At 72.2% G+C, this 101,721-nt stretch carries 100 protein-coding genes, 3 tRNA genes and 1 pseudogene; 45 read left to right on the top strand and 59 right to left on the bottom strand.

Translation table 11 applies throughout. The annotated features are described in order from the left end of the window. Positions 1-263 precede the first annotated feature (263 nt). Together IEZ06_RS22790 and IEZ06_RS22785 are read left to right on the top strand one after the other, a co-directional pair. A complete protein-coding gene (locus IEZ06_RS22790) occupies positions 264-542 on the top strand; it encodes a hypothetical protein (protein WP_189238726.1) in 279 nt (92 codons plus the stop codon). A 37-nt stretch (positions 543-579) separates the two neighbouring features. Continuing rightward, positions 580-1,134 (top strand): hypothetical protein, encoded by a 555-nt coding sequence (locus IEZ06_RS22785; protein WP_189238725.1) that lies wholly within the window; start codon positions 580-582, stop codon positions 1,132-1,134. Here IEZ06_RS22785 and IEZ06_RS22780 read toward each other — a convergent pair. From IEZ06_RS22780 to IEZ06_RS22770, 3 genes are all read right to left on the bottom strand, one after another. Next, positions 1,070-1,663, bottom strand: coding sequence for a guanylate kinase (locus IEZ06_RS22780; protein WP_189238724.1), 594 nt, complete (start codon positions 1,661-1,663; stop codon positions 1,070-1,072). The two genes, IEZ06_RS22785 and IEZ06_RS22780, sit on opposite strands and share 65 nt — an antisense overlap. Beyond that, entirely contained in the window at positions 1,660-2,400 is a 741-nt protein-coding gene (locus IEZ06_RS22775) for a P-loop nucleotide/nucleoside kinase family protein (RefSeq protein WP_229798567.1), read from the bottom strand. The genes IEZ06_RS22780 and IEZ06_RS22775 overlap by 4 nt, the downstream gene beginning before the upstream one ends. Before the next feature lie 587 nt (positions 2,401-2,987). Beyond that, positions 2,988-3,383, bottom strand: a complete 396-nt coding sequence (locus IEZ06_RS22770; RefSeq protein WP_229798565.1) for a winged helix-turn-helix domain-containing protein — start codon at positions 3,381-3,383, stop codon at positions 2,988-2,990. Between the two features lie 132 nt (positions 3,384-3,515). Here IEZ06_RS22770 and IEZ06_RS22765 point away from each other — a divergent pair, with 132 nt between their 5' ends. The 8 genes from IEZ06_RS22765 (at position 3,516) to IEZ06_RS22730 (ending at position 9,153) form a co-directional block, all read left to right on the top strand. Further along, positions 3,516-3,854, top strand: a complete 339-nt coding sequence (locus IEZ06_RS22765; protein ID WP_189238722.1) for an SCO3933 family regulatory protein — start codon at positions 3,516-3,518, stop codon at positions 3,852-3,854. Then, entirely contained in the window at positions 3,851-5,224 is a 1,374-nt protein-coding gene (locus IEZ06_RS22760; protein WP_189238721.1) for an FtsK/SpoIIIE domain-containing protein, read from the top strand. The genes IEZ06_RS22765 and IEZ06_RS22760 overlap by 4 nt, the downstream gene beginning before the upstream one ends. A 33-nt stretch (positions 5,225-5,257) precedes the next feature. Next, the gene (locus tag IEZ06_RS22755) at positions 5,258-5,959 is read left to right on the top strand and encodes a DUF2637 domain-containing protein (RefSeq protein ID WP_189238720.1); all 702 of its coding nucleotides are present in this window, start codon (positions 5,258-5,260) and stop codon (positions 5,957-5,959) included. A gap of 19 nt (positions 5,960-5,978) precedes the next feature. Continuing rightward, entirely contained in the window at positions 5,979-6,155 is a 177-nt protein-coding gene (locus IEZ06_RS22750) for a hypothetical protein (protein WP_189238719.1), read from the top strand. After that, positions 6,152-6,289 (top strand): hypothetical protein, encoded by a 138-nt coding sequence (locus tag IEZ06_RS22745; protein WP_189238718.1) that lies wholly within the window; start codon positions 6,152-6,154, stop codon positions 6,287-6,289. The genes IEZ06_RS22750 and IEZ06_RS22745 overlap by 4 nt, the downstream gene beginning before the upstream one ends. A gap of 103 nt (positions 6,290-6,392) precedes the next feature. Continuing rightward, the gene (locus IEZ06_RS22740; RefSeq protein WP_189238717.1) at positions 6,393-7,760 is read left to right on the top strand and encodes a replication initiator; all 1,368 of its coding nucleotides are present in this window, start codon (positions 6,393-6,395) and stop codon (positions 7,758-7,760) included. Beyond that, positions 7,757-7,933 (top strand): helix-turn-helix transcriptional regulator, encoded by a 177-nt coding sequence (locus IEZ06_RS22735; protein WP_189238716.1) that lies wholly within the window; start codon positions 7,757-7,759, stop codon positions 7,931-7,933. Before IEZ06_RS22740 ends, IEZ06_RS22735 begins: the two co-directional genes overlap by 4 nt. Next, a complete protein-coding gene (locus tag IEZ06_RS22730) occupies positions 7,930-9,153 on the top strand; it encodes a tyrosine-type recombinase/integrase (RefSeq protein ID WP_189238715.1) in 1,224 nt (407 codons plus the stop codon). Before IEZ06_RS22735 ends, IEZ06_RS22730 begins: the two co-directional genes overlap by 4 nt. Positions 9,154-9,197: 44 nt before the next feature. Here IEZ06_RS22730 and IEZ06_RS22725 read toward each other — a convergent pair whose 3' ends face one another. Next, complete coding sequence (locus IEZ06_RS22725; protein ID WP_189238714.1) at positions 9,198-10,109, bottom strand: coiled-coil domain-containing protein; 912 nt, start codon at positions 10,107-10,109, stop codon at positions 9,198-9,200. A gap of 409 nt (positions 10,110-10,518) precedes the next feature. Here IEZ06_RS22725 and IEZ06_RS22720 point away from each other — a divergent pair, with 409 nt between their 5' ends. Next, positions 10,519-11,952, top strand: a complete 1,434-nt coding sequence (locus tag IEZ06_RS22720; RefSeq protein WP_189238713.1) for an aldehyde dehydrogenase — start codon at positions 10,519-10,521, stop codon at positions 11,950-11,952. A gap of 278 nt (positions 11,953-12,230) precedes the next feature. Here the strand turns inward: IEZ06_RS22720 and IEZ06_RS22715 are convergent, their stop codons facing one another. From IEZ06_RS22715 to IEZ06_RS22705, 3 genes are read right to left on the bottom strand one after another with little or no spacing between them, the layout of a single operon-like run. Next, complete coding sequence (locus tag IEZ06_RS22715; RefSeq protein WP_189238712.1) at positions 12,231-13,406, bottom strand: acetate/propionate family kinase; 1,176 nt, start codon at positions 13,404-13,406, stop codon at positions 12,231-12,233. Continuing rightward, the gene (gene pta, locus IEZ06_RS22710) at positions 13,403-15,442 is read right to left on the bottom strand and encodes a phosphate acetyltransferase (protein WP_189238711.1); all 2,040 of its coding nucleotides are present in this window, start codon (positions 15,440-15,442) and stop codon (positions 13,403-13,405) included. Before pta ends, IEZ06_RS22715 begins: the two co-directional genes overlap by 4 nt. Positions 15,443-15,484: 42 nt before the next feature. After that, positions 15,485-16,237 (bottom strand): alpha/beta hydrolase, encoded by a 753-nt coding sequence (locus IEZ06_RS22705; RefSeq protein WP_189238710.1) that lies wholly within the window; start codon positions 16,235-16,237, stop codon positions 15,485-15,487. 253 nt (positions 16,238-16,490) lie between these two features. Here IEZ06_RS22705 and typA point away from each other — a divergent pair, with 253 nt between their 5' ends. Further along, positions 16,491-18,344: a translational GTPase TypA gene (gene typA / locus IEZ06_RS22700; protein WP_189238709.1), complete on the top strand. Its 1,854-nt coding sequence runs from the start codon at positions 16,491-16,493 to the stop codon at positions 18,342-18,344. A 310-nt stretch (positions 18,345-18,654) separates the two neighbouring features. Beyond that, complete coding sequence (locus IEZ06_RS22695) at positions 18,655-19,422, top strand: superoxide dismutase family protein (protein ID WP_189238708.1); 768 nt, start codon at positions 18,655-18,657, stop codon at positions 19,420-19,422. 48 nt (positions 19,423-19,470) lie between these two features. On the opposite strand, the gene IEZ06_RS22690 is transcribed toward IEZ06_RS22695, so the two are convergent. The 3 genes from IEZ06_RS22690 to IEZ06_RS22680 all read right to left on the bottom strand — a co-directional run bounded on the left by IEZ06_RS22690 (position 19,471) and on the right by IEZ06_RS22680 (position 21,271). Continuing rightward, positions 19,471-20,232, bottom strand: a complete 762-nt coding sequence (locus IEZ06_RS22690) for a polysaccharide deacetylase family protein (protein ID WP_189238707.1) — start codon at positions 20,230-20,232, stop codon at positions 19,471-19,473. A gap of 25 nt (positions 20,233-20,257) precedes the next feature. Beyond that, positions 20,258-20,563, bottom strand: coding sequence for a hypothetical protein (locus IEZ06_RS22685; RefSeq protein WP_189238706.1), 306 nt, complete (start codon positions 20,561-20,563; stop codon positions 20,258-20,260). Positions 20,564-20,695: 132 nt separating this feature from the next. Beyond that, on the bottom strand, positions 20,696-21,271 hold the full coding sequence (locus IEZ06_RS22680) for a helix-turn-helix domain-containing protein (RefSeq protein ID WP_189238705.1): 576 nt from the start codon (positions 21,269-21,271) through the stop codon (positions 20,696-20,698). Positions 21,272-21,353: 82 nt separating this feature from the next. On the opposite strand from IEZ06_RS22680, the gene IEZ06_RS22675 reads away from it, so the two are divergent. Further along, on the top strand, positions 21,354-22,196 hold the full coding sequence (locus IEZ06_RS22675; RefSeq protein ID WP_229798563.1) for an EamA family transporter: 843 nt from the start codon (positions 21,354-21,356) through the stop codon (positions 22,194-22,196). Between the two features lie 91 nt (positions 22,197-22,287). On the opposite strand, the gene IEZ06_RS22670 is transcribed toward IEZ06_RS22675, so the two are convergent. Continuing rightward, entirely contained in the window at positions 22,288-22,884 is a 597-nt protein-coding gene (locus tag IEZ06_RS22670) for a sigma-70 family RNA polymerase sigma factor (protein ID WP_189238704.1), read from the bottom strand. 266 nt (positions 22,885-23,150) lie between these two features. Between IEZ06_RS22670 and IEZ06_RS22665 the strand changes: the two genes are divergently transcribed. Both IEZ06_RS22665 and IEZ06_RS22660 read left to right on the top strand, forming a co-directional pair. Further along, a complete protein-coding gene (locus tag IEZ06_RS22665) occupies positions 23,151-24,227 on the top strand; it encodes a PLP-dependent cysteine synthase family protein (RefSeq protein ID WP_189238703.1) in 1,077 nt (358 codons plus the stop codon). A gap of 194 nt (positions 24,228-24,421) precedes the next feature. Next, complete coding sequence (locus IEZ06_RS22660) at positions 24,422-24,868, top strand: YbaB/EbfC family nucleoid-associated protein (RefSeq protein ID WP_189238702.1); 447 nt, start codon at positions 24,422-24,424, stop codon at positions 24,866-24,868. A gap of 47 nt (positions 24,869-24,915) precedes the next feature. Here IEZ06_RS22660 and IEZ06_RS22655 read toward each other — a convergent pair whose 3' ends face one another. From IEZ06_RS22655 to IEZ06_RS22645, 3 genes are all read right to left on the bottom strand, one after another. Then, positions 24,916-25,746, bottom strand: a complete 831-nt coding sequence (locus IEZ06_RS22655) for a hypothetical protein (protein WP_189238701.1) — start codon at positions 25,744-25,746, stop codon at positions 24,916-24,918. A gap of 46 nt (positions 25,747-25,792) precedes the next feature. Further along, the gene (locus IEZ06_RS22650; protein WP_068897560.1) at positions 25,793-26,191 is read right to left on the bottom strand and encodes a hypothetical protein; all 399 of its coding nucleotides are present in this window, start codon (positions 26,189-26,191) and stop codon (positions 25,793-25,795) included. A 142-nt stretch (positions 26,192-26,333) separates the two neighbouring features. Further along, on the bottom strand, positions 26,334-27,344 hold the full coding sequence (locus tag IEZ06_RS22645; protein ID WP_189238700.1) for an ABC transporter substrate-binding protein: 1,011 nt from the start codon (positions 27,342-27,344) through the stop codon (positions 26,334-26,336). A gap of 109 nt (positions 27,345-27,453) precedes the next feature. Between IEZ06_RS22645 and IEZ06_RS22640 the strand changes: the two genes are divergently transcribed. From IEZ06_RS22640 to IEZ06_RS22630, 3 genes are read left to right on the top strand one after another with little or no spacing between them, the layout of a single operon-like run. Further along, positions 27,454-28,515, top strand: coding sequence for a FecCD family ABC transporter permease (locus IEZ06_RS22640; protein WP_203872130.1), 1,062 nt, complete (start codon positions 27,454-27,456; stop codon positions 28,513-28,515). Continuing rightward, complete coding sequence (locus IEZ06_RS22635; protein ID WP_229798562.1) at positions 28,512-29,684, top strand: FecCD family ABC transporter permease; 1,173 nt, start codon at positions 28,512-28,514, stop codon at positions 29,682-29,684. The genes IEZ06_RS22640 and IEZ06_RS22635 overlap by 4 nt, the downstream gene beginning before the upstream one ends. After that, entirely contained in the window at positions 29,681-30,478 is a 798-nt protein-coding gene (locus tag IEZ06_RS22630; RefSeq protein ID WP_189238699.1) for an ABC transporter ATP-binding protein, read from the top strand. The genes IEZ06_RS22635 and IEZ06_RS22630 overlap by 4 nt, the downstream gene beginning before the upstream one ends. Here the strand turns inward: IEZ06_RS22630 and IEZ06_RS22625 are convergent. Continuing rightward, on the bottom strand, positions 30,438-31,475 hold the full coding sequence (locus IEZ06_RS22625; protein WP_189238698.1) for an AraC family transcriptional regulator: 1,038 nt from the start codon (positions 31,473-31,475) through the stop codon (positions 30,438-30,440). The two genes, IEZ06_RS22630 and IEZ06_RS22625, sit on opposite strands and share 41 nt — an antisense overlap. Positions 31,476-31,705: 230 nt before the next feature. On the opposite strand from IEZ06_RS22625, the gene IEZ06_RS22620 reads away from it, so the two are divergent. Continuing rightward, the gene (locus tag IEZ06_RS22620) at positions 31,706-32,158 is read left to right on the top strand and encodes a DUF4345 domain-containing protein (protein WP_189238697.1); all 453 of its coding nucleotides are present in this window, start codon (positions 31,706-31,708) and stop codon (positions 32,156-32,158) included. 112 nt (positions 32,159-32,270) lie between these two features. On the opposite strand, the gene ftsY is transcribed toward IEZ06_RS22620, so the two are convergent. Together ftsY and smc are read right to left on the bottom strand one after the other, a co-directional pair. Continuing rightward, complete coding sequence (gene ftsY, locus IEZ06_RS22615; RefSeq protein WP_189238696.1) at positions 32,271-33,449, bottom strand: signal recognition particle-docking protein FtsY; 1,179 nt, start codon at positions 33,447-33,449, stop codon at positions 32,271-32,273. Between the two features lie 127 nt (positions 33,450-33,576). Further along, the gene (gene smc, locus IEZ06_RS22610; protein ID WP_189238695.1) at positions 33,577-37,263 is read right to left on the bottom strand and encodes a chromosome segregation protein SMC; all 3,687 of its coding nucleotides are present in this window, start codon (positions 37,261-37,263) and stop codon (positions 33,577-33,579) included. A 290-nt stretch (positions 37,264-37,553) separates the two neighbouring features. Here smc and IEZ06_RS22605 point away from each other — a divergent pair, with 290 nt between their 5' ends. Beyond that, the gene (locus IEZ06_RS22605) at positions 37,554-38,273 is read left to right on the top strand and encodes an alpha/beta hydrolase (protein ID WP_189238694.1); all 720 of its coding nucleotides are present in this window, start codon (positions 37,554-37,556) and stop codon (positions 38,271-38,273) included. Between the two features lie 153 nt (positions 38,274-38,426). On the opposite strand, the gene IEZ06_RS22600 is transcribed toward IEZ06_RS22605, so the two are convergent. The 10 genes from IEZ06_RS22600 to fakA all read right to left on the bottom strand — a co-directional run bounded on the left by IEZ06_RS22600 (position 38,427) and on the right by fakA (position 47,193). Then, positions 38,427-38,621 carry a hypothetical protein gene (locus IEZ06_RS22600; RefSeq protein WP_068897566.1) on the bottom strand — a complete coding sequence of 65 codons (195 nt, stop codon included), beginning with the start codon at positions 38,619-38,621 and terminating at the stop codon, positions 38,427-38,429. Positions 38,622-38,809: 188 nt separating this feature from the next. Next, positions 38,810-39,085: an acylphosphatase gene (locus IEZ06_RS22595; protein ID WP_189238693.1), complete on the bottom strand. Its 276-nt coding sequence runs from the start codon at positions 39,083-39,085 to the stop codon at positions 38,810-38,812. Continuing rightward, positions 39,082-39,957, bottom strand: a complete 876-nt coding sequence (gene mutM / locus IEZ06_RS22590; protein ID WP_189238692.1) for a bifunctional DNA-formamidopyrimidine glycosylase/DNA-(apurinic or apyrimidinic site) lyase — start codon at positions 39,955-39,957, stop codon at positions 39,082-39,084. Before mutM ends, IEZ06_RS22595 begins: the two co-directional genes overlap by 4 nt. Before the next feature lie 25 nt (positions 39,958-39,982). After that, entirely contained in the window at positions 39,983-40,687 is a 705-nt protein-coding gene (gene rnc / locus IEZ06_RS22585) for a ribonuclease III (protein WP_229798570.1), read from the bottom strand. A gap of 255 nt (positions 40,688-40,942) precedes the next feature. Further along, entirely contained in the window at positions 40,943-41,122 is a 180-nt protein-coding gene (gene rpmF, locus IEZ06_RS22580) for a 50S ribosomal protein L32 (RefSeq protein ID WP_084008384.1), read from the bottom strand. Position 41,123: 1 nt separating this feature from the next. Further along, positions 41,124-41,675 (bottom strand): YceD family protein, encoded by a 552-nt coding sequence (locus IEZ06_RS22575; protein ID WP_189238691.1) that lies wholly within the window; start codon positions 41,673-41,675, stop codon positions 41,124-41,126. Between the two features lie 139 nt (positions 41,676-41,814). Then, a complete protein-coding gene (coaD, locus tag IEZ06_RS22570) occupies positions 41,815-42,291 on the bottom strand; it encodes a pantetheine-phosphate adenylyltransferase (protein ID WP_068897571.1) in 477 nt (158 codons plus the stop codon). A gap of 15 nt (positions 42,292-42,306) precedes the next feature. Beyond that, the gene (rsmD, locus tag IEZ06_RS22565) at positions 42,307-42,876 is read right to left on the bottom strand and encodes a 16S rRNA (guanine(966)-N(2))-methyltransferase RsmD (RefSeq protein WP_189238690.1); all 570 of its coding nucleotides are present in this window, start codon (positions 42,874-42,876) and stop codon (positions 42,307-42,309) included. Between the two features lie 490 nt (positions 42,877-43,366). Further along, positions 43,367-45,538, bottom strand: coding sequence for an ATP-dependent DNA helicase RecG (gene recG, locus IEZ06_RS22560; protein WP_189238689.1), 2,172 nt, complete (start codon positions 45,536-45,538; stop codon positions 43,367-43,369). 68 nt (positions 45,539-45,606) lie between these two features. Further along, the gene (gene fakA / locus IEZ06_RS22555; protein ID WP_189238688.1) at positions 45,607-47,193 is read right to left on the bottom strand and encodes a DAK2 domain-containing protein; all 1,587 of its coding nucleotides are present in this window, start codon (positions 47,191-47,193) and stop codon (positions 45,607-45,609) included. 284 nt (positions 47,194-47,477) lie between these two features. Between fakA and rpmB the strand changes: the two genes are divergently transcribed. The 3 genes from rpmB to IEZ06_RS22540 all read left to right on the top strand — a co-directional run bounded on the left by rpmB (position 47,478) and on the right by IEZ06_RS22540 (position 48,700). Beyond that, entirely contained in the window at positions 47,478-47,663 is a 186-nt protein-coding gene (gene rpmB / locus IEZ06_RS22550) for a 50S ribosomal protein L28 (RefSeq protein ID WP_068897575.1), read from the top strand. Positions 47,664-47,957: 294 nt separating this feature from the next. Continuing rightward, the gene (locus IEZ06_RS22545) at positions 47,958-48,269 is read left to right on the top strand and encodes a hypothetical protein (RefSeq protein WP_189238687.1); all 312 of its coding nucleotides are present in this window, start codon (positions 47,958-47,960) and stop codon (positions 48,267-48,269) included. Beyond that, on the top strand, positions 48,266-48,700 hold the full coding sequence (locus tag IEZ06_RS22540; protein ID WP_189238686.1) for a PIN domain-containing protein: 435 nt from the start codon (positions 48,266-48,268) through the stop codon (positions 48,698-48,700). The genes IEZ06_RS22545 and IEZ06_RS22540 overlap by 4 nt, the downstream gene beginning before the upstream one ends. 12 nt (positions 48,701-48,712) lie before the next feature. Here IEZ06_RS22540 and thiD read toward each other — a convergent pair whose 3' ends face one another. The 3 genes from thiD to IEZ06_RS22525 form a co-directional block, all read right to left on the bottom strand. Then, positions 48,713-49,510 carry a bifunctional hydroxymethylpyrimidine kinase/phosphomethylpyrimidine kinase gene (thiD, locus tag IEZ06_RS22535; protein WP_203872131.1) on the bottom strand — a complete coding sequence of 266 codons (798 nt, stop codon included), beginning with the start codon at positions 49,508-49,510 and terminating at the stop codon, positions 48,713-48,715. 108 nt (positions 49,511-49,618) lie between these two features. Continuing rightward, the gene (locus IEZ06_RS22530) at positions 49,619-50,380 is read right to left on the bottom strand and encodes a hypothetical protein (RefSeq protein ID WP_189238684.1); all 762 of its coding nucleotides are present in this window, start codon (positions 50,378-50,380) and stop codon (positions 49,619-49,621) included. Positions 50,381-50,476: 96 nt separating this feature from the next. Next, positions 50,477-51,466: a thiamine-phosphate kinase gene (locus tag IEZ06_RS22525; protein WP_189238683.1), complete on the bottom strand. Its 990-nt coding sequence runs from the start codon at positions 51,464-51,466 to the stop codon at positions 50,477-50,479. Between the two features lie 51 nt (positions 51,467-51,517). Here IEZ06_RS22525 and IEZ06_RS22520 point away from each other — a divergent pair, with 51 nt between their 5' ends. Then, positions 51,518-51,751 carry an Lrp/AsnC family transcriptional regulator gene (locus tag IEZ06_RS22520; RefSeq protein ID WP_068897581.1) on the top strand — a complete coding sequence of 78 codons (234 nt, stop codon included), beginning with the start codon at positions 51,518-51,520 and terminating at the stop codon, positions 51,749-51,751. A 16-nt stretch (positions 51,752-51,767) separates the two neighbouring features. After that, on the top strand, positions 51,768-52,214 hold the full coding sequence (locus tag IEZ06_RS22515) for a DUF3515 family protein (RefSeq protein ID WP_189238682.1): 447 nt from the start codon (positions 51,768-51,770) through the stop codon (positions 52,212-52,214). On the opposite strand, the gene IEZ06_RS22510 is transcribed toward IEZ06_RS22515, so the two are convergent. Genes IEZ06_RS22510 through IEZ06_RS22495 form a run of 4 tightly spaced genes read right to left on the bottom strand, consistent with a single transcriptional unit; the run spans position 52,197 to position 56,321 of the window. Further along, positions 52,197-53,306, bottom strand: a complete 1,110-nt coding sequence (locus IEZ06_RS22510) for a D-alanine--D-alanine ligase family protein (protein WP_189238681.1) — start codon at positions 53,304-53,306, stop codon at positions 52,197-52,199. The genes IEZ06_RS22515 and IEZ06_RS22510 overlap by 18 nt on opposite strands. 50 nt (positions 53,307-53,356) lie before the next feature. Continuing rightward, positions 53,357-54,568, bottom strand: a complete 1,212-nt coding sequence (locus tag IEZ06_RS22505) for a trans-sulfuration enzyme family protein (protein ID WP_189238680.1) — start codon at positions 54,566-54,568, stop codon at positions 53,357-53,359. After that, complete coding sequence (locus IEZ06_RS22500) at positions 54,565-55,575, bottom strand: NAD(P)H-dependent glycerol-3-phosphate dehydrogenase (RefSeq protein ID WP_189238679.1); 1,011 nt, start codon at positions 55,573-55,575, stop codon at positions 54,565-54,567. The genes IEZ06_RS22505 and IEZ06_RS22500 overlap by 4 nt, the downstream gene beginning before the upstream one ends. A 20-nt stretch (positions 55,576-55,595) precedes the next feature. After that, the gene (locus tag IEZ06_RS22495) at positions 55,596-56,321 is read right to left on the bottom strand and encodes a lysophospholipid acyltransferase family protein (RefSeq protein ID WP_189238678.1); all 726 of its coding nucleotides are present in this window, start codon (positions 56,319-56,321) and stop codon (positions 55,596-55,598) included. A gap of 69 nt (positions 56,322-56,390) precedes the next feature. On the opposite strand from IEZ06_RS22495, the gene cofC reads away from it, so the two are divergent. Beyond that, positions 56,391-57,074 carry a 2-phospho-L-lactate guanylyltransferase gene (gene cofC / locus IEZ06_RS22490; RefSeq protein ID WP_189238677.1) on the top strand — a complete coding sequence of 228 codons (684 nt, stop codon included), beginning with the start codon at positions 56,391-56,393 and terminating at the stop codon, positions 57,072-57,074. Here the strand turns inward: cofC and IEZ06_RS22485 are convergent. Further along, positions 57,031-57,705 (bottom strand): annotated as a pseudogene (locus IEZ06_RS22485) (MFS transporter); the annotation flags it as partial. The gene cofC and the pseudogene IEZ06_RS22485 overlap by 44 nt on opposite strands. 336 nt (positions 57,706-58,041) lie before the next feature. Between IEZ06_RS22485 and IEZ06_RS22480 the strand changes: the two are divergent. Continuing rightward, positions 58,042-58,260 carry a hypothetical protein gene (locus tag IEZ06_RS22480; RefSeq protein ID WP_189238676.1) on the top strand — a complete coding sequence of 73 codons (219 nt, stop codon included), beginning with the start codon at positions 58,042-58,044 and terminating at the stop codon, positions 58,258-58,260. Positions 58,261-58,480: 220 nt separating this feature from the next. Here IEZ06_RS22480 and IEZ06_RS22475 read toward each other — a convergent pair whose 3' ends face one another. The 4 genes from IEZ06_RS22475 to leuC all read right to left on the bottom strand — a co-directional run bounded on the left by IEZ06_RS22475 (position 58,481) and on the right by leuC (position 61,129). Beyond that, positions 58,481-58,777 carry an HU family DNA-binding protein gene (locus IEZ06_RS22475; protein WP_068897587.1) on the bottom strand — a complete coding sequence of 99 codons (297 nt, stop codon included), beginning with the start codon at positions 58,775-58,777 and terminating at the stop codon, positions 58,481-58,483. Between the two features lie 140 nt (positions 58,778-58,917). Then, the gene (locus tag IEZ06_RS22470) at positions 58,918-59,172 is read right to left on the bottom strand and encodes an SCO5555 family protein (RefSeq protein WP_068897588.1); all 255 of its coding nucleotides are present in this window, start codon (positions 59,170-59,172) and stop codon (positions 58,918-58,920) included. After that, positions 59,151-59,738, bottom strand: a complete 588-nt coding sequence (gene leuD, locus IEZ06_RS22465; RefSeq protein WP_189238675.1) for a 3-isopropylmalate dehydratase small subunit — start codon at positions 59,736-59,738, stop codon at positions 59,151-59,153. Before leuD ends, IEZ06_RS22470 begins: the two co-directional genes overlap by 22 nt. An 11-nt stretch (positions 59,739-59,749) precedes the next feature. After that, on the bottom strand, positions 59,750-61,129 hold the full coding sequence (gene leuC / locus IEZ06_RS22460) for a 3-isopropylmalate dehydratase large subunit (protein WP_189238674.1): 1,380 nt from the start codon (positions 61,127-61,129) through the stop codon (positions 59,750-59,752). 79 nt (positions 61,130-61,208) lie between these two features. On the opposite strand from leuC, the gene IEZ06_RS22455 reads away from it, so the two are divergent. Beyond that, entirely contained in the window at positions 61,209-61,925 is a 717-nt protein-coding gene (locus tag IEZ06_RS22455; protein ID WP_068897591.1) for an IclR family transcriptional regulator, read from the top strand. A 123-nt stretch (positions 61,926-62,048) separates the two neighbouring features. Then, entirely contained in the window at positions 62,049-63,791 is a 1,743-nt protein-coding gene (locus tag IEZ06_RS22450; protein ID WP_189238673.1) for a hypothetical protein, read from the top strand. A gap of 178 nt (positions 63,792-63,969) precedes the next feature. On the opposite strand, the gene IEZ06_RS22445 is transcribed toward IEZ06_RS22450, so the two are convergent. The 4 genes from IEZ06_RS22445 to IEZ06_RS22430 form a co-directional block, all read right to left on the bottom strand. Beyond that, entirely contained in the window at positions 63,970-64,935 is a 966-nt protein-coding gene (locus tag IEZ06_RS22445) for a TlpA disulfide reductase family protein (RefSeq protein WP_189238672.1), read from the bottom strand. Between the two features lie 122 nt (positions 64,936-65,057). After that, a tRNA-Glu gene (locus IEZ06_RS22440) sits at positions 65,058-65,130 on the bottom strand. Positions 65,131-65,145: 15 nt separating this feature from the next. Then, a tRNA-Glu gene (locus IEZ06_RS22435) sits at positions 65,146-65,221 on the bottom strand. Positions 65,222-65,285: 64 nt separating this feature from the next. Next, positions 65,286-65,357, bottom strand: a tRNA-Gln gene (locus IEZ06_RS22430). 201 nt (positions 65,358-65,558) lie between these two features. On the opposite strand from IEZ06_RS22430, the gene IEZ06_RS22425 reads away from it, so the two are divergent. Next, positions 65,559-67,541, top strand: coding sequence for a M3 family metallopeptidase (locus IEZ06_RS22425; protein WP_229798568.1), 1,983 nt, complete (start codon positions 65,559-65,561; stop codon positions 67,539-67,541). 60 nt (positions 67,542-67,601) lie between these two features. Here IEZ06_RS22425 and IEZ06_RS22420 read toward each other — a convergent pair whose 3' ends face one another. Beyond that, positions 67,602-68,138, bottom strand: a complete 537-nt coding sequence (locus IEZ06_RS22420) for a PadR family transcriptional regulator (protein WP_189238671.1) — start codon at positions 68,136-68,138, stop codon at positions 67,602-67,604. A gap of 55 nt (positions 68,139-68,193) precedes the next feature. Here IEZ06_RS22420 and IEZ06_RS22415 point away from each other — a divergent pair, with 55 nt between their 5' ends. After that, entirely contained in the window at positions 68,194-69,588 is a 1,395-nt protein-coding gene (locus IEZ06_RS22415; protein ID WP_189238670.1) for an MATE family efflux transporter, read from the top strand. Here IEZ06_RS22415 and gltX read toward each other — a convergent pair. Together gltX and IEZ06_RS22405 are read right to left on the bottom strand one after the other, a co-directional pair. Then, complete coding sequence (gene gltX / locus IEZ06_RS22410) at positions 69,482-70,849, bottom strand: glutamate--tRNA ligase (RefSeq protein WP_189238669.1); 1,368 nt, start codon at positions 70,847-70,849, stop codon at positions 69,482-69,484. The two genes, IEZ06_RS22415 and gltX, sit on opposite strands and share 107 nt — an antisense overlap. Further along, the gene (locus tag IEZ06_RS22405) at positions 70,846-71,619 is read right to left on the bottom strand and encodes a fumarylacetoacetate hydrolase family protein (protein WP_189238668.1); all 774 of its coding nucleotides are present in this window, start codon (positions 71,617-71,619) and stop codon (positions 70,846-70,848) included. Before IEZ06_RS22405 ends, gltX begins: the two co-directional genes overlap by 4 nt. A gap of 187 nt (positions 71,620-71,806) precedes the next feature. Between IEZ06_RS22405 and IEZ06_RS22400 the strand changes: the two genes are divergently transcribed. Then, positions 71,807-72,229 carry an antibiotic biosynthesis monooxygenase family protein gene (locus IEZ06_RS22400; protein ID WP_189238667.1) on the top strand — a complete coding sequence of 141 codons (423 nt, stop codon included), beginning with the start codon at positions 71,807-71,809 and terminating at the stop codon, positions 72,227-72,229. Between the two features lie 102 nt (positions 72,230-72,331). On the opposite strand, the gene IEZ06_RS22395 is transcribed toward IEZ06_RS22400, so the two are convergent. Then, entirely contained in the window at positions 72,332-72,928 is a 597-nt protein-coding gene (locus IEZ06_RS22395) for an HD domain-containing protein (RefSeq protein ID WP_189238666.1), read from the bottom strand. 71 nt (positions 72,929-72,999) lie between these two features. Between IEZ06_RS22395 and IEZ06_RS22390 the strand changes: the two genes are divergently transcribed. Together IEZ06_RS22390 and IEZ06_RS22385 are read left to right on the top strand one after the other, a co-directional pair. Continuing rightward, positions 73,000-74,028 (top strand): helix-turn-helix domain-containing protein, encoded by a 1,029-nt coding sequence (locus IEZ06_RS22390; protein WP_189238665.1) that lies wholly within the window; start codon positions 73,000-73,002, stop codon positions 74,026-74,028. A gap of 93 nt (positions 74,029-74,121) precedes the next feature. Then, on the top strand, positions 74,122-75,813 hold the full coding sequence (locus IEZ06_RS22385) for a heparinase II/III domain-containing protein (protein ID WP_189238664.1): 1,692 nt from the start codon (positions 74,122-74,124) through the stop codon (positions 75,811-75,813). A gap of 118 nt (positions 75,814-75,931) precedes the next feature. Here the strand turns inward: IEZ06_RS22385 and cimA are convergent, their stop codons facing one another. Continuing rightward, positions 75,932-77,509 (bottom strand): citramalate synthase, encoded by a 1,578-nt coding sequence (cimA, locus tag IEZ06_RS22380; protein WP_189238663.1) that lies wholly within the window; start codon positions 77,507-77,509, stop codon positions 75,932-75,934. Between the two features lie 277 nt (positions 77,510-77,786). Here cimA and IEZ06_RS22375 point away from each other — a divergent pair, with 277 nt between their 5' ends. Further along, positions 77,787-78,440 carry an O-methyltransferase gene (locus tag IEZ06_RS22375; RefSeq protein WP_189238662.1) on the top strand — a complete coding sequence of 218 codons (654 nt, stop codon included), beginning with the start codon at positions 77,787-77,789 and terminating at the stop codon, positions 78,438-78,440. Between the two features lie 103 nt (positions 78,441-78,543). Further along, positions 78,544-79,158 (top strand): Uma2 family endonuclease, encoded by a 615-nt coding sequence (locus IEZ06_RS22370; RefSeq protein ID WP_189238661.1) that lies wholly within the window; start codon positions 78,544-78,546, stop codon positions 79,156-79,158. Between the two features lie 186 nt (positions 79,159-79,344). Here IEZ06_RS22370 and IEZ06_RS22365 read toward each other — a convergent pair whose 3' ends face one another. The 3 genes from IEZ06_RS22365 to serA all read right to left on the bottom strand — a co-directional run bounded on the left by IEZ06_RS22365 (position 79,345) and on the right by serA (position 83,933). Further along, on the bottom strand, positions 79,345-80,442 hold the full coding sequence (locus IEZ06_RS22365; protein WP_189238660.1) for a branched-chain amino acid aminotransferase: 1,098 nt from the start codon (positions 80,440-80,442) through the stop codon (positions 79,345-79,347). 195 nt (positions 80,443-80,637) lie between these two features. Continuing rightward, entirely contained in the window at positions 80,638-81,684 is a 1,047-nt protein-coding gene (locus tag IEZ06_RS22360) for a 3-isopropylmalate dehydrogenase (RefSeq protein WP_189238659.1), read from the bottom strand. A gap of 659 nt (positions 81,685-82,343) precedes the next feature. After that, entirely contained in the window at positions 82,344-83,933 is a 1,590-nt protein-coding gene (serA, locus tag IEZ06_RS22355) for a phosphoglycerate dehydrogenase (RefSeq protein WP_189238658.1), read from the bottom strand. Between the two features lie 236 nt (positions 83,934-84,169). Between serA and IEZ06_RS22350 the strand changes: the two genes are divergently transcribed. The 3 genes from IEZ06_RS22350 to IEZ06_RS22340 all read left to right on the top strand — a co-directional run bounded on the left by IEZ06_RS22350 (position 84,170) and on the right by IEZ06_RS22340 (position 86,233). Further along, a complete protein-coding gene (locus tag IEZ06_RS22350; protein WP_189238657.1) occupies positions 84,170-85,153 on the top strand; it encodes a hypothetical protein in 984 nt (327 codons plus the stop codon). Between the two features lie 187 nt (positions 85,154-85,340). Further along, positions 85,341-85,484 (top strand): hypothetical protein, encoded by a 144-nt coding sequence (locus tag IEZ06_RS22345; protein ID WP_189238656.1) that lies wholly within the window; start codon positions 85,341-85,343, stop codon positions 85,482-85,484. Further along, positions 85,481-86,233 (top strand): class I SAM-dependent methyltransferase, encoded by a 753-nt coding sequence (locus IEZ06_RS22340; protein ID WP_189238655.1) that lies wholly within the window; start codon positions 85,481-85,483, stop codon positions 86,231-86,233. The genes IEZ06_RS22345 and IEZ06_RS22340 overlap by 4 nt, the downstream gene beginning before the upstream one ends. A gap of 82 nt (positions 86,234-86,315) precedes the next feature. Here the strand turns inward: IEZ06_RS22340 and IEZ06_RS22335 are convergent, their stop codons facing one another. Beyond that, positions 86,316-86,483: a hypothetical protein gene (locus IEZ06_RS22335; RefSeq protein ID WP_189238654.1), complete on the bottom strand. Its 168-nt coding sequence runs from the start codon at positions 86,481-86,483 to the stop codon at positions 86,316-86,318. Between the two features lie 187 nt (positions 86,484-86,670). Between IEZ06_RS22335 and IEZ06_RS22330 the strand changes: the two genes are divergently transcribed. After that, the gene (locus tag IEZ06_RS22330; RefSeq protein WP_229798560.1) at positions 86,671-87,855 is read left to right on the top strand and encodes an RNA-guided endonuclease InsQ/TnpB family protein; all 1,185 of its coding nucleotides are present in this window, start codon (positions 86,671-86,673) and stop codon (positions 87,853-87,855) included. Between the two features lie 158 nt (positions 87,856-88,013). Here the strand turns inward: IEZ06_RS22330 and IEZ06_RS22325 are convergent, their stop codons facing one another. Further along, the gene (locus IEZ06_RS22325; RefSeq protein ID WP_189238652.1) at positions 88,014-88,580 is read right to left on the bottom strand and encodes a PadR family transcriptional regulator; all 567 of its coding nucleotides are present in this window, start codon (positions 88,578-88,580) and stop codon (positions 88,014-88,016) included. Between the two features lie 97 nt (positions 88,581-88,677). On the opposite strand from IEZ06_RS22325, the gene IEZ06_RS22320 reads away from it, so the two are divergent. After that, a complete protein-coding gene (locus tag IEZ06_RS22320; RefSeq protein WP_068897612.1) occupies positions 88,678-89,223 on the top strand; it encodes an FHA domain-containing protein in 546 nt (181 codons plus the stop codon). Here IEZ06_RS22320 and IEZ06_RS22315 read toward each other — a convergent pair. Next, positions 89,204-90,547, bottom strand: coding sequence for an MFS transporter (locus IEZ06_RS22315; RefSeq protein ID WP_189238651.1), 1,344 nt, complete (start codon positions 90,545-90,547; stop codon positions 89,204-89,206). The two genes, IEZ06_RS22320 and IEZ06_RS22315, sit on opposite strands and share 20 nt — an antisense overlap. Before the next feature lie 218 nt (positions 90,548-90,765). Here IEZ06_RS22315 and IEZ06_RS22310 point away from each other — a divergent pair, with 218 nt between their 5' ends. Further along, the gene (locus IEZ06_RS22310) at positions 90,766-91,278 is read left to right on the top strand and encodes a CAP domain-containing protein (RefSeq protein ID WP_203872384.1); all 513 of its coding nucleotides are present in this window, start codon (positions 90,766-90,768) and stop codon (positions 91,276-91,278) included. A 410-nt stretch (positions 91,279-91,688) separates the two neighbouring features. Beyond that, entirely contained in the window at positions 91,689-92,687 is a 999-nt protein-coding gene (locus tag IEZ06_RS22305; RefSeq protein ID WP_229798558.1) for a CAP domain-containing protein, read from the top strand. Between the two features lie 225 nt (positions 92,688-92,912). On the opposite strand, the gene ilvC is transcribed toward IEZ06_RS22305, so the two are convergent. From ilvC to IEZ06_RS22280, 5 genes are all read right to left on the bottom strand, one after another. Then, on the bottom strand, positions 92,913-93,899 hold the full coding sequence (gene ilvC / locus IEZ06_RS22300; RefSeq protein ID WP_068897808.1) for a ketol-acid reductoisomerase: 987 nt from the start codon (positions 93,897-93,899) through the stop codon (positions 92,913-92,915). Between the two features lie 130 nt (positions 93,900-94,029). Then, positions 94,030-94,554: an acetolactate synthase small subunit gene (gene ilvN, locus IEZ06_RS22295; RefSeq protein WP_068897615.1), complete on the bottom strand. Its 525-nt coding sequence runs from the start codon at positions 94,552-94,554 to the stop codon at positions 94,030-94,032. 6 nt (positions 94,555-94,560) lie between these two features. Further along, on the bottom strand, positions 94,561-96,522 hold the full coding sequence (locus IEZ06_RS22290) for an acetolactate synthase large subunit (protein WP_268245621.1): 1,962 nt from the start codon (positions 96,520-96,522) through the stop codon (positions 94,561-94,563). An 11-nt stretch (positions 96,523-96,533) separates the two neighbouring features. Continuing rightward, positions 96,534-99,131, bottom strand: coding sequence for a putative bifunctional diguanylate cyclase/phosphodiesterase (locus tag IEZ06_RS22285; protein ID WP_189238727.1), 2,598 nt, complete (start codon positions 99,129-99,131; stop codon positions 96,534-96,536). 344 nt (positions 99,132-99,475) lie between these two features. Next, positions 99,476-100,384: a 2-hydroxyacid dehydrogenase gene (locus IEZ06_RS22280; protein ID WP_189238648.1), complete on the bottom strand. Its 909-nt coding sequence runs from the start codon at positions 100,382-100,384 to the stop codon at positions 99,476-99,478. 97 nt (positions 100,385-100,481) lie between these two features. On the opposite strand from IEZ06_RS22280, the gene IEZ06_RS22275 reads away from it, so the two are divergent. Next, the gene (locus IEZ06_RS22275; RefSeq protein WP_189238647.1) at positions 100,482-101,615 is read left to right on the top strand and encodes a PQQ-dependent sugar dehydrogenase; all 1,134 of its coding nucleotides are present in this window, start codon (positions 100,482-100,484) and stop codon (positions 101,613-101,615) included. Positions 101,616-101,721 lie beyond the last annotated feature (106 nt).

Genomic DNA, 101,721 nt, shown 5'->3' with positions numbered 1-101,721 from the left:
GACGACCGACGCCTACGCGCCGTCGTCGACAGGGCGAACGTTGCCTGATGCGGCACTAGAAGCCGGTAGTGCAGGGCACTCCATCGGCACATACTGCGGTGTTCTATGGTGTACTACGGTATTGCGAGCTTATGATGCGGGCGTGGTGAAGGGCCGTGCAGTCGGTCGCCGCTATCGGCTCCACGTCGCAGCGAAGAGGCGGCTCTGCTGGGCGGTGATCGCCTGCCGTGTCCGCGACCGGTGAGTCTGGGAGAGGTGGAGTCGTGTCCGATCGATATCACAGTCTGCACGTCGCTCCTCCGCAAGCCGGATACGAGAGCGTGGCCTGGTGGCCGGCGGCTCCTCGCGCCGACCGGATCCGGGTCCGCGAGCACACCTGCGACTGCCGGACGCTCTCCTACGAGTTGTGCCAGGGCGGCGGGTTGATGTTCATCCGCCGGACGTACCGATCCGGCGGCGTGCTCATCGAGGAAAGCGACTGGATGCCGACGGCTCAGGCCGAGCAGCTGTGGAGGCGGCTCCTGCTCGGTGAGGTCCGATGACCGCCTGCCTCCTACAGGCGGAGAACGGAGGAATCCGATGACGCGATGGTTGTCCCAGCTCCTTCCGGCCGAGTGGACGCAGGCCGAGGCGGCCGACATGCCCGTGGTCGACGGGTGGGAGGTCGAGCTGAGCGCGTGGGGCGTCTACTACGCCCGCCGCATCCCAGATCGGGTGCTGACGCTCGATGAAGTCCGGGCGGGGCTCTCGCGTTACCTGGTCGCGCGCACTGAGGGGGAACTCCTGCGACAGGCGGAGGAACAGCGCCGGATCGCCGATGTACTGCGGACGCAGCCTCCGGCCTGCCCCTACTGCGGGCGCGGTCCCGAAGAGGCACCGCTGATCGTGACCGTGGACGAGTCGTCCGTCACGGCGGAGCGCTGCGCCCGCAGCTACCAGCCTGATGCCCCCTGCAGGCATGAGGACGTCGAGTGGACCTATCAGCGGCCCCTGCCGGACGGGGCACGCTGCCGGGCCTGCGGGACCTGGTGGCGGCTGGATCTGATCCCGTACTCGGTGGCGGAGCGGCTTACCGGGGGCATTCCTCCTCGTGAGGACGTTCGGCCGTCCGCAGACGAGCGTAGGCATTCATGATCTCGCCCGCTGCGGCATCCGGGCTCAGGCGATCGGTGTGGATGCGCAGGTGAAAGAACCCCGCGTCGGCGTGCGCCTCCAGGTCGGCGAGCGTCTCGTCCCAGGCGGTCAGGCGCTTTTCGGTGTCGGGGTCGCCGCGTTCGGCCGATCGCTGGGCGGTGACCTCGCGTGGCACCCACAGCAGTACCCGGAGCCAGGAATCCGGCTCCCGGCCCATGAGCTTGCGGAGGTCGGGGATGTTGCCCATGTGCACGACGGAGACGTAGCCGGCGGCTTGGCGGTCTTCGACGGTCTGCCGGTCGACGGCGTAGACGTTGCCGTACCGGTGGGTCTCGACCAGCAACCGCCCCGCCTGCCGGAGCTTGTCCAGGTGCTCGGCCGAGACGAACTCATACCCGTCGGCGCGGCCGGTGCCGACCTTGAGCTTGGGCAGCAGCACGCACCACGGGTCCAGGCGGTGCAAGGCGGCGGTGATGGTGTCCTTGCCGCTGGCCGGCGGGCCGTACAGGACGATGCCGTACGGGCTCACGTCAGGATCCGCTTGAGCGCTTCGCGGGTCTGGTCGGCAAGGCTGATCGCCGCGCCGAGCCGGTTGTCCACGGTGACGTGGGCGGTGGGCGGGCTGGTCTCGACGGCCAGACCTTCGGCGTACTGCTCCCAGTTGTCCAGCTTCCAGGCGTCCCGGGCGGCGCCGCGGAACTCGATGTACTCGCGCATGGACTCGGGATCGCAGCGGACCCAGATCGCCGCCACATCGATGCCCTTGGCGGCGCACCGGTTCTCCAGGCGGGTGAACCACGCCTCGTCCTTCAACTCGGCGATGAACGGCGCCGACAGGATGGTGGAGGTCCCGATGTTGAGATTGTCCCAGGCGGTCTCCATCAGGCACCGGTACTCCAGCGGCCGGACCTCCTTGAGGTACAGGTCGCTGTGGCGGTCGTTGGGGTCGCCGCCGAGGGAGACGAGCAATCGCTCCACGATGCACCGGGTCAGGGAGTCCTTGTCCAGGAACGCCCAGCCGGTGATGTCGGACAGGAAGCGGGAGAACTCGGTCTTGCCCGATCCGGCGTACCCGCCGACGAGCACCAGGATCGGCTTGGGGCTGCCTCCGCCGTGGCGTCGCCTCCAGGCGTCAACCACGCGATTGCGGAGCAGCGCCTCCGGAGAACCGTCGGAGGTGATGCCGCCGATGGAGACCTTAGTGAACGCTTCCTCGATGACCTGGGCGGCGGCGTTGTCGGCTGCGGGATCACTGGGCGCAGGCAAATCGGAAATCACAATTTCCGCTTTCTGTGATTCACCGGGCAAAGCAGGACGAAAGCCGAGTTCGGGCTCGGTGGCCTGGTAAAGCAGGCAGTAAGCACGCCGGTAGTGCGGTCCGGGGAACACGGTTCCCTGTTCATGTCCCCAGAGGGTTTGGAAGTTGGCCGCGGGGACGCTCAGGCCGTGTCGGCTGGCGGCCTGGCGGAGCCGTTCGCCTGCGGCCTCCAGGGTCAGGCCGTGGGCTTCGCGGTGTTCCCGCAGGCGGGAGGGGGTCCAGCCGGGGCGCTGGGTCGTCTTCATTGCATACCTTCGCCTTCACGCTGCGGTGGGTGGTGCGCGGTGTGCGGTCGTGCATGTGAAAACGCTTGTGTAAACGGTCGTTGAGACGCACTGAAACGGACTGAAGAAGCTTAACTAGATCGGCGTGATACCGAAACTTCCCTGCTCACGGTGAACTTGAGTCATTCCGAAAGGCGACAGGAACCGCGCAGCCAGGGAGGGCACGATGAGAGCGGACCCGCAGCGGATCATCTGGGAACTCGACGCGATCCGGGCAGAGCTGGACGAGTTGGCCTGCCGGATCGGTGAGATCACTTCCGCTCTTGGAACACCGCCGACTCCAGAGCGGCGAGCCGATCCCCGAGATCCTTGAGACTCTCGCGCATCGCGGCGAGTTGGCCGAGGATCTCGCCGGTCTCGCCGGCGGGCTGCGGCTCGCGGGCCGCGGCGGGGGCCTGGTGGACGAACACGCCCTTGCCCTGCTGGCCGATCACCAGTCCTTGCGTGCGCAGGACGCTGATGGCGGACTTGACCACGCTGGCGGAGACGTCGAACCGCTCGCACAACTGGGCGATGGACGGCAGGGCGGCACCGGGCGGAAGTGAACCGGTGCGGATCTGCTCGCTCAGTTCGTCGACGATCTGCAGGTAGGCCGGTCGGCCGCTCTTCTCCACCATCGGCGTTCGTCTCGTCTCGTCGGGTCTCATCTGCTGTGTCTCGCCTCCAGTTCAGCACAGCGCCGTAAAGAAACCAACCAGGGAGCCAAAGCACTCATTGACAACTTGGGATTCCAAGTGTTCCATGACTCCTAAGCATCCCATCGAACGAAGGAAACGATCATGCGTACCATCCCCATCCCCGTCGACGTCACCAAGCTCAACATCACCTGCGTCAAGCCGCCCAAGCCGCGCCTGGTCAACAAGGACACCGGCGAGATCAAGCGCGACAAGGACGGCAACGTCATGTACGAACTCACCCTCCTGATCGAGGACGAGTTCAACCGCATGGAGCTGGTCAAGGTCTCCACCTCGCCCGAACCGTCCGTGATCGCGGGCGAGGAGGTCGTCCCGGTCGGCCTGGTCGGCTACGTCTGGGAGCAAAACGGCCGGTGGGGCATCTCCTACCGGGCACAGACCTTCATCCCCGCCGGTGCCGGCAGGACGGGGGCGGAGCGATGATCGACCTCGGCCACCCCCTGTTCAAGGTCCTCGCCGCCCTGCTGGTGCTCATCGCCTGGCGGCGCTGGGCTCCGGTCTCCTACTGGTACCTGATCGTCTTCCCCCGCAAGGCGGTGCGGCTGCGCTGGACCTGGCGGCACGTCGCCTCCGGGTGCGGGCTGACCAAGAAGCGGCTGCGCTGGTGGTTCACCACCGTCCCCGGCCTGATCGCCTCGACCGGCGTCGTGAAGGTCCGGCGGCGCTTCCAGCGGGTGGAGGTCGACACCAAGCCGTGGATGGGCCTGCCCCGGCCCACCCGCAACGGCTTCCGGATCACCTTCCACCTGCTCGACGGCCAGGTGCCCGACGACTACGCCAAGGTCTGCGAGCGGCTCGCGCACGCCTGGCGGATCGAAGCGGTCCGCGTCGTGGGCTCCCGGCCCGGCCGCGTCACCCTCCAGGGGATCACCCACGACCCTTTAACCCTTGTCGCACCCACCGCTCCGCCGGCTGAACCGTCCGGCGGCTGGCGCACCGAGGACCTGCTCCGACCGGTCGTCGGGGTGCTGGAGAACGGCGCGGCCTGGCGAATGGACTTCCGGCTCATCCCGCACTGGATGAACGCGGGCGCCACCCAGTCCGGCAAATCCAACCTGATCAACGCGCTCCTGGTCGGCCTGGCCTCGCAGCCGGTCGCGCTGATCGGCTTCGACCTCAAGGGCGGCATGGAGCTGTCGGCCTATGAGGCGCGGCTGACGGCGCTGGCCACCACCCGCGCCGAGTGCCTCGACCTGCTCAGTGACCTGGTCGCGGTCATGGGGGCGCGCATGCTCGCCTGCCGCCGCTACGGGGTGCGCGACATCTGGCAGCTCCCGGACGCCTTGCGCCCCATCCCCATCGTGGTCCTGGTCGACGAGCTGGCCGAGTTGTTCCTGACCGCCGACAAGGCCGAAAAAGACCAGGTCACCCGGACGGCTACCGCGCTGCTGCGGATCGCCCAGCTCGGCCGTGCCCTCGGCCTGCACCTGGTGCTGTCCGGCCAGCGGATCGGCTCCGACCTCGGCCCCGGCGTGACCGCGCTGCGCGCCCAGATCGGCGGACGCGTCTGCCACCGGGTCAACGATCCCGAAACCGCCGTGATGACGCTCGGGGACCTCGACCCTGACGCGCTGGTGGCCGCCCGCTCCATCGCGCCGGAGCAGCCCGGCGTGGCCGTGGTCACCGGCTCGGACGGGCGCTGGTGCCGGGCGCGCTCCGGCTACGTCTCTACCGATGCCGCCCAGCGGGCCGCCGAAGCCTTCGCCGACGTCACGCCGTCGTGGGCTCAGGTCGCCGCCTCCGGCCTCGGCCACGAACTGCCGTACGAGTCCAGCCCCGAACTCGTCGCCTGACCCCTCACGCCCCTGAAGAAGGGAGGAACAACGATGACCGCGAACGCTCCTCGTCTGGCCGTACGGCTGGCGGACACGGCTCCCGTGCTGATCCTGGCGCTCATCGCCGGGGCCGGCAGCTTCACCCACATCCGCGACACCGCCACCGAGCACGGCCAGTCCGGGCCGATGGCGTGGGCCGTGGCCGTCTGCGTCGACCTGACCTGCGTCATGGCCGCGCGGGAACGGCAGCGCGACAAGAAGACCGGGCGGGAACGGAACGGCTGGATCTCCTGGCCGACCCTCGTCCTGGTCGGCGGGATCACGCTGTCCCTGGCGGCGAACCTGGCCCAGGCCGAACCGTCCGCGTGGGGGTGGATCTGCGCCGCGACCCCCGCCGGGGCGTTCCTCATCGCGGTCTCCATGCTGGAACGCCGCGCCTCCGGCCCCCGCCCCGAACCGTCCCCGGCACCCGCTCCCGTGGCGGACGCCGTACCGGAAACCGTCCCCGAACCCGGCGCGCTCACCCCGCTGCCCGGCCTGGCCGTACCCGCTCAGAACGACGGCCAGAACGACCGGAACGCGGCCGGTCCGGCGGGGGCGCTGCTCGACTACGCCCGCCGCATCGCCGACGAACACCACGCCCGGCACGGAAAACCCATCACCCGCGACGCGCTGCGCGCCCGGCTCGGGGTGTCCAGCCAGCTCGCCTCCGACCTGCTGCGCGCCCTGCACGGCAACCCCGAACCCGCCTGACCCCCGAAGGAGAACCCCCATGAAGATCCGCATCGACGGCACCTACGCCGAACTCGCCTACGCCCTCAACAAGATCCGCACGATCCTGCCGGTCGGCTCCGTCTCGCCGATCTTCCCGCTCCACGAACGGCCCCACACCTGGCGCGTGTTCGTCAACACCGCCCCCAAGCGCGACGGAGGGAGGTGGATCACATGACCGACGACTCAGGCGCCCCCGCTCCGCTCGTCGTCCCCGCCCCGAAGCGCTGGGTCTGCTGCGACTGCGGCGGGACCGGCGTCGACAGCCTCGGCCAGACCTGCGAACTGTGCGAGGGCCTCGGCTTCTGCTGAGCCTCTCAGCGCCCCCGGCGTGACCACACATCCGCCAAGACGTCCGCCACGTCGGGGGCCATCCCGCACCGAACCTCACAGTCCAGAAGGGACGGAACCCATCATGCCAAGCCCGCACGCCGTAGCCGGGATGATCTCCCGGCTCAACGACCCCCACTACGCCCGCTGGGCCTCCCAGGTCCGCCGGACCGGCGGATGCCGACAGCCGATCCACCTACGGGGCCGCGTCGACCACATCGACCAGGCCACCGGGGAACTCATCCACCGCTACAGCACCCGCACCGAGCCCGGCGGCGTCCTGCGGGTGCCGTGCAAGACCCGGCGCGCGTCCCGCTGCCCGGCCTGCGCCGAGACCTACCGGGCCGACACCTACCAGTTGATCCGCGCGGGCCTGATCGGCGGCAAGGGCGTCCCGGAGACGGTGACCGCGCACCCGTGCCTGTTCGTCACCCTGACCGCCCCCTCCTTCGGCTCCGTCCACACCCGGCGGGAGAAGAACGGGAAGGTCCTCCCGTGCCACGCCCGCCGCGACGCTCCGACGTGCCCGCACGGACGGGTCATGTCCTGCACCGCCCGGCACGGCTCCGAAGAGACCTGCCTCGGCGAACCGCTCTGCCCGGACTGCTACGACTACGCCGGAAGCGTGCTGTTCAACGCCCTGTCCCCGGAGCTGTGGCGGCGCTTCACCCTGGCCCTGCGCCGGCGCCTGGCCAGAGCCGCGGGTCTGACACAGCGGGAGCTGCGCGAGCAAGCCGTGGTGTCCTTCGCCAAGGTCGCCGAGTACCAGCGGCGCGGCGTCGTCCACTTCCACGCCGTCATCCGCCTCGACGGCCCGGACGGGCCGACCTCCCCACCTCCGGCCTGGGCGACCGCTGACGCGCTGGCGGACGCCGTACGGCATGCCGCCTCGGCCGTGGCCGTCACCGCCCCGGCCGTCACCGACGAGCCCGCCCGGGTGCTGCGCTGGGGCGCTCAGCTCGACGTCCGCTCCATCACCATGGGCGGGGAGCTGACCGAACAGGCGGTGGCGGCCTACATCGCCAAGTACGCCACCAAGGCCGCCGAGTGCGTCGGCACCCTCGACCGGCGCATCAACCCCCTCGATGACCTGGCGGCCCTGCCGATCCGCGAGCACGCCCGGCGGCTCATCGCCGAGTGCTTCCGCCTTGGGGTGTTCGCAGAGCTGGCCGATCTCCGGCTGCCCCAGTGGGCGCACATGCTCGGCTTCCGGGGCCACTTCTCCACCAAGTCCCGCCGCTACTCCACCACCCTCGGCGACATCCGCGAGGAACGCACCGAACACATGCGGACCGAGGCCGTCAGCACCGGGCGGCTTCCCCTCTTCGAGGAGGACACCGTCCTCGTGATCGCCGAGTGGGAGTACGCCGGACAGGGCTACTCGCTCGGTGACGCCCTCCTCGCCGCCGCATTGATCGGTGTCCCGCTGGCCGATCCCGGAGGACAGCGATGAAGACGATGGATCGTTTATGGACAGTGGATGAGGTCGCCGCCTACCTCGGGGTACCGGTCGCGACCATCTATCAGTGGCGCTGCAAGAGGATCGGTCCGCCCGGCCGCCGGATCGGCAAGCACCTGCGCTACCTCCCCGAGGACGTGTATGCGTGGGTCCGGGAGCAGACATGACCGTCTACGACCGCTGGCACAAGATGGAGAAGCAGCCGGACGGCACCACCAAGAAGGCCCGTAGCGCCGAATACGGTGTCGGTGACCGCTGGCAGGTCCGCTGGCGCGACGAGTCGGGAAAGCAACGCAAGAAGAACTTTCCCAAGAAGACCGGCAACGACCCCAACACCTGCGCGGAGGCGTTCGACGCTCAGGTGACCAGTGATCTGAACCGCGGAACCTACATCGACCCGAACGCCGGAAAGATCACGCTCAAGGAGTACGGAGAGCAGTGGCTCGCCGCCCAGACCTTTGACCGGTCATCGCACGAACAGGTGGAGCTCCGCCTACGGCTCCACGTCTACCCGGTGCTCGGAGACAAGGAACTGAGGTCTCTCCGGCCCAGCACGCTTCAGGCCTGGCTGCGCGGTCTTCAGGTCAAGCTCTCGCCCAACTACGTACGCACCGTCTTCGTCCACCTCTCCGCGCTCCTCAACGCGGCGGTGGACGACGAGCTCATCAGCAGGAATCCCTGCCGAGCCGGATCGGTGAAACCGCCCAAGGCCGAGTCCAAGAAGATCACACCATGGTCGGCTGAACAGGTGAGAGCCGTGGCCGACGCCATCACCCAGCGATACGAAGTCATGGTCCAAACGGCCGCGGCACTGGGGCTCCGGCAGGGAGAGGCGTTTGGCTTGGCCGTCGATGACGTCGACCTGGCGGCCGGTATCGTCCGCGTGCGCAGGCAGATCAAGATGCTGGCCGGCCGTCAGATGCTCTTCGCACCGCCGAAAGGCGGAAGGGTCCGTGACATCCCGCTTCCGGAGAGTCTCGCCCTCCGATTCTCGGAGCATCAGGCGGCTTTCCTGCCGGTGGAGGTCACGTTGCCGTGGCGGACGCCGGACGGGCCACCGCACTCGGCACGTCTGCTCTTCACGACCAGGCTGCACACGCTGATCAATCGGAACGAGTTCAACCAGTTCGTCTGGAAGCCGACGCTCGGCAAGGTGGGCATCCCTGCGACCAGAGAGAACGGCTTCCACATGCTCCGCCATCACTTCGCCTCGGTGCTCCTGGAGCGGGGCGTGTCGATCAAGGCCGTGGCGGAGTTCCTGGGGCACGCCGATCCCGGATTCACCCTGCGGACCTACACGCACCTGATGCCTTCCAGCGAGGACCGCATGAGGCAGGCCGTCGACGACGTCTGGTCGATGAACCGAAGTGCCCTGGATGTGCCCTGAGACGCACTCGTCACGAGGTCGCCGCAGGTCAGGGGCCCGCCCGATCAGAACATCGAGATGTGCACGTGGTCGATGTGGTTGGCGGTGTTGCCGCCGCGGTCGGACATCATCCGCCAGCCCGCGCCGGTCCGCACGTCGTAGTACTTCTGCTGCCAGATGACGTACATCACGCCGAGCCGCCGCCCGTTGGTGATCGCCCACTGGGCCAGGCGGTCGCCGCGGGCCCTGGCGTCGGGGGTCGGGACCCGGCCGCCGGCGCTCAGCATGAAGTCGCAGGCCCGGCCGCTGCCGTGGTCACCTGGGTCGCCGGGGCGCAGGCAGCCGTAGCCGTACGGCATCGGGAAGTTCTGCAGCACCAGGTTGCGCATGGTGACCGTGCGGGCGGTCAGGCCGCCGCTCCCCGACGGCTGCTGGAAGCCGTACTTGGCCAGCAGCGTCTCGATCTTGACGCGGTCCTTCTTGAGCCTGGCGATGTCCCGCTGGAGCCGGGTGATCTCGGCGGCGGCCTTCTTCTCCGCCTTCTTCGCCTCGGCGATCAGCTCCTTGACGCGGAGGAGCTGGGTGGCGCGCTGGCTGGCGAGGTAGGACATGGCCGCGGCCTGGTCGAGGACGGCTCCGGCGTCGCCCTTGAAGCTCAGCAGGCTGCCGCTGTCCAGCGGGCCGCCCATGTAGGTGGTCTGGGCGAAGCGGACCACGTCGGTCTGCGCGGTGGCCAGGGCCCGCTTGAGGCTCTTCGCGGTCTCGGTGGCCTTCTTGGCCTTGACCCGGGCGTCCTCCAGGGTCTGCACCTGGCCGCGGTAGAGCTTGTTGAGCTTGCCCGCCTCGGCCGTCAGCTTCTTCAGCTGGGCCTCCGGGTCGAGCCGGGTGGTGTGTCCGGCGCTCGCGCCTGCCATCGCGGGAGTCAGCAGGAGCGCCGCGAGCAGGACACCCAGCATCGCCGGGCGGCTCGGTCGCACGCTTCGCTCACCTCCAGAGCCCCTTGCGGACCGAGCGAAACTATAGAAGAGGATCTTCAAGCCCGCCACCGGAACCGTGGAACTCGTACACCTTTGATGGACTGTCTACCAGTTTGTGAGATTTGGACAAAATTTCCGGACATGCCCTCAGAGCAGGGAAAGGAGACGGCCTTCCGCCGGGCGAGGACGTGTCACGGCATGACAAGAGGGTACGGCTCCGGCCGCCCTCCCGGCGGCCGAGTGCGGAACACCGCCGAGGCCGCCGACGAGCCCTTGCCATCATCGATAGAACATGATTCGGTCTCATAGACGGTAGGCCTTGTGAAGCGCTTCCTCCCGCATGACACTGTCCGAGCAAGCACTCGCTCGGAAAACCGGCTCCGGTCCGCCCACCAGGAGGCAAGACATCATGCGCCAGCACGACACGCTGTTCATCGGAGGCGGCTGGGTCGCTCCCGCCGGCACCGGGACCATCGACGTCATCTCGCCCCATACCGAGGAGGTCGTCGGCCGCGTCCCCGAAGGCACCCCCGCCGACATGGACCGCGCGGTGGCCGCCGCCCGCCATGCCTTCGACCACGGTCCGTGGCCCCGGATGACGATGGCCGAGCGCGCCGCCGTCGTCGGCCGGCTCGCCGAGATCTACGCGGCCCGGCAGGGCGAGATGGCGGAGATCATCACCGAGGAGATGGGCTCGCCCATCACCTTCTCCCAGATGGCCCAGGCCCCGCAGCCGCTCGGCATGCTGCAGTACTACGCCGGGCTCGGCGCGACCTTCCCGGTGGAGGAGGAGCGGCCCGGCACGTTCGGCCCGGTGACCGTACGGCGCGAGCCCGTCGGCGTGGTCGCCGCGATCGTCCCGTGGAACGTCCCGCAGTTCGTCATCATGATCAAACTGGCCCCCGCCCTAGTCGCGGGCTGCACGATCGTGGTCAAGCCCGCGCCGGAGACCCCGCTCGACGCCTACCTCCTGGCCGAGATGGTCTCCGAGGCCGGGATCCCCGACGGCGTCGTCAACATCGTCGCCGCCGGGCGCGAGGCCGGTGAGCACCTGGTCTCCCACCCCGGCGTGGACAAGGTCGCCTTCACCGGCTCCACCGCCGCCGGCCGCCGCATCGGGAGCATCTGCGGCGAGCAGCTCAAGCGCTGCACCCTGGAGCTCGGCGGCAAGTCCGCCGCGATCATCCTGGACGACTGCGACCTGTCCTCCGCGATGGGCTTCCTGTCGATCGCCTCGCTGATGAACAACGGCCAGGCCTGCGTCGCGCAGACCCGCATCCTCGCCTCCCGCAACCGCTACGACGAGGTCGTGGACGCGGTCGCGGCGATGGTCCGGGGCATGCCGGTCGGCGACCCGGCCGACCCGGCCACCGGCATCGGCCCGCTGGTCGCCCAGCGCCAGCAGGAGCGGGTGGAGGACTACATCAGGATCGGCATCGACGAGGGCGCCAAGCCGGTCGTCGGCGGCCTGGAGCGCCCCCTCGACCGGGGCTGGTACGTCGCCCCCACCGTCTTCGCCGGCGCCACCAACGAGATGCGGATCGCCCGCGAGGAGATCTTCGGCCCGGTCCTGACGGTGATCCCCTACGAGGACGAGGCCGACGCGGTCCGCATCGCCAACGACAGCGACTACGGCCTGGCGGGCACGGTGTGGACCGCCGACACCGAGCGCGGCATGGAGGTGGCCCGCCAGGTGCGCACCGGCACCTACGGCGTCAACCTCTTCATGATCGAGAACAGCTCCCCGTTCGGCGGCTTCAAGAGCAGCGGCCTCGGGCGCGAGCTCGGCCCCGAGGGCCTGGCGGCCTACCTGGAGTACAAGTCCATCGCCCGCCTGGGCTGAGTCCCGGCCGCCCCGCGCCTCGACGCCCCGATGCCCGGCGCCCTGGTGTCCCGGCGTTCGATATCCCGACGGCCAGCGGCCCGATGAGTGTGCCGGTACGGCTCCCGCCGGCCGTACCGGCACACCTGCCCGGCGGATGAACCGCCCAGCGCGCCCCCGCGACGCTGGGCGACCGCCCGACTGCATGAAGTATGCCCCACGACCACCGGTTGGCAGTGGTTCGTGTCCCGCGGGCTTCTCCCGGCGGATTTCATCCATCCACTGTAGGTAGACGCCTTTTATCCCCGATCGGTTCGGGAGATGACGTCGAGAGTCTGGCGGGCGATCTCCAGCTCCTCGTCGGTGGGGACCACCGCCACCGTGACCCGCGAGCCGCCGGCCGAGATCACGCCCTCGCCCGCCGCGTTGAGGTCGGCGCCCAGGACGATCCCGAGCCCCTCCAGACCGCTCAGGGACCGCTCCCTGACCAGGGCGGAGTTCTCCCCGATGCCGCCGGTGAACGCGATCACGTCCACCGTCCCGAGCACCGCGTAGTAGGCGCCGACGTACTTGCGCAGCCGGTGGCAGTAGACCGCGTGGGCCAGCTCCGCCTCCGGGTCCCCGGCGGCCACCCGTTTCTCCACCGCGCGCATGTCGTTGTCGCCGCAGAGGCCGAGCAGACCGCTGCGCCGGTTGAGCAGCTCGTCGATCCGCTCGACCTCCATCCCGGCCTCGCGGCGCAGGTGCATCAGCACCCCGGGATCCACGTCGCCGCTCCGGGTGCCCATGACGAGCCCCTCCAGCGGGGTCAGGCCCATGGAGGTCTCCACGCACCGCCCGCCCGCCACCGCCGAGGCGCTGGCGCCGTTGCCCAGGTGCAGCACGATCACGTTGGGCCCGCCGGGGCCCGGCCGGTCGGCCAGCCCCGCCGCCGCACGCGAGACGTAGGCGTGGGAGGTGCCGTGGAAGCCGTAGCGCCGGATGCCGTACCGCTCGGCGGTCTCGCGGTCGATCGCGTAGGTCGCGGCTGCGGCCGGGACCGTGCAGTGGAAGGCGGTGTCGAAGACCGCGACCTGCGGCAGGTCGGGGCGGATCCGCCGGGCCACCTCGATGCCCGCCAGGTTCGCCGGGTTGTGCAGGGGCGCCAGCGGGATGAGCCGCTCGATCCGCTCCGCCACCTCGTCGGTGATCAGCGTGGGCTCGGTGAAGTCCCGGCCGCCGTGGACGACCCGGTGCCCGATCGCGGTCAGCTCCGGCGAGTCGATCCCGAACCCGGCGGAGGCCAGTTCCGCGGAGACCGCGTCCAGCGCCGCGCCGTGGTCGGCGACCGGGGATCCCGGCTCGCCGATCCGCTCCACCAGGCCCGAGGCCAGCCGCGCGGCCGTCCCCCGCCCGTCCCCGTCGCCGTCGCCGACGGAGAGCAGCCGGTACTTCAGGGACGACGATCCGGAGTTGATCACCAGGATGTGGGTCATCGGGCTTCTCCCTGGGCCTGGATGGCGGTGATGGCCACCGTGCTGACGATGTCGGTGACCAGCGCGCCGCGCGACAGGTCGTTGACCGGCTTGCGCAGGCCCTGCAGGACCGGGCCGACCGCGACCGCCCCGGCCGAGCGCTGCACCGCCTTGTAGGTGTTGTTGCCGGTGTTCAGGTCAGGGAAGATCAGTACGGTCGCCCGCCCGGCCACCTGGGAGCCGGGCAGTTTGGCCGCGGCGACCCGGGGGTCCACCGCCGCGTCGTACTGGACGGGCCCCTCCACCAGCAGGTCCGGCGCCCGCTCGGCGACCATGGCGGTGGCCTCGCGGACCTTGTCGACGTCGGCGCCGCTGCCCGAGCGGCCGGTGGAGTACGACAGCATCGCGATCCGGGGCTCGACGCCGAACCGCTCCGCCGTACGGGCCGAGGAGATCGCGATGTCGGCGAGCTGCCCGGCGTCCGGGTCGGGGTTGATCGCGCAGTCGCCGTAGACGAGCACCCGGTCGGCCAGGCACATGAAGAACACCGAGGAGACGATCGAGGTGCCCGGGACCGTCCTGATGACCTGGAAGGCGGGCAGGATCGTGGCGGCGGTGGTGTGCGCGGCGCCGGAGACCATGCCGTCCACGTCACCCCGGTGCAGCATCATCGTGCCGAAGAAGTTGACGTCGGTGACCACGTCCCTGGCCCGCTCCAGGGTGATGCCCTTGTGCGCCCGGAGCGCGGCGTACTCCTCGGCGAAGGCGTCGCGCAGCGGCGAGCTCAGCGGGTCGGTCACGGTCACCCCGTCCAGGTCGAGGCCGAGGTCGGCGATCCGCCGCCGGACCACGTCCTCGCGGCCCAGCAGGGTGAGGTCCACGATGCCGCGGCGGACGAGGACGTCGGCGGCCCGCAGGATGCGGTCCTCCTCGCCCTCCGGCAGCACGATGTGCCTGCGGTCGGCCCGCGCCCGCTCCAGCAGCGTGTGTTCGAACATCATCGGGGTGACCCGCTCGGAGCGGGCCAGCTCGATGCGGTCGGCCAGACCGGCGGTGTCGACGTGCGCGTCGAAGTGGCCGAGCGCCGTCTCGATCTTGCGGGGGTTGTCCGCGCCGAGCCGCCCCTCCAGCCCGGCCAGGGTGGTGGCCACGGTGAAGCTGTCGTCGGCGGCCGCCAGCACCGGCATGCCGGGGGCCAGCCGCGCGGTGAGCGCCCGCACGTCGGCGGTGGGCTCCTCGCCCAGCGTGAGCACCACGCCGGAGGGGCGGGCCGTGCCGGCCGCCTCGGCGGCCAGCGTGGCCAGCAGCAGGTCGGACCGATCGCCGGGGGTGATCACCAGCGCCCCGTCCACCAGGTGCGAGAGGAACAGCGGGATCGTCGCGCCGCCGAACACGAACCCGGTCACGTCCCGGCGCAGCCCGTCCTCCTCCCCCTGGATCTGCTCGGCCCGCACGGCCTGCGCCACCTGGCCGACGGTCGGCGCCGACAGCGACGGGTGCTCGGGGATGACGTAGAACGGCACCGGCAGGTCGGGGTCGACGGTCATCTCGGGCGGGACCCGGTTGGCGATCACCGCCAGGACGGTGCAGCCCAGGTCGGAGAAGACCTGGTAGCCGGTGCGCATCTCCATCGCGATCTCGTCGGCGGAGTCGGCGTGCGCGCCGACCACCACGATCACCGGGGCGCCGAACTCGGCGGCGAGGCGGGCGTTGAAGGCCAGTTCGCGGGGGAGGTCGTCGGTGGCGAAGGAGCTGCCCAGCACCAGCAGCGCGTCGCACTCGCGCTCCAGCGTGTGGAAGCGGGCGACCAGCCGGCCGATCAGCTCCTCCGCGCCCCGCTGCGCGTAGATCTCGGCCGCGTCCTCGGCGGTCACCCCGATCGCCGAGGCGGCCGGGCGGTATCTGTCGTCGAGGAGCTCGGAGGCGCGCTCGCCCCGGGCGATCGGCCGGAACACGCCGGTGCGGCCGACCCGGCGGGTCAGCAGCTCCATCAGCCCGAGCTCGACGATCTGCCGGCCGTCTCCCGGCCCCAGACCGGCCACGTAGATGCTCCGCATGCGCATTACCCCCGCCTCGACCCGTTGCCGTGCACACCAGGACTAAACCATGGCCGCCCATCGCCCGATCCGGCGGATCAGGGCGGGCGTGGCCGCCGTCTCCGCGTGGCCGTACCCGGGCTCCACCCACAGCTCCTTCGGGTCCCGGGCGGAGTCGTGGATCTGGTGCGCGTGGTCGAGCGGGAAGAACGCGTCGGCGTCGCCGTGCACGACCAGCAGCGGCGCCGGGGCGATGTGCGCGGCCGCCTCGTACGGCGCGGGCGGGACCGGGTGCCAGGGCTTGTGGGAGATCCGCGTGCCCTTGCCCAGCCGCGCCGCCAGCCGCCCGGCCGGCCGCTCGATCGCCCAGTGGACCTGCCGCATCGGCCGGGTCCCCCGGTAGTGCCAGCGGGCGGGGGCGCTGACCGCGACCACGCCGTCCACGCCCTTCAGCAGGCCCGCGTGCCGGAGCGCCACCGCCCCGCCCATCGAGAACCCGACGGTCACGACCCTGGTGTAGCCGACCGCCCGCGCGTGCCGCACCGCCGCGTCCAGGTCGTGGATCTCCAGGTCCCCGACGGTCGACTCCCCGCCGGACCGGCCGTGCCCCCGGAAGTCGAGCGCGACCACCCCGCCGAAGGCGCTGAGCACGTGGGCGATCCGCCGGGTGGTCCGCTCCCTGAGCGATCCGGTGAAGCCGTGCGCCAGCACGATCCCCAGGTCCCCGCCGCCGCCTCCCGGCGGGGTGTGCGCGGCGTCGATCCGTACGCCGTCCCGGGTGATGAGCGTCGCGGGGAAGGAGGGGGCCAGGGGCATGTGCCGAGCTTAGGCAGTGCCGGTGCGGCGTCCGCACGGCGCCCGCCCGGAACCGTACGGCGCCCGCCCCGGGGTCCGCGCGCAGGTGAGCCGGGGGCGCGGCCGGGTATCCGGAAGGTGAGCGCGCGGGTGTCCGGGAGGTGAACGGGAAGCGCTTGACGCCGAGAGCGCGTTAGCGAAGGCGGGAATCAACTAAAATGGTACGGCCGCACGTCCGCGGCCAGCCTCCACGATCACAGAGTGAGACTCCATCATGCCTTTGAACAGCCGCGACGACCTGCGGAACATCGCGATCATCGCGCACGTCGACCACGGCAAGACCACTCTCGTGGATGCCATGCTCTGGCAGTCCGGGGCCTTCCGGGCCAACCAGGACGTGGACGACCGTGTCATGGACTCCAACGACCTCGAGCGCGAGAAGGGCATCACCATTCTCGCGAAGAACACCGCCGTCAAGCACGGCGGCATGACCCTCAACATCATCGACACCCCCGGCCACGCCGACTTCGGCGGCGAGGTCGAGCGCGGCCTGTCGATGGTCGACGGCGTCGTGCTGCTGGTGGACGCCTCCGAGGGCCCGCTGCCGCAGACCCGGTTCGTGCTGCGCAAGGCGTTCGCCGCCAAGATGCCGGTCATCCTCTGCATCAACAAGGTCGACCGCCCCGACGCCCGGATCAAGGAGGTCGTGGACGAGGTCTACGAGCTCTTCATGGACCTGGACGCGACCGAGGAGCAGATCGACTTCCCGATCGTCTACGCCTCGGCCAAGGCCGGCCGGGCCTCGCTGAACCGTCCCGAGGACGGCGGCATGCCCGACTCCGAGAACCTGGAGCCGCTCTTCCAGGTCATCACGGAGACCATCCCGGCGCCGACCTACGACCCCTCGGCCCCGCTGCAGGCGCACGTCACCAACCTGGACGCCTCGTCCTACCTGGGCCGGATCGCGCTGTGCCGCGTCCACCAGGGCACCATCAAGAAGGGCCAGCAGGTCTCCTGGTGCCGCACCGACGGCACCATCCAGAAGGTGAAGATCACCGAGCTGCTGATGACCGACGCGCTGGAGCGCAAGCCCGCCGAGGAGGCGGGCCCCGGCGACATCATCGCGATCGCCGGCATCCCGGAGATCATGATCGGTGAGACGCTCGCCGACCCCGAGGACCCGCGCCCGCTCCCGCTGATCACCGTGGACGAGCCCGCCATCTCGATGGTCATCGGCACCAACACCTCGCCGCTGGTCGGCAAGGTCAAGGGGTCCAAGGTGACCGCCCGCATGGTCAAGGACCGCCTCGACAAGGAGCTCGTCGGCAACGTCTCGCTGCGCGTGCTCCCGACCGAGCGCCCGGACGCCTGGGAGGTCCAGGGCCGGGGCGAGCTGGCGCTGGCCATCCTGGTCGAGCAGATGCGCCGCGAGGGCTACGAGCTGACCGTCGGCAAGCCGCAGGTCGTCACCAAGACGATCGACGGCAAGCTGCACGAGCCGGTCGAGCGCCTGACCGTCGACTGCCCGGAGGAGTACCTCGGCGCCGTCACCCAGCTGCTGGCCGTCCGCAAGGGCCGCATGGAGCACATGACCAACCACGGCACCGGCTGGATCCGGATGGAGTTCGTGGTCCCGGCCCGCGGCCTGATCGGCTTCCGGACCGAGTTCCTCACCGAGACCCGCGGCACCGGCCTGGTCCACCACGTCTTCGAGGCCTACGAGCCGTGGTTCGGCGAGCTGCGCACCCGCAACAACGGCTCCCTGGTCGCCGACCGCTCCGGCCCGGTGACCCCGTTCGCCATGCTCAACCTGCAGGAGCGCGGCGTGCTGTTCGTCCAGCCGACCACCGAGGTCTACGAGGGCATGATCGTCGGCGAGAACTCCCGCTCCGACGACATGGACGTCAACATCACCAAGGAGAAGAAGCTCACCAACATGCGCTCCTCCACCGCGGACGAGACCGAGAAGGTCATCCCGCCGCGCCAGCTCTCCCTGGAGCAGGCGCTGGAGTTCATCCGCGAGGACGAGTGCGTGGAGATCACCCCGGACGCCGTGCGCATCCGCAAGGTCGTCCTCGACGCCTCCGCCCGCGGCCGCAGCGCCGCCCGCGCCAAGCGCGGCGGCTGAGCGTCCCGACCGGCCCCGGCCCCCGGGTGCCGCCGGAACGGCCGCCGGGCGGCGCCGGAACGGCCGCTGGGCGGTGCCGGACCGCCGCTCCGGGGTCCGGACGACCCCGCAGCACGACCTGACCGACCGAAGGGCTGTGGCCCGCCGCACGCGCGGCGGGCCACAGCCCTTTTCTCGATCCCCTTAAACCCGCTTTGTCGCATATAGGGTCATCTCTAGGGTTGCATCCCATTTGCGGCGGTAGGGAGACAGTCGAGATTTCTTCTCCGCACGGAGGCGGAGCACAGCCACGACACATGGGGGATCTTCCATGCATCGCACACCGCATCTGCTCCTGGCCGCGGTCCTGGGCGCGGGGGCGCTCGCCGCCGGAGGCGCCCCGGCGGCGGCCTCGCCGGAACCGCCCGACCTCCCCGACCTGCCCGCTCCGACCGGCCCGACGGGCCGGGGCCCCGCACCGGACGACACCGTCGACGGCCCTCCCGGCCCGACCGGCACCGCCGAGCAGGGGTCTCCCGATCCGACCGGCACGGCCTCCCCCGGAGCGGGCGGCGCCTCGGCCCGGGCCGACGTCAAGGACGCCGACGGCAGGTCCGTCGGCACCTTCAGCGTCGAGGAGGAGGACGGCAGGTCCGTGGTGACGGTCACCGTCAAGGGGCTGCCGGGCGGATTCCACGGCTTCCACCTCCACGGCAAGGGGGTCTGCAGCGCCGAGTCGACCGATCCCGTCACCGGCGGCCCGTTCTCCAGCGCGGGCACGCACCTCAGCCTGGAGGAGGCCTCCCACCCCGACCACACCGGTGACATGCCCGACCTCCTGGTCGGCCGGGACGGCACGGGCGCCGCCTCCTTCGTCACCGACCGCTTCCAGGTGCGGCAGCTCTTCGACGGTGACGGCACCGCCGTCATCGTCCACGCCCAGCCGGACAACCAGGCCAACATCCCCGACCGCTACAGCCACCCGGAGGCCACGGCCAGTCCCGGTGCCGGCGCCATGACGAAAGGCCCCGACGCCGCGACCCTGAGGGGCGGCGACTCCGGCCAGCACATCGCCTGCGGCGTGCTCACCGAACGCTGACCCCGAGCGCCGACCGCTCCCACCGCACCGGGCGCACCGGGCCAGGCGTCACCGCTTCAGGTACGCCCGGCCCGGCGTCAGCGCGCGGCCGTACAGCTCCGAGAGCGTCACGAACGTGTAGCCCCTGGCCGCGAGGTCCTTCAGCAGGGCGGGGACGGTCTCCACCGTCACGCGGTGGATGTCGTGCATCAGCACGATGGAGCCCGGCTCCGCGCCGCCCGCGCGACGCAGCAGGGCCGCGCCGTCGCGCTCCAGCCAGTCGAGGGTGTCGACGTTCCACAGGATCTGGGCCAGCCCCTCACGGCGGCTCGCCGAGGCGACCCCGGGGCCGGTGGCGCCGTACGGCGGGCGCATGAAGGCCATCCGCACCCCGGTGACCCGCCGCACCGCCTCCTGGGTACGGCGCAGCTCCTCCTCGACGCCGTCCTCCGGCAGCCCGGTGAGATCGGCGTGGCTCCAGGAGTGGTTGCCCAGTTCGTGCCCCTCGGTCACCATGCGGCGCAGGTCCGCGCCGTCGCCGTCGGCCACCATCCGCCCGATCACGAAGAAGGTCGCCCTGGCCCGGTGGGCGGCGAGGGTGTCGAGCAGCGGCCCGGTGTACTCGCCCGGCCCGTCGTCGAAGGTGAGCGCCACGCACCTGGTCCTGGCGCAGTCCACCTTCCGGGCGGCGGGCGGGACGGGGAACCGGGCCGCCGGCCACTGCGGCTGGATCTCGGCGAGGTCCCTGGCGAGGGTCTCCGGATCCGGCGGAAGCGGGACCGGCGATCCGATCCCGAGCAGCAGGGCGAGAGGCGCCGTCCACAGTCGCATGAGTCCCCCCGAAGCACCGCGGAGGTCAGCGGCGGTCCTCCACCGCCTCCTCCCGCAAGATCTTGGCCAGGTCCTCCCACCAGAGTGGGACGTCGGTCTGCAGCTCGGCGTATCGGCGTGCTATCCGAATGGCACATCCAGTGGGATCTGTACCCAGATGGCGACGCTTCACCGATCCTTCCTGCCACCGGTAGAAACCATCACGGAAGCGCACCACCAGGCCGACCCAGACGGAGAGGGTGACCCCGTCCCCGAGCTCGCAGGCGCCGGTGATCCCCAGCCCTTCCAGCTCCGCCCGCAGGGCGGCCGTCGCGCCGTCCCGCCCGCTCACGCCGTTCCTCCGGCGGACGCCGGCGGCAGCCGGCGGCGGGCGGGGAGCGAGCCGGGCACACCCATCCGGAACATCCGAAGTCGCATTCTGCAATCATGCGGCTTCACACCGTCGCCGTGAAGCCCTTCGGCGTTATCGGTCGGGCGTCTCGCGCGGTTCCGTCACGACCATCACGAAGCGGAGCGGGCCCTCGCCCTCGTTGGCGTACCTGTGCGGGCGGTCCGCGCTGAACACGACGGCCCCGTCGGCGCCGACGACGTGGCTGCGGCCGTACACGGTGAGGGTCAGCTCGCCCTCGAGCACCGTCAGCATCTCCCGGGTCCCCGGCGGATGGGCGTCGCCGTCGTGGTGGTCGCCGGGGGCCAGCCGCCAGTCCCACAGCTCCAGGATGGCGGGGGCGTCGGTGCCGACCAGCAGCCGGGCCGCGCTCGCCCGGCCGTGCGTGAAGGTGACCACGTCGGCCGCGTGCACGACGCGGACCACGGGCGTGTCGGAGACCTCGACCATCCGCGCGACCGTCACCCCGAGCGCGTCGGCGATCCGGGTCAGCGTGTTGATGCTGGGGTTGGTCCTGCCCTGCTCGACCTGGACCAGCATGCCCCGGCTGACCCCCGACCGCGCGGCGAGCTCGTCGAGCGTCATCTGCCGGTGCGCCCGCTGGGCGCGCACGTTGTTGGCGATGGCGGCGGTGATCGTCTCCGGGTCCATGAGTGCAGTGTAGTGAACTTCACGTACACTCCACTGCTCTCAATGTGCTGTACTAACAGTGCAATCCAATGGACTGAGGTGAATGATGACAGCGGTGGTCCTGGCCACGGCCTGCGCCCTGGTGTACGGCACGGCGGACTTCTTCGGCGGGCTCGCCACCCGGCGCTCCCGGGTGCTCGCGGTGGTCGTGCTCTCCCAGCTGGCGGGCCTGGCCCTGGTCGCGGCGCTGCTGCCGTTCCTGCCGGGCGCGCCCAGCGCCGCGGCCCTCGCCTGGGGCATGGCGGCCGGAGTGGCCGGAGCCGCCGCGCTGGTGCTGTTCTACCGCGCCCTGGCCACCGGCGTGATGTCCGTGGTCGCGCCGGTCACCGCGGCGACCTCGGCGACGCTCCCGGTGCTGTACGGCCTGGCGACCGGCGAGCGCCCGCAGCCGGTCGCGCTGGGCGGCATCGCGCTGGCCCTGGTGGCGGTGGTCCTGGTCAGCCGGGACTCCTCCCCCGCCTCGGCGGGCCGCGCCTACGGCCCGGTCCTGGCCGCGCTGGGTTCCGGCGCGGGCTTCGGCTGCTTCTTCATCCTGCTCGCCCGCAGCCCGGGAGACGGCGGCATGTGGCCGCTGTTCGGCGCGCGGCTGGCCTCGGTGGCGCTCATCGTCCTGCTGGCCGTGGCCACCCGCCGCACCCTGCGCCCCGGGAACGGCGGCGCGCTGCGGATCATCGTGGTGGCCGGGGCGCTGGACATGGCGGCCAACGTCCTGTTCGTGCTGGCCGAGCAGCGCGGCATGATCGCCCTCGTCGGCGTGCTGGCCTCGCTGTACCCGGCGAGCACGCTGGTGCTGGCGCGCTACGTGCTCGGCGAACGGCTCAACGGGGTCCAGCTGACGGGGATCGGAGCCACGCTCGCCGCGGTCGCGCTGATCGCCGCGGGCTGACCCGGCCGTGCCGGATGCCGCGGGACGGCCGCGCCCGCCGATCACCGCGGGACGACCCCCCGTCGCCCCGCCGGCCCCGGAGGACCGCCGGCTAGGCGGCCTGGCGCTGCTCCGGAAGCCGGAGCGCGCCCTCCTCGTGGGCGTAGTCCTGCAGCATGGTGCGGAGCTGGCGGCGGCCGCGGTGCAGCCGGGACATGACCGTGCCGATGGGGGTGCCCATCCGCTCGGCGATCTCCTTGTAGGCGAAGCCCTCGACGTCGGCGAGGTAGACGGCCACCCGGAAGTCCTCCGGCAGGGCGCGCAGGGCGTTCATCACCGCGTTGTCGGGAAGCTGCTCCAGGGCCTCGGTCTCGGCCGACTTGAGGCCGGTGGAGGTGTGGGACTCGGCGGCGGCCAGCTGCCAGTCCTCGATCTCCTCGGTGGCCGAGAGCTTCGGCGAGCGCTGCTTCTTGCGGTAGTCGTTGATGAAGTTGTTGGTGAGGATCCGGTGCAGCCACGCCTTGAGGTTGGTGCCCTCGCGGAACTGGTGGTAGGAGGTGAACGCCTTGGTGACGGTCTCCTGCACCAGGTCCTCGGCATCGGCGGAGTTGCGGGTCAGGCGCATGGCGGATGCGTAGAGCTGCCCGGTCACCGGCACGACGTCGCGTTCGAACCAGTCCTGCCGCTGCTCGTCGGTTATCGAGATCATGTCATCCCCCTTGTGTTCTTCCCCCCATGACCGCCTGCCCCGGATGCGGCACAGTCTTCCCGACGGTCCGGCTCATGGTCCCATCGGCTCCGTAAGAGGGCCGTTAAGGATTCCGCACGGTCGAAAGGTCGATGGGTGCCCGTGCCGTGGGCGGACGCGACACGCCCTACAGTCGGACAGGTATCGTTATCGTAACATCCTTCACTCGACTTGACAGAGAATGTGTCTGGTATCACATAACACCTGGTAGGGCTACCTTTGGGGGCATGCGATACGTGGACCGACACGACCCCGAGACCCGCTCCTGGGTGGCCGAGGCCATCCGCCTCGTCGAGGCCGACGCCAACCGTAGCTGCGACACTCATCTCCACGTCTTTCCGCTTCCCGCGCATTGGGGAGTAAACCTCTACCTGAAAGACGAGTCCGTCCACCCCACCGGTTCACTCAAGCACCGCCTGGCACGCTCGTTGTTCCTGTACGGCCTGGCCGGCGGCTGGATCGGTCCCTCCACCACGGTCGTGGAGGCCTCCAGCGGGTCGACCGCGGTGAGCGAGGCCTACTTCGCCCGCCTGCTCGGCCTGCCGTTCATCGCGGTGATGCCCGCCTCCACCTCGCCCGAGAAGATCGCCCTGATCGAGTTCCACGGCGGCAAGTGCCACCTGGTGGACGATCCCGGGACGATCTACTCCGAGTCCCGGCGGCTGGCCGCCGAGACCGGCGGCCACTTCATGGACCAGTTCACCTACGCCGAGCGGGCCACCGACTGGCGCGGCAACAACAACATCGCCGAGAGCATCTTCCACCAGATGGCGATGGAGCCCCACCCCGAGCCCGCCTGGATCGTGGTCGGCGCCGGGACCGGCGGCACCTCCTCCACGATCGGCCGCTACATCCGCTACCGCCGCCACGCCACCCGGCTGGCCGTGGTGGACCCCGAGGGCTCGGCCTTCTATCCCTCCTGGTGCTCCGGCGACCCCGGGGTCACCGCCCCCGGCTCCATCATCGAGGGCATCGGCCGTCCCCGGGTCGAGCCGTCCTTCATGCCCGCCGTGATCGACCGCATGATCCAGGTCCCCGACGCCCGGTCCGTCGCCGCCATGCGCTGGGTCCGCGAGGTCACCGGCCGGGACGTCGGCGGCTCCACCGGGACCAACGTGGCGGCGGCCGTACAGCTCATCCGGGAGATGCGCGAGGCGGGCGAGCGGGGCAGCGTGGTGACGCTGATCTGCGACGGCGGCGAGCGCTACCGCGGCACCTACGCCGACGACGCCTGGCTGGCCGGCCGCGGCCTGGACATCACCCCGCACCTGGCGGAGTTCCGCGCCTTCCTCTCCGGGTCCTGAAGGTCTCCCGGGGGTCGCCCTCCGGGAAGGCCTCCCGAGGTCATCCCGCCTCCCGGCGGGAGACCCCCAAGAGGCCGCTTCTCCGGTGAGGCCGCCGCTGCAGTCGTCCCGCCCGGAGGCGGGACGGCCTGCCTGCCATAGGGTGAACACCGCGTGGATGGATCTTGGAGTGGCCGAGAGAGAGGGTGCGCGACATGTCACATGATCGTCCCGGACGGACCGGGAACGCCGACGTCGATCGGCTGCTCGACGATTTCGGCGCGGTCTCCCGGCACTACGAGAAGATCTACGAGGAGCTCGCCGACCTGCGGGGACGCGGCGAGGCCGCCGACGGCCTGGTGCGGGTCGAGGTCGCCCCGGGCGGCGCGCTGCTCGGCGTGGACATCGACCCGCGGGCCATGCGCCTGGGCTCCGCGGCGCTGGCCGAGGCCATCATGGAGGCCTCCGCCGCCGCCACCGAGCGGGCCACGAACCGGATGACCGAGGTGCTCGGACCCGTCATCGGCCGGGCGAACGAGTTCAGCGAGTCGCTCCAGGGCAGGCTGCCGCGCATGGACGTCGACTCCTCGATCACGTCCGACCCGCGCGTCTCCGAAGCGCTGCGCAACCTGCAGGATCTACGCGACAGATACGGGAGCTGACCTCCGCGGAGGCCGGGCGGGGCGCGCAGCCTCCGCCCGGCCGCGGATCAGATGCGGCTCCAGCCCTCACTGCCGGACTGCGGCACGCTGCGGCGCCGGATGTCGTCGAAGTCCGTCCGGCCGTCGGTGCCGTCGCTGTCCAGGTTGGCCTGCGGGAGCGGGAACTGGTTGTCCGCGCTCATCAGCGCCGACAGGTTGCCGAGGCTGAAGATGAGCGCCGCCGTCGCGCCGACGACCGCGTTGACCGCCGTGCCCATGAGGATGAGGCCGGAGGAGTCCTTCGTGGCCTCGGCCATGGTCTGGATCGCCCGCCCCTTCGCCACCAGCGCGACGCCGGCGGGGGTGGGGTTGGCCGCCCCCAGGGCCTGCATGCGGCTCCCGATCAGCTGCATGATCTCCGAGGTGATGATGACGCCCAGCAGGGCGTTGATGACCGTCCCGGCGTTGTCGACGATCTTGTGGATCTCCGACTGGGCGTTCTGCACGGAGGTGGCCATCTGCGCGGCGGCGTTCTCCGTCTGGATGACCTCGTGGAAGACCACCGCCATGAAGCGGTCGAACGCCCTGCGGTCGGCCCCCTCGGGCCAGGCGTCCTGGACCGCCTTGAGCTTGGTGTCCCACTCCCGCATCCGCAGGTGCATCAGCTTGAGGTTGACCGTGCGCCAGTCGTTCCACACCTTGGTGATCTGCTCGTCGCCCCACGGCTGGGCGAGCAGCCAGACGGCTCCCGCACCCGCCGCCGGCTTGGCGAGCTTGCCCGCAAGCTGGATCTTGGCCATGGTCGACGCCCAGGCCGGCCCGTAGGTGCCCAGCGCCTTCATCCCGGCGATGACCGCAGTCTGGCCGATCAGGCCGGCGAGCGGCTCTTCTCCCGCCATGGATCCCTCCCCCGTCAGTGTTCTCCGCCTGCCGTCCGCAGCCGCGCTAGTCCGTCAGTCCCTGGTCCTTCTTGCGGGCCTCCGCCAGGTCCGCCTGGTCCTGGCGGAGCTTCGCCTGGAGATCGGCCACCTTCTGGACCTTGTTCTCCACGTCGGCGGCGGCCTGCAGGGCGGCGAGCTCGGCCGCCCGGTAGTGGGCCACCACGCTGAGCAGGCCCGCGTGGACGCCGTTGAGGCACGCGACGAAGTCCTTCAGCTGCCGGGCCTGGTACTCGCGGGCGGGGGTGTAGTTGCCGGCGACCGTGGCCGCGCCGATGGCGCCCCACTGGTAGGCGCTCAGGTGGGTCCCGTCGGCCAGCGTGCTGGCGTCCTCCGCGAGGGGCAGCAGCGTGGCGATCAGCTCGTCCGTCGCGCTCCTCAGCTTCTCCGCGTCGACCTCGACCATCCGCGTCAGCCTCCCGTCCTCGTCACGACGCCCGTGAACGGGAAGTTAATCAAGAGCAGACGGGAGAAGGCCACCCTTTTGCGATCTTTAATACGGAAAAGCCCGGCACCTGAACGGTGCCGGGCCCGCCCGGAGAGCGCGGTCAGCCGGCCTTGGCCGGGTCGACCTCGAAGATCTTCGCCAGGTCGTCGAGGACGACGTGGGCGCCCTGGAGGCCGACGGCCGCCATCCAGGTGGTGTCGTCGACCACGTGCTGCTCGCCCTTGAGCTTGCCCCAGAGCGGGTTGGTCTGGAACTTCTTCTGGATCGCCTGGACCTCCGGGTCCGGGTAGGAGACGACGAAGATGTGGTCGGCGTCGAGCTGCGGGATGTTCTCCTCGCTGATCGGCACCATGATCGTCTCAGTGGTCGTCGGCTGGCCCTCGGGGCGCGGGAAGCCGACGTCCTTCAGCACCAGGCCGGAGTAGGAGTTCTCCACGTACAGGCGGACGGTCGGCTCACCGGCGAAGCGGGCGACGGACACCGTGGGCATCTCCCCCTCCTTGGCCTTGATGGACTCGCCGATCTTGGCCGCGCGGTCCTCGTAGGCCTTGATCCGCTCGTCGGCGAGGGCCTCCTTGCCCAGGGCCCGGCCCATCAGCCGGAGGTTGTCCTTCCAGATGGCGCCGGTGGTCTCGCTGAACACCGTCGGCGCGATCTGGGTGAGCTTGTCGTACAGCGCCTCGTGGCGGATCTTCGCCGAGACGATCAGGTCGGGCTTGAGCGCGATGATCTGCTCCAGGCTCGGCGCCTCCAGGGTGCCGACCGGCTTGATGTTCTGCGCCTGGTCCATGACCGGGGCCAGGTAGTCGGGGAGTTTCTCGTCGATGCCCCGGTAGACGGTGTAGCCGACGACCTCGGTGTCCAGCGTGAGCACCGCGTCGACGAAGCTCTGGTCGAGCGCGACGACGCGCTTGGGCTGCGCCGGGATCTCGGTCTCGCCCATGGCGTGCTTCACCGTCCGCGGATAGGACGCGCCGTCGGCCGCGGGCGCCGAGGGCGCCGCGGTGGCCGTGCCGCCCGCCGTACCGGAGGTGTCCGACCCGCAGGCCGCCAGTCCGAGAGCCAGTACGGCTCCCGCCACACTCACGGTCAGCGTACGTAGCGCTCTCATCCGAAGATCCTCTCAGGCAGGTAAGGCTAACCTCATTTAGCTTAGCCATGCCTAAACTGGCATACTCGGAGCGGTTCCGGCAAACGACCGGCGGACGAGAGGGGTGCGGGTGAGCACAGCGGTAGCCGCGGCGCGGCCGCCGTCGCCCGGTCGCGCACGGATGCTCCAGGCCCGCCGGGGACGCCTCCTGCTCGTCCTGGCCGGGCTGTCCGCCGCGCTCGTCGCGGCGGCCGTGCTGAGCATCGCGATCGGCGCGAAGTCCGTCCCGCTCACCGGCGTCTGGCACGGGCTCACCGGGCCGACCGGCACCGAGAGCGACATCATCGTCCGCTCGCTGCGGGTGCCCAGGACGGCGCTCGGCGTCCTGGCCGGGGTCGCGCTCGGCGTCGCGGGCGCGCTCATGCAGGGCCACACCCGCAACCCCCTGGCCGACCCCGGGCTGCTCGGCGTCACCCAGGGGGCTGCGTTCGCGATGGTGCTGAGCATCATGGTCCTGGGCGTCACCAGCCTCCACTCCTACGTCTGGTTCGGCATGGCGGGCGCCCTGGCCGCCAGCGTGGGCGTCTTCGCGCTCGGCATGGTCGGCGGGCGCGGCGGGCCCACCCCGGTCACCCTCGCCCTGGCCGGCACCGCGGTCAGCGCCTTCCTCTACGGCCTCACCTCGGCCCTCGTGCTCGCCGACGACCAGGCCATGGACGTCTTCCGGTTCTGGCAGACGGGCTCCATCGCCGCGCGCGGCGCCGAGACCGCCTGGCAGGTGCTGCCGTTCATCGCCGCCGGCCTGGTCCTGGCCCTCGTCAACGCCCCCGGTCTCAACGCGCTCTCCCTGGGCGAGGACGTCGCCCGCTCCCTCGGTCAGAACGTCGCGCTGACCCGCACGGTCGGCGTCGCCGCGGTCACCCTGCTCACCGGCGGCGCGGTGGCGGCCTGCGGCTCGCTCGCCTTCGTCGGCCTGATGGTCCCGCACCTGGTCCGTCCCCTGTCCGGCCCGGACCACCGCTGGCTCCTGCCGTACTCCGGGCTGGCCGGCGCGACCGCGCTCCTGCTGGCCGACGTGGTCGGCCGGGTCGTCGCCCGCCCCGGCGAGCTGGAGGTCGGCGTCGTGCTCGCGCTGATCGGCGCGCCGTTCTTCGTCGCCCTCGTCCGCCGCAGGAAGCCGGTGCGCCTGTGACCCTCCTCCCCGGCGGCGCCGGCGCCCGTCCCGAAGACCCTCCCGGCCGCCTCGCCGAAGACCCCGCCGGCGGCCCTCTCCGCGGCGCCGAGGCGTCCCCCGCCCGCCTGCGGCTCCCGCACGAGCGGCCGGTCCGCCTCGGTCCCGCCTCGTGGCTGCTCCGCCTGCGCTCGGCGGCCGTCTGCCTGGTCCTGCTGGCCGCCGCGCTGCTGCTGATGGGGCTCGGCATGCGCATCGGCGACCTGCCGATGACGGTGCCCGAGGTGTTCCAGGCGATCACCGGCGACGGGCCGAACCACTTCGTGGTGATGGAGCTCCGGCTCCCCCGCGCGCTCACCGGCGCGCTGGCCGGCACGGCGTTCGCGCTGTCCGGCGCGATCACCCAGGCCGTCGCCCGCAACCCGCTGGCCAGTCCCGACATCCTCGGCGTCACCACCGGCGCCAGCGTGGCCGTGGTCGCGGCCATCGTGGCCGCGGGCAGCACCGCCGGCGGCCCCAGCGGCGCCCTGGTCACCTTCGGCATCCCGGCCCTGGCCCTGGCGGGCGGGCTGGCCGGCGCGCTGGCCGTCTACCTGCTGGCCTGGCGGGGCGGGCTGGACGGCTACCGCCTGGTCCTGGTCGGCATCGGCGTCACCGCCGTGTTCGGCAACGTCAAGTACTGGCTGCTGACCGTCGGCGACGTCAACGACAGCAGCCGCGCCATGGTCTGGATCAGCGGCTCGCTGCACGGCCGGGGCTGGGAGCACGTCCACCCGGTCGCGCTCGCGCTGGCCGTGCTCGTCCCGCTGACGCTGCTGGGCACCCGCTCGCTCGGCGCGCTGCGCTTCGGCGACGACACGGTGACCGGGCTGGGCGTGCGGATGAACCTCGCGCGCGGCCTGATGATCCTCGCCGCCGTGCTGCTCGCCGCGGTCGCCACGGCCTCCGCCGGGCCCGTCGCCTTCGTCGCGCTGGCCGCCCCGCAGATCGCACTCCGCCTGGCCGGTACGGCCCAGCCCCCGCTGGTGGTCTCCGCGCTGACCGGCGCCGTCCTCACCACCGCCGCCGACCTGGTCGCGCGGACCGCGTTCAGCCCCGTCGAACTGCCGGTGGGCGTGGTCACCGCGGTCCTCGGCGCCCCCTATCTGATCTATCTCCTCGTCCGCGTGCGCAGAGAGGCCCGTTCATGAGACTTCAAGCCGTCGACGTCAGGCTGGGATACGGCGATCGCGTCATCGTCGACGGCCTCGACCTGGGCATCGAGACCGGCACGGTGACCACGATCATCGGCCCCAACGGGTGCGGGAAATCCACGCTGCTCCGTGCGCTGGGGCGGTTGCTCAAGCCCTCTGGCGGCGAGGTGCTGCTGGACGGCAAGCGCATCGACCGCATGCCCACCAAGGAGGTCGCCAAGGTCCTGGGCGTGCTCCCGCAGGCGCCGACGGCCCCCGAGGGGCTGACCGTGGCCGACCTGGTGGCCCGGGGGCGGCACCCGCACCAGACCTGGTACCGGCAGTGGTCGTCCGACGACGAGTCCGCGGTGAGCGAGGCGCTGTCCATGACGGGCCTGCTCGACCTGGGCGAGCGCCCGCTGGACGAGCTCTCCGGCGGCCAGCGCCAGCGCGCCTGGATCTCCATGGCGCTCGCGCAGGGCACCGACCTGCTCCTGCTCGACGAGCCGACGACCTTCCTGGACCTGGCGCACCAGATCGAGGTGCTGGAGCTCGTCCGCAGGCTCCACGGCGAGCTGGGCCGTACCGTCGTGATGGTCCTGCACGACCTCAACCTGGCCGCCCGCTACGCCGACCGGCTGGTCGCCATGCGCGACGGCAGGGTCATCGCCGCGGGCACCCCGGCGGAGGTGCTCACCGAGTCGCTGCTCTCGGAGGTCTTCGACCTCGACGCCAAGGTCATCGAGGACCCGGTCGCGGGCACCCCGCTGGTCATCCCCATCGGGGTGCGCCAGCCGGCGGCCCGGAGCTGACCCCCCGGGCCCCGGTCTCCGCCGGCCCTCTCGGAACGGCGGGTCCGGGCCCGGCCCGGACGCTCCCCGGGGACACGCCGAAGGCCCGTTTGAACGCCCGGCAGAACGCCGCCTCGGACCGGTAGCCGAACCGGCGGGCGACGGCCGAGAGCGGCTCCGTCGTCCGCCGGAGGTGTTCGCGGGCCAGCTGCATGCGCCATCGCGTGAGGTAGTGCACGGCGGACTCGCCGACCAGGCCGGTGAACCTCGCGGAGAAGGCCGAGCGTGACATGCCGGCCTCCCCGGCGAGGGCGGCGAGGTCCCACTCCCGCTCGGGCTCGCGGTGGATCAGCAGGAGCGCCCGGCCCACCTGCTCGTCCCGCAGGGCGGCCAGCCAGCCCCGCTTCGCCTCGGGCGCCGCGTCGAGCCAGGCGCGGATCGCCTGGACGACGAGGACGTCGGCGAGCCGGGTGATGACGGTCTCCCCGCCCGGCCGCAGCGCCAGGGCCTCCCGGGAGATGAGGTGGAGCGTGCCCGCCAGCCAGCCGGCGGCGGCGTCGTCCCAGGCGCCGAGGTGCAGGACGCCGGGGAGCTGCGCGACGAGGCGCCGGGCCACCGCGTGGTCGGGCCGGACCACCGCGCAGGTGACGTGCGTGAACTCCCCGCCTCCGCCGTGACGCATGATCTCGTACCGCTCGCTGACCTGCTCGACCGGAATCTCGAAGAGCGGTTCCGTCCGGGCCTCGGGACCGCTCCGCAACCGGTGCGGGAGGCCGTGCGGGACCAGGGTGAGACTGCCCTGCCGGAGCGGGCGCGGCTCGTCCCCGTCGGTCTCGAGCAGGCATCCGCCCTCGGTCACGACGTACAGCATCATGAGCCCTTCGAGGCGCGGCACGTGGACGCCCCAGGGGGCGGTGAGCTCGGCGCGGCAGTAGAGGGCCCCCGTGAGCCGGAGCAGGTGCAGGGTCTCGCCGAGGGGGTCGGCCGGGGCAGGGAACTCGCGGACGGCGCTCGGCATGGTGCCACGGTGCCATCGATCTGATCGACCGTCCACGAAGCTGGACGAACGGCAAAGAGAACCGGACTTCTCTCCATTGGAAGTCCAGGTGATCCGCTCCAGAGTGGACTCAGCCTCGATCCGGCCCATCGGATCGAATCCCCAATCCGAGGAGCACGCGCCATGCGGCAACGCCCTGCCCCCGTCATCGGCTCGACCGGCGAGACCTGCCACCGGAAGGGATAGGGAAGATGCGGAACACGAGATTCGCGACGTTCACCTTGTTCGCGTCCGGCCTGGTGGTGTTCCTGATCGGCGCGGCGACGCTGCTCGCGCCGGCGGCCCTCCACGGGCTCAACGGCATCGAGCTCGGCGTCGAGCCCGGTCTGCTCAGCGAGGTGCGGGCCGCCGGCGGTGCCCTGCTGGCGAGCGGCGTGCTGATCGGGCTCGGTGCGTTCGTCCCCCGGCTGGCGTTCACCGCCGCGCTCCTCGGCACCGTGACCTATCTCGCCTACGGGCTGTCCCGGGTGCTGAGCATCGCCGTGGACGGGATGCCCGGAAGCGGGCTCGTGCTCGCGGCGGCCGTGGAAACGGCGCTCGGACTGGCCTGCGCCCTCGTCCTCGCGAGGCGTCGCCGCGGCGGCTCGGACCCGCGTCCGGCCCCGGACGCCGCTGCTCCGCCCACCCCGGCGCACCCCGGCTGACCCGGCGCGGCAGGAAGGGAACGGGAGGACGGGCGGAACCGCCGGTCCCCGGGGAAGGGGAAGGGCCGCCTCCCGGGGGTCCCGGGAGGCGGCCCTGTCGTCCGTGCGGAGGTCAGTCGCCCAGCAGCGCGTCCACGAAGACCTCGGGGTCGAACGGGGCCAGGTCGTCGGGGCCCTCGCCGAGGCCGACGAGCTTGACCGGGACGCCCAGCTCGCGCTGGACCGAGATGACGATGCCGCCCTTGGCCGTGCCGTCGAGCTTGGTCAGGGCGATGCCGGTGATGTTGACGACCTCGGCGAACACCTGCGCCTGGCGCATGCCGTTCTGACCGGTGGTGGCGTCGAGGACCAGCAGCACCTCGTCCACCGTGGCCTTCTTCTCGATGACGCGCTTGACCTTGCCGAGCTCGTCCATCAGGCCGGTCTTGGTGTGCAGGCGGCCGGCCGTGTCCACGATCACGACGTCGACCTTCTCCTCCATGCCCCTGGCCACGGCGTCGAACGCGACGGAGGCGGGGTCGCCCCCCTCGGGGCCGCGCACCACCTCGGCCCCGACCCGGTCGCCCCAGGTCTGGAGCTGGTCGGCGGCGGCGGCGCGGAAGGTGTCGGCCGCGCCGAGCACCACCCGGCTGCCGTCGCCGATCAGGGACCGGGCCAGCTTGCCGGTGGTCGTGGTCTTGCCCGTGCCGTTGACGCCCACGACGAGGACGACGGCCGGGCGCTCGCCGTGCTTGGCGACCCGCAGGGTGCGGTCCGTGTCGGCGCCGATCTGGGTGAGCAGCTGCTCCTTCAGCAGGCCGCGGACCTCGGTCGGCGTCCGGCTGCCCAGCACCTTCACCCGGGTGCGCAGCTCCTCGACCATCGCCTGGGTCGGCGCGACGCCCACGTCGGCGGTGATCAGGGTCTCCTCGATCTCGTCCCAGACGTCGTCGTCGAGGCGGTCGCGGGAGAGCAGCTCCAGCAGGCCCTTGCCGAGGGTGCTCTGGGAGCGGGCCAGCCGGGCGCGGAGCCGTACCATCCGGCCCGCGGACGGCGGCGGGACCTCGATCGGCGGGGCGACCGGGACCTCGATCGGCCGGGCCGGGGGCGGGACGGTGGTCGTCGCCTCGTCCTCGATGACGGTGCCCCTGGGCGGCGCCTGCCTCTCCTCCTCGGGGATCGGCGGCGCCTCCGGCGGTCTCACCGGCGGAGGCGCCGCCTTCCGCCCCTGTCGGAACAGCAGGAACATGCCGCCCGCCGTCAGCACGACGACGGCGGCGATGATCAGGATCAGGCCGAGATAGCTCTCCACAACCGCCTAGTTTCCCAGACGCCCGGTGATAGTCCGACCTTTCGAGGTTCGGGACGTTCCGTGTCCTTTCGGCAGCGCGTCCTTTCCGCACCGCCCGCCCCGGCCCGGGTCCCGCCGGGCGCCGGGGTCAGGAGTCGGCCTTCAGCCGCTGGCTGATGACCTGGGTGACGCCGTCGCCCCGCATCGACACGCCGTACAGCGCGTCGGCGATCTCCATGGTCCGCTTCTGGTGGGTGATGACGATGAGCTGGGAGGTCTCCCGCAGTTCCTCGAAGAGGGTCAGCAGCCGCTGGGTGTTGGTGTCGTCCAGGGCCGCCTCGACCTCGTCCATCACGTAGAACGGCGAGGGCCGCGCCTTGAAGATGGCCACCAGGAACGCCACCGCGGTCAGCGAGCGCTCGCCGCCCGACAGCAGCGACAGGCGCTTGACCTTCTTGCCCGGCGGGCGCGCCTCGACCTCGACCCCCGTGGTCAGCATGTCCTCGGGGTCGGTGAGCAGCAGCCTGCCCTCCCCGCCGGGGAAGACCCTGCCGAAGATCGTCTGGAACTCCCTGGCCACGTCGGCGTAGGCGGCCGAGAAGACCTGCTCGACCCGCTCGTCGACCTCCTTGACCACCAGCAGCAGGTCCCGGCGGGTCTTCTTGAGGTCCTCCAGCTGCGAGGTGAGGAACGCGTGCCGCTCCTCCAGCGCCGCGAACTCCTCCAGCGCCAGCGGGTTCACCTTGCCCAGCTGCGCCATCTGCCGCTCGGCCGCCCTGGCCCGCTTCTCCTGCTCCTGCCGGTCGTACGGCACCGGCTCGCCGTCGGCCGACGGGACCGGCTCGCCGGGGCCGTACTCCGCGATGAGGACGTCCGGCTCGACGCCGTACTCCTCCACCGCGCGGGTCTGCAGCTGCTCCAGGCGCAGCCGCTGCTCGGTCCTGGCCATCTCGCTGCCGTGCACCCGGTTGACCAGTTTGTCGAGCTCCGCGGAGAGCTCCCGGACCCGGGCGCGGACGGACCTGAGTGAGGCGTCGATCCGGCCGCGGGCCTGCTCGGCCTCGTCGCGCTGGACGGCGGCCGCGGCGATCGAGGTCTCCAGCGCGCGCAGGGTCAGCTCCGCGCCCCGCACGACCGCCTCGGCCGCCTCCGCCTGCCGGCGCCGGCGCTCCCGGAGCTCGGCCGCCCTGGCGCGCTCCTCGCGCTCCCGCGCCGCCGCCCGCACCAGCCCTTCGGCCCGGCCCGCGATGCCCTTGACCCGCTCCTCGGCCGTCCGTACGGCCAGGCGGGCCTCCATCTCGGCCTGCCGGGCCTCCGCGCAGAGCTCGGCGAGCTCGTCGCGGACCTCCGTGGACGGCTCGTCCTCCGCCTCCGCGGCGTCCGTGGCGGCGGCCAGCCGCTCCTCCAGCTCCGCCAGCTCGGCCATGCCCCGCCCGCGCGCCTCCTCGGCGGCCCGCACGCCCTCGGCCAGCCGCAGGCACTCGTCGCGGGCGGCCTGCGCCGCCGCGCCGAGCTGGGCGAGCCGCCGGGCCGCCGCCGCGGCCCGCTGGTCGGCGTCGCGCTGCCTGCCCCGGACCTGGTCCAGCGCGGCCTGCGCCGCGTTGACCCCGGCCTGGGCGGTCTGCACGCCCGTCTGGGCCTCCGCCGCCCGGGCGCGGGCGGCCTCCACGGCGAGCCGCGCCTCCTCCTCGGTCCGCGCCGCCTCCTCCATGGCCGCCGCGGCCCGCTCGGCCGCCACCCGGGCCTCGGCCAGGTCGGCCGCGGCCTGGTCCAGTGCGGCCCGCACCGCCAGCGCCGACGAGCCCGGCTCGGAGCCGCCCCGGGCCGCGTAGGCGCCCAGCAGGTCGCCGGAGCGGGTGACGGCCCGCAGTCCGGGTCGCTGCTCGACCGCCTTCCTGGCCGTCTGCAGGTCGTCGACGACGAGCACGTCCGCCAGCAGCGCGGCGACGGCCGCCCGCAGTCCGTCCGGTGCGGTCACCAGGTCGGCGGCCCACTCGGCCCCCGCCACCGGCACCGGACCGGTCGGCGCGCAGGGCCCCCCGGCGGCGATGACCAGGGACGCCTGCCCCTGACCGGTGGCCCGCAGGAGCTCCATGGCGTCCACCGCGGACTGGAGCGACCCCACCGCGACGGCCTCGGCCGCGGCGCCGAGCACCGCGGCCACCGCCGCCTCCGCGCCCGGGCGGACGGTCAGCATCGTGGCGACCGGGCCGAGCACCCCGGTGCCGGGCTCACCGGCGGCGGCCAGCAGCGCCGCGCCGCCGTCCGTGCCCTTGGCCAGGCTCAGCTCCAGCGCCTCGAACCGCGCCTCCAGGGCGGCGACCTGGCGCTGCGCCTCCTGGTCGGCGGTGCGCGCGGCCGCCAGGGCGGCTCCGGCCGCGCTCAGCGCCGCGTTCGGCCCTCCGACGGCCGCCCGGGCCTCCTCGGCCGCGGCCTCGGCCGCCTCGACCGCCAGTCCGGCCGATTCCACGGCCTCCAGGGCGATCTCCAGCTCCTCGGCCAGCGCGGGGTCGGACGCCGGATCGGCCTGCTCCTGACCGTCGTGCTCGGCCCGGGCCAGCTCGGCCCGGTGCTCGGCCTCGGTGAGCGAGCGGGTCAGGCGGCCGATCTCCTCGGCGGCCGCCTCGGTCCGGCTGCGCGCCGCGCCGACCTGCCCGCGGAGCCGGGCCAGTCCCTCGCGCCGGTCGGCCGCGGCGCGGGCCGCGGCGGCCAGCCTCCGCTCCTCCGCGGCGAGCGCCCCCTCGGCCCCGGCCCGCCGGGCCACCTCCCGGGCGAGCACCTCCTGCTCCTGCTCCAGCAGCTCGGCCAGGACCCGCTCCTGCTCGCGGACCTCCTCGGCCTCGCGCTCGAGGTCCTCCGGATCACGCCCGCGCCGTTCCACGCCCGTGTCGGCGGCGTGCCGGTGCCGCTCGGCGGCCAGCCCGGCCAGGCCCCGCAGCCGGTCGCGGATCGAGGAGAGCCGGAAGTAGGTCTCCTGGGCGGCGGCCAGGCGCGGCTGGGCCTCGGCCTCGGCGGCCTCCAGCTCGGCCTCGTCGCGCTGGCCCTGCTCCAGCTCCGCCTCCACGGCCCTGCGGCGCGCCAGGACCGCGGCCTCGTCGGCGGCCTCGCGCTCCAGCGCGGTCCGCAGGGTGAGCACGTCGTCGGCGAGCAGCCGCAGCCGCGCGTCCCGGAGGTCGGCCTGGATCACGGCGGCCCGGCGGGCGATCTCCGCCTGGCGGCCCAGCGGCTTGAGCTGGCGGCGCAGCTCGGTGGTGAGATCCTGGACGCGGGTCATGTTGGCCTGCATCGCGTCCAGCTTGCGCAGCGCCTTCTCCTTGCGCTTGCGGTGCTTCAGGACGCCGGCGGCCTCCTCGATGAACGCGCGGCGGTCCTCGGGGCCGGCGTGCAGGACCTGGTCGAGCTGGCCCTGGCCGACGATGACGTGCATCTCGCGGCCGATCCCGGAGTCCGACAGCAGCTCCTGGATGTCGAGGAGACGGCAGGTGTCGCCGTTGATGGCGTACTCGCTCTGGCCGCCCCGGAACATCAGGCGGCTGATGGTGACCTCGGTGTAGTCGATCGGCAGGGCGCCGTCGGTGTTGTCGATGGTGAGCGTGACCTCGGCGCGGCCCAGCGGGGCCCGCGAGGAGGTCCCGGCGAAGATGACGTCCTCCATCTTGCCGCCGCGCAGGGACTTGGCGCTGTGCTCGCCCATGACCCAGGCCAGGGCGTCGACCACGTTGGACTTGCCCGAGCCGTTGGGGCCGACGACGGCGGTGATGCCCGGCTCGAAGCGGAGCGTGGTCGCCGAGGCGAAGGACTTGAAGCCGCGCAGGGTGAGAGTCTTCAGATACATGGAAACCCCCTCGTCCCTGGTCTGCGCGGATCATCGGCCGGAGGTCCCGGTGCGGAGGCCGGGGCGGCGCCCCGGCGTCCCCGGGACCTCACGGGGCCGCGGGACCGGCACCCGATCCGGGCCGGCGGCGGGCCCTTAGCGGGGAAGACTACCGTTCTTCGCCCGCGCCCGCCCATGCACGGCTTATGGTGCCCTGCATGGACGTGGAGCGCGGCGAGCGGGGAGCGCCACTACCCCCCCAGAACAGGGAAAATCCGCTTAAAAGACGAAGTTTTATGATCACCGGGGGCTTGGCACTGCTCGGCCTCGGCGCCACCGCCGTGATGGCCGGACCGGACGGTGTGCGGAAGGCCTACGGGCAGATCAGGTGCGGCAGGATGCCCGACCCCCCCGAGGTGCCGCCGGGCACGCTGCAGCGCAGCACGATGGACGACCGCAGGGTGGTGATCGGCATCCCTCCCGCCACCCGGGGCAGGATCCCGGTGGTGGTCATGCTGCACGGAGCCGCGGGCGACGCGCTGACCCCGTTCGAGCTCTACGCGGTGGACCGCTATCTGGCCGCGGGGGGCGCGCGCTTCGCGGTGGCCTCGATCGACGACTGGCCCTCGGCGGACATCGAGGGGCGGCTCCTGCCCTATCTGCGTGACTGCGGACTGGACACCGACCGGATCGGGCTGATGGGCTGGTCGGCCGGGGGCGCCGGAGCGCTCCGCCTCGCCGCCGAGCTGGGCGAGAAGAAGGTGGCCGTGGTGGTGGCGGTCGCACCGGCCATCACCACGGCGCAGGCACCGCTGCGCGAGCTGGTGGACATCCCCGTCTGGCTGGGCTGCGGCGACCGCGACGGCTGGGCCAGGCAGACCGAGACGATGCTGAAAGGCCTGAAGGCGCTGGGCGCGACGGCCGAAGGCGGGATCTCCGGCGGATGCCACAACGCGGCCTACCGCCGCCGGGTCCTGCCCGAGCAGCTGGCCTTCGTCTCACGCCACATCCACCTTCGAGAAGGCGGATGAGGAAAGGAAATGACAAGGGACGCCCCGTTGAGGCGTCCCTGGACAGGTGTTGCTCCGCGCCGGCCCCGGGAACCCGTCCCTGAACCCCGCACATCCGCGCCGGATCCGACTCGGATCCGCCGCCCCGACGGGCGAAGGTTCAGGAAAAGGGCCCTAGGTGAGAGCCGGCTCGCGATCCTGCAGGCGGGGGAACGCCTCTTCGCGGTTGCCTGCCGCGAGTTCGTCGTTCTGGGCCTGGAGCCGGGTGAGCTCTGCCTCGAGGTCGCGGATGCGCTGCTGAAGGCGACGCATTTCCGAGACCATCCGAGGGTCAGGACCGCCGACGTGGCCGAGTAGAGCCTTCGCCATGGTTAAGGGTCCTCCACGCTGAGTGACCAGACTGGTTCGCGCACTTCTTGCCGCGGGAGGGGTGCGCGTGGTTCCTATCAAGAGTCGCACCGGTGAGGGAGACGGTCAAGTTGAACACTCCGCATGGATGCACCTGTGGACACTCTCGACAGCTAAATATACCCCATTAAGGCGTTTCAAGGGAAGTGTCAGCGCTCCACGAAACCGGATAGATTTCCTCTCGCCTCGCTCCAGCGTTCCACGACCGTGTCCACCCGGCCGGGAGTCCCCCCGCCCCGGAGCAGCTCCAGCAGTTCGCCGGCCGCCTTCTCCGGCCCTTCCGCCACGACCTCCACCCGGCCGTCGTCGGTGTTCCTCGCCCAGCCGGCCAGGCCGAGCTCCAGCGCCCGCGCCCGCGTCCACCAGCGGAAACCCACGCCCTGCACCCTGCCTCTGACCCACGCGGTCAGCCGTACGTCCGTCATGCCCCCATCTTCCGGGACCGCCGCGGGGGAGGCTGGCAGCGGGGGCAGCTGTAGGAGGAGCGGTTCATGAACGACTCCCGGACGACCGGGGCGCCGCACCGCCGGCAGGGCAGGCCGCGCCTGCCGTACACGGCGAGTGACCGCTCGAAGTAGCCGCTCTCGCCATTGACATTCACGTAGAGACTGTCGAAAGATGTGCCGCCCTCCGCCAGGGCCTCGCTCATCACCTCGCGGGCGGCCGCCAGCAGTTCCGCGATCTTCGGCCGGGTCAGCGTGTCCGCAGGCCGCGTGCCGTGCAGCCGGGCCCTCCAGAGCGCCTCGTCCGCGTAGATGTTCCCGACCCCGCTGATCAGCGACTGGTCCAGCAGCGCCCGCTTGACCTCGGTCCGCCTGCGCCGCAGGCCGATGGTGAACAGCTCGTCGTCGAACTCGTCCTCGAAGGGATCCGCCGCGATGTGCGCGATGGGCTCCGGCACCCACCGCGGCAGCCGGAGGGTCATCGGGGCGACCAGAACGTGCCCGAAGGTGCGCTGGTCGACGAAGCGGAGCTCGGGGCCGCCGTCGGCGAACCCCAGCCGGATCCGCAGGTGGCGCTCGGGGGCCGCGTCCGGCTCGACCACCAGCAGCTGGCCGCTCATCCCGAGATGCGCCAGGATCGCGTCGGAGCCGTCCAGCGGGAGCCAGAGGTACTTCCCCCGGCGCTCGGCCGAGCCGATCGTACGGCCCGCCAGCCGGGCGGCGAACTCCTCCGCGCCCGGCACGTGGCGCCGGACCGCCCGCGGGTGCAGCACCTCGGCCCGGGCGACGGTCCGCCCGGCGACCCAGCGCTCCAGGCCCCGCCGGACGACCTCGACCTCGGGCAACTCGGGCATGCGCGTCCCTCCCCGCCGACCGGTCTCAGCTCGCCTCGCGCGCGTCCCGGTCGGTCCTGATGCGGTTCCATGCGGCCTCGGCGGCCTGCTGCTCGGCCTCCTTCTTCGAGCGCCCGGCGCCCGAGCCGTACTCCTCGCCGCCCAGGCGGACGACCGCGCTGAAGGACTTGGCGTGGTCCGGGCCGCTCTCCGCGACGTGGTACTCGGGCACGCCGAGCGACTCCGAGGCCGTCAGCTCCTGCAGGGAGGTCTTCCAGTCGAGCCCCGCGCCCAGCGAGGCCGAGTGGGCGATGAGGGGGTCGAAGAGCAGGTGGACGACCCGGAACGACTCGTCCAGGCCCTTGTCCACGTAGACCGAGCCGATCAGCGCCTCGAGGGTGTCGGCGAGGATCGAGGACTTGTCGCGCCCTCCGGTGCCCTCCTCGCCGCGGCCGAGCCGCAGGAACCGGCCCAGGCCCAGGCCGCGCGCCACGTCGGCGAGGGCGCGCATGTTGACCACGGCGGCCCGCAGCTTGGCCAGCTGGCCCTCGGGCAGGTCGGGGTGGTTGCGGTAGAGGGTGTCGGTGACGACGAGGCCCAGCACCGAGTCGCCGAGGAACTCCAGGCGCTCGTTGGTGGGCAGGCCGCCGTTCTCGTAGGCGTAGGAGCGGTGGGTCAGCGCCCGCTCCAGGATCGCCGCGTCCAGCCGCACGGACAGGATCTCTTCCAGCTCGTCCCGTACGGCCTCCACGGCCACCGGCTTCACACTTGCTGCCACGTCTTCTTCTCCTCGCACGACGGTCGATCGAATGCGCGATGGCGAAGAGGCGAGACGAGAGATCGTCCGGATACTCCGAAGACGTGGTGGGCGCCGGGAGGGTACGCGTGGTCGCGGACCCCGGCGTCCACCACGGCCGCGGGTGGACCGCCATCGCACTGGCGGGCGGACGGTGACGCCGGCCGGGAGCGAAGCGCTCCCGGCCGGCGTCCGTCAGTCAGAATGCGATCAGGCGGAGGGCTCGATCACCTGACGGCGGTTGTAGGTGCCGCAGGTCGGGCACACCATGTGCGGACGCTTCGGCGAGCGGCACTGGGGGCAGCTCACGAGCGAAACCGCGGCGGCCTTCCACTGCGACCGGCGGGAGCGAGTGTTGCTCCGCGACATTTTGCGCTTGGGGACAGCCACGTCAGCTCTCCTGATCGTTGTTATGTTCCGGAACCAGACCTTGCAACTTCGCCCAGCGGGCGTCGATCACCTCGTGCCCGTGGCCAGGCTCGGCATCAGCCAGCCTGACCCCGCACTCCACGCAGAGCCCGGCGCAGTCCTCACTGCACAGCGGGCTCAGCGGCAGTGTGAGCACCACCGCATCGCGGAACACCGGTTCGAGGTCGAGCAGGTCACCGTCGAGGAGAAGGTCGTCCTCGGCTGCATCCTCAGCCGAGTAGAAGTACAGCTCCTGGAACGACACCTCGTTCTCCGAGGTGACCGGCTCCAGGCACCGTGCGCACTCCCCCCGCAGCGGGGACCGCGCCGTGCCCGTGACGAGCACGCCCTCCATGACCGACTCAAGCCGGATGTCCAGCTCGACATCGGCGCCCCTGGGGACGCCGATCATGTCGACGCCGGTCTCCGCCGGTGCCGGAAGAGTCAGGTGCATCTGCTTCATGGCCCCCGGACGCCGCCCCAGTTCGTGGGTGGAGACCACCCAGGGGGCGCGAGGATCAAGGTGCAGAGTCATTCCGCTCTCATCAGGCATGGCGAGTCACCGCCGTCGTGCAAGGCCGAAATAAGAGAATACCAGGGGTCGGGGTCTGCTTCGCGAGCCCTCTCCCCCGCACGCCGCGGCGCGCGGCCGGCACCGGGCCGACCGGTCGGCCTCAGCCCCTGAGCCGCTCGACCAGCAGGTCCTGGACGAGATCGGGGACCAGCCCGGCCACGCTCCCGCCGTACCGGACGATCTCCTTGATCCGGCTGGACGACAGGAACGACACCTCGGGACCGGTCGCCATGAACAGCGTCTCGACCCCGGACATCCGGTAGTTCAGCTGGGCCTGCTGCAGCTCGTAGTCGAAGTCGCTGACCGCGCGCAGGCCCTTGACGATCGCGGGGATCTCCTGCTGCCTGCAGTAGTCCACCAGCAGGCCGTGGAACTTGTCCACGCGCACGTTGCCGTACTCCTTCGTCACGGCCTGCAGCATCTCGATGCGCTCCTCGACCGTGAACAGGCTCTTCTTCTCGATGTTGATCAGGACCGCGACGACGACCTCGTCGTACTGCCGGGAGGCCCGGCCGATGATGTCCAGATGACCGTTGGTAACGGGGTCGAACGACCCCGGACAGACAACGCGACGCAAGGCGAACCCCCAGGTTTACGGATTCCCGGCGGCGCGACCGTACCAAACGGACGCTTCGCCGTAACGACGGACCCTCTCCTCTTCGTATCCGGCCGGCCAGACCAGGTCCTTCCCCCGGCTCTCCCGTTCCACCGCGACCAGCGCGTCCGGAGCGAGCCACCCGCCGTCGCGCAGGCGCTCCAGCACCGCGTCGACCTCCTCGGCCGTCACCGCGTAGGGCGGGTCGGCGAAGACGAGGTCGTACGGCTCGGCGGCGCCCCGGGCGAGCACCCGCTCCACCCGGTCGGCGGCGAGTTCGGCGCCCGGCAGCCCGAGGGAGGCGATGTTCTCCCTGATCGTCCTGACCGCCCTGGCGTCGGACTCCACCAGCAGCGCGTGGGCCGCACCGCGCGACAGCGCCTCCAACCCGATCGCGCCGGACCCGGCGTACAGGTCCAGCACCCGGGTGCCGTCCAGCGGGCCGAGCAGCGAGCCCACCGTGGAGAAGATCCCCTCCCTGGCCCGGTCACTCGTCGGCCGGGTCCGGTTCCCCGGCGGCACGGCCAGCCTTCTTCCCCCTGCGACACCCGCGATGACTCGACTCACCCGTCCATTGTCCCGTGTCGCGGCCGAACACATAACCGCAGGTCAGAGGGTTTTCGCCGGTCAGCCCCGGTCAAGAGTGGGCAAGGGGCGGCGACGAAAGCGCAAGGGTCGTTCCCTCGGGTCCCGCCGCCCTGCATGATGAGTCCTGCGGCCTTCGAGTGACCCAGAGGAAGGCCGGCCGGCGTGATCGTGAGCCCTTCCGCACGCCGGTACTCTCGGCACCTGACCCGAGAGATGGGCCCAGGCGGGGACGGCATTCGGGGGGAGGCCGTCCCCGCAACTGGGCGTTCACCCGGCGATCGGGTTCCGACGTCGGCGATCACCGTACGGGAGCGGGCCTCCAGGTCCAGCGATCATCGCACGGGGCCGGGGCTCCACCTCGCCGACCACCGCACGGGGAGTGCGTCCGCTGGCCACCGCACGGGGAGTGCGTCCACCGACCACCGCACGGGGAGCGTGTCCGCCGGCCGCCGCACCGGGCACCCGCCCGTCACGCCTTCTCGAGATATTCCGCCCGCTCGTCGGCGAGCAGCCGGTCGATCTCCGCCCGCAGGACCGGATGCCCGGCCAGGGCCGGATCGGCCGCCAGCATCGCCTCCGCCTCGTCCCGGGCGGCCTGGATGACGTCCTCGTCCCGGAGCAGCCGGAGCATCTTCAGCGACGACCTGCGGCCCGACTGGGCCACGCCCAGCACGTCGCCCTCCCTGCGCTGCTCCAGGTCCACCCGGGACAGCTCGAAGCCGTCCAGGGTCGAGGCGACCGCGTCGAGCCGCTCGCGCGCGGGGGTGCCCTGCGGCGCCTCGCTCACCAGCAGGCACAGGCCCGGCAGGCCGCCCCGGCCGACGCGCCCGCGGAGCTGGTGGAGCTGGGAGACGCCGAAGCGGTCGGCATCCATGATCACCATGACCGACGAGTTCGGCACGTCCACGCCGACCTCGATGACCGTGGTCGCCACCAGGACGTCGACCTCGCCGCGGGCGAAGGCCCGCATCACGGCGTCCTTCTCCTCCGGCGGCAGCTTGCCGTGGAGCACGGCCGTGCGCAGTCCCTTCAGCGGCCCCTCGGCGAGCGTCGCCGCCACGTCCAGCACCGCCAGCGGCGGCCGGCGCTCGTCGTCCGCCTTGGCCAGGTCGCCCTCGTCGCCCTCCAGGTCGCCGATGCGCGGGCACACGACGTAGGCCTGCCGGCCGAGCTCGATCTCCTCGCGCACCCGGACCCAGGCGCGGTCCAGGAAGTGCGGCTTCTCCGCCACGGGGACCACGTGCGTGGTGATCGGGGCGCGGCCGGAGGGCAGCTGCGAGAGCGTGGAGACGGTCAGGTCGCCGAAGACGGTCATGGCGACCGTGCGCGGGATCGGGGTCGCGGTCATGACCAGGACGTGCGGGCGCCCGCCCCCGGCCTTCTCGCGCAGCGCGTCGCGCTGCTCCACGCCGAAGCGGTGCTGCTCGTCGACCACGACCAGCCCCAGGTCGGCGAACTGGACCCGCTCCTGGAGCACCGCGTGGGTGCCGACCACGATCCCGGCCGTCCCGGAGGCCGCGTCGAGCATCGCCGCCCGGCGGGCCGCGGCCCCGAGCGAGCCGGTCAGCAGGGCGACCGCGGTGCCGCCGAACATGCCTCCGGCGGCCAGGTCGCCGAGCATGGCGGTGATCGACCGGTGGTGCTGCTGGGCGAGCACCTCGGTGGGGGCGAGCAGCACCGCCTGGCCGCCGGCGTCGACCACCTGGAGCATGGCCCGCAGCGCCACCACGGTCTTGCCCGCGCCGACCTCGCCCTGGAGCAGCCGGTGCATCGGGTGGTCGAGGGCCAGGTCGGCGGCGATCTCCTCGCCCACGCTCAGCTGCCCCTCGGTGAGCCGGAACGGCAGCCGCCCGTCGAAGTCGGCCAGCAACCCGTCGCTGCGCCGGGGCCGGGGCGTCGCCGACCAGGCCGCGGCGGCCATCTTCCGCTGCAGCAGCACGGCCTGGAGCAGGAACGCCTCGTCGAACCTGAGCCGCTTGCGCGCCCGGCTCACATCGGCGTGGTCGCGCGGCCGGTGGACCGCCAGCAGCGCCTCGGTCAGGCCGGGCAGCCCGTGCCGGGCGCGCAGGTCCGCCGGGAGGGGGTCATCCAGAGAGCCCATGGTGTCGAGGACCACGCCCAGGGCCCGCCGCAGCGCCCAGGGCGTCACGTCCTTGCCCGCCGGGTAGATCGGCACCAGCGCCGCGGCGAACTCCCCCGCGTCGCGCTCGGCCTCGTCGATCATCTCGAACTCGGGGTGGGAGAGCTGCCACTTGCGCCGCTCGCCCTGGCCGAAAGCGCCCACCTTCCCGGCGAACATGCCCCGGGCGCCCGGGCGCAGCCGCGTCTCCGCGATGTGCGAGGCCTTGCCGAAGAACGACAGGTAGATCTTGCTCCGGCGGCCGTCGACGACCTCGACCTCCAGCCAGGTGCCGCCCTTGTTGCGCATCGGCTTGCGCATGACCCTGGTGACCTCTCCCACCACCGTGACGTGCTCGTCGACCCGCAGGTCGTCGAGGTCGGTCAGCTCGCCCCGCTGGGCGTAGCGCCGCGGGTAGTGCCGGAGCAGGTCGCCGACGGTCCGCAGGTCCAGGACGCTCTCCAGCAGCTTGGCCGTGCGGGGGTCCAGCACCTTGCTCGTCGGCTCGTCGAAGCTCGTCACGCCAGCTTTCTACCGCCTCCGGGCGACAGAATTCACCCGCATCCGCCTTCCGCCTCCCCCGGCCCGGCTCACTCGACCCCGACGAGCAGCGGGTAACCGCCCTGCCCTCCCCCGTAGCGGACGACCTCGATGTCCGGCCGGGTCTCGGCCAGACGATCCTGTACGGCCTGCGCCAGCCCGGCGGGCGCGTCCGCGCCCTCCAGCAGGGTGACCAGCTCGCTGCTGGAGGACACCATCCGGCCGACGACCTCCAGCGCGGTCCCCACCAGGTCCGCGCCGACCAGGGCGGCGTCCCCGTCGATCACGCCGAGCACGGCCCCGGGCCGGATCAGCCCCGCGCTCGTCATGACCTCGCGGTCGGCCACCCACACGTGCCCGTGGCGGGTGTGCGCGGCCGCCTCGGTCATCGCGACCACGTCGTCGTCGAACCGCCGCAGCGGGTCGTGGACGGCCAGCGCCGCCAGGCCCTGCACCGACGCCCGGGTGGGCAGCACGCTCACCGCGAGCCCCTCCTCGCGGGCGATCTCGGCCGCGGCCGCCGCGACCTCGCGCGCCCCGCTGTCGTTGGGCAGGACCACTACCTCCGTGCCCGCCCCCCGGATCGCGGCCAGCACCGCGGCCAGGGACGGGCTGGAGCCCGGCTCGCGCCGGACCACGACGGCTCCCGAACGCTCGAACACCTCGCCCAGGGCGGGCCCCGCCGCCACCGCCACCACGCCCCGCCCGCCCGCGGCCGGGTGCGTCCGGCCGAGCCCGGCCAGATAGGTCACCCTGATCCGGTGCGGCCTGCCGCCGGCCCGCAGGGCGGCCTCGATCGCCGCTCCCGCGTCCTCCACGTGCACGTGCACGTTCCACAGGCCGTCCCCGCCCACGACCACCAGCGAGTCGCCGAGCGCGTCCAGCTCGGCGCGCAGGGCCTCCACGGCCTCGTCGCCGGCGTCCAGGAGGTACATGACCTCGTAGCCCGGGTGCCCCCCGGGCCGGTGGGGCTCCTCCGGCCCGGGCACGACCCTGCGGACCGGCGCGGGGACGTCGGGGCGTTCGGCGTAGGAGCCGGTCACCACCGCGGCGAGGCTCTCCAGGATGAGCGTCAGGCCGGCAGCGCCCGCGTCCACCACCCCGTTGCGGGACAGCACCTCCAGCTGCTCCGGGGTGCGCCGGAGCGCGGCGCGGGCCTCCTGTGCGGCCCTGGCGGCCACCGAGGCGAGGTCGCCGGGCAGGTCGCGCACCGCGGAGGCCGCCGCGCCGAGCACGCTCAGCAGCGTGCCCTCGACCGGCCGCTCCACCGCGCCGCGGGCCAGCTCGGCGGCCCTGGCCAGGCCGCGGCCGAGATCCGCGCCGCCGCCCTCGCCCGTCCTCAGCACCTCGGCGAGGCCGCGGAGCGCCTGGCTGACGATGACCCCCGAGTTGCCCCGCGCGCCGAGCAGGGCGCCCTGGGCGAAGGTCCGCCAGGTGGTGGCCGCGTCAGCATCCCCGGGCAACCCGTCCAGCGCCTCGGCCGCCGAGAGCATGGTCAGGTGGAGGTTGGTGCCGGTGTCGCCGTCGGGCACGGGGAAGACGTTGAGGGCGTCGATCTCCTCCCTGGCCCGGCCCAGCGTCTCCGCGGCCAGCCATGACCACCGCCGGACCGCCGGCGGGTCGAGAACCTGCAGCATGCCTGCCCTCCGTGCCTGCGGGCGCGTCCGCCCCTCGTCCCCGGCGGCCGCGCCTGCCTGCGGACCACATCCGGTGCGTCCGCCCCGGACGCGGTCCGCCGCCGCGGCCGCCCGGATACGCTACGGTTGCCTTTCGGAGATTATCCCCGTTCGGCCAGTCGTGGCAGCTCGCGTTGGCACGCACGGTCAGGCATCGGATATCCTCGTTTGGCCAGCCGGTCGTCCCGGCATGCCCGATGACCGCCCAGCGGATCGGGTCTCTCGACTGATATAAGGAGCGAACCGTGGCTTCCGTCTGCGACGTTTGCGCTAAGAAGCCGATCTTCGGCAACAACGTCTCCCACTCGCACCGCCGCACCCGTCGCAGCTGGAGCCCGAACATCCAGCCCGTGCGCGCGGTCGTGAACGGCACGCCGAAGCGGCTGAACGTGTGCACCTCCTGCATCAAGGCCGGCAAGGTCACCCGCTAGCCCAGGCGCTCCGCACAGCCCGCCGTCCCTCCGCCGAGGGGCGGCGGGCTGTCGGCTTTCCCGGGCTGCCGGCCGCCACGGCCGGCCTTCCCCGAGACGCACCGCCGGCTCCTCCCGGCCGCGGTTCCTCCCCGAGACGGGCGGCCGGCCTTCCCCGGAGGCGGGCCGCCGGATCCCCGGCGGCGGAGGGCCCGGCCCCGGAGGGACGGACCGCCGGTTCAACGGAACCGCTGGCGGTGAACATGTTTTCGCAACCTGTCCACCGCACGGACCGTGACTCTCTATCGTCGCAGCGTGACCATGACCTGCTTCCCTCGCGGCAACGTACGCGACATGACCAAGAAGATCGGCGTCGACCTCCCCGATGACCTGTACCGGTGGATGCAGTCCGAGGTCAGGGCCGGCCGGGCCCCCTCCATCTCCGGGTTGATCGCGGAGGTCGTCGAGCACCAGCGCAGCCGGGCGGAGCTGTCCGCGCTCGTCGCCGACCTCAGGGCGGAGTTCGGCCCGCCGACCGCGGAGAGCGGCAAGCGGATCGACGAGGCCATCGACGCCCTGTGCACGGTCCAGGAGACCGAGCCGGTCAGAAGGGGGCGGACGGCGTGACACGCCCCGCCGGGCTGCGGCGCTTCGTGTTCGACACCGGGGCCCTCGTCGGGCTCGAACGGGGCAACCCCGACGTGATCGAGGCCCTGGAACGGATCCTCGCGGGCGAGCTGGAGGGCGTCGTGCCCCGCACGGTGCTGGCCGAGGCCGGCCGGGACGGGACCCGCCGGGTACGGCTGGCCGCGGCGTTCAACCGCGCCCGGCGGATCCGCCACGGCTCGCTGGTGATCGACGAGCTGACCCCGGAGCGTGCCCTGGAGATCGGCCGGAAGATCGGCGAGTGCGGCCATGACGACGTGGTCGACGTGAACGTCGCCCTGTGCGCCCGCAGTTCCCCTTCGGGGGTCGTCGACGCCATCGTGCTCACCGGTGACCGCGACGGCATCACCCGCGTCGACGGCGCACTGGACCGCGTGATCATCGACGTCTGAGGGCGGGTCCCGTCAGGCGCGCTGCCGCCAGGCGTGGTCCACCGGACCGATGCCCGCGCCCAGCGCGAACCCCCGGGCGATCGCTCCGGTGACGTACTCCTTGGCCTTCCCCACCGCGGACGGGACGTCCTCGCCGAGGGCCAGATGGGAGGCCACCGCCGAGGCCAGGGTGCAGCCCGTGCCGTGGGTGTGCCGGTTGTCGTGGCGTTCCGCGGTGAAGCGGAACTCCCGGTCGCCGTCGGTGAGCAGGTCCACCGGGGCGCCCGGCAGGTGGCCGCCCTTGACCAGCGCCCAGGCGGGGCCGAGCGCCAGGATCGCGTCCGCGGCCCGGCGCAGGTCCCTCTCGTCCTCGACCTTCACCCCGGTGAGCTGGGAGACCTCCCAGAGGTTGGGGGTGACGACCGTGGCCACGGGCAGCAGCCGGGACTTGACGGTCTCCACGGCTTCGGGCGCCAGCAGGGCGTCCCCGTGCTTGGAGACGCCGACCGGATCCACCACGACCGGCGCGTCCACCCCGGACAGCGCCTCGGCGACGGTCTCCACGAGCGCCGCCGAGGCCAGCATCCCCGTCTTGACGGCCTGGGCCCCGATGTCGCCGAGCACCGAGTCGAGCTGGGCCCGTACCGCCTCGGGCGGGAGCTCCCAGTAGCCCTGCACGCCCAGTGAGTTCTGCGCCGTCACCGCGGCGATGACGCTCATGCCGTGCACGCCGAGGGCCAGCATGGTCTTCAGGTCGGCCTGGATGCCCGCGCCGCCGCCGGAGTCGGAACCGGCGACGGTCAGCACACGGGGAGGGGACGAAACGGTCATGGACCTCATCCAACCAGCTTCCACCGGATTCCGTGGCGTCCTGCTCCCGCGCGGCGGCCGCCCGCGCGGGGTCGGCGCCGCTCCGGGACACGGGTCGCCGGGCCGTCCTCAGTCCTTCCCGTCCAGCGGAAGAGGGAGCGGCAGGGGGAGCGGGATCTCAGGTCCGTCCCCCTCCCCCTCCCCGTTCCCGGAGTCGGGGGGCGGGGCGGTCGAGGGCGCCTGCGTGGGCGTGGGGGCGGCGGTCTGGGTGGGGGTCTCCTCGTGGGGCGTGCCCGGCCGCCCCACGGACAGGCCTTGCTTGCGGGCCTCCTCGTCACCGCCGGACGCCGATCCCGTCCCCCGGGGACGCCGGGTGGGCTCCCGCGTGGCGGGACGGGCCTTCGGGGTGCGGCTCGACTCCGGGCGGCCGGTCGTCTCCGCGGGGGACGGGGAAGGGGCCGCGGTCCGGGACCGCTCCGGCCGCGGGGGCTCCTCCCCGGGGACGGGTTCCTCGGGTCCGGTGGCGCCCCCCTCCGGGTCCGCCGTCGGGCACTCCCCGGCCGAGCAGCCGAAGAGCGGCCCGGCCGAGTCCTTCCACGCCTGGACGCCGGCCGCGGTCCCGCCCAGCATCGCGGCCGCGGCGGCGACCGTCAGCGCCGCCAGCTTGACCGGCGCCCCGGGGCGCCACCGCCCGCCGGTCCGGTCCGACTCCGCAGGACCGGGTTCCGCGCGGTCCTCCAGCGCCGGGAGGACGTCACCGGTCGCCGCCGACTGCTCGGGGCGGAGCCGGCGCCCGACCGGCACCTCCGCGGGCGGCTCCGGCACGGCCTCGGGCCCGGGTCGCCCGCCGTGGTGGAGGGCGCCGCCCTCCACCGGCTCGTGACTACCCATGGCACCTCGTTCTCGCAGACGTCGACCGCCAATCTTCCTACCATTTCGGTAAAGATCTGTCACAATTTTCGCCGATGCACCGGTCGGTGACGGATGTCACGCCCGGAAATGGTCCCAGCCGCGGTGCTCGGAGGTCCGGCCCCCGGCTTCGACCCCCTCGCCCTCCGTCACCCGTCCGATCTCCGTCCAGGCGGGCGGGAGCCGTACGCCGCCGGGGAAGGTCGCGGCCAGCGCGTGGTCCTCCCCGCCGGTGAGCACCCACTCCAGCGGGTCGGCGCCGAGCAGGCGGGCCGCGGTCTCCAGTTCCTCGGGGACGGCGAAGGCCGAGAGGTCGAGCGCGATCCCCACGCCGCTGGCGTCGGCGATGTGCCCCAGGTCCTGCAGGAGCCCGTCGCTGACGTCCAGCATCGCGGTCGCGCCCAGTCCTGCGGCCTGAACCCCGCACGGGTAGGGCGGTCGCGGGCGGCGGTGGGCGCCCACCAGGGTCTCCAGCTCCGCCGGGGCCGGACCGCCGGGTTCCGCGCCCCCGGCCCGGCCTGCCTGGAGCAGGGCGAGCCCGGCCGCGGCGCGGCCGAGGCGCCCGGCCACCGCGACCACGTCGCCGGGGCGGGCCCCCGAGCGCGTGACCGGCGCGCGCCCGCCCAGGTCGCCGAGGGCCGTCACGCCGATCACCACCAGGTCGCAGCGGGTGGTGTCGCCGCCCACGACGCTCGCCCCGACCAGGTCGCACTCGTCCCGGAAACCGTCGGCGAGGTCGTCCAGCCAGCCGGCGGCGGTGGTGGCGGGCAGGCCGAGGCCCACCACGACGCCGGTGGGGACCGCACCCATGGCGACGACGTCGGCGAGGTTCTGAGCTGCGGCTTTACGCCCAATATCGTAGGCACTAGACCAATCAAGACGGAAATGTCTATTCTCAAGCAGTAAGTCCGTTGTGACGACGACCCGTCCGTCGGGCGCACCCACCAGCGCGGCGTCGTCCCCCGGGCCGAGCAGGACGGTCCGGCCCTGCGGCAAGCGTCCGGCAATACGTGCAACGATTCCGAATTCGCCGAGATCTCCGACTGTGATGACGCACCTCCCGTTCATCACAGGGTACGGTTGCCCTCCGGTACTGATCCAATCGCCCGGGAGGACGTGATGGTGCAGGCCTACATCCTTATCCAGACCGAAGTCGGCAAGGCCGCGGACGTCGCGCGCCAGATCTCCTCGATCTCCGGCGTCACGCAGGCCGAGGACGTCACCGGCCCCTACGACGTGATCGTGCGCGCGGAGGCCCGGAACGTGGACGAGCTCGGCAAGCTCGTGGTGGCGCAGATCCAGGCGGTGGAGGGGATCACGCGGACCCTCACCTGCCCCATCGTCCACATCTGAGCCGCGGGAAGGGCGCATGTCTCTCCGGTTCGCCCGCCGGGCCGGCTGGGCCTGCGCCCTGCTGGCCCTGGCGGGATGCGGCGGGGCGGTCCGCATGGATCCGCCCTCGCCGGAGCCGCCGGCCGCCGCCGCGTGCCGTGCGCTCGCCGGGCGCCTGCCCCAGGTGCTCGACGGCGCCGAGCGGACCGAGTCGGACCCCCCGTCGCCGTACGTCGCGGTGTGGGGGGCCGGGGAGATCGGACTGCGCTGCGGGGTGCCGCGCCCGGCGAACATGGCCGCCACCGACCAGGTGCCGGTGGTCGACGACGTGGCGTGGTTCGCCGACCCCGCCCGGCCCGCGTTGTTCACCGCGATCGGGCGGGCGGCCTACGTCGAGGTGACGATCTCCCGCGAGCACGCTCCGGAGAGCGTGCTGGTCGAGCTCGCGGTCCCCGTCAAGGCGGCGCTACCGCAGACCGGGTGAGCGCTCCAGGGCGAGCCGGATCAGCCGGTCGACCAGCTCGGCGTACGGCAGGCCGGTGGCCTCCCACAGCTGCGGCGCGGCCGACATCGCGGTGAAGCCCGGCATCGTGTTGATCTCGTTGAGCAGCACTCTGCCGTCATCGGTGCAGAAGAAGTCGACCCGGGCCAGCCCCTCGCAGCCCAGCGCCTCGAACGCCCGCACGGCCATGGCCCGCAGGTCCTCGGTCAGCCCGCCGGGCAGGTCCGCCGGCACGACCAGGGACATGTCGTCCCCGACGTACTTGGCCTCGAAGTCGTAGAACTCGTGGTCGCCGTGGACCAGGATCTCCCCCGGGAGGCTGGCCTGCGGCGGCTCGTCCCCCAGGGACTCCAGCACGGCGCACTCGATCTCCCTGCCGGCGATCGCGGCCTCGACCAGCACCTTGGGGTCGTGCTCCCGGGCCAGCTCGACGGCCCGCTCCAGCTCCTCGAGGTCCGAGGCCTTGGAGATGCCCTGGCTCGACCCCGCCCGGGCCGGCTTGACGAAGACCGGCCAGCCCAGCTCCTGGACCTCCTTGAGGACCCGGTCCCGGTCCACCCGCCAGTCGCGGTCGCGGATCGTGACGTACGGGCCCACGGGCAGGCCGGAGGCCGCCAGCACCATCTTCATGTAGGCCTTGTCCATGCCGACCGCGCTGGCCAGCACGCCGGAGCCGACGTAGCGGACCCCCGCCATCTCCAGCAGGCCCTGGATGGTGCCGTCCTCGGCGAACGGGCCGTGCATGACCGGGAAGACCACGTCCACCCGCCCGAGCTCGACCGGGACGCTGGAGGCGTCGTAGGCCGTCAGCGGGCCGCCGCCGGACGGCAGCACGAGCTCGGCCCCCCGGGCGTCCACGGACGGCAGCTCGCCGCTCTCGATCGCGTAGCGCTGGTCGCCGGAGGCGAGCACCCACCGCCCGTCCCGGGCGATCCCGATGGGGATCACCTCGTATCTGGACCGGTCGATCACCTCCAGCACGCTGCCCGCTCCGAGGATGGAGACGGCGTGCTCGGAGTTGCGGCCGCCGAAGAGGATCGCCACCCGCGGCCGAGGTGTGTGCTGCTCGTTCATGATGACCGAATGTACCCCCTCTGGGGGGTGAATCCGGTTGTCAGACGCGCTTATCTCCCCGAAGCGAGCAGGGAGTCGAGCGCCCTGGTGACGTCCACGATGAGGTCCTCGGCGTCCTCCAGCCCGATCGAGAACCGCACGGCCCCCGCGTCGTCCCCCGCGCCCTCGGCGGATCGGCGGCCGAGGGAGGCGGTGCACACGGCCTTGGTGCGCGTGCCGCCCGCCGAGGAGGCGGCCGAGACCAGCCGGAGCGCGCCGGCCAGCCGCACGCCCGCGTCGTGGCCGCCGTGCGGGGTCACCGTCACGCAGGCGCCGTACCGGGTGCCCTCCGGGCCGGAGTCGAACAGGTGCCTGGCGAGCCGGTGGCCGGGATGCCCGGGGAGGCCGGGGTAGTCGACCCGGCGGACGGCGGGGTGCTTGGCCACGGCCGCGGCGAACACCATCGCGGTGGAGCACATGCGGCGCACCCGCAGCGGGAGCGTCTCCAGGCCCCGGCGGAGCAGGAAGGCGTCGTCCGGGGAGAGTTCGGCCCCCGTGTCGACGCGGACCCGGCGGAGCCGGGCGATCAGGTCGGGGCGGCCCACCACGACGCCGCCGGTGCAGTCGTCGTGCCCCCCGAGGTAGGTGGTCGCGGAGTGGACCACCAGGTCGGCGCCGTGCTCCAGGGGGCGGCACACGACCGGCGTGGCGAAGGTCGAATCGACCACCAGGAGGGCTCCGGCGGAGCGGGCGATCCGGTAGAGGCCGCGGACGTCGGCCACGGCCGCCGACGGGGTGGAGAGCGTCTCCGCGTATATGATCTTCGTGCTCCGCCGGACCGCCGCGCCCACCCGGCCGAGATCGGCGTAGTCGACGAAGTCCGCGCTCACCCCGAACCTGGACAGCACGTTCGTGATCAGCGAGTGGGTCCGGTCGTGGACCTGGGCGGGGGTGACGACGTGCGCCCCCGCGCGCAGGAAGGTCATCAGCACCGCGTTGACCGCGGCCGTCCCCGAGGCGAAGGCCTGGCCCGCGACGTCCTCGGGCGCGGCCGCGCCCTCCAGGGAGGCGACGGCCGCGGCGAAGGCGGCGGTGGTCGGGTTGTCGACGCGGTCGGCGGGGTCCTCCCCCGTCGCCTCCGGGCCGCCGGGCGCGCCGGTGCGGCTCCACGCGGAACTGCGCCACACCGGCAGGCCGAGAGGGCTGCCCGGGGGGCCCGCCGGGGCCGGCAGGTGCGCCGAGCGGGTGTTCTCGCCCCGCTGCCGGCGCGCGGGGCGGTTCACACGCCGTACCGTTCGGGTTTGGGGGTCCGTGACATCAGCAGCATCGCGGCCTCGCGGGGGGGCATGCCGTCATGGACGACGGCCACCACGACCTCGGTGATCGGCATCTCCACGTCGTGCTTTCTGGCCAGTTCGAGGACCGACTCGCAGGACTTGACGCCCTCTGCGGTCTGCTTGGTGGCGGCGACGACCTCGGCCAGGGTCATGCCCCGTCCCAGATTCTCACCGAAGGTGCGGTTCCGGGACAACGGTGAGGTGCAGGTCGCCACCAGATCGCCCATCCCCGCCAGCCCCGCGAACGTGTGCGGGTCGGCGCCGAGCGCCGCGCCGAGCCGGGAGATCTCCGCCAGCCCGCGCGTCATGAGCATCGCGCTGACGTTGTCGCCCATCCCCATGCCCGCCGAGACCCCGACCGCGAGCGCGATGACGTTCTTGACCGCCCCGCCGAGCTCCACGCCGACCACGTCGGGGTTGGTGTAGGGGCGGAACCACGGCGGCAGGTGGCAGGCCGCCTGCAGCCGCTCCATGGCCCCCTCGTCGGGGCAGGCGACCACCGTGGCGGCGGGCTGGCCCCGGACGATCTCGCCGACCAGGTTGGGACCCGACACCACCGCGACCCGCTCCGGCGGGACCTCGGCGACCTCGCAGATCACCTCGCTCATCCGCTTGGTGGTGCCGAGCTCGATGCCCTTCATCAGGCTCACCAGGACCGCGTCGTCCGGCAGGTCCGGCTTCCAGGCGGTCAGGTTGCCGCGCAGGGTCTGCGAGGGCACGGCGAGCACCACGAAGTCGGCGCCGTCGAGCGCCTCGGCCGGCTCGGTGGTGGCGCGCAGCGTCTCGGGCAGCGCCGTACCCGGCAGGTAGTCGGGGTTCTCATGGCGGCGGTCGATCGCCTCGACGATCTCCGGGCGCCTGCCCCACAGGGTCGTCCGGGTGCCCGCCCCGGCGAGGATCATCGCGAAAGTCGTGCCCCATGAACCCGTCCCGAACACGGCAGCCTTGGTCATTTCATCACCGTACGCCGAAGTCAGCCGTGAGAGGGCTTCTTGAACGGGGCGTCAGGCGCCTTCTGCCCGCGCAGCTCGGCCAGCTGGGCCGTGATCGCCGCCATGACGTCGGCGGTCGCCGCGCGCAGCGTCTCGGCCCCGGGCGGCCGCCCGCCGAGCCCTTCGCGGTGTCTCGACAGGTCCACCGGGGGTCCGACCTGCACGCGGAACGTCTTGCGGGGCAGGAGGCGGGGCCGCCTGCTGCCGTAGGGCAGGATCTCCTGCGCGCCCCAGTGCGCCACCGGGATCACCGGCGCCCCGGTCTCCAGGGCCAGCCGCGCCGCACCCGTCTTGCCTTCCATGGGCCAGAAGTCCGGGTCGCGGGTGCAGGTGCCCTCGGGGTAGAACATCACGCACGCCCCCTCGTCGATCCGCTCCCGGGACGCCTCCAGCGAGCGGGCCGCCTCCGCGCTGCCCCGGTAGACGGGGATCGCCCGCATCGCCCGCACCATGCGGCCGATCACCGGCACCGAGAAGAGCCCGGACTTGGCCAGGACCACCGGCCAGCGCCCGTGGTCGTACAGGAAGTGCGCGACCAGGAAGGGGTCCACCCACGACAGGTGGTTGGTCACCATGATGATCGCGCCCTCGCGCGGCAGCCGCTCCGCGTGTCGCCACTCCTTCTTCACCAGGAGCCACGAGATCGGTTTGACGATCACGACGGCCACCGCGACCCAGAACCTGGTCGGCCACCCAGGGCGCCTCATCCGCTCCTCCATACGATAGGGGGGTACATCTCGAGTCTTCCGGTTGGCTCCGGAGGCTGTCGAGACGGGATGCTTAAGGGTATGCCTCCTTCCGAGAGCCCGGACTGGACCCTCGTCGTCCCGGTCAAGACCCTGGTGGCGGCCAAGACCCGGCTGTCCGAGGCCGCGGGTCCGCACCGCGCCGCGCTGGCCGTGGCGATCGCCTGCGACACCGTCGAGGCCGCGCTGAGCTGCGGCCCCGTCGCGCGCGTCGTGGTGGTGACGGGCGACCCGGTGGCGGCCGAGGCGCTGTCCGGAGTGGGCGCCCGCGTGGTCGGCGACCCGGAGGCGGGGCTCAACGCGGCGCTGCGCCACGGCGCGGGCGAGGCCGTACGGCTGGCGCCCGGGGACGCGGTCGGCGCGCTCCAGGCCGACCTGCCGGCCCTGCGCCCCGCGGAGCTGGCGCTCGTGCTGGCCGCCGCGGCCGAGTTCGACCAGGCCTTCCTGCCCGACGCGGCCGAGTTCGGCACGACCTTCTACGGCACGCGGCCCGGCGTCCCGTTCACCCCGGGGTTCGGCGGCGCCTCCCGCGACCGCCACCTGCGGCGCGGCGCGAAGGAGCTCTGCCTGACCGGGGCCGACTCGGTGCGCCGGGACGTGGACACCCCCGACGACCTGCGCGCCGCCCTCGCCCTGGGCACCGGCCCCCGCACCCGGAGGGTCGCCTGGCTCATCGGGGAGGGGTCTCCGCAGGGAGGGGCCGCCGGAGTCTGAGGATCCGCCGGGACGCCAGCACCGGCAGGTGGGCCAGGGCGATGCCGGCCGCGGCGATCCACAGGGCCGTCCGGGCGTCGAACAGCTCCCCCAGCACCCCGCCGAGCAGGCCGCCGACCGGTGCCGCCCCCCACATCAGGAACCGCATGCTGGCGTTCATCCGGCCGAGCAGGCGCTCCGGGGTGATCCGCTGGCGGTAGCTCAGCTGGTTGACGCTGAACACCGCCGCGCCCACCCCGTTGAGCGCGTTGCCGAGGGCGAACGGCGCCAGCGCCCAGCCCCGGCCGGCCAGCGGGGCGAGCAGGACGGCCGCGGCGGCCAGTGCGGCCCCGCCGTACATCGCCGGGCCGACGCCGAAGCGGGCGGCGGCGCGGGGGGCGAGGAGCGCGCCCGCCAGCCAGCCGGCGGGCGCGGCCGCCAGGAGCAGGCCGTACCCCACCGGACCGACGTCGAGGAGCCTGAGCAGGAAGAACGGCTGGGCGACGAACCAGACGCCGTTCGAGAGCATGGCCAGCGCGCCGACCAGGGCGATGCGCCGCAGGACCGGGTGGCCGGCGACGTACCGGACGCCCTCGGCGACCTCCTCCCGGAGCCGCCGCCGCTCCCCGGCCGGCGCCGGATCCGCGCAGCGTCTCCAGGACCCCGTTGCCCCGCAGCACGTCGTCCCGGCCGACCAGGGGCTGGAAAGGACTCGCCTTCAGGGTGAGCAGGGCGACCAGCGGCAGGGCGACGATGGTGACCTGGGTGCCGAACTGGCTGATCGCGTCGGCGCCCAGGAAGAGCCGGAACGACCTGTCCCGCCACATCCCTGCACGCTCGTCCCCGGTCCGCACAGCCGTGAATGATCGCCGCCCGCGATGCGCCGGTCAAACCCTTTTCCCCGTACGGCCCGCGGGCGGAGGGGCTCCGCCGTACGGCCGGCGGGAGTCTCGGGGCGGCCGGACCGGGCCGCGTTAGGGTGGTGGGCGTGCAGGCGACGGTGAGGACCTTCGATTCCGCCACCCGGTCCGGGTCGGTGTTCCTGGACGACGGGACCGAGGTCCCGTTCGGCGCCGGGGCGTTCGACGCCGGGCCGCTCCGGCTGCTGAGGCCGGGCCAGCGGGTGAACATCTCCGTGGACGGCGGCCTGGTCACCTACGTGACGCTCTCGACGTTCCCGCTGCCGGACCGGCCGCTGCCGGATTGACCTGCGCGCCCCGGGCCGCGCGGAGCAGCCGGAGGGCGGCCCGTCCCGGCGCCGCGCCCGGGACCGCGGGCCCGCGCGGAGCAGGGCGGCCTCCGCAGCCGCCCTGCTCCGCCGCCGGGCATCGGGGCCGCCGGACACGCCGAGCGCCCGGTCCCCCACGGGGATCCGGGCGCCCGATGTGCGAGTCCGCCGCCTGGCGGATGCCGCCTGCTCGCGGATGCTACTTCTTGGCGGCCTTCTTGCCGCCCTCGTTGACGAGGTCCTTGAAGTCGGAGCCGGCGCGGAACTTCGGCGCCCAGCTCTCGGCCACCTTGATCTCGGCGCCCGTCGAGGGGTTCCGGGCCGTGCGGGCCGGCTTGTGCGCCATCTCGAAGGCGCCGAAACCCGTGATGGAGACCTTGTCGCCGCTGGCGACGGCCTTCTGGATGGTGTCGAGCACGGCGTTCACGGCCTCGGTGGCCGTCTTCTTGTCGCCCACCCGATCCGCGATGGCGTCGACGAGTTCTTTCTTGTTCATGAAGATTGCCCCTTGTTGCCGATGTCCGGGAGTGGGTCTCAAGACAGGAAGCCCGTCTCACCCGATTTTTCGCCGAGAGGGGTCTCAGGTGGAGCGAGAGACCCTTACCCGCTTGAAATTAGGGGACGGAAGCGTGTGACTCAATCACCTTCCGCAATATTTCCAGCACTCCGCGTGTCTGAAACCAGGTCATCGAGGTCAATCAGGAACGATTCCAGGCGGGTGGCCGCACGGTCCAGGTCGTGCTTGGCCGCTCCGCAGATGGCCAGCAGGTGCTTGGCCAGGCGCTGCCGCGTCTCCGGAGGCACGGGCAGCACGCGGACGCGGCTGTGCGCCTCGCGCAGCAGCCGCGCCAGCTCTCGTTCTGAACGGGTCAGACCGTCGTCGGCAGCCATGGCTGCCGGCCATTCTCGTACGCCGTCACGTCGTCGGCGTTGCGCAGGGTCAGGCCGATGTCGTCGAGGCCCTCCATCAGCCGCCAGCGGGTGTAGTCGTCGATCTCGAAACCGGCGGACTCGGCGCCCCAGCGCACCCGGCGCTCCCCCAGGTCGACGGTGACCTCGAGGGCGGGGTCGGCCTCCACGGCCGACTGCAGCGCCTCGACGGTCTCGGCCGGCAGCACGACCGGGAGCAGCCCCATCTTGGTGGAGTTGTTACGGAAGATGTCGCCGAACCGGGCCGCGATCACGACGCGGAAGCCGTACTGCTGCAGGGCCCAGACGGCGTGCTCGCGCGAGGAGCCGGTGCCGAAGTCCGGTCCGGAGACCAGGATCGAGGCGCCCTGGTAGGCGGGCTGGTTCAGGACGAAGTCCGGGTCCTCGCGCCAGGCGGAGAACAGGCCTTTCTCGAAACCGGTCCGGCTGACCTGCTTGAGCCAGACGGCCGGGATGATCTGGTCGGTGTCGACGTTGCTGCGGCGCAGCGGCACGGCCCGGCCGGTGTGCGCGGTGAAGGCTTCCATGGTCGTGTCTCCTAGGCCAGGTCGGCGGGGGCGGTCAGCTTGCCGGTGACGGCGGTGGCGGCGGCGACGGCGGGCGAGACCAGGTGGGTGCGGCCGCCCTTGCCCTGGCGTCCCTCGAAGTTGCGGTTGGAGGTCGAGGCGCTGCGCTCGCCGGGGGCGAGGGTGTCGGGGTTCATGCCCAGGCACATCGAGCAGCCCGCCTCGCGCCACTCGGCGCCGGCGGCCTTGAACACCTCGTGCAGGCCCTCCTGCTCGGCCTGGAGCTTGACCAGCATCGATCCGGGGACGATCAGCGTCCGGGTCACGACCCGGCGGCCGCGCAGCACCTCGGCCGCGGCCCGCAGGTCCTCCAGCCGGCCGTTGGTGCAGGAGCCCACGAAGACGGTGTCCACCTCGACCTCGCGGAGCGGGGTGCCGGGGGTGAGCCCCATGTACTCCAGCGCGCGGCGGGCGGCCGCCGGGTCGTCGGTCTCCTCGGGCGCCGGCACGGCCGTGCCCAGCGGGGCGCCCTGGCCGGGGTTGGTCCCCCAGGTGACGAAGGGGGTCAGGGTCGAGGCGTCGATCTCCACGACGGCGTCGAAGACGGCGTCGGCGTCGGTGACCAGCGACTTCCAGTATTCGACGGCGGCGTCCCACTGCTCGCCGGCCGGGGCGTGGGGCCGCCCCTTCAGGTAGGCGAACGTGGTCTCGTCGGGGGCGATCATGCCCGCGCGGGCGCCGGCCTCGATGGACATGTTGCAGATGGTCATCCGGCCCTCCATGGAGAGCCTGCGGATGGCCTCGCCGCGGTATTCGACGATGTAGCCCTGGCCGCCGCCGGTGCCGATCTTCGCGATGATCGCCAGGATCAGGTCCTTGGCCGTGACGCCGGGCGGCAGCTCGCCGGAGACCTCGATGGCCATCGTCTTGGGGCGGTAGGCGGGCAGCGTCTGGGTGGCCAGCACGTGCTCGACCTCGGAGGTGCCGATGCCGAAGGCGATGCCGCCGAAGGCGCCGTGCGTCGAGGTGTGAGAATCACCACAGACGATGGTCATGCCGGGCTGGGTCAGGCCGAACTGCGGGCCGATGATGTGCACGACGCCCTGGCCCGCGTCGCCCATCGGGTGCAGCCGGACGCCGAACTCGGCGCAGTTCTTGCGCAGCGTCTCGACCTGGGTCTTGGAGACCGGGTCGGTGATCGGGCCGAGCAGGGTCGGGACGTTGTGGTCCTCGGTGGCGATGGTGAGGTCCGGCCGCCGCACGGTCCGCCCCGCCATGCGCAGGCCGTCGAACGCCTGCGGGCTGGTCACCTCGTGGATGAGGTGCAGGTCGATGTAGAGCAGGTCGGGCTCTCCCTCGGCACGTCGCACGACGTGCTGCTCCCAGACCTTCTCCGCCAGCGTGCGGCCCATTGTCGCCTCCCTTTCGTTGCGACGCTGCGCGTCGTCGCCCGACTTGCCTTCTCATATGTCGAGACTGCAGTATCGGTGTATGGACAACTCTAGCGGAGTCGGCGTACTCGACAAGGCCGTTCTGGTGCTCAACGCCCTCGAGGCCGGCCCGGCATCCCTCGCGCAGCTCGTCCAGGCGACCGGCCTGGCTCGCCCCACCGCCCACCGGCTGGCCGTCGCGCTGGAGCACCACCGCATCGTCTCGCGCGACACGCAGGGCCGCTTCGTGCTGGGATCGCGGCTCTCGGAGCTGTCCACGGCCGCCGGCGAGGACCGGCTGCTGGCCGTCGCCTCGCCCGTGCTCACCCAGTTGCGGGACATGACCGGAGAAAGTGCACAACTTTACCGCCGCCAGGGCGACGAGCGGGTCTGCGTGGCCGCCGCCGAGCGCTCCAGCGGGCTGCGCGACACCGTGCCCGTCGGCTCGGCCCTGCCGATGTTCGCCGGTTCGGCCGCGCAGATCCTGCTGGCCTGGGAGGAGCCCGACCGCCTCCACCGCGGCCTGCGCGGGGCCAAGTTCACCGCGGCCACGCTGTCGAGCGTCCGCCGCCGGGGCTGGGCGCACAGCGTCGGCGAGCGCGAGCAGGGGGTCGCCAGCGTCTCGGCCCCGATACGGGGCGCGGGCGGCAAGGTGATCGCCGCGGTCTCGGTGTCCGGGCCGATCGAGCGCCTCACCCGCACCCCCGGCCGGCTGCACGCCGCCCCCGTGGTCGCCGCCGCCGAGCGCATCACCGAGGCGATGCGCAGGAACGGCTGAGCCGTACGGCGCCACCGCGCGGAACACCGTGGGAGAACGCCGTGCGGGAACACCGTGCACCACGGCCGGCCGCCCACCCGATATGAGGAGGCGAGCACCCCCGCGGGCCCCTAGGCTGGGCGGGTGACAGATCGCATCGAGGCAGCCGCCGCTGAACTGCGTCCCCTGCTCCAAGAATTCATCCTCTGGGCCCGTGAGAACGCGCCCGGCAGCGATTCGAACCTGGTGGGCTCCGTCGCCCTGTGGCACCGGTTGATCGCCTCCGACGACGTCGGCCGCTGGAGGACCTCCGATCTGCGCACGGTGCTCCTGGAGCGGATGCCGAAGGTGGTGGAGGATCCCGAGGCCGCGGCGGAGGGACTGGTGCCCGCCGTCCGCGCCTACCTGGCCTACCTGTCGGACACCGCCCGGCTGTCGGCGGGCTCCTCCCCGCTCAAGGAGATGCTCGCCGAGCTCGACGAGATCGAGGACGACGTCGTCGACGCGATGGAGGACCTGCTCGCCGAGGACGGCGAGGACGCCGAGGAGTACGACGAGGAGGAGTTCGAGGGGCTGGGCGACTTCGAGCCGTTCGCCGACCGGCTCGCCGCGCTGCCGACGATCCGGCTCCGCCCCGACGCCGAGCTGGCCGCGGCCGCGCGCCGGTCCGTCCTGATCGCCAAGGCCCGGGACCTGGCCGTCTGGGTCGGGACCGAGCGCCGGGTGGGCGAGGAGGACCTGCTCACCGACGCCGAGATCGCCGAGGCGCTGGCCGTCCTCGGGTTCCCCGCGCCGGAGGCGGTGGAGGGCCGGCTGGCCGACGCCGTGCCCGCCCTGTGGAACGTCTGGAACCTCGCGATCGACCTCGACTTCCTCCAGCCCGAGGGCGAGGACACCGTCAGCGTCGACCCCGACACCGCCGACTGGCCCTTCGAGGAGGACGACGACGTCCTGGACGCCTGGCTGGCCGGGCTGCACTCGATCGACTACGGCGACCCCGAGCTGGACGACGAGGACGCCACGATCGCCCTGTCCGGGCTGACCCGGGCGCTGCTGGTCCGGGTGCTGCTGGCGACCGGCTCCAAATCCCTCGGCGAGCTCCGCACCGAGCTGGCCGAGGCCGCCGCCGAATACGACGACCTGGGCGCCGAGGCCTGGGACGCCGCCACCGCGCAGTACGGCGACCCGCTCAACCCGGTGCTGGACTGGCTGTCGGGATACGGCATGGTCGAGGTCGAGCACGACCAGGTGCGGCTGACGCCGCTGGGCATGGAGGGCCTCGTCCACCTGGTGGACGAGGCCGACATCGAGCTCGACGCCCGGCCCGCCATCGACGCGATGACGGCCCTGGACCTGCTCGCCTTCAGCGCGGAGCTGCCCGAGGTGGAGGCCGACGCCGAGTTCGCCGCGTGGATGGAGCTCCGCGAGCCCGCCAGGGCCGCCGAGGAGCTGCTGGCCGCCGCGGCGGAGGACGACGCGGACGCGCTGGTCCGCGTCCAGGCGGCCAGCGTGGTCGGCTCGCTGGGCGAGGTGGCCGTGCCGGCCTGGCGCCGGGCCCTGGACGAGCCGTCCCTGCACCCCTACGCCGCCACGCACCTGGCCCAGCTGGGCGTCGAGGACGTCCCCGCGCCGACCCAGGCCGACACGCACTGGCTGATCCTCGACATGCTGACCATCTCCGCCGGGCTCGGCCGCCCCGAGTTCGTCAGCAGCCTGGACGACATCGGCCCGACCTCGATGCTGGTCGGCCTGCTGGACGTCATCTGGAAGGTCCCCCACCCGCACCTGGAGGAGCTGCTGGAGACGATCTCCAAGACCCATCCGGACCGGCAGGTGGGCAAGGCCGCCAAGCGGGCCCTGTTCAAGGCCCGCTCCGGCGACAACTAGCGCGCCGCGCGGAGGGCCGGCGCGGAGGACCCGCCGGCCCTCCGCGCCGCCCCCTTTCCGGACCCTCCCGGACCCTCCCGGACCCTCCCGGACCCTCCGCACCGGCCCTTTCCCGGGTCCTCCCGAGCCCCCGCGCCGGCCTTTCCCGGACCCTACGCCCGGCAGCCTCCCATCCCCCTCACCCGGCGGCCTCCTGCCAGTCGGGAAGCGGCCGGTAGATCGGGATGCCCGCGGCCTCCAGCTCCTCCCGGATCCTGAAGTACTCCTCGCCGAACGGGTCCACCCCGGCCAGCGGCATGAGGCCGCGCCGGACGGCCAGGTCGTGCGGAGCGAGCGCGGCGGCCGCCGCCAGATGCCGCCCGGCCGCGGCGGTACGGCCGGCGCGCAGCAGCCACGCCGCCACCCGGCCGTGCAGCCGGGCCAGGCGCTCGCCGGCGGTGGGAGCGCGCAGCTCGCGCAGCTCCGTCCCCGTGTCGCCCTCGGTCACCCACCGGCGCAGGGCGGCGACGGCCCGCTCGGAGGACAGGCCGTTCATCGACCGGAAGGTGTCGGTGGCCGTCATGGTGTCCTGGGGACGGGCGATGCGGCCGTCGGGGTCGATCCAGACCACGGTCGGCACGTTGACCACGTTGTACAGCTCGGCGATCCGGCCGTCGGCGTCGACCACCGCCGGATGGGTCAGGCCGTCGAGCCACTCCGCCGCGTGGCCGGGGTCGCGGTCGAGGGAGACGCTCACCACGCTGAAGCCGTACCCGCCCAGCTCGCGGTGGAGCTCCTCCCAGGCCGGCAGGTCGTAGCGGCAGCCGCACCAGGAGGCCCAGAAGACCAGGGCGACCTTGGTGCCGCGGAGCCCGGGCAGCGGGCCGAACTCCGGGGCCCGGTCCAGCGCGGACCCGACGGGTTCGCCGATCGCGACCACGCCCTCGTCCGGGTCGGCCACCGCCTGCCGGCCGAGCAGCCCGGCGAAGGCGATCAGGTCCACGCCCCCGGCGGTCTCGGCCGCCGCGGCCCGGAACGACGGGATGCACGCCTCGCCCCGGCACCAGCCGTGCGGCTTGCGCTCCCAGCCGAGCACCGGCGCGCCGTACGGCACGACCAGGCCGTCGATCGTGTCCTCGCGCCCGTCCGCCAGCAGAGTGATCATCGTCGACCTCCATCGGATAGCTTTGATATCCAATTATCAGACAGCAGCGCTACCCAAACAAGGAGTCGGCCCGGAAATGCAGAGGACCCCTGGAAGCGGATGCTTCCAGGGGTCCTGCGATGTAGCCCCGACCGGATTCGAACCGGCGCTACCGCCTTGAGAGGGCGGCGTCCTAGGCCACTAGACGACGGAGCCTTGCAAATGTGACAGTGGTAGTCCCGACCGGATTCGAACCGGCGCTACCGCCTTGAGAGGGCGGCGTCCTGGGCCACTAGACGACGGGACCCTACGCACTGTCATCGGATCCGGAGGGGACCGGATCCATAGCGATCTCCGTGAGGAGATCGCAGCTGGGGTACCAGGACTCGAACCTAGACTAACTGAACCAGAATCAGTCGTGCTGCCAATTACACCATACCCCACCGCTTCGGACTTTCCTTTCGGAGCGCCCTGGCGACTCCGAAAGAATAGCCCACCTTGAGCGCAAGGACCAAAACGATTGTCCCCGGCCCGCCCGGAACCCAACCCCGTGACGCCGGAGTGCCCGGCGGAGCCCGTCTGTGTAACGCTGCTCAGGAGATCCGTCCGCCGTGATCCGTACGCGAGGAGCCCACGCCTTGACCGTGAACCTGTCCAACCCCTTCTTCACCACCAGCCCGCTGCCCTACCGCCTGCCGCCCTTCGCCGAGATCCGCGAGGAGCACTACCTGCCCGCGTTCGAACGCGGCATGGCCGAGCACCTGCAGGAGGTGGCGGCGATCGCGGGCAGCACCGAGCCCGCCACCTTCGCCAACACCGTCGAGGCCCTCGAACGCTCCGGGCAGATCCTGAAGCGGACCGCGACCGTCTTCTTCAGCCTCGCCTCCTCCGACGCGACCGACGGCATCCGGGCGATCGAGAAGGAGATCGCCCCCCGGCTGACCAAGCACTCCGACGCCATCCACCTCGACCGCGCGCTCTACGCCCGGCTCAAGCAGGTCTCCACCGACGACCCCGAGGAGGCGTGGCTGCTGGAGAAGTACCGCGAGGACTTCGTCCGGGCCGGAGCCGAGCTGTCGGAGACCGAGCAGGAGCGGCTGCGGGCCCTCAACGAGGAGCTCTCCACGCTCGCCACGGCCTTCTCCCAGAACCTGCTGACGGCCTCCACCGCCTCGGCCCTGGTCGTCGAGGACGCCAAGGAGCTGGACGGGCTCGCCGAGAGCACGATCAAGGCGATCGAGAAGGACGGCCGGTACGTCCTGCCGCTGCTCAACTTCACCAACCAGCCGGCCCTGGCCGAACTGACCGACCGCGGGACCCGCAGGAGGCTGTACGAGCTCTCGGTGAACCGGGCGCCGGAGAACTTCGGCCTGGCGGCCAGGATGGCGGCGCTCCGCGCCGAGCGGGCGGCCCTGCTCGGCTTCCCCAGCCACGCGGCCTACTCCGTCGCCGACCAGACCGCCAAGACCACCGGCGCCGTCGAGGAGCTGCTCGGCAAACTGGTGGGCCCGGCGGTGGCCAACGCCCGGCGGGAGGCCGAGGCGCTGAGCGAGCAGGCCGGGTTCGCCATCGAGCCGTGGGACTGGTCGTTCTACGCCGAGAAGGTGCGCAAGGCCCGCTACGACTTCGACGGCGCCGAGCTGCGCCCCTACTTCGAGCTGGACCGGGTGCTGCGGGACGGCGTCTTCCGCGCGGCCGGCGAGCTGTACGGCGTCACCTTCACCGACCGGCCCGAGCTGGACGGCTACCACCCCGACGTGCGGGTCTACGAGGTCGCGGACGCCGACGGGTCGCCGCTCGGCCTGTTCGTCTTCGACCCCTACGCCAGGCCCACCAAGCGGGGCGGCGCGTGGATGAACAACCTGGTGGACCAGTCCCGCCTGTTCGGCGAGCTGCCCGTGGTGATGAACAACCTCAACATCACCAAGCCCGCGGAGGGCCCGACGCTGCTGACCTTCGACGAGGTCAACACCGCCTTCCACGAGTTCGGCCACGCCCTGCACGGTCTGTTCTCCGACGTGCGCTTCCCGCGCGTCTCCGGCACCACGGTCCCCCGCGACTTCGTGGAGTACCCCTCGCAGGTCAACGAGATGTGGGCGACCTGGCCGTCCATCCTGGAGGGCTTCGCCCGGCACCACGAGACGGGCGAGCCCGTCCCGGCGGAGCTGCTGGAGAAGATGCGGGCCGCGGAGAGGTTCAACCAGGGCTTCGCGACCGTGGAGTACCTCGCCGCGGCGCTGCTCGACTGGGCCTGGCACCGGCTCGCCCCGGGCGAGACGGTCGAGGACCCCGAGGCGTTCGAGGCCGCGGCCCTGGAGCGCGCCGGGATCGCCTTCGAGCTGGTCCGCCCCCGCTACCGGACGAACTACTTCGCGCACATCTTCTCGTCCGGCGTGGGCGGCTACAGCGCCGGCTACTACTCCTACATCTGGAGCGAGGTCCTCGACGCCGACAGCGTCGAGTGGTTCAAGGAGAACGGCGGCCTGAAGCGGGAGAACGGCGACCACTTCCGTGCCACGCTGCTGTCGGTCGGCGGGTCCAAGGACGTGATGGACGCCTTCCGCGCCTTCCGCGGGCGCGACCCGCGCATCGAGCCCCTGCTGGAGCGCCGGGGCCTGCTGGTCTGATCCCGGGGCGGGGAGCCGCTCCGGCCCGGGGGAGGCGGCTCCCGCCTCCCCCGGCCTCTTTCACGACTCCAGCGCTGCGATCGCCTCCCGCAGCCACTGCTTCTCGGCGGTGCCGGTGGCCCGCGCGATCAGCAGCATGCCGCGGTGGAACGGGTCGGAGACCTCCTCGGCCCGTTGCGGCCGGCCGTCCGCGTAGAAGAAGCTCGCGGGCGTCTGGAGGAAGTCGAGGCGGCGGCGGAGGACCCGGGCCTGGTCCGCGCGGTCGGGAAGCTGCGACAGGAACGTCAGCAGGCCGAAGAACCGGGTCTGGTCGCTGATGTCGAGCCCGTCCGGCTCGCGGAGCCGCCGCAGCAGCTCGGCGCGGCCCGCGTCCGTCAGAGAGAGCACCTGGCGGCGGGCGGCGGCCTCTCCCTCCTCCTCGTGCCGTTCCAGCAGCCCGGCCTTCTCCAGCCGGGCGATCGCGGGGTAGAGCGCGCCGTCGCTGACCGGGCGGAGGTGACCGCTCAGCTGGTGGATGCGGCCCTTGAGCTCGTAGCCGTGCTTGGGCCCCTCGCCGAGCAGGCCCAGGATCGACAGGGTCAGATCGCCGCTTGCCATGGACGCATCGTAACGCTATACCTCTAAACGAGCTATATCGAATCGAGGTATAACCATGGCGCTGATCCGCCTCGCCCTGCCCGTCTACGTGGAACTGCTGACCGCCGTGGTCGCCGTAGGCCTGATCGACCTGCTCTGGGTCTCCGGACTGGGCGACCGGGCGGTGGCCGCCGTCACGATCGCGACCAGCGCGGAGAACCTCGTGCTGGGCGTGGTGCTCGCCGTCACCACGGGAACCACCGTCCTGGTGGGCCGGCGCGACGGCCGGCTGCCCACCGCCCCGGTCGTCCGTACGGCGTGGCTGCTGTGCGCGGCGGCCGGTCTCGCCGTGGCCGCCGCCGGGGTGCTGCTCCGCGTGCCGCTCGCCGGCCTGTTCACCGACGACGCCACCGTGGCCGCCCTGACCGCCGGCTTCCTCCTGGTCTCCATGGCCGGGGTCCCGGTCTTCTACGCCCAGTCCCTCGCCGACGGGATCTTCAAGGGCTTCGGGGACACCAGGACCCCGATGCGCAACGCGCTGCTCTGCAACGCGCTGGTGGTCGCCCTCGACCCGCTGTTCATCTACGGCCTGGCTCTGGGCGTGCCCGGCGCGGCGCTGGCGACCGTGCTGGCCCGGCTGGTCACCCTCGCCGTCTCCCTGACCCTGCTCCTGCGGCGGACGTCCGGCGCCGCCCCCGTGCCCGCGACCGGAGGGGCCGCGGAGCAGACGGGCACGGGCCGGAAAGCCACCGGACCCGCGGAGCGGGCAACCGCGGGCCGGAAAGCCACCGGACCCGCGGAGCCGGAGCCCCCGGCCCGCGCGCACGCCGTGGAGATCCTCCGCACCGGCCTGCCCATGTCCGGCGACTTCCTGGCCAGGGCTCTGGCCGGCCTGCTCATGGTCGACATCGTGGGCGGGCTCGGGGTCGCGGCGCTGGCCGGGTACGGCATCGGCATGAAGATCATGCTGGCGGGGGTGATGGCCTTCTACGCGCTCCGCCAGGCCGCGATGATCCGCACCGCCCGCACCGGCCGGGCCGGACCGGTGCTCCGGTACGGCCTGGCCACCGGGGCGGCGGTCGCCGCCGTGCTCAACGTGGTCGCGGCGCCCGCGGCGGGCCTGTTCACCGGCGACCCCGCCGTGGCCGCCGCGGCCGTGGACTTCCTGCGCTGGATGACGCTCTATCTCGTCCCGTTCGGCGGCCTGATCGCGCTGGGCGGCGTGCTCCAGGCCGAGGGCAGGGGCAACCGGCTGCTCGCCGCCACGCTGGCGGGCTTCGCGGTCCAGCTGCCCCTCGCCGCCCTCCTCGGCTCCGCGCTCGGGGCGACCGGCGTCTGGCTGTCGATGGCGGCCGGGGCCGCGCTCAGCCTCGCAGGCGCGTCAGCGCCGCGCGCAGGCGCTCGATCGAGCGCTCCCGGCCGAGGGCCTCGATCGACTCGAACAGCGGCAGGCCGACCGTCCGCCCGGTGATCGCCACCCGGACCGGGGCCTGGGCCTTGCCGAGCTTGAGCCCGTGCTCGGCGCCGACCTCCTCCAGCGCGGTCTTCAGCGACTCGGGGTCCATGTCCGCCGTCTCCAGCCGGCCGAGGTAGCCGCCGAGGATCTCCTCCGGGGAGTTCTTCATCGCCTTGTCCCACGACGCCTGGTCGAAGACCGGCTCGTCCAGGAAGAGGAAGTCCACGTTGGCGGTGATCTCCGACAGGACCGCGATGCGGGTCTGCGCCAGCGGCGCGACCCTCGCGAACAGCCCCCGGTCCCAGCTCGGGTCGAGCCAGGGCTCGCAGCGCGCGGTGAACTCCTCCGGCGGCAGGGCCCGGATGTACTCGCCGTTGAAGGCGCGCAGCTTCTTCTCGTCGAAGAACGCGTTCGCCGAGTTGACGTCCTCCAGCCGGAACAGCGGCACCATCTCCGACCAGGGCATGATCTCCCGGTCCTCGCCGGGGCCCCAGCCGAGCAGCATCAGGTAGTTGACCATCGCCTCGGCAAGGTAGCCCTCCTCGCGGTAGGACTCCAGTGCCACCTTGTCCCGGCGCTTGGAGAGCTTCTTGCGCTGCTCGTTGACGATCACCGGCAGGTGCGCCCAGACCGGCGGGTTCGCGCCGAGCGCGGGCCAGAGCAGCTGCTGGCGCTGGGCGTTGGCCAGGTGCTCCTCACCGCGGACCACGTGGGTGATGCCCTGGGTGATGTCGTCGACGGCGTTGGCCAGGACGTACAGCGGGGAGCCGTCGCTGCGCGCGACGACGAAGTCCTCCTGCGCGTCGTTCGGGAACTCCACCCGGCCGCGGATCACGTCGTCCACGACCGTGACGCCCTCGTCGGGGGTGCGGAAGCGGACCGCGCCCGCCGGCAGGGCCCGGTCGCGGCAGAAGCCGTCGTAGCCCTTGTGCTCGGAACCGGTGCGCTCCTGGAGCAGCTCGCGGGTGCAGTCGCAGTAGTAGGCCTTGCCGTCGGCGAGCAGCTTGGCGACGGCCTCGCGGTGCTGCGGCTCGTTCTCCGACTGGAAGTGCGGGCCCTCGAAGACCGGGTTGTCGCCGCTGATGCCGATCCAGGCCAGCGCGGACAGGATGCCCTCGGTCCACTCGGGCCGGTTGCGCGCCGCGTCGGTGTCCTCGATGCGCAGGACGAAGCGGCCCCCGGCCTGCTCGGCCAGGGCCCAGTTGAACAGCGCCGAGCGGGCGCCGCCGACGTGGAACATGCCGGTCGGCGAAGGAGCGAAACGAACCCTGATCATCGCGAGACCACCCGGTTGCTGAGAGTGCCGATACCTTCGATGCTGACGCTGACCTCGTCGCCGATCTCGAGCGGCCCGACCCCCTCGGGCGTCCCGGTCAGGATGACGTCGCCGGGGATCAGGGTCATGACCGCGCTCACGTGCGCGATCAGCGCGGGGATGTCGTACATGAGCTTGGAGGTGCGCGAGCTCTGCCGTACCTCGCCGTTCACCTTCGTGGTGATGCCCAGGTCGGCCGGGTCGAGCTCGGTCTGGATCCACGGACCGAGCGGGCAGAAGGTGTCGAAGCCCTTGGCCCGGGTGAACTGCACGTCCTTCTTCTGCAGGTCGCGGGCGGTGACGTCGTTGGCGCAGGTGTAACCGAAGATCACCTCATGGGCCCGCTCGACGGGCACCTCCCGGCAGAGCCTGCCGATGACCACCGCCAGCTCGCCCTCGAAGTCGACCCGCCGGGAGAGCCCGACGGGGTAGGCGACGGCCTCCGACGGGCCGATCACCGAGGTGGACGGCTTCAGGAACACCAGCGGCTCGTCGGGGACCTCCCCGCCCATCTCGCGGGCGTGCTCGGCGTAGTTCTTGCCGATGGCGACGACCTTGCTGGGCAGCATCGGCGCCAGCAGCCTGACCTGCGAGAGCGCGTGCCGCTCGCCGGTGAACTGGATCGGGCCGAACGGGTGGCCGGAGATCCCGGAGACGAACTCCTCGCCGGGGCCGCCCTCGACCACCCCGAATCCGACACCGTCACCTGTGGAGAACCTCGCTATACGCACCCCACAAGGCTAGTCGCGGTCGCGGTCCCGCCGGACCGCCCCCGCCGGGTACGGCGCGGCCCCGGCCCGGAGCCCGCCGTTCCCCGCCACGCCCGCCACGCCCGCCACGCCCGCCGGAGCGGTTCCCCCGCCTGCGGCAGGGAGATCGTATGGTGATCGGAGAAGACGTCCCGGAAGAGGAGCCCACGTGTCTGTTGTGAAGATGAACGTGCTCACGGTGCCCGCGGAGATGCGTGAGGAGTTGGAGCGCCGGTTCTCGAACCGGGCCGGGATCGTGGAGTCGGCCGACGGATTCGAGTGGTTCGAGCTGCTCCGCCCGGTCGACGGCACCGATCGCTACCTGGTCTACACGCGCTGGCGGTCCGAGGAGGACTTCACTCGCTGGACCGAGAGCCAGGCCTTCCAGCGGGGCCACGCCCAGGCCGCGGCCGAGGCGGGCGCGCAGGGCCACGGACACGGACACGGACAGGGCCACGGGCACGGGCACGGCCAGGAGCACGCCCAGGGGAACGGGCGGCAGGCCCAGGGGCACGGGCACGGCGGTCCCGCCGCCTCCGGGGCCGAGGTGTGGTCGTTCGAGGTCGTGCAGAGCACCGGCCCCAAGGCCTGAGCACGGGCCCGCCGCCGGCCGTACCGGTGGAGGAGCCGCGGCGGGGCGGGCGCCGGCGCCCGCCGGGGCCTGCCCGCGGCGGACCGGGAGGCCGCCGGACGGTCAGCGGTCCAGCGGGTTGGCCTGGATGCGGCCGACGACGCCGTTGCGGACGAACTCCCCGGCCAGGCTCTCCGGCTTGCGCTCCCCCTGCGCCTTGATGCAGGCGGCGAACTCCTTGCCGATCTCCAGCCGGGGGTGGCGCTCCAGCACCTCGGCCCGCAGGTCGGCGGGCCAGTCCTCCGGTCGCCGGCCGGAGATGTCCAGGCCGGTGGAGAGCTCCAGCAGGTGCCCCTCGGGGTCGGCGGCGACGTCCACCTCGGCCCACATGTGCCGCACGACCACCTCCGAGGCGCGCCTGCGGCGCTCTACCGGCCAGCCCGCGCCCGCGGCGAAGACCCACGCGACGTGCCCTCCGGCCTCCTCGAACGGGACCGTGTGGCTGTCGAACTCCGGCACCAGCCCGATGTCGTGGAACATCGACGAGACGTACAGCAGCTCGGCGTCGAAGGCGATGTCGCGGGCCTGCGCGTAGGCCGCCGCCCACAGGTAGGCCCGGACCGAGTGGTTCAGCAGGGAGGGCGAGCAGTAGGCCGTGGCCGTCTCCAGGGCGGCGCGGCAGGCGGCGGTGTCGGGGACCGTGATGTCGGCGAGTCTCATGCCGACCAGCATGTCCGGCCGGGCGGAACCGGGCGAGCGGCCGGGAGGCCATCCGCCGATAGGATCCCGCCATGGGTTCTCCGGCAGCGCTCCCCCCGCCGGCGGGCTTCTCGACCGTCGCGGTGCTGCTCTTCGACCAGATCCCCCTCTTCGAGGCGTCGGTGCCGATCGCGGTCTTCGGCGAGCGGCGGGAGGGCGTGCCCGCGTTCGACGTCCGGGCGGTGGCCGCCGAGGGCGGCCCGGTGCGCACGGACGCCGGCATGACCCTCGCCGCGCCGTACGGCCTGGACGCCGTCGACGGCGCCGACCTGGTGGTCGTGCCGACCTGGCGGAACCCGTCCGCGGGCCGGCCGCCGTCGCCGGAGGCGCTGGAGTCGCTGCGCCGGGCCCACGGCCGGGGGGCGACGGTCGTCTCCCTGTGCCTCGGCACGTTCGTGCTGGCGGCCACCGGGCTGCTGGACGGGCGTCCGGCCACCACGCACTGGCGCTACACGGGGCTCCTCGCTTCGGCGTACCCGCGCGTCGAGGTCCGGCCCGACGTGCTCTACGTGGACGACGGGGACATCCTCACCTCGGCGGGCAGCACCGGCGGCATCGACCTCTGCCTGCACCTGGTCCGCCGCGCGTACGGCACGCGGGTGGCCAACACCGTCGCCAGGAGCCTCGTCACGCCGCCGCACCGGGCCGGCGGCCAGGCCCAGTACATCGACCACCCCGTCCCGGCCCCGGCCGCCGGCGACCCGTTCGGCGACGTCCTCGACTGGGCCCTGCGCCACCTGGACCGGGAGCTGAGCGTGGACGCCCTCGCCTCCCGGGCGCTGATGAGCCGCCGCACCTTCGACCGGCGCTTCCGCCGGGCCACCGGGACCACGCCCGCCCAGTGGCTGCTCCACCAGCGCGTCCTGCACGCCCGGCGGTTGCTGGAGACCACCGCCGAGCCGGTCGAGCAGGTGGCCCGCAGGTCGGGCTTCGCCTCCGCGGTGGCGCTGCGGCCCCACTTCCGCCGCCAGGTGGGGGTCTCCCCCACCGCCTACCGGGAGGCCTTCGGCCCGGACCCGGGCTTGGGCCCGGTAAACCGCCCCCGTGCATCTGGTTGCTAACGATGTGCTGGAAGAGGGCGTCCCGGCTTGACCGGTTTGGTGGGATTCGGTCAGCATGATCCACCCTCTTCACTCGGCCTGGAAGGAACTGGCGTGCGCCGCCGCACACGAGCACTCGTACTCCCCACCGCCCTCCTGCTGACCTGCGGCGCGATGGTCGGCACCGCCCAGACCGCCGGCGCCGGCACCACCGCGGTCAAACGCACGGCCGAGTGCCAGGGCGACTGGCTGCCCGCGACCCCCACGTCGGCCGACGTCATGGCCGGGGAGGTGGACTTCCTCGGCCTGCCCCCGGTCAAGGTGGGCAAGGACGTCGACTGGCGGACCGACCCCTACCGCAACCGCTCCTGGAGCATGGTCTTCCACTCCCTGCGCTGGATGGGCCGCCTGGTCGCCGACTACGAGACCAACGGGGACAAGGCCTACCTGACCCGCGCCACCGAGATCGCCAAGGACTGGGTGGCGGACAACCCCCGCCGCGGCGGGGGGAGCCCGTACGCCTGGCAGGAGCATCCGATCGCGCTGCGCGCCCCCGCGCTGGTCTGCCTGAGCAAGCACGTCGGCGAGTCCTGGCTGACCAGGAGCCTGGCCGAGCACGCCTCGATGCTCTCCGACCCCAGGCTGTACGAGAAGGGCCACAACCACGGCATCGACCAGGACATCGCGCTGCTCGGCATCGGCTGCCGCTACAAGCGCGACGAGTGGTCCTCCCTGGCGATCCGCCGCCTGACCGAGACCGTCGACCTCGACGTCGACTCCCAGGGCGCCCTGCGCGAGCAGGCGCCCCGCTACGCGACCTACGTCCACGACCGGCTCAAGGTGGCCATGGACGACATCAAGGAGTGCGGCCGGAAGGTGCCCTCGTCGATCGAGCGCCGCTGGGAGTCGCTCAAGGACTTCGTCGCCCACTCCACCCAGCCCAACGGCTTCATGGTGCCGATCGGGGACGGCGGCGCCGACGTGCGCCCGGTCGGCTACGACAGCCCGAAGAAGACCGTGAAGGTGTACGGCAACGGCTACGTCTACGGCCGGACCGCCTGGGGCAAGCCGGAGTCGGCGTTCTACTCCATCCGGTTCGGACCGGGCACCAGGTACCACGGGCACGAGGACCACCTGGGCGTCACCTACTACGCCCAGGGCCGCGACGTCCTGGTCGACGCGGGCTTCCACTCCTACGAGAACAGCGGCTACCGCCGCTGGACGATGTCCCCCGAGGCGCACAACGTGCCGGTCGTGGCCGGCGCCCACTTCCGCCCCCGGACCGCCACCGCCCTGACCAGGTCGTCGATCGGCGAGAACCGGCAGAGCTTCCGCCTCACCGACAGGGCGTACGGCGTGCCGCGCACCCGCTCGGTCCTGGTCAACCACGGCGAGGACGTGATGGCCGTGCTCGACACGGTGCCCAAGGGCTCGAAGGTGAGCAGCCTGTGGCACTTCGCCCCGGGGCTGTCGGCGGTCTCCGACGGGGGCGGCCGGGTCGTCGTCAAGGACAAGACGGGCTGGAAGGCGACGCTGGTCCAGCTGGCGATGCCGTCCTGCAAGCCGGTCGGCGGCCAGCGGGTCGTCCGCGGCGCGAGCAGCCCCTACCAGGGCTGGGTCTCCACCGCCTACCTGAAGAAGGAGGCCGCCCCCGCCGTCGTCTCCCCCGCCGTCGCGGGCGGGCTGCTGACCGTGGTGGTGCCCGGCACCGACCGGCCCTCGGTCTCCTGCTCCGGCGGCAGGGTCCGGCTGGAGACCGCCGAGGGCTCGGTCTCCTTCAAGGCCGGTCGCGCGGACCTCTCCTGACCGCGGAGGCGGGGACGCGGCGCCGTACCCCGGGGGTGCGGCGCCGTACCGACGGGGGTGCGGCGCCGTACCGACGGGGGTGCGGCGGCGCGCCCCGCCCGCCGGGCCCGGTGCGCCGTCAGCCCGCCTCGTGCCCCGCGCGCAGCAGGCCGTAGGTGACGGCCTGCTCCAGGGCCTGCCAGGAGGCCTCGATGATGTTCTCGTCGACGCCCACGGTCGCCCACTCGGCGGTCGCGTCGCTGGAGGTGATCAGCACGCGCGTGATCGCGTCGGTGCCGTGCGTGCCCTCCAGGATCCGCACCTTGAAGTCGATCAGCTCGACCCCGGCCAGCTCCGGGTAGAGCCGCTCCAGTCCCGCCCGCACCGCCCGGTCCAGCGCGTTGACCGGGCCGTTGCCCTCCCCGGTGGCGACGATCCGCTCGCCCTTGGCGTGCAGCTTGACCGTGGCCTCGCTGACCAGCTCGCCGCCGCGCGTGCGCTCCACGATGACCCGCCAGGACTCGACCGCGAAGTGCCGGCGCCGCTCGCCCGCCACGGTGTCGCGGAGCAGCAGCTCGAAGGAGGCGTCGGCCGCCTCGAACGTGTAGCCCCGCGACTCCAGCTCCTTGACCCGGTCCACCAGGTCGCGCGAGGTCTCGGGCGACAGCTCGTAGCCCAGCTCGCGGCCCTTGAGCTCGACCGAGGCGCGCCCGGCCATGTCGGAGACGAGCATCCGCATGTCGTTGCCGACCTGCGCCGGGTCGATGTGCTGGTAGAGGTTGGGGTCGACCTTGATCGCGCTGGCGTGCAGCCCGGCCTTGTGCGCGAAGGCGGAGACCCCGACGTAGGGCGCGTGGGAGTTCGGGGTGACGTTGGTCACCTCGGTGATCGCGTGCGCGATGCGGGTCATGTCGGCCAGCGCCTCTCTCGGCACGAGGTCGAAGCCCCGCTTGAGCTGGAGGTTGGCCACCACGGTGAACAGGTTGGCGTTGCCGGAGCGCTCGCCGTACCCGTTGGCGCAGCCCTGCACGTGGGTGGCGCCGGCCTTGACCGCGGCCAGCGTGTTGGCCACCGCGCAGCCGGTGTCGTCGTGGCAGTGGATGCCGACGCGGGCGCCGGTGCCGACCGCCTCGTGGACGACCTCGGCGAGCTCGTCGGGGAGCATGCCGCCGTTGGTGTCGCAGAGCGCGATCACCGACGCGCCCGCCTCCGCCGCGGTCCGCAGGACCTCCAGTGCGTAGGCCGGGTTGGACTTGTAGCCGTCGAAGAAGTGCTCGGCGTCGAGGAAGACCCGCTGGCCCTCCGCCCGCAGGTGGGAGACCGTGTCGCGGATCATCGCGAGGTTCTCCTCCAGGGTCGTGCGCAGGGCCAGCTCCACGTGCCGGTCGTGACTCTTGGCGACGAGGGTCACGACCGGCGCGCCGGATTCGCGCAGTGCGGCGACCAGTGGGTCGTCGGCCGCCTTCACCCCGGCCCGGCGGGTCGCGCCGAACGCGGCGAGCTGCGCGTGCTTCAGGTCGAGCTCGGTCCGAGCCCGCCGGAAGAATTCGGTGTCCTTGGGGTTCGCGCCGGGCCAGCCGCCCTCGATGAACCCGACGCCCAGGCCGTCCAGGTGCCGCGCGATGGCCAGCTTGTCGGCCACCGTCAGGTTGAGGCCCTCCTGCTGCGCCCCGTCGCGGAGCGTCGTGTCGTAGACGTGGAAGCGGTCGTCGGTCATTGAGGATCTCCTTCGCGGTGCGGTGGTCGCCGCGCGCCCGTCCGGCCCCGGAAAGCAAAAAGACCCCTCACGGACGTGAGAGGTCTGCGCGCTGGCGGTGTCCCTTTTCAGCCAGCGCGCCTGCCGATAATGAGCAGACCGTAGAACATGATGCTCCGAAGTCTGCCACACGCGGCCACCATCTGACACATTGATCTCGGGATACGAGACGTACGGCCCGGCGCCGCGAGAGGGACCCCGGCCGGGGAGATCGACTCCGACCGGCGAGAATGGCCGGATGAAGGCGACTTATCTCGAACCGGCCGTCGGGCAGTATCTGCTCGCGCACACCGCCCGGCCCGACGAGCTGCTGGACGCCCTGGCCCTGGAGACGCGCGAGCTCATGGGCGAGCGGGCGAACATGCAGATCGCCCCCGACCAGGGCCGCTTCCTCACCATGATCGCCCAGATCTCCGCCGCCCGGAACGCCGTGGAGGTCGGCACCTTCACCGGCTACTCCTCCGTCTGCCTGGCCCGCGGCCTGGCCCCCGGCGGCCGGCTGACCTGCTTCGACGCCAGCGAGGAGTGGACCGCGGTGGCCCGCCGCTACTGGGAGAAGGCCGGGGTCGCCGACCGCGTCGAGCTGCGGCTCGGCCCGGCCGAGGTGCGGCTGCGCGAGCTGACCGGCGGTCCGCCCGTCGACCTGGCCTTCATCGACGCCGACAAGCCCGGCTACCCGGCCTACTACGGGATCCTGATGTCCGTCCTGGCCCCGGGCGGGGTGATCCTCGTCGACAACACCCTGTGGGACGGCCGGGTCGCCCACCCCAAGGAGCGCGACGAGACCACCCAGGTGATGCGCGAGTTCAACGACATGGTCATGGCCGACCCCCGGACCACCTCGATCATGCTCCCCATGGCCGACGGCCTGACCATGATTCGAAAGCACTGACGAGAAGTTTCCCCGGCCTTCGGATGGGCGGCAGACTTTGCCGTTACTTTATGCAGCGTGTCAAACACATTGCGTCCGCCCATCAGGAGGGGATGATGGACCCATGGCCAAAGTCCTGCGCGAACATACCGCCTCACCACGGAGAGAGCACACCGTCACACCGGAGAGATACGCACGCGCCGAACTGGAGCGCCTCTACCGGGAGGACTGCGAACGACACCATGACCGGAAGGTCGAAATCATCAACGGCCGGATCGTGGTGAGGGAGTTGCCCACATCCGGTCACGCAGACATCATTTACCAGCTGACGATTCAGCTCATCCCCCTACTGACCAAGCGAGGGTGGAAGATCTGGCAGGACATCAAGATCTTCCTTCATCCTCAGCTGGATCGCTACCGGCCGGACATCACCGTCGTCCCGCCCGGTCCGAAGATGTGGGACGACGAGAACGTGTGGGGCAACGAGACCCTTCTCGTCGTCGAGGTCGTCTCTCCCAGCAGCGTCGAAGACGACCACGTGACGAAGCCGAGAAACTGCGCGCTTGCGGGCGTTCCCCTCTATCTCGTCATCGATCCCTTCAAGCGCGTTACCCGGCTGCTCAGCCACCCCAGTCAAACGGGGTACCGGCAACGACTCGAAATACCGATCGGCGGACTGCTGGAGTTGCCCGCGCCGTGGAACTTCACGATCGACACGGGCACGCTGATCGAGGAGTAGGACCGCTGCATGGAGAAGCCCGGGTGGGACGGTGGGAACAGGCGCGCTCCTCTGCGAGGTGGGCCGACCCGTCAACGGGCCGGCCCGCGACCGTCCATCGGACGCGGTCCGGAACCCGGGCGGGCCCAGACCATATCCTGATGGGTTCCTGACCCGGCCCCGATGGTTCTGGACCGAGAACGCCGGTCAGCAGATCTTGTGGACCCAGCCGTGCACGTCGGAGCGGGTGCCGTACTGGATGCCGGTGAGCTCCTCGCGGATGCGGCGGGTGACCGGGCCGGGGGTGCCGTCGCCGACCGTCCAGGCGCGGTCGGCGCCCTTGACCGAGCCGACCGGGGTGACGACCGCCGCGGTGCCGCAGGCGAAGACCTCGGTGAGCTCGCCGGACTCGCAGCCCGCCTGCCACTCCTCGATCGAGATGCGGCCCTCCTCGGCGGTGAGGCCGAGGCTGCCGGCCAGGGTGAGGATCGAGTCGCGGGTGATGCCCGGCAGCAGCGTGCCGGTGAGCGCCGGGGTCAGCAGGCGGTCGCCGTAGACGAAGAACAGGTTCATCCCGCCCATCTCCTCGACGTAGCGGTGCTCGTTCGCGTCCAGCCAGACCACCTGGTCGCAGCCCTGCTCGACGGCCTGGCGCTGGGCCACGAAGGCCGCCGCGTAGTTGCCGCCGCACTTGGCGAAGCCGGTGCCGCCCGGGGCCGCGCGGGTGTACTCCGTGGAGAGCCAGACCGAGACCGCCTTGCTGGCGCCGAAGTAGGCCGCGGCCGGGGAGGCGATCACCATGAACTTGTAGTTCCTCGACGGGTAGTTCACGCCGAGTGCGGGCTGCGTGGCGATCATGAAGGGCCGCAGGTAGAGGCTGTGCCCCTCGGTCGTCGGCACCCACTCGCGGTCGGTCTGGACGAGTAGCTCCAGCGACTCGACGAACGTCTCCTCGGGCAGCTCGGGCATGGCCATGCGCAGCGCGGAGGTGTTGAAGCGGGCCGCGTTGGCGTACGGCCGGAAGGAGACGATCGCCCCGCTGCTCGGCTGCCGGTAGGCCTTGAGCCCCTCGAAGAGCTCCTGGGCGTAGTGGAAGACCGAGGTCGCCGGGTCCAGGGTCAGCGGGCCGTACGGCATGAGCCGCGCGTCGTGCCAGCCCTCGCCCTCGGTGTAGTCGATCGAGATCATGTGGTCGGTGAAGACCTGCCCGAACCCGGGACTCTCCATTACCCGCTCCCGCTCTGCCGCGGTGCGCGCGTGGTCGGAGAGCTGCACGTCGAAGCCGAGCTTCTGAGCGGTGGTCATGACGGAGATCCTTCTCTTTGTGGCGGGTCTACCCTTTAGTCCATTCTGCGACGGACCGGGTAACGGGAAACTACTGCATTCCGACCGGTGATCGGCAGGAGGCGGGACCGGCGGAAGGGGCCGCGGACGCGAAGACGCGCCCGGCGGCTCGCTGGGAGCCGCCGGGCGCGTCTGGGGTCGGGGTGGGCGGCTTCCTCAGCCGGCTACTCGGGCGGTGATGTCGTCACCGATCTCCTGGGTGGTCCGGCCGCTCCAGCCGGTCAGCCGCTCGACCAGGTCGTCGGCGACGGCCTGCTCGACCCGGGCGGACTCCTCGGCCAGGCCCAGGTGGTCCAGGAGCATGGCGACCGACAGGATCGTGGCGGTGGGGTCGGCCTTGCTCTGCCCGGCGATGTCGGGGGCGCTGCCGTGGACCGGCTCGAACATGCTCGGCGCGGTGCGCTCGGGGTTGATGTTGCCGCTGGCCGCCAGGCCGATGCCGCCGGCGATCGCCGCGCCGATGTCGGTGATGATGTCGCCGAAGAGGTTGTCGGTGACGATCACGTCGAACCGCTGCGGCTGGCTGACGAAGAACATCGAGGCCGCGTCGATGTGGCAGTAGTCGGTCTCGACGTCGGGGTATTCCAGGCTGACGCGGTCGACGGTGCGGGCCCACAGGTCGCCCGCGTAGGTCAGCACGTTGGTCTTGTGGACCAGCGTCAGCTTCCTACGGGGGCGGGAGAGCGCCTTGTCGAAGGCGTAGCGGACGACGCGCTCGACCCCGTGGGCGGTGTTCACCGACTCCTGGGTGGCGATCTCGTGCGGCGTGCCGCGGCGCAGCACGCCGCCGGCCCCGGCGTACAGCCCCTCGGTGCCCTCCCGCACGACGATCATGTCGATCTCCTCGGGGCGGACCCCGCCCAGCGGGGTCTCCACGCCGGGGAAGAGCTTGACCGGGCGGAGGTTCACGTAGTGGTCGAGGTCGAAGCGGAGCCGGAGCAGCAGGTCGCGCTCCAGGATGCCCGGGGGCACGCTGGGGTCGCCGATCGCGCCGAGCAGGATCGCGTCGTATCCGCGCAGCTCGTCCAGGACCGTGTCCGGGAGGGTCTCACCGGTCTCGTGGTAGCGCTTGGCGCCGAGGTCGTAGGTGGTGGTCTCCACCTTCCCCCCGACCGCTTCGAGGACCTTCAGGCCTTCGGTGACGACTTCGGTCCCGATCCCGTCACCCGGGATGACCGCCAGGCGGATGTTACGCGAATCCATGAGGGCACCTTACCGGTCCGTCCCGGTCCTCGGACAACGGTCTCACCAATCGGACACTTCGTGCGTCCCGGGTGGATCGGGGCGAGCGGGGCGGCGCACCGGCGTCCGCCGTCCGGCCGGGGGTTCGGTATGCCCGCCGTCCGGCCGGGGGTTCGGTATGCCCGCCGTCCGGCTAGCGGTTCGGCGCGCCGCCGTTGTCGCGGCGGTCCAGCGCCGCCTGGAGGGCCTCGGCGGCCTCCTCCTTGGCGTCCTCGGGACGGTTCCAGGGATACATGTCGTACATGGCGACTCTCATCTCGGTCGTACGGAAAGCGGCACGGGACCAGGGGAGGGGTCCGGAGGTGCCGATCGCGGCCCCGGACCGGGCCTGGGGTCGCGGGTCCGGATCGCGGACCGGCGACGAGGGGCCGGTCACCGGAGAGGCGCCACCGCGGCGCGGCGGGCCGCCGGCCTGCCCCTCAGGCCCCGCCGTGACAGGTGAGGACGACGGGAACCTGGTGTATTTCATCCCAGACTACCTGGTCATCGCGGTGCCGTCTCGCCCGCCGTACGGACTTCCCGCATGCTGAGACGGCCGCCGCCCCTCGGACGAGGGACGGCGGCCGTCTCGGAGAGCGTCGCCGCGGGTGCGGTCCGCCGGTCGCCGCGGGCGGGGGCCGCTAGTCGGCCAGGTCGACCGTGCGGCCGCCCTCGGCACCGATCTCGGCGACGATCTGCTCGACGACGTCGGCCGGGATGGCGGTGTCGACGGTCAGCGCGATGAGCGCCTTGCCGCCCTTGGCGTGCCGGGCCACCTGCATGGAGGCGATGTTGATGCCGTGGTCGCCCAGGATGCGGCCGACGACGCCGACGACGCCGGGACGGTCGGAGTAGGTGAAGAACGACAGGTGGTCGGTCGGCTCGATCTCGATCTGGTAGCCGTTGACCTCGACGATCTTCGTGATCTGCCGCGGGCCGGACAGGGTGCCCGAGACCGAGACCGTCCGGCCGTCGGCCAGGACGCCGCGGACGGTCACCACGTTGCGCCAGTCGGGGCTCTCGGCGCTGGTGACCAGCTCCACCGTCACGCCGCGGTCCTTGGCCAGGAGCGGGGCGTTGACGTAGGTGACGGAGTCCTCGACCACGTCGGTGAAGACGCCCTTGAGGGCGGCCAGCTCCAGCACCCGGACGTCCTGGGAGGCGATCTCGCCGCGGACCTCGACGTCGAGCCTGGTGGCGACCTCGCCGGCCAGGGCGGTGAACACGCGGCCGAGCTTCTCGGCCAGCGGCAGGCCCGGCTTGACGTCCTCGGCGACGGCGCCGCCCTGGACGTTGACCGCGTCCGGCACGAACTCGCCGGCCAGGGCCAGCTTCACGCTCCGCGCGACCTGGGTGCCGGCCTTCTCCTGGGCCTCGTGGGTGGAGGCGCCCAGGTGCGGGGTGACGACGACCTGGTCCAGCTCGAACAGCGGGCTGTCGGTGACGGGCTCCTTGGGGAACACGTCGATGCCGGCGCCGGCGACCCGGCCCTCCTTGATCGCGGAGTACAGGGCGCCCTCGTCGATGATGCCGCCGCGGGCCACGTTGATCAGGCGGACCGACGGCTTGACCAGGTGCAGCTCCTTGTCACCGATGAGGCCGACCGTCTCCTTGGACTTCGGCAGGTGCACGGTGATGAAGTCGGCCTCGCGCAGGGCCTCCTCCAGCGAGACCAGGCGCACGCCCATCTGCGCGGCGCGGGCCGGCTGCAGGTAGGGGTCGTAGGCGATCAGCTCGACGCCGAACGGCTGCAGGCGCTGGGCGACCAGCTGGCCGATCTTGCCGAGGCCGAGGATCGCGACGACCTTCTCGTCGAGCTCCACGCCGGTGTACTTCGAGCGCTTCCACTCGCCGCCCTTGAGCGCGGAGTGCGCCTGGGCGACGTTGCGGGCGGAGGCGAGGATCAGCGCGACGGTGTGCTCGGCGGCGCTGGTGATGTTGGAGGTCGGCGCGTTGACGACCATGACGCCGGCCTTGGTCGCGGCCTCCACGTCCACGTTGTCCAGGCCGACGCCCGCGCGGGCGACGACGCGGAGCCGGGGCGCGTTCGCGATGGCTTCGGCGTCCACCTGGGTGGCGCTGCGCACGATGAGCGCGTCCACGTCGGCGAGGGCGGGCAGGAACTGGGCGCGGTCGGCGCCGTCGGTGTGACGGACCTCGAAGTCCGCGCCCAGGACCGCGAGACCGGCCTCGGAGAGTTCCTCTGCGACCAGTACGACGGGCTTGTTCACTGGTGGTTCCTTACGAGACGGGGAGGGCTGCACCGGATCTCACGCAGTCTATCGACGCTTGTGAACGTGTTCACGAGTGTCCCGCGATCCGAGACGGAGATCACCCCCGGCCTGCGGGCGGAGACTGGTACCCAATCCCCCCGAATCTCATGCACAGAACCTTCAACTTGGTATTGCTGCGATAAATCTTCACGATTACCCTCATAAGCCGTGGTCCTCTACCTATCGTTCGTCATATGAGCATCGGCAACCCCGCTCTCGGCGATGTGCTCGCGCAGCACGGCGGCCCGCACCGGCTGCTGGCCGCGCTTGCCGAAGGGGGGCTCCTCGTCGCCGTGCGACCGGACCGCTCCGTCGTCCTCGGGACGACGCAGACCGGTGACCGGGTGCTGCTCGGATACACCTCCGCGGGCACCTACGCACGGCACGGCGGCAGCCACTCCCTGTCGGACTGCGACGCCGACACCATCCTCGACATCCAGCGCGTCACGGGCGTGCGCGAGATCGTGATCGACGCCGCCGGGCCCACGGCCGCGGCCGTGCCGATCGAGGACCTCCTGCGGTACCTGCGCTCCACCCGCACCGGTCCCGCGCCGGCGCTGTCGGGCACGACCCCGACCGCCTACGCGACCGGGGCGATGGCGACGGTCAGCCGCGCCTCGGCGGTGAGCTCGGCAGGTCCGGCCGGTCCGGTGGGTTCGGCGGCTCCGCTGGCCCCGATGAGCCCGCTGGCCGCGCCCACCACCCCGCTCTCGTCGGGCCCTCCGGCTCCGCCGAGCCGGCCGCTCCCGCCGGTCCGGCCGATGACCGCCCCGGTGCCCGCGGCCTCCGCCCAGCCGTGGATCCCCGCGCCGCGCCCCCACCTGTCGGGGCCGATGCAGATGGTCGACCCCGGCTACAAGCGGTGCGCCCACCCGATCCTGCCCGCGCTGCGCGTGGCGATCTCCCAGCTGCTCGCCGACTTCCCGCTCATCCACCACGTGTGGATCTCCGAGGCCCGGACCGCCTCGGGGGCTCCCGGGATCATGCTCCACGTCAAGGTGCACATGTCCGCGGCCGAGGACGTGGTGCGCGACCTGCACCGCATGGTGCGGGCCCGGCTGCCCCAGCTGGCGGCGAGCGACGCGCCGATCCTCATGGCGCGGGTCGCCGACGCGCGCAGCGAGCAGCGCATGATCGAGGTCGGCGCCCACGTGGTCTGCGCCGACGTACGGGACTGACCGCGGCCTCCACGGGTCTCCGTGACGCCCCGGGGCGCCTTCGGCGGTTCTCCGGGGCTCTCCGGGGTGGGGAACGCGGTGGGCCTGCGCGTCCGCGTGGCGGGTCGACGTGCCGTGCTTCGCGGCGTACGTCCCGGACGCTCCCGGACCGCCGCTGACGGCTCCGGCCTGCGGGGTTCTGGTAACCATGCCCTTGCGGGTCTGGCCGTTCAGCGGCCCGGCGGGCGCCGCGCGCTCCCCGGCCGGCCAGGCCGCCGTCCCCGCGGTGGTCAGCTTCACCGCGGCGCCGACGACCTGCAAGCACCGGCTCGCGGAGGTTCAGCAGAGATGACCCGTTCCAACCCGATCCATCAGCTGCGCTATGCCGTACGGCATCCGGACCGGATCGTCCCGCACGTGCGGAGGCTGGCCCGGGACACCTGGTTCCGGCTGCGCACCAGCGACCACGTCAGCTACTACCGGGCCGTGATGAAGTCGGACACGGCGCGCAACCCCGAGGCGGCGGTGGGCAGCAAGTCGCACGAGCGCTGGCTCGCCCTCGGCCGGATGCAGTTCGACTACCTGGTCGGGCACGGCCTGCGCCCCGGGCACCGGATGCTGGAGATCGGCTGCGGCAACCTGCGCGCCGGCCGCCTGTTCATCGACTACCTCGACACCGGCGGCTACTACGGCCTCGACATCTCCCCCGACATCCTCGTCGCCGCCCAGAGGACCCTCACCGAGTACGGCCTGCGCGACAAGCTCCCGCACCTGACCCCGGTCCGGGACCTGAAACTGGAGTTCCTGCCCGACGCGCACTTCGACGTGGTCCACGCGCACAGCGTCTTCTCCCACTCGCCGCTGCACGTGATCGAGGAGTGCTTCGCCCACGTGGGCCGCGTCATGCGCCCCGGCGGCTGGTTCGACTTCACCTTCGACCGGACCGAGGGCCGCGAGCACCAGGTGCTGCGCGAGGACTTCTACTACCGGACCGAGACGCTGGTGAACCTGGCCGCCCGGTACGGCCTGACGGCCAAGTTCATGGACGACTGGGAGGAGCTCCCGCACAAGCAGTCCAAGATCCGCATCACGCTGCCGTAGGCCGTGCCGCCCGGCGCCGCCCGGCGCCCTGCGCCGTACCGCCCGGTCCTCCCCGGCGCTCCGGGAGAGGACCGGGCCGGGGTCAGGCAATCCGGCGGGTGAGCGTCACCTTCGTCCGGGCGGACAGCGCCGCGATGAGCGCCGCCGCCAGCGACAGGCCCAGGCCCACCGCTAGGAACACCGGCCACGGCACGGCGAGGACCGCTTCCGATCTCTCGACCGGTACCCCGTTGAGCCCACCTCGAGCCACCGGCCCATCAGATCATCCCGAGGGGACCGTCGCCTTCAGGCGAGGAGGGAATCGGGAGTGGGAGGGCCGCCGAGGCCCGAGCGTGCCCTGACCTGTCAGGTCCGCGCATCATGGATGTCCTTCCCGGCTTTGCCGGTGCTAGCCGATGTCGTGGCGTTACCGTTACCGGACGTGATGGGAGGTGGGTGTGCGCAGGTCGTACACGTTCCTGCTGCGCCCCACCGCCAAGCAGGCCGCCGCGCTCACCGCGTGCCTGGAGGACCACCGGCAGCTCTACACCGCCGCCCTGGAGCACCGCCGCACCGCCTACGCCAAAGCGGGCGTGAGCATCCGCTACGGCGACCAGTCGGCCGAGCTGAAGCACATCCACGCCGCTGACCCCGGCGGGCAGGGCCGCTGGAGCTTCTCTTCCCAGCAGGCCACCCTGCGACGGCTCGACAAGGCGTTCGCCGCGTTCTTCACGCGCGTCAAGGCCGGGCGCACGCCGGGCTTCCCCCGGTTCAAGGGCCGCGGCCGGTTCGACACCGTCATCTGGCCCAAGGACGGCGACGGCTGCCGGTGGGACTCCCAACCGCAGCACCCGACCGCGACCTACGTGCGGTTGCAGGGCGTCGGGCACGTCCGCGTCCACCGGCACCGGCTTGTGCAGGGCCAGGTCAAGACGATCAGCGTCAAGCGGGAGGGCTCCCGCTGGTACGTGATCCTGTCGTGCGACGACGTGCCCGCCCAGCCCCTGCCCGCCACCGGAGCCGCCGCCGGGATCGACCTGGGGGTGGCCTCCCTGGTGACCACCTCCGGCGGCGGGCACATCGGCAACCCGCGTCACCTGGCCGCCTCCGCCGACCGCCTGGCGGCGGCGCAGCGCGACCTCGCCCGCAAGAAGCGCGGCTCCGTGCGCCGCCGCAAGGCCGTCGCCCGGGTCGCGGCGCTGCACGCCACGGTGCGGCGGCAGCGCCTGGACCACGCCCACAAGGCCGCGAACGCTCTGGTGGCCGCCTACGACGTGATCGTGCACGAGGCGCTGAAGGTCGCGAACATGACCCGCAGCGCGTCCGGCACGCTCGACGCGCCTGGCCGGGGCGTCGCGGCCAAGTCCGGGCTCAACCGTTCGATTCTGGATGCGGGTTGGGGGGTGTTCCTGATGATCCTCGCGTACAAGGCTGAAAGCGCCGGTCGAGAGCTGATCGCGGTGAACCCCGCCGACACCTCCCGCACGTGCTCGCGCTGCGGGCACGTGGCGAAGGAGAACCGCCTCACCCAGGCCGCATTCGCCTGTACGGCGTGCGGGCATGAAGCGCACGCCGACGTGAACGCGGCGGTCAACATCTTGAGGGCAGGGCTTGCCCTTCGTGAGGCTGCGCAAGCGGCTTAGCGAGAAGCCGCTCCCTCCAGGGAGCGGAGGAGTCACCACCGCGACCAGCTCTCCGGCGGCGACGTCCAGGCTCACCCCGCGCAGCGCGTGCACGGCCTGCGGGCCGTCGCCGTGGACACGGGTCACGTCCGCGAGCCGTACGACCGGGTCGAAACTCATCAGAACTCCTCATCTGGGGAGGGACCGGATCCCGGCTCCGGGGAGCGGGGGGCCTCCGGCGTGCGGGGGGAGGCCGCGAGCACGGCCTCGCAGTGGTCGAGCCAGCGCTGCTCCGCCTCGGCCTGGAAGACCATCGAGTCGAGCACCAGCCGCTGCGCCGGGCCCTCGGCGCCCGCCATGGCCCGGGTGAGCTCCTGCAGCGCGCGCATGGTCGCGGTGCGCTGGGCCCGGATCACCGGGCGCGGGTCGGCGCCGGCCGCGACCGCCATGGCCAGCTTGACGACCAGTTCGTCCCGGGGCCGGTCGGACCGGGCGACGGGGGTGCTGAGCCATCGCTCCATCTCGGCCCGACCGGCCTCGGTGATCGTGTAGACGACCCGGCCCTGGACGTCCTGCTCGCCGGGGGCGACCAGGCCGTCGCGTTCCAGGCGCGAGAGCGTCGTGTAGACCTGGCCGATGTTGAGCGGCCAGATCGCCCCCGTCGACGCCTCGAACTCGGAACGCAACTGGTAGCCGTAGCGGGGCCCCTGGCTCAGCAGGGCGAGCAGCCCTTGTCGGATCGCCATGGATACCGAGTATGCATACTCGGTATGGTCACGGCAACCGGGGGTGGGGATCCGCATATTCTGGACAGGAATCGGGGTTGGGACCGATACTCGGGGGATGAGCTCGACGCATCCCCCGGCCCGCGCATCCGACGGGGACCGCGATCGTGCGATCAACGAGCTCCGGGACCGCGCCGTCGAGGGGCGACTTTCGCACGACACGTTCCTCGGACGCGTCGACATGGCCCTGCGCGCCCGCAACCAGGGCGAGCTGGAGAACCTGGTCGCCGACCTGCCGCAGCGCGGCCGGTTCCGCCGCATGGTGACGGAGGTCGTCTCGTCGATCTCCGACTTCACCACCCGGGTGGAGTCCGCCTGGCGCCGGCCCCGGCTGCCCAAACTGGCCCTGCCCGGTGACGCCCGCAACCGCTACGTGGTGGGCCGGGGTTCGGCCTGCGACCTGGTCCTGGCCGACCTGACGGTCTCCCGGATCCACGCCGAGCTCCGCCGGGACGAGGAGGACTGGATCCTCGTCGACCTCGGCTCGCTCAACGGCACCCGGCTGAACGACTGGCGGCTGGTCGGTCCGGCGCGGGTCCGGCCGGGCGACGTGATCTCCTTCGGCGACTGCGCCTTCGTGGTGGTCACACCCCAGCCGACCTGAGCTCCTGCTCCGTGAGGAGATAGCGCGTCGTCAGCAGCACCGCGATCCCGGCGAAGAGGGCGGGGACCAGCGTGCCGCCGTACAGCACGGCCCGGACCGCCGCCGCGGGCTGCTCCACCGCCGCGCCCGAGCCGGACTCCACGAAGCCCGCCACGCCCAGCAGCCAGCCGAGCACCAGCGCGCCGAACGCGAAGACCACCGTCTCGGCCGCCGTCCACAGGCCGGTGAACACCCCGGCCCGGTTCCTGCCGGTGACCGCCGCGTCGTGGACGATCACGTCGGAGAGCATCGAGAACTGCAGCAGTTGCAGGCCCGCGTAGCCGACGCCGACGACCAGCACGCACGCGTGCGCGTAGACCGGCCCGAGCTCCTCCGTCAGCGCCATCGCGGCCGCCCCGGCGGCGAACAGCGACGAGGCCCCGAGCATCGCCCCGCGCTTGTCGTAGCGCCGCGACAGGGCGACCCAGCCCGGCATCGTCACCAGCAGCGGCCCGACGATGCACAGCAGCAGGGTGCTGGTCGCCCCGGGGTCGCCCAGCGTGTAGGTCGCGAAGTACGGCGCGCCCGCGAGCAGCGTCCCGGCGGCGAACATCTGGGCGCAGCTCAGCCCGAGCAGCAGCAGGAACGGCCGGTTCGTGCGGGCCGCGGCGAACTGCGCCCGCAGCGACGGCTCGGCCTCGGCCCGGACCACGACCGGGGCGCGGGCCGTGCCGAAGAACGCGGCCAGCATCGACACGAGCAGCACCGCGGCGACGACCATCCCCATGAGCCGGTAGCCGGACACCTCGGTGCCCGCGATCGCGGGCGCGACGGAACCGGACAGCAGGATCGCCAGGCCGATGAAGACCATCTTCCACTGCAGGATCGCCGAGCGTTCGTGGTAGTCGCCGGTCATCTCGGCCGGCATCGCCTTGTAGGGGACCTCGTAGAAGGCGTAGGCCGTGGCGGTGAGCAGATAGCAGACCGCCACGTACGCCGCGGCGGGCAGGCCGGTGAGCGGCGGGCCCGCGAACGTCGCGGCGAACGCCGGGGGCAGGGTGAGCGCGCCCAGCAGCATCCAGGGACGGCGGGCGCCGAAGCGGGAGACCGTCCGGTCGGAGCGCTGGCCCACCCAGGGGTTGACCACGACGTCCCAGACCTTGGGGAGGAAGGCCACCAGGCCCGCGATCCAGGCGGGTACGGCCAGCACGTTGGTCATGTAGAACAGCAGCAGCAGGCCCGGGACGGTGCCGAAGGTGGCGGTGCAGACCGAGCCGACGCCGTAGCCGAGCCGTACGCCGCGGGGGACGGTGGGAACGCTGGCGCCGGGCGCCGGTGTGATCATTGCCACATTGAACCTCACCAAGTGTCCGCTTGGTAGACCCATGCGTCCGCCGCTCCGCGGCGGGCGGCCGCGCACTCCTCCTGTCCGAAATATCCATAGAGGCGAATAACTGCCGTCTACATGCCTTTTTGTCCGAAATTTCGCTATGAGTGGCGTTCATTGGCGGCGGAATGCGGAATTTATCCAGGTCAGACCATCTCAAGGATGGAGGAACCGACATGCGCAGACCGCTAGGAGCACTCGTGTGCCTCGGCGCCGTGACGGCCCTGAGCAACCCGGCCGTCGCCGCCCCCGCGGTCGAGCCGACCGCCACCCCCACCGCGACGAGCGGCGTGGCGGCGACCCCCGAGGAGGACGAGGTGGTACGGCTGACGAACCTCCAGCGCCAGAAGGGCGGCTGCCGAGCCCTCGTCAACAACCCGTACCTCCGCACGGCCGCCTACCGCCACTCGCTCGACATGGCCACCCAGAACTACTTCAGCCACACCTCCAAGGACGGCCGGACGGCCGGCGACCGCATCAGGGCGGCCGGCTACACCGGGGCCCGGCGCTGGGCGGAGAACATCGCCTGGGGCCAGCAGACGCCGTCCGCGGTGGTCACGGCCTGGATGAACAGCCCCGGACACCGGGCCAACATCATGAACTGCGCCTACGCCGACATCGGGGTGGGCCTGGCCAAGAACAGCAGCGGCAGGCCGTACTGGACGCAGAACTTCGCCGCCAAGCAGTGATCCCGCGGCGGCCCGCGGCGCACAGCGATCCACGACGTACGGCGACCGCGCGGTGACGATAAGGCGATCCGGAGGCGCACCCGTCCTCCGGAGACGCCCCGCCGAGACGTGCGGCCCTCCCGGCGGAGGCCTGCCGGGAGGGCCGCACGTCCTCTTGCCGGCTCCCACATCCCCAAGATTTTTTCCCGACACTTCACGATCTTTACGGACGTGTCCGGAACCGGAATATGCCTGGTCGAAATCGGTCCAACGGCGTTCCGTGACGCGTCAGCCATCCCTTCGGTTTACCTGAGCCTCAGATTTTTGTCCGAAATTTCGTGACAAGACATGTCTGTGGGGACCAGAATGCGGACCCATCCAGCGTCCACCCATCTGGAGGAACCCACATGCGCAGACCGCTCGGAGCACTGATGTGCCTCGGAAGTCTGGCGGCCCTGAGCACTCCCGCCGTCGCGGCCCACGCCGCGGCAGGCCCGGGGGACATGTGCGGCGTGTCGGTGAGCGCCCCCTATGTCACGCCCGCCGGGAAGATCGAGGCGTCCGCGGCCCGCGCCGGCTGCGAGAACACCTCTCTGGTCCGGCTCCGCATCAAGCGCGCCCAGCCCGGTCCCGACCGGACCGTCAAGAGCGGGTCCCAGCGCGGGATCGTCAACGGCCGGCTCAGCGTCAGCCTGGACTGCAGCAAGGCCGTCCGCACGTACTACGCCGAGGTCGTCGACTACCGGGGCAACCAGGCCCGGTCCCTGCCGATCCGGCTGTCCTGCTCCCTCCCGGGCTTCCCGTCCCCCACGGCCACCGCGGTGCCGAGCGCCACGCCCACCACCCCGGCCCCGCCGAGCGGCACCCCCACGGCCAAGCCGACCACCCCCGCTCCGCCGACCGCCAAGCCCACCACCCCCGCTCCGCCGAGCGGCACCCCCACGGCCAAGCCGACCACCCCGGCCCCGCCGACCGCCAAGCCCACCACCCCCGCTCCGCCGAGCAGCAACCCAGGCAACCCCGGCACGCCCGGCAGCGTGGGCACGGCCGAGGAGAACGAGGTCGTGCGCCTGACCAACGTCGAGCGGGCCAAGGGCGGCTGCGCCCCCCTCAAGCACGATCCGCAGCTGCGCCAGTCCTCCTACGGCCACTCCGCCGACATGGCGGCCAAGGGCTACTTCGACCACAAGTCCCAGGACGGCCGCTCCTTCATGGACCGCATCCGCGGGGCCGGCTTCACCGGGGGCAGGGCCTTCGCGGAGAACATCGCCTGGGGCTACCCGAACCCGGCCGCCGTGGTCAACGGCTGGATGAACAGCTCCGGCCACAAGGCCAACATCATGAACTGCGACTACAACCTCATCGGCGTCGGCGCGGCCAAGAACGCGCAGGGCCAGATCTACTGGACCCAGAACTTCGCCGCCAAGTAGGACCCCGGACGGCTGAGGGGTCTCCTCGCCGCTCCCCCGCGTGCCCTGCGGGTCCTCCTGCCCGTCGCCGCCGGCGGTCGCGGCGGGCGGAAGGACCCGCAGGGCGCTCCCGGCCGACCCCCCACCGGGAGAACACGACGCCCCCGCGACGGTCATCCGTCGCGGGGGCGTCGCCGTACGGGGCCTCCCCGTACGGCCATCACCGGAAGCGTGCCCGGGACGGGCCTACTTGTCCTTGAGCCAGCTCATCATCGGGCGGAGCTTGGCGCCGGTCTTCTCGATCGGGTGCTCGGCCAGCTCCTCGCGGTAGGCGGTGAAGCGCTTCTGGCCGCCGTCGAACTCGTCGACGAGCTCCTTGGCGAACTCGCCGGACTGGATCTCCGCCAGGATGCGCTGCATCTCCTTCTTCGTCTCCGGCGTCACGACGCGCGGGCCGCGGGAGTAGCCGCCGTACTCGGCGGTGTCGGAGACCGACCAGTACATCTTGTGGATGCCGCCCTCGTACATGAGGTCGACGATCAGCTTCATCTCGTGCAGGCACTCGAAGTAGGCGACCTCGGGCTGGTAGCCGGCCTCGATCAGGGTCTCGAAACCGGCCTTGATCAGCTCGGAGACGCCGCCGCACAGCACGGCCTGCTCGCCGAAGAGGTCGGTCTCGGTCTCCTCGGTGAAGGTGGTCTTCAGCGCGCCCGCCCGGGTGCCGCCGATGCCCTTGGCGTACGACAGGACCAGCGGCCAGGCGTTGCCGGTGGCGTCCTTCTCTACGGCGACGAGGCACGGCACGCCGCGGCCCGCGGCGTACTGGCGGCGGACGAGGTGGCCGGGGCCCTTGGGGGCGACCATCGCGACGTCGACGCCCTCGGGCGCCTCGATGAGGCCGTAGCGGATGTTCAGGCCGTGGCCGAAGAAGAGCGCGTCGCCCTGCTGCAGGTTCGGCAGGATGTCCTGCGCGTACAGGTGGCGCTGGATGTGGTCCGGCGCGAGGATCATGATCAGGTCGGCCTCGGCGGCCGCCTCCGCCGGGGTCAGCACGCGCAGGCCGTCGGCCTCGGCCTTCTCCCTGCTCTTGGAGCCCTCGGGCAGGCCGACGCGGACGTCCACCCCGGAGTCCCGCAGGGAGAGCGCGTGGGCGTGGCCCTGGCTGCCGTACCCGATGACGGCCACGACGCGGCCCTGGATGATCGACAGGTCGGCCTGGTCGTCGTAGAAGATCTCAGTCACTTACTTGAACCTTTCAGGGTTTTGTACGGCTCTGCTCGCGGTCGGGCTTCCCGCCTCGCGCGCGTCTCGGCCGTCCGGATCCGCTCCGGGCGGCCGCTCCGCTCGCTCGGCGATCCGCCCGCTACGCGGTCCGGTCCAGGGCCCGGAGGGAGCGGTCGGTGATGGAACGGGCGCCGCGGCCGATGGCCACCATGCCCGACTGGACGAGTTCCTTGATGCCGAACGGCTCCAGGACCTTGATGAAGGCCTCCAGCTTGTCCGGCGTCCCGGTGACCTCGATGGTCACCGCGTCGGAGGCGACGTCGACGCAGCGCGCGCGGAACAGGTTGACCAGTTCCAGCACGTTCGAGCGGGTCTCGGCGTCGGCCCGCACCTTGATCAGCATGAGTTCGCGCTGGACCGACTGGCCCGGGTCGAGCTCCACGATCTTCAGCACGTTGATCAGCTTGTTGAGCTGCTTGGTGACCTGCTCCAGGGGCAGTTCCTCGACGTTGACCACGATGGTCATCCGCGAGATGTCCGCGTGCTCGGTCGGCCCGACCGCCAGCGAGTCGATGTTGAACCCGCGGCGGCTGAACAGCGCCGCGACGCGCGCGAGCACGCCGGGCTTGTTCTCCACCAGGACGGAGAGCGTGTGCCTGCTCATGGGTTCCTACTCCTCGCTGTCCCAGACCGGCGCCATGTCGCGCGCGAACTTGATGTCGTCGTTGCTGGTCCCGGCGGCGACCATCGGCCAGACCATCGCGTCCTGGTGGACGACGAAGTCGATCACCACCGGCACGTCGTTGATCTCCATCGCCTTCTCGATGGTCGCGTCCACGTCCTCGGGACGCTCGCAGCGCAGGCCCACACAACCGTACGCTTCCGCGAGCTTGACGAAGTCGGGGATCCGGCGGACCGTCTGCAGGTCGGTGTTGGAGTAGCGCTCGTTGTAGAAGAGCGTCTGCCACTGGCGGACCATGCCGAGGTTGCCGTTGTTGATCACCGCGATCTTGATCGGCACGCCCTCGATGGTGCAGGTGGCCAGCTCCTGGTTGGTCATCTGGAAGCAGCCGTCGCCGTCGATGGCCCAGACGGTGGCGTCGGGGCGGCCCATCTTGGCGCCCATCGCGGCCGGGACCGCGAAGCCCATGGTCCCGGCGCCGCCGGAGTTGATGAACGTGCCCGGCTTCTCGTAGCCGATGAACTGCGCGGCCCACATCTGGTGCTGGCCGACGCCCGCGGTGTAGATCGCGTCCGGGCCGACGAGCGCGCTCAGCCGCTCCATGACGTACTGCGGGGCCAGGGAGCCGTCCTCGAACTCGGTGTAGCCGAGCGGGTAGGTCTTCTTGTAGGTGCCGAGGGCCGTCCACCAGTCGGTGTAGTCGCCCTTCCGCTCGTCCGCGCGCACCATGGCGATCAGCTCGGTGAGGACCTCCTTGCAGTCGCCCACGATCGGGACGTCCGCGTGCCGGTTCTTGGAGATCTCGGCCGGGTCGATGTCGGCGTGGACCACCTTGGCGTACGGCGCGAAGCTGGACAGCTCGCCGGTGACCCGGTCGTCGAAGCGCACGCCCAGCCCGATGATCAGGTCGGACTTCTGCAGCGCGCCGACCGCCGACACCGAGCCGTGCATGCCGGGCATGCCCATGTGCTGCGGGTGGCTGTCGGGGAAGGTGCCGCGCGCCATCAGGGTGGTGACCACCGGGATGCCGGTCAGCTCGGCGAACTCCAGCAGCTCCGGCGAGGCGCCTGCCTTGTGCACGCCGCCGCCGACGTACAGCACCGGCCGCTTCGCCTCGGCGATCAGCTTGACCGCCTCGCGGATCTGCTTGGAGTGCGGCCGGGTCACCGGCCGGTAGCCCGGCAGCTGCATCGCCGGCGGCCAGCTCGGGAAGGTCGTCACGGCCTGGAGGGCGTCCTTGGCGATGTCCACCAGGACCGGGCCCGGGCGGCCGGTGGAGGCGATGTGGAAGGCCTCCAGGATCGTCCGCGGGATGTCGGCCGGGTCGGTGACCAGGAAGTTGTGCTTCGTGATCGGCATGGTGATGCCGGAGATGTCGGCTTCCTGGAACGCGTCGGTGCCGATCGCGGCGCTCGCCACCTGGCCGGTGATCGCGACCATCGGGACCGAGTCCATGTAGGCGTCGGCGATCGGGGTGACCAGGTTGGTCGCACCCGGGCCGCTGGTGGCCATGCACACCCCGACCCTGCCGGTGGCCTGCGCGTAGCCCTGGGCGGCGTGCCCCGCGCCCTGCTCGTGCCGTACGAGCACGTGCCGGACCTTGGTCGAGTCGTAGAGGGGATCGTAGGCGGGGAGGATCGCCCCACCCGGAATCCCGAACACGGTGTCAACCCCGACGTGCTCCAGCGCCCTCACGAGGGCCTGGGCTCCTGTCATCTGTTCGGTCATCGGCTCGTTCCTTGCGTGGCTGATGCGTGGCTGAGCTTCCTGCTGGCATAAAAAATGCCCCGTCCGCCTACGTGAGGCGGAGCCGGGGCGGCGCGCAGGTCGGAGTGCTTCGCTTAACGGCCTGCGCGCCGGCGAAGTACTACGCGAATCCCACGGTGATGCATGGCTCCACCATGACCGACGGAGCGTTCCGGCGTCAAATCCATGGAACGCAAGTCTCAGGATACGAGATGTCAGGCGGTGCCCTGCAGGCTGGAGGCGTTGGCCGGCATCAGCGAGTCGACGCCCCGGGCGGTCATCGGCCGCGCCACCAGGTATCCCTGGCCGTGCGTGCAGCCCATCTCCCGCAGCAGCTCCAGCTGCTCGGCGCGCTCGATGCCCTCGGCGACCACGGTGAGCCCGAGGTCGTGGCCGAGCCGCACGATCGTGCGGGTCAGCAGCGTCAGCGTCTCGTCCGAGCCCAGTCCCGACACGAACGACGGATCGATCTTGATCATGTCCACCGGGAGCTGCCGCAGGAACGCCAGTGAGGCGTAGCCGGTGCCGAAGTCGTCGATCGCCAGCCGGACGCCCAGGTTGCGCAGCGCCGAGAGGCGGTCGATGATCTCCTCGGCGTCCTCGACCAGCATCTCCTCGATCACTTCGAGGGTGAGCGCGCCGGGCGGCAGGCCGCTCTCGGTCAGCGCCGACTCCACCGTCTCCACGAAGCGCGGCGCGATGATCTGCCGGGCCGACAGGTTGACCGAGAGCCCGATGTCCCACGACGACGCCCGCCACGCGGCCACCTCCTGGCACGCCTGGCGCAGGATCCACTCGCTCAGCGGCACGATCAGGCCGGTGTCCTCGGCCGGTCCCAGGAACTGCTCCGGCGGCACGAACGCGCTCCCCCGCCACCAGCGCACCAGCGCCTCCACCGCGGTGACCCGCGAGGTCGCCAGGTCCACCACCGGCTGGTACTCGATCGCGAACTGGTCCTCCAGCAGCGCCCGCTGCAGGTCCGCGGCGAGCTCCAGGCGGCGGACCACGTCGGCGTGCATGTGCGCGGCGAACACCTCGACCCGGCGCCCGCCCAGCTCCTTGGCACGGGCCATCGCCACGTCGGCGTTGCGGATCAGGTCGGCCGAGGGCACGTCGTCGTCGGCGAAGGCCACTCCGACGCTCGCGGTCAGCGCGATGTCGCGGTCGGCCACCCGGAACGGCTCGGAGGAGACCGTGTGGACCAGCAGCTCGGCCAGGTCCACCGCCGTCTGCGCGTCCGCCCCGGTCTCCAGCAGCACCGCGAACTCGTCGCCGCCCCAGCGCGCCAGGGTGTCGTCGGCCCGTACGGCGGCGCGCAGCCGGCGCGCGGCCTGGCCGAGCAGGTAGTCGCCGCTGGCGTGGCCGACCGAGTCGTTGACCGAGGTGAAGCCGTCCAGGTCGAGGAAGACCACGACGGCGCGGCTCTCGCCGGGGCGGGCCAGCACCTCGCGGGTGCGCTCCTCGAAGTAGGCGCGGTTGGGCAGGCCGGTGACGCCGTCGTGGAAGGTGAGGTGGGCGACCTGGTTGCGCAGGGCCTCCTCGTCGCTGACGTCGCGGGCGGTGATCAGCAGCAGGTCCTGCCCGCGCACGTGCCGGGTGACCACCGACTCGGTCGGCCGCCAGGTGCCGTCGGCCGCCCGGACCCGGCAGGCGATCATGAACGCCTCCGGGCCCCGGACCGGCTCCTCCTCCAGGCTCATCGCGCGCAGCGCCTCCTGGATCCCGGGCAGGTCCTCCGGATGGACGTAGTCGAAGACCCCCTGCCCGGTCAGCTCGCCGGGGCGGTAGCCGTACAGGATCTCCACGCCGGCGCCGACCTCGTGCATCACGCCGTCGTAGTCGCACAGCAGGACCACGTCGCCGGTGCTCTCCGCCAGGTCGCGCAGCTGCCGCTCGCCGAGGTCGACCAGGACCCGCGCGCGGCCGATCTCCGCCAGCGCCCCCGACAGCCGGACCAGCAGGACGACCACGACCGACGCCGAGACGACCGCCAGGACCTGCACCGGTCCCTGCGCGCCGCCCCTGAGCACCCGGAGGAGCACGACCGCCGTGGCGGCGGCGACCAGCAGCAGCGGCAACGCCGCGACCAGCGGCGAGGCGGGCCGCGGCACGGGCCGCTCCCCGCCGTCCTCCGGCGCGCGCCCGCTCCAGGGGACCGCGGCGAGCAGCAGGAACGCCATCGGGGCGGGCCACACCCAGGGCATGGGCGGGGTCTCCCCGGCGAGCCGGGTCACCGCGGTGGCCGTCTCCGCGACGGTGATCGCCGCGAGCACGGCGAGCGCCGCCAGGCCCACCGGCCAGGCCGACCGGCGGACCGGCACCACCGCCGGGCCGACGACGCAGGTCAGCAGCAGGCAGAGCAGCGGCGGGGCGAAGTTGACCGCGAAGTCGCCCGCTCCGGCCGCCTCCCGGTAGACCGGGCCCAGCACGAGCACCCAGGCGATCACCAGGAGGGAGGCCGCGCAGACGTAGGCGTCGGACAGGTCCCGCATGAACGCCCTGCCGTACGCGGGCCGGGCCGCGGACAGGCCCGTGCCCACCGCCAGCATCGCCGTACCGGCCAGCAGCACCAGGTCGGCGAAGTTCACCGCGAACGGCGTGCCGTCCGCGAACGGCCGGACGGCGGTCCCGGCCAGCCAGGTCATCGACCCCGCCGCGAGCCAGCGCCAGGCGAGCGCCCTGCGGCGGCCCGCCACCCGGGAGGCCGCGGCCAGCAGTGACACCGCGGCGATCCCCGCCGTCACGGCACCCGCCACCGCACCCGCGGCCACGGCCTGGACGCCGCTGACGAGAGCGGCTACGAACCCCGTCACGCCGACCGCGGCGGCGGCCAGCAGAGGTGTCCGGGGATCACGCCAGCGGATCAATGTCGTCTGCCCATCCAGTGTCGATTCGTCCCGCTCGCGCGGCGTCCCTCTGTCCGTCGCGCTCACGGTGCCCCTCGGGCACGTCGTCCTGTGCTCTCCGTGTCCTGCGAAGTCCCCGGAAGAGCACAGGGCCAGTGTGTGCTCTCCGTTGAGCGCCGGAGGTGACAACACCGCAGTCGTCACCGTTCTGATAACCATGCGAGCGATCAGTGCCGCAGGAGACCACGATATCCACCGAAGGTCACGGAGCAGCCACGGTCCGGATTCCTTTTCTCCCCGGCCTTTCTGTGTCAGTAAGATCCGGTAATGACGTTCTTGAGCGGCTCACCTGCGAGGTAACGCAGGAGCTGGGAGCGGAGCAGGCGCAAGGTGCGCCGCGCCGAGGCCGGGGTGCTGCCCGCGACGTGCGGGGTGAGGAAGACCCCGGGGGCCGTCCACAGCGGGTGGCCGGGCGGCAGCGGCTCGGGTTCGGTCACGTCGAGCGCGGCCAGGATCCGCCCCTTCTCCAGCTCGGCCACCAGCGCACCGGTGTCCACCACCCCTCCCCGGGCCGCGTTCACCAGCAGCGCGCCGTCCCTCATCGCACCCAGGAACGCCGCGTCGACCAGTCCGGCGGTGTCGGGCGTGGCCGGGACCAGCAGCACCACCACGTCCGCCCGGGGCAGCAGCACGGGCAATTCGTCCTGCCCGTGCACGCCCGCCCGCGCGGTCCTGGCCACCCGGACCACCTCCACCTCGAACCCGGCCAGCCGCCGCTCCAGGGCCTCGCCGATCGAGCCGTATCCCACGATCAGCACGGTCGAGTCGGCCAGCACACCCGTGTGGCGGTAGGTCCACTCCCCCCGCTCCTGGGCCCGGACGAAGCCGGGGAACCCCCGCAGCACCGCGATCATCGCGCCGACCGCCCACTCCGCGGTGCCCGCGTCGTGCACGCCCCGCGCGTTGCAGAGCGTCACCCCCTCCGGCAGGTGCGGACGGTACGGCTCCACCCCCGCGGTGACGGTCTGCAGCAACCGCAGGGAGGGCATCCGGCCCAGCAGCTCCGCGACCCCCTCCACCGTGACCAGCGGCGGAATCCAGACCTCGACCTCGTCCACCCCCGCGGGCGCCGGCCCGCGGCCGTCGTAGACGGTGCACTCCACGTCGGGCAGATCGCTCAGGACATCGGCGGCGGCCTCGGAGGGAACCCAGATCTTCATGGCATGGATTATCGCCGTCCGCGCTCGCGCGCCCTTCCGCGGCACCGGTCGTGTATGGATAGAGGGACGGACGAGACGGGAGAGCCCCATGACCGGCATGACCCCATACGGCGCGGGCCGCACGCGCTGGGCGGCCCTCCTGATCGCGGCGTCCGCCGTGCTGGCGGGCGGGTGCTCGGAGGCCCCGGCCCCCGCCGCCTCCCAGCCGACCCGGCCCTCCCCGCCGCCGGGGACCTCCCCGGCGGCGACCTCCCCTGCCGAGGAGCCCGGACCGGCCGCCGAGCCGCGCGTCCTGGCGGAAGACCTCGCCGTGCCCTGGGGGATCGCGTTCCTGCCCGGCGGCGACGCGCTGGTGACCGAGCGGGACACCGCCCGGCTGCTCCGGGTGACGGCGGCCGGGAAGGTCTCCGAGGTCGCGCGGATCGACGGCGTCCGGCCGGACGGCGAGGGCGGCCTGATGGGCGTCGCGGTCTCCCCCTCGTTCGAGCGGGACCGGCACGTCTTCCTCTACTACACCGCCGCCTCGGACAACCGGATCGTGCGCTACCGCTACGACCGCGTCCTGACCGGTGCCACGGTCGTCCTCGACGGCATCCCGAAGGGCGCCATCCACAACGGCGGCCGCCTGGCCTTCGGGCCCGACGGCCATCTGTACGCCTCCACCGGGGAGGTCGGCGACCGTTCCCTCGCCCAGGACCGGGACTCCCTCGCCGGCAAGATCCTGCGCATGACCCCGGACGGCAGGCCCGCCCCCGGCAACCCGTTCTCCAGCGTGGTCTGGAGCTACGGCCACCGCAACGTCCAGGGTCTGGCCTGGGACCCGTCGGGGCGGATGTACGCCAGCGAGTTCGGCCAGAACTCCTCCGACGAGCTCAACCTGATCACCAAGGGCGGCAACTACGGCTGGCCCGAGGTGGAGGGCACCGGCGGCGGCTCCCGCTTCATCGACCCGATCGCCACCTGGAGCACCGACGAGGCCTCCCCCTCCGGCCTGGCCTACGCCGACGGCTCCCTCTGGATGGCCGCCCTGCGCGGCGCCCGGCTCTGGCGCGTCCCGCTCACCGCGGACGGCGGCGCCGGCGAGCCCGTCCCGCTCTTCGCCGACCGGTACGGCCGGCTCCGCGCGGTCGCCGCCGCGCCCGGCGGCTCCCTGTGGTTCGGCACCAGCAACAAGGACGGCCGCGGCTCCCCCGCCGCAGGCGACGACCGCCTCTTCACGCTCGCCCCTTGACCCTCAGTACGGCTCCGGCCGGGTCTTGCCTGTGTGGTGGTCCGGCCGGGTCCGTGTTCTGTGTGGTGGTCGGGGTGGGTGCGCACTGCGGCGGGCCGGTGGTCCT

It is taken from the genome of Planomonospora antibiotica, from assembly GCF_014647955.1.
Taxonomy (GTDB): domain Bacteria; phylum Actinomycetota; class Actinomycetes; order Streptosporangiales; family Streptosporangiaceae; genus Planomonospora; species Planomonospora parontospora.
The sequence above is the reverse complement of the archived record's forward strand: the minus strand, read 5'-3'. Positions and strand labels throughout refer to the sequence as shown.

Excerpts from the sequence above, each read along its gene's own strand:
- IEZ06_RS22530 (WP_189238684.1), bottom strand. The coding sequence starts at position 50,380 with ATGGGTAGTCACGAGCCGGTGGAGGGCGGCGCCCTCCACCACGGCGGG.
- IEZ06_RS22755 (WP_189238720.1), top strand. The coding sequence starts at position 5,258 with ATGACCGCGAACGCTCCTCGTCTGGCCGTACGGCTGGCGGACACGGCT.
- IEZ06_RS22510 (WP_189238681.1), bottom strand. The coding sequence starts at position 53,306 with ATGAACGAGCAGCACACACCTCGGCCGCGGGTGGCGATCCTCTTCGGC.
- smc (WP_189238695.1), bottom strand. The coding sequence starts at position 37,263 with ATGTATCTGAAGACTCTCACCCTGCGCGGCTTCAAGTCCTTCGCCTCG.
- IEZ06_RS22665 (WP_189238703.1), top strand. The coding sequence starts at position 23,151 with ATGCGATACGTGGACCGACACGACCCCGAGACCCGCTCCTGGGTGGCC.
- IEZ06_RS22415 (WP_189238670.1), top strand. The coding sequence starts at position 68,194 with ATGGCGCTGATCCGCCTCGCCCTGCCCGTCTACGTGGAACTGCTGACC.
- IEZ06_RS22500 (WP_189238679.1), bottom strand. The coding sequence starts at position 55,575 with ATGACCAAGGCTGCCGTGTTCGGGACGGGTTCATGGGGCACGACTTTC.
- IEZ06_RS22785 (WP_189238725.1), top strand. The coding sequence starts at position 580 with ATGACGCGATGGTTGTCCCAGCTCCTTCCGGCCGAGTGGACGCAGGCC.
- IEZ06_RS22735 (WP_189238716.1), top strand. The coding sequence starts at position 7,757 with ATGAAGACGATGGATCGTTTATGGACAGTGGATGAGGTCGCCGCCTAC.
- IEZ06_RS22320 (WP_068897612.1), top strand. The coding sequence starts at position 88,678 with ATGAGCTCGACGCATCCCCCGGCCCGCGCATCCGACGGGGACCGCGAT.
- fakA (WP_189238688.1), bottom strand. The coding sequence starts at position 47,193 with ATGCTGCAGGTTCTCGACCCGCCGGCGGTCCGGCGGTGGTCATGGCTG.
- IEZ06_RS22365 (WP_189238660.1), bottom strand. The coding sequence starts at position 80,442 with ATGACCACCGCTCAGAAGCTCGGCTTCGACGTGCAGCTCTCCGACCAC.
- IEZ06_RS22650 (WP_068897560.1), bottom strand. The coding sequence starts at position 26,191 with ATGGTCGAGGTCGACGCGGAGAAGCTGAGGAGCGCGACGGACGAGCTG.
- IEZ06_RS22375 (WP_189238662.1), top strand. The coding sequence starts at position 77,787 with ATGAAGGCGACTTATCTCGAACCGGCCGTCGGGCAGTATCTGCTCGCG.
- IEZ06_RS22760 (WP_189238721.1), top strand. The coding sequence starts at position 3,851 with ATGATCGACCTCGGCCACCCCCTGTTCAAGGTCCTCGCCGCCCTGCTG.
- IEZ06_RS22620 (WP_189238697.1), top strand. The coding sequence starts at position 31,706 with ATGCGGAACACGAGATTCGCGACGTTCACCTTGTTCGCGTCCGGCCTG.
- cofC (WP_189238677.1), top strand. The coding sequence starts at position 56,391 with ATGCTTAAGGGTATGCCTCCTTCCGAGAGCCCGGACTGGACCCTCGTC.
- IEZ06_RS22740 (WP_189238717.1), top strand. The coding sequence starts at position 6,393 with ATGCCAAGCCCGCACGCCGTAGCCGGGATGATCTCCCGGCTCAACGAC.
- IEZ06_RS22770 (WP_229798565.1), bottom strand. The coding sequence starts at position 3,383 with ATGAGACCCGACGAGACGAGACGAACGCCGATGGTGGAGAAGAGCGGC.
- IEZ06_RS22765 (WP_189238722.1), top strand. The coding sequence starts at position 3,516 with ATGCGTACCATCCCCATCCCCGTCGACGTCACCAAGCTCAACATCACC.
- IEZ06_RS22370 (WP_189238661.1), top strand. The coding sequence starts at position 78,544 with ATGGCCAAAGTCCTGCGCGAACATACCGCCTCACCACGGAGAGAGCAC.
- pta (WP_189238711.1), bottom strand. The coding sequence starts at position 15,442 with ATGCGGAGCATCTACGTGGCCGGTCTGGGGCCGGGAGACGGCCGGCAG.
- IEZ06_RS22675 (WP_229798563.1), top strand. The coding sequence starts at position 21,354 with ATGATGACAGCGGTGGTCCTGGCCACGGCCTGCGCCCTGGTGTACGGC.
- IEZ06_RS22395 (WP_189238666.1), bottom strand. The coding sequence starts at position 72,928 with ATGAGACTCGCCGACATCACGGTCCCCGACACCGCCGCCTGCCGCGCC.
- IEZ06_RS22645 (WP_189238700.1), bottom strand. The coding sequence starts at position 27,344 with ATGAGAGCGCTACGTACGCTGACCGTGAGTGTGGCGGGAGCCGTACTG.
- IEZ06_RS22305 (WP_229798558.1), top strand. The coding sequence starts at position 91,689 with ATGTGCCTCGGAAGTCTGGCGGCCCTGAGCACTCCCGCCGTCGCGGCC.
- IEZ06_RS22345 (WP_189238656.1), top strand. The coding sequence starts at position 85,341 with ATGCCCTTGCGGGTCTGGCCGTTCAGCGGCCCGGCGGGCGCCGCGCGC.
- IEZ06_RS22350 (WP_189238657.1), top strand. The coding sequence starts at position 84,170 with ATGAGCATCGGCAACCCCGCTCTCGGCGATGTGCTCGCGCAGCACGGC.
- IEZ06_RS22730 (WP_189238715.1), top strand. The coding sequence starts at position 7,930 with ATGACCGTCTACGACCGCTGGCACAAGATGGAGAAGCAGCCGGACGGC.
- ilvN (WP_068897615.1), bottom strand. The coding sequence starts at position 94,554 with ATGAGCAGGCACACGCTCTCCGTCCTGGTGGAGAACAAGCCCGGCGTG.
- thiD (WP_203872131.1), bottom strand. The coding sequence starts at position 49,510 with ATGACCGTTTCGTCCCCTCCCCGTGTGCTGACCGTCGCCGGTTCCGAC.
- IEZ06_RS22360 (WP_189238659.1), bottom strand. The coding sequence starts at position 81,684 with ATGGATTCGCGTAACATCCGCCTGGCGGTCATCCCGGGTGACGGGATC.
- gltX (WP_189238669.1), bottom strand. The coding sequence starts at position 70,849 with ATGATCAGGGTTCGTTTCGCTCCTTCGCCGACCGGCATGTTCCACGTC.
- IEZ06_RS22455 (WP_068897591.1), top strand. The coding sequence starts at position 61,209 with ATGGACAACTCTAGCGGAGTCGGCGTACTCGACAAGGCCGTTCTGGTG.
- IEZ06_RS22670 (WP_189238704.1), bottom strand. The coding sequence starts at position 22,884 with ATGATCTCGATAACCGACGAGCAGCGGCAGGACTGGTTCGAACGCGAC.
- IEZ06_RS22325 (WP_189238652.1), bottom strand. The coding sequence starts at position 88,580 with ATGGCGATCCGACAAGGGCTGCTCGCCCTGCTGAGCCAGGGGCCCCGC.
- IEZ06_RS22390 (WP_189238665.1), top strand. The coding sequence starts at position 73,000 with ATGGGTTCTCCGGCAGCGCTCCCCCCGCCGGCGGGCTTCTCGACCGTC.
- cimA (WP_189238663.1), bottom strand. The coding sequence starts at position 77,509 with ATGACCGACGACCGCTTCCACGTCTACGACACGACGCTCCGCGACGGG.
- IEZ06_RS22720 (WP_189238713.1), top strand. The coding sequence starts at position 10,519 with ATGCGCCAGCACGACACGCTGTTCATCGGAGGCGGCTGGGTCGCTCCC.
- IEZ06_RS22420 (WP_189238671.1), bottom strand. The coding sequence starts at position 68,138 with ATGGCAAGCGGCGATCTGACCCTGTCGATCCTGGGCCTGCTCGGCGAG.
- IEZ06_RS22445 (WP_189238672.1), bottom strand. The coding sequence starts at position 64,935 with ATGATCACTCTGCTGGCGGACGGGCGCGAGGACACGATCGACGGCCTG.
- mutM (WP_189238692.1), bottom strand. The coding sequence starts at position 39,957 with ATGCCCGAGTTGCCCGAGGTCGAGGTCGTCCGGCGGGGCCTGGAGCGC.
- IEZ06_RS22495 (WP_189238678.1), bottom strand. The coding sequence starts at position 56,321 with ATGAGGCGCCCTGGGTGGCCGACCAGGTTCTGGGTCGCGGTGGCCGTC.
- typA (WP_189238709.1), top strand. The coding sequence starts at position 16,491 with ATGCCTTTGAACAGCCGCGACGACCTGCGGAACATCGCGATCATCGCG.
- IEZ06_RS22520 (WP_068897581.1), top strand. The coding sequence starts at position 51,518 with ATGGTGCAGGCCTACATCCTTATCCAGACCGAAGTCGGCAAGGCCGCG.
- IEZ06_RS22340 (WP_189238655.1), top strand. The coding sequence starts at position 85,481 with ATGACCCGTTCCAACCCGATCCATCAGCTGCGCTATGCCGTACGGCAT.
- IEZ06_RS22630 (WP_189238699.1), top strand. The coding sequence starts at position 29,681 with ATGAGACTTCAAGCCGTCGACGTCAGGCTGGGATACGGCGATCGCGTC.
- IEZ06_RS22655 (WP_189238701.1), bottom strand. The coding sequence starts at position 25,746 with ATGGCGGGAGAAGAGCCGCTCGCCGGCCTGATCGGCCAGACTGCGGTC.
- IEZ06_RS22715 (WP_189238712.1), bottom strand. The coding sequence starts at position 13,406 with ATGACCCACATCCTGGTGATCAACTCCGGATCGTCGTCCCTGAAGTAC.
- IEZ06_RS22515 (WP_189238682.1), top strand. The coding sequence starts at position 51,768 with ATGTCTCTCCGGTTCGCCCGCCGGGCCGGCTGGGCCTGCGCCCTGCTG.
- IEZ06_RS22625 (WP_189238698.1), bottom strand. The coding sequence starts at position 31,475 with ATGCCGAGCGCCGTCCGCGAGTTCCCTGCCCCGGCCGACCCCCTCGGC.
- IEZ06_RS22275 (WP_189238647.1), top strand. The coding sequence starts at position 100,482 with ATGACCCCATACGGCGCGGGCCGCACGCGCTGGGCGGCCCTCCTGATC.
- IEZ06_RS22745 (WP_189238718.1), top strand. The coding sequence starts at position 6,152 with ATGACCGACGACTCAGGCGCCCCCGCTCCGCTCGTCGTCCCCGCCCCG.
- IEZ06_RS22525 (WP_189238683.1), bottom strand. The coding sequence starts at position 51,466 with ATGAACGGGAGGTGCGTCATCACAGTCGGAGATCTCGGCGAATTCGGA.
- IEZ06_RS22315 (WP_189238651.1), bottom strand. The coding sequence starts at position 90,547 with ATGATCACACCGGCGCCCGGCGCCAGCGTTCCCACCGTCCCCCGCGGC.
- IEZ06_RS22680 (WP_189238705.1), bottom strand. The coding sequence starts at position 21,271 with ATGGACCCGGAGACGATCACCGCCGCCATCGCCAACAACGTGCGCGCC.
- IEZ06_RS22595 (WP_189238693.1), bottom strand. The coding sequence starts at position 39,085 with ATGACGGACGTACGGCTGACCGCGTGGGTCAGAGGCAGGGTGCAGGGC.
- IEZ06_RS22575 (WP_189238691.1), bottom strand. The coding sequence starts at position 41,675 with ATGACTCTGCACCTTGATCCTCGCGCCCCCTGGGTGGTCTCCACCCAC.
- IEZ06_RS22750 (WP_189238719.1), top strand. The coding sequence starts at position 5,979 with ATGAAGATCCGCATCGACGGCACCTACGCCGAACTCGCCTACGCCCTC.
- IEZ06_RS22660 (WP_189238702.1), top strand. The coding sequence starts at position 24,422 with ATGTCACATGATCGTCCCGGACGGACCGGGAACGCCGACGTCGATCGG.
- leuC (WP_189238674.1), bottom strand. The coding sequence starts at position 61,129 with ATGGGCCGCACGCTGGCGGAGAAGGTCTGGGAGCAGCACGTCGTGCGA.
- IEZ06_RS22280 (WP_189238648.1), bottom strand. The coding sequence starts at position 100,384 with ATGAAGATCTGGGTTCCCTCCGAGGCCGCCGCCGATGTCCTGAGCGAT.
- IEZ06_RS22310 (WP_203872384.1), top strand. The coding sequence starts at position 90,766 with ATGCGCAGACCGCTAGGAGCACTCGTGTGCCTCGGCGCCGTGACGGCC.
- IEZ06_RS22470 (WP_068897588.1), bottom strand. The coding sequence starts at position 59,172 with ATGGCTGCCGACGACGGTCTGACCCGTTCAGAACGAGAGCTGGCGCGG.
- IEZ06_RS22690 (WP_189238707.1), bottom strand. The coding sequence starts at position 20,232 with ATGCGACTGTGGACGGCGCCTCTCGCCCTGCTGCTCGGGATCGGATCG.
- leuD (WP_189238675.1), bottom strand. The coding sequence starts at position 59,738 with ATGGAAGCCTTCACCGCGCACACCGGCCGGGCCGTGCCGCTGCGCCGC.
- IEZ06_RS22705 (WP_189238710.1), bottom strand. The coding sequence starts at position 16,237 with ATGCCCCTGGCCCCCTCCTTCCCCGCGACGCTCATCACCCGGGACGGC.
- IEZ06_RS22695 (WP_189238708.1), top strand. The coding sequence starts at position 18,655 with ATGCATCGCACACCGCATCTGCTCCTGGCCGCGGTCCTGGGCGCGGGG.
- IEZ06_RS22475 (WP_068897587.1), bottom strand. The coding sequence starts at position 58,777 with ATGAACAAGAAAGAACTCGTCGACGCCATCGCGGATCGGGTGGGCGAC.
- IEZ06_RS22600 (WP_068897566.1), bottom strand. The coding sequence starts at position 38,621 with ATGGCGAAGGCTCTACTCGGCCACGTCGGCGGTCCTGACCCTCGGATG.